Origin of the sequence: Novosphingobium sp. PhB55, from assembly GCF_004368805.1 — a bacterium.
In the GTDB taxonomy this organism is placed as follows: domain Bacteria; phylum Pseudomonadota; class Alphaproteobacteria; order Sphingomonadales; family Sphingomonadaceae; genus Novosphingobium.
In genome coordinates, this window is record NZ_SODQ01000004.1 from 115,344 (window position 1) to 230,686 (window position 115,343).

General features: G+C 67.8%; 81 protein-coding genes (1 of these 81 only partly in view). 48 read left to right on the forward strand and 33 right to left on the reverse strand.

Annotation, left to right across the window (positions count from 1 at the left end; translation table 11 throughout):
- Together EDF57_RS10875 and EDF57_RS10880 are read right to left on the reverse strand one after the other, a co-directional pair.
- Window positions 1-599: the 5' portion of an alpha/beta hydrolase gene (locus EDF57_RS10875; RefSeq protein WP_243841005.1), read on the reverse strand. Its footprint begins 268 nt before the window's first position; 599 of the gene's 867 nt are visible here — the first part of the coding sequence; it begins with the start codon at window positions 597-599; its stop codon lies off the left edge, out of view.
- A gap of 32 nt (window positions 600-631) precedes the next feature.
- A complete protein-coding gene (locus EDF57_RS10880) occupies window positions 632-1,600 on the reverse strand; it encodes a TauD/TfdA family dioxygenase (RefSeq protein ID WP_134094250.1) in 969 nt (322 codons plus the stop codon).
- Between the two features lie 84 nt (window positions 1,601-1,684).
- On the opposite strand from EDF57_RS10880, the gene EDF57_RS10885 reads away from it, so the two are divergent.
- Entirely contained in the window at window positions 1,685-2,395 is a 711-nt protein-coding gene (locus EDF57_RS10885) for an IclR family transcriptional regulator (protein WP_132267038.1), read from the forward strand.
- Window positions 2,396-2,410: 15 nt separating this feature from the next.
- Here EDF57_RS10885 and EDF57_RS10890 read toward each other — a convergent pair whose 3' ends face one another.
- Window positions 2,411-3,469: an aldo/keto reductase gene (locus tag EDF57_RS10890; RefSeq protein ID WP_134094251.1), complete on the reverse strand. Its 1,059-nt coding sequence runs from the start codon at window positions 3,467-3,469 to the stop codon at window positions 2,411-2,413.
- A gap of 652 nt (window positions 3,470-4,121) precedes the next feature.
- On the opposite strand from EDF57_RS10890, the gene EDF57_RS10895 reads away from it, so the two are divergent.
- The 13 genes from EDF57_RS10895 to EDF57_RS10955 all read left to right on the forward strand — a co-directional run bounded on the left by EDF57_RS10895 (window position 4,122) and on the right by EDF57_RS10955 (window position 40,578).
- Window positions 4,122-4,916: a SapC family protein gene (locus EDF57_RS10895; RefSeq protein ID WP_134094252.1), complete on the forward strand. Its 795-nt coding sequence runs from the start codon at window positions 4,122-4,124 to the stop codon at window positions 4,914-4,916.
- A 251-nt stretch (window positions 4,917-5,167) separates the two neighbouring features.
- Window positions 5,168-23,290, forward strand: coding sequence for an autotransporter outer membrane beta-barrel domain-containing protein (locus EDF57_RS10900; RefSeq protein WP_134094253.1), 18,123 nt, complete (start codon window positions 5,168-5,170; stop codon window positions 23,288-23,290).
- Between the two features lie 99 nt (window positions 23,291-23,389).
- Window positions 23,390-29,056, forward strand: coding sequence for an autotransporter outer membrane beta-barrel domain-containing protein (locus EDF57_RS10905; protein WP_134094254.1), 5,667 nt, complete (start codon window positions 23,390-23,392; stop codon window positions 29,054-29,056).
- Window positions 29,057-29,215: 159 nt separating this feature from the next.
- A complete protein-coding gene (locus EDF57_RS10910; RefSeq protein ID WP_243841006.1) occupies window positions 29,216-29,650 on the forward strand; it encodes an STAS domain-containing protein in 435 nt (144 codons plus the stop codon).
- Window positions 29,647-30,015 carry a response regulator gene (locus tag EDF57_RS10915; RefSeq protein ID WP_086492540.1) on the forward strand — a complete coding sequence of 123 codons (369 nt, stop codon included), beginning with the start codon at window positions 29,647-29,649 and terminating at the stop codon, window positions 30,013-30,015. Before EDF57_RS10910 ends, EDF57_RS10915 begins: the two co-directional genes overlap by 4 nt.
- Window positions 30,012-32,039, forward strand: coding sequence for a chemotaxis protein CheA (locus EDF57_RS10920; protein ID WP_134094255.1), 2,028 nt, complete (start codon window positions 30,012-30,014; stop codon window positions 32,037-32,039). Before EDF57_RS10915 ends, EDF57_RS10920 begins: the two co-directional genes overlap by 4 nt.
- Window positions 32,040-32,045: 6 nt before the next feature.
- Window positions 32,046-32,573, forward strand: coding sequence for a chemotaxis protein CheW (locus EDF57_RS10925; RefSeq protein WP_132267025.1), 528 nt, complete (start codon window positions 32,046-32,048; stop codon window positions 32,571-32,573).
- A gap of 53 nt (window positions 32,574-32,626) precedes the next feature.
- Window positions 32,627-34,315, forward strand: a complete 1,689-nt coding sequence (locus tag EDF57_RS10930; protein WP_134094256.1) for a methyl-accepting chemotaxis protein — start codon at window positions 32,627-32,629, stop codon at window positions 34,313-34,315.
- Window positions 34,316-34,386: 71 nt separating this feature from the next.
- Entirely contained in the window at window positions 34,387-36,192 is a 1,806-nt protein-coding gene (locus EDF57_RS10935; RefSeq protein ID WP_134094257.1) for a methyl-accepting chemotaxis protein, read from the forward strand.
- Complete coding sequence (locus tag EDF57_RS10940; RefSeq protein ID WP_132267019.1) at window positions 36,189-36,662, forward strand: chemotaxis protein CheW; 474 nt, start codon at window positions 36,189-36,191, stop codon at window positions 36,660-36,662. The genes EDF57_RS10935 and EDF57_RS10940 overlap by 4 nt, the downstream gene beginning before the upstream one ends.
- Window positions 36,663-36,792: 130 nt before the next feature.
- Window positions 36,793-37,605, forward strand: a complete 813-nt coding sequence (locus tag EDF57_RS10945) for a protein-glutamate O-methyltransferase CheR (protein ID WP_134094542.1) — start codon at window positions 36,793-36,795, stop codon at window positions 37,603-37,605.
- A gap of 10 nt (window positions 37,606-37,615) precedes the next feature.
- Window positions 37,616-38,698, forward strand: a complete 1,083-nt coding sequence (locus EDF57_RS10950) for a chemotaxis response regulator protein-glutamate methylesterase (RefSeq protein ID WP_208324845.1) — start codon at window positions 37,616-37,618, stop codon at window positions 38,696-38,698.
- The gene (locus tag EDF57_RS10955; RefSeq protein ID WP_134094259.1) at window positions 38,698-40,578 is read left to right on the forward strand and encodes a hypothetical protein; all 1,881 of its coding nucleotides are present in this window, start codon (window positions 38,698-38,700) and stop codon (window positions 40,576-40,578) included. Before EDF57_RS10950 ends, EDF57_RS10955 begins: the two co-directional genes overlap by 1 nt.
- Here the strand turns inward: EDF57_RS10955 and EDF57_RS10960 are convergent.
- Genes EDF57_RS10960 through EDF57_RS10970 form a run of 3 tightly spaced genes read right to left on the reverse strand, consistent with a single transcriptional unit; the run spans window position 40,575 to window position 42,975 of the window.
- Window positions 40,575-41,432 (reverse strand): SDR family oxidoreductase, encoded by an 858-nt coding sequence (locus EDF57_RS10960; RefSeq protein WP_134094260.1) that lies wholly within the window; start codon window positions 41,430-41,432, stop codon window positions 40,575-40,577. The genes EDF57_RS10955 and EDF57_RS10960 overlap by 4 nt on opposite strands.
- Complete coding sequence (locus tag EDF57_RS10965) at window positions 41,420-41,785, reverse strand: hypothetical protein (protein ID WP_134094261.1); 366 nt, start codon at window positions 41,783-41,785, stop codon at window positions 41,420-41,422. The genes EDF57_RS10960 and EDF57_RS10965 overlap by 13 nt, the downstream gene beginning before the upstream one ends.
- A complete protein-coding gene (locus EDF57_RS10970; protein ID WP_134094262.1) occupies window positions 41,782-42,975 on the reverse strand; it encodes an aromatic ring-hydroxylating dioxygenase subunit alpha in 1,194 nt (397 codons plus the stop codon). Before EDF57_RS10970 ends, EDF57_RS10965 begins: the two co-directional genes overlap by 4 nt.
- A 15-nt stretch (window positions 42,976-42,990) precedes the next feature.
- Between EDF57_RS10970 and EDF57_RS10975 the strand changes: the two genes are divergently transcribed.
- Window positions 42,991-43,209 carry a hypothetical protein gene (locus EDF57_RS10975; RefSeq protein ID WP_134094263.1) on the forward strand — a complete coding sequence of 73 codons (219 nt, stop codon included), beginning with the start codon at window positions 42,991-42,993 and terminating at the stop codon, window positions 43,207-43,209.
- Window positions 43,210-43,282: 73 nt separating this feature from the next.
- Window positions 43,283-43,855, forward strand: coding sequence for a ferritin-like domain-containing protein (locus EDF57_RS10980; RefSeq protein WP_134094264.1), 573 nt, complete (start codon window positions 43,283-43,285; stop codon window positions 43,853-43,855).
- Window positions 43,856-43,916: 61 nt separating this feature from the next.
- On the opposite strand, the gene EDF57_RS10985 is transcribed toward EDF57_RS10980, so the two are convergent.
- Together EDF57_RS10985 and EDF57_RS10990 are read right to left on the reverse strand one after the other, a co-directional pair.
- Window positions 43,917-44,606: a hypothetical protein gene (locus EDF57_RS10985; protein WP_243841007.1), complete on the reverse strand. Its 690-nt coding sequence runs from the start codon at window positions 44,604-44,606 to the stop codon at window positions 43,917-43,919.
- 47 nt (window positions 44,607-44,653) lie between these two features.
- Window positions 44,654-45,127 carry an NUDIX domain-containing protein gene (locus EDF57_RS10990; protein ID WP_134094265.1) on the reverse strand — a complete coding sequence of 158 codons (474 nt, stop codon included), beginning with the start codon at window positions 45,125-45,127 and terminating at the stop codon, window positions 44,654-44,656.
- A 169-nt stretch (window positions 45,128-45,296) separates the two neighbouring features.
- Between EDF57_RS10990 and EDF57_RS10995 the strand changes: the two genes are divergently transcribed.
- From EDF57_RS10995 to EDF57_RS11010, 4 genes are all read left to right on the forward strand, one after another.
- Window positions 45,297-46,196 carry a LysR substrate-binding domain-containing protein gene (locus EDF57_RS10995; protein ID WP_208324846.1) on the forward strand — a complete coding sequence of 300 codons (900 nt, stop codon included), beginning with the start codon at window positions 45,297-45,299 and terminating at the stop codon, window positions 46,194-46,196.
- Window positions 46,197-46,278: 82 nt separating this feature from the next.
- Entirely contained in the window at window positions 46,279-47,187 is a 909-nt protein-coding gene (locus EDF57_RS11000) for an SDR family NAD(P)-dependent oxidoreductase (protein ID WP_134094266.1), read from the forward strand.
- 46 nt (window positions 47,188-47,233) lie between these two features.
- Window positions 47,234-47,479 carry a hypothetical protein gene (locus EDF57_RS11005; RefSeq protein ID WP_243841008.1) on the forward strand — a complete coding sequence of 82 codons (246 nt, stop codon included), beginning with the start codon at window positions 47,234-47,236 and terminating at the stop codon, window positions 47,477-47,479.
- 143 nt (window positions 47,480-47,622) lie between these two features.
- Window positions 47,623-48,120: a hypothetical protein gene (locus tag EDF57_RS11010; RefSeq protein ID WP_134094267.1), complete on the forward strand. Its 498-nt coding sequence runs from the start codon at window positions 47,623-47,625 to the stop codon at window positions 48,118-48,120.
- A gap of 44 nt (window positions 48,121-48,164) precedes the next feature.
- Here EDF57_RS11010 and EDF57_RS11015 read toward each other — a convergent pair whose 3' ends face one another.
- Together EDF57_RS11015 and EDF57_RS11020 are read right to left on the reverse strand one after the other, a co-directional pair.
- Window positions 48,165-49,508, reverse strand: a complete 1,344-nt coding sequence (locus EDF57_RS11015; protein WP_166675243.1) for an MFS transporter — start codon at window positions 49,506-49,508, stop codon at window positions 48,165-48,167.
- Window positions 49,509-49,635: 127 nt separating this feature from the next.
- Window positions 49,636-50,352, reverse strand: coding sequence for a GntR family transcriptional regulator (locus EDF57_RS11020; protein ID WP_134094269.1), 717 nt, complete (start codon window positions 50,350-50,352; stop codon window positions 49,636-49,638).
- Window positions 50,353-50,543: 191 nt separating this feature from the next.
- On the opposite strand from EDF57_RS11020, the gene EDF57_RS11025 reads away from it, so the two are divergent.
- The 7 genes from EDF57_RS11025 to EDF57_RS11055 are packed head-to-tail and all read left to right on the forward strand — an operon-like array spanning window position 50,544 to window position 57,848.
- Window positions 50,544-51,527, forward strand: coding sequence for a PDR/VanB family oxidoreductase (locus EDF57_RS11025; protein WP_134094270.1), 984 nt, complete (start codon window positions 50,544-50,546; stop codon window positions 51,525-51,527).
- Between the two features lie 13 nt (window positions 51,528-51,540).
- Window positions 51,541-52,635: an aromatic ring-hydroxylating dioxygenase subunit alpha gene (locus EDF57_RS11030; protein ID WP_166675244.1), complete on the forward strand. Its 1,095-nt coding sequence runs from the start codon at window positions 51,541-51,543 to the stop codon at window positions 52,633-52,635.
- 10 nt (window positions 52,636-52,645) lie between these two features.
- Window positions 52,646-53,524, forward strand: a complete 879-nt coding sequence (locus EDF57_RS11035; RefSeq protein WP_134094271.1) for a gallate dioxygenase — start codon at window positions 52,646-52,648, stop codon at window positions 53,522-53,524.
- Complete coding sequence (locus EDF57_RS11040) at window positions 53,524-53,886, forward strand: protocatechuate 3,4-dioxygenase (RefSeq protein ID WP_134094272.1); 363 nt, start codon at window positions 53,524-53,526, stop codon at window positions 53,884-53,886. Before EDF57_RS11035 ends, EDF57_RS11040 begins: the two co-directional genes overlap by 1 nt.
- 23 nt (window positions 53,887-53,909) lie before the next feature.
- Window positions 53,910-54,962 (forward strand): aromatic ring-hydroxylating dioxygenase subunit alpha, encoded by a 1,053-nt coding sequence (locus EDF57_RS11045; protein ID WP_134094273.1) that lies wholly within the window; start codon window positions 53,910-53,912, stop codon window positions 54,960-54,962.
- The gene (gene fdhA / locus EDF57_RS11050) at window positions 54,959-56,902 is read left to right on the forward strand and encodes a formaldehyde dehydrogenase, glutathione-independent (RefSeq protein WP_134094274.1); all 1,944 of its coding nucleotides are present in this window, start codon (window positions 54,959-54,961) and stop codon (window positions 56,900-56,902) included. The genes EDF57_RS11045 and fdhA overlap by 4 nt, the downstream gene beginning before the upstream one ends.
- Complete coding sequence (locus EDF57_RS11055; protein WP_166675245.1) at window positions 56,883-57,848, forward strand: LysR substrate-binding domain-containing protein; 966 nt, start codon at window positions 56,883-56,885, stop codon at window positions 57,846-57,848. The genes fdhA and EDF57_RS11055 overlap by 20 nt, the downstream gene beginning before the upstream one ends.
- A 7-nt stretch (window positions 57,849-57,855) precedes the next feature.
- Here EDF57_RS11055 and EDF57_RS11060 read toward each other — a convergent pair whose 3' ends face one another.
- Entirely contained in the window at window positions 57,856-59,496 is a 1,641-nt protein-coding gene (locus EDF57_RS11060; protein WP_166675246.1) for an alginate export family protein, read from the reverse strand.
- A 360-nt stretch (window positions 59,497-59,856) separates the two neighbouring features.
- Here EDF57_RS11060 and EDF57_RS11065 point away from each other — a divergent pair, with 360 nt between their 5' ends.
- Window positions 59,857-60,582: an alpha/beta hydrolase gene (locus EDF57_RS11065; RefSeq protein WP_134094277.1), complete on the forward strand. Its 726-nt coding sequence runs from the start codon at window positions 59,857-59,859 to the stop codon at window positions 60,580-60,582.
- Complete coding sequence (locus tag EDF57_RS11070) at window positions 60,579-61,025, forward strand: nuclear transport factor 2 family protein (protein WP_134094278.1); 447 nt, start codon at window positions 60,579-60,581, stop codon at window positions 61,023-61,025. Before EDF57_RS11065 ends, EDF57_RS11070 begins: the two co-directional genes overlap by 4 nt.
- A gap of 76 nt (window positions 61,026-61,101) precedes the next feature.
- Here the strand turns inward: EDF57_RS11070 and EDF57_RS11075 are convergent, their stop codons facing one another.
- The 3 genes from EDF57_RS11075 to EDF57_RS11085 form a co-directional block, all read right to left on the reverse strand.
- Window positions 61,102-63,876, reverse strand: a complete 2,775-nt coding sequence (locus tag EDF57_RS11075) for a TonB-dependent receptor (RefSeq protein WP_134094279.1) — start codon at window positions 63,874-63,876, stop codon at window positions 61,102-61,104.
- A 79-nt stretch (window positions 63,877-63,955) separates the two neighbouring features.
- A complete protein-coding gene (locus tag EDF57_RS11080; RefSeq protein WP_243654273.1) occupies window positions 63,956-65,143 on the reverse strand; it encodes a MaoC family dehydratase N-terminal domain-containing protein in 1,188 nt (395 codons plus the stop codon).
- 91 nt (window positions 65,144-65,234) lie between these two features.
- A complete protein-coding gene (locus tag EDF57_RS11085; RefSeq protein WP_166675247.1) occupies window positions 65,235-66,317 on the reverse strand; it encodes an AraC family transcriptional regulator ligand-binding domain-containing protein in 1,083 nt (360 codons plus the stop codon).
- Between the two features lie 252 nt (window positions 66,318-66,569).
- On the opposite strand from EDF57_RS11085, the gene EDF57_RS11090 reads away from it, so the two are divergent.
- From EDF57_RS11090 to EDF57_RS11120, 7 genes are read left to right on the forward strand one after another with little or no spacing between them, the layout of a single operon-like run.
- Window positions 66,570-68,909: a TonB-dependent receptor gene (locus EDF57_RS11090; RefSeq protein ID WP_243841009.1), complete on the forward strand. Its 2,340-nt coding sequence runs from the start codon at window positions 66,570-66,572 to the stop codon at window positions 68,907-68,909.
- Window positions 68,910-68,914: 5 nt separating this feature from the next.
- The gene (locus EDF57_RS11095) at window positions 68,915-69,916 is read left to right on the forward strand and encodes an NAD(P)-dependent alcohol dehydrogenase (protein WP_208324847.1); all 1,002 of its coding nucleotides are present in this window, start codon (window positions 68,915-68,917) and stop codon (window positions 69,914-69,916) included.
- Window positions 69,917-69,952: 36 nt separating this feature from the next.
- Entirely contained in the window at window positions 69,953-70,483 is a 531-nt protein-coding gene (locus tag EDF57_RS11100) for a nuclear transport factor 2 family protein (protein WP_134094282.1), read from the forward strand.
- Window positions 70,480-71,376 (forward strand): SDR family NAD(P)-dependent oxidoreductase, encoded by an 897-nt coding sequence (locus EDF57_RS11105; RefSeq protein ID WP_134094283.1) that lies wholly within the window; start codon window positions 70,480-70,482, stop codon window positions 71,374-71,376. Before EDF57_RS11100 ends, EDF57_RS11105 begins: the two co-directional genes overlap by 4 nt.
- Window positions 71,366-71,932, forward strand: a complete 567-nt coding sequence (locus EDF57_RS11110) for a nuclear transport factor 2 family protein (RefSeq protein ID WP_134094284.1) — start codon at window positions 71,366-71,368, stop codon at window positions 71,930-71,932. The genes EDF57_RS11105 and EDF57_RS11110 overlap by 11 nt, the downstream gene beginning before the upstream one ends.
- A gap of 5 nt (window positions 71,933-71,937) precedes the next feature.
- The gene (locus EDF57_RS11115; protein ID WP_134094285.1) at window positions 71,938-72,825 is read left to right on the forward strand and encodes an SDR family NAD(P)-dependent oxidoreductase; all 888 of its coding nucleotides are present in this window, start codon (window positions 71,938-71,940) and stop codon (window positions 72,823-72,825) included.
- The gene (locus tag EDF57_RS11120; RefSeq protein WP_134094286.1) at window positions 72,822-73,745 is read left to right on the forward strand and encodes an SDR family NAD(P)-dependent oxidoreductase; all 924 of its coding nucleotides are present in this window, start codon (window positions 72,822-72,824) and stop codon (window positions 73,743-73,745) included. The genes EDF57_RS11115 and EDF57_RS11120 overlap by 4 nt, the downstream gene beginning before the upstream one ends.
- Before the next feature lie 43 nt (window positions 73,746-73,788).
- Here the strand turns inward: EDF57_RS11120 and EDF57_RS11125 are convergent, their stop codons facing one another.
- Complete coding sequence (locus EDF57_RS11125; protein ID WP_134094287.1) at window positions 73,789-74,793, reverse strand: aldo/keto reductase; 1,005 nt, start codon at window positions 74,791-74,793, stop codon at window positions 73,789-73,791.
- A gap of 2 nt (window positions 74,794-74,795) precedes the next feature.
- Complete coding sequence (locus EDF57_RS11130) at window positions 74,796-75,635, reverse strand: amidohydrolase family protein (RefSeq protein WP_243841010.1); 840 nt, start codon at window positions 75,633-75,635, stop codon at window positions 74,796-74,798.
- Window positions 75,636-75,818: 183 nt separating this feature from the next.
- Here EDF57_RS11130 and EDF57_RS11135 point away from each other — a divergent pair, with 183 nt between their 5' ends.
- The 4 genes from EDF57_RS11135 to EDF57_RS11150 all read left to right on the forward strand — a co-directional run bounded on the left by EDF57_RS11135 (window position 75,819) and on the right by EDF57_RS11150 (window position 82,737).
- On the forward strand, window positions 75,819-76,667 hold the full coding sequence (locus EDF57_RS11135) for a fumarylacetoacetate hydrolase family protein (RefSeq protein ID WP_134094289.1): 849 nt from the start codon (window positions 75,819-75,821) through the stop codon (window positions 76,665-76,667).
- A gap of 61 nt (window positions 76,668-76,728) precedes the next feature.
- Window positions 76,729-77,457, forward strand: a complete 729-nt coding sequence (locus EDF57_RS11140) for an SDR family oxidoreductase (RefSeq protein ID WP_132266962.1) — start codon at window positions 76,729-76,731, stop codon at window positions 77,455-77,457.
- A gap of 52 nt (window positions 77,458-77,509) precedes the next feature.
- Entirely contained in the window at window positions 77,510-79,519 is a 2,010-nt protein-coding gene (locus EDF57_RS11145) for a right-handed parallel beta-helix repeat-containing protein (protein WP_134094290.1), read from the forward strand.
- Window positions 79,516-82,737, forward strand: coding sequence for an alpha-L-rhamnosidase (locus EDF57_RS11150; protein ID WP_243841011.1), 3,222 nt, complete (start codon window positions 79,516-79,518; stop codon window positions 82,735-82,737). Before EDF57_RS11145 ends, EDF57_RS11150 begins: the two co-directional genes overlap by 4 nt.
- A 19-nt stretch (window positions 82,738-82,756) precedes the next feature.
- Here EDF57_RS11150 and EDF57_RS11155 read toward each other — a convergent pair whose 3' ends face one another.
- From EDF57_RS11155 to EDF57_RS11205, 11 genes are all read right to left on the reverse strand, one after another.
- Window positions 82,757-84,820 (reverse strand): glycoside hydrolase family 2 TIM barrel-domain containing protein, encoded by a 2,064-nt coding sequence (locus EDF57_RS11155; protein ID WP_134094291.1) that lies wholly within the window; start codon window positions 84,818-84,820, stop codon window positions 82,757-82,759.
- A 10-nt stretch (window positions 84,821-84,830) separates the two neighbouring features.
- On the reverse strand, window positions 84,831-86,456 hold the full coding sequence (locus EDF57_RS11160; protein ID WP_134094292.1) for a glycosyl hydrolase family 28-related protein: 1,626 nt from the start codon (window positions 86,454-86,456) through the stop codon (window positions 84,831-84,833).
- A gap of 72 nt (window positions 86,457-86,528) precedes the next feature.
- Window positions 86,529-87,659 (reverse strand): FMN-dependent L-lactate dehydrogenase LldD, encoded by a 1,131-nt coding sequence (gene lldD / locus EDF57_RS11165; RefSeq protein ID WP_134094293.1) that lies wholly within the window; start codon window positions 87,657-87,659, stop codon window positions 86,529-86,531.
- On the reverse strand, window positions 87,656-88,465 hold the full coding sequence (locus EDF57_RS11170) for a kinase (protein ID WP_134094294.1): 810 nt from the start codon (window positions 88,463-88,465) through the stop codon (window positions 87,656-87,658). The genes lldD and EDF57_RS11170 overlap by 4 nt, the downstream gene beginning before the upstream one ends.
- The gene (locus EDF57_RS11175) at window positions 88,449-89,408 is read right to left on the reverse strand and encodes a D-glycerate dehydrogenase (RefSeq protein ID WP_134094295.1); all 960 of its coding nucleotides are present in this window, start codon (window positions 89,406-89,408) and stop codon (window positions 88,449-88,451) included. Before EDF57_RS11175 ends, EDF57_RS11170 begins: the two co-directional genes overlap by 17 nt.
- A complete protein-coding gene (locus EDF57_RS11180) occupies window positions 89,405-90,571 on the reverse strand; it encodes a fumarylacetoacetate hydrolase family protein (RefSeq protein WP_134094296.1) in 1,167 nt (388 codons plus the stop codon). Before EDF57_RS11180 ends, EDF57_RS11175 begins: the two co-directional genes overlap by 4 nt.
- A 2-nt stretch (window positions 90,572-90,573) precedes the next feature.
- Window positions 90,574-91,344, reverse strand: a complete 771-nt coding sequence (locus EDF57_RS11185) for an enoyl-CoA hydratase/isomerase family protein (RefSeq protein ID WP_132266946.1) — start codon at window positions 91,342-91,344, stop codon at window positions 90,574-90,576.
- Window positions 91,341-92,477 carry an extracellular solute-binding protein gene (locus EDF57_RS11190; RefSeq protein ID WP_134094297.1) on the reverse strand — a complete coding sequence of 379 codons (1,137 nt, stop codon included), beginning with the start codon at window positions 92,475-92,477 and terminating at the stop codon, window positions 91,341-91,343. Before EDF57_RS11190 ends, EDF57_RS11185 begins: the two co-directional genes overlap by 4 nt.
- Window positions 92,474-93,664 carry a CoA transferase gene (locus EDF57_RS11195; RefSeq protein ID WP_134094298.1) on the reverse strand — a complete coding sequence of 397 codons (1,191 nt, stop codon included), beginning with the start codon at window positions 93,662-93,664 and terminating at the stop codon, window positions 92,474-92,476. The genes EDF57_RS11190 and EDF57_RS11195 overlap by 4 nt, the downstream gene beginning before the upstream one ends.
- 11 nt (window positions 93,665-93,675) lie before the next feature.
- Window positions 93,676-94,422, reverse strand: coding sequence for an SDR family oxidoreductase (locus tag EDF57_RS11200; protein WP_134094299.1), 747 nt, complete (start codon window positions 94,420-94,422; stop codon window positions 93,676-93,678).
- Complete coding sequence (locus tag EDF57_RS11205) at window positions 94,419-95,573, reverse strand: aldose 1-epimerase family protein (protein ID WP_243841012.1); 1,155 nt, start codon at window positions 95,571-95,573, stop codon at window positions 94,419-94,421. The genes EDF57_RS11200 and EDF57_RS11205 overlap by 4 nt, the downstream gene beginning before the upstream one ends.
- A 97-nt stretch (window positions 95,574-95,670) precedes the next feature.
- Between EDF57_RS11205 and EDF57_RS11210 the strand changes: the two genes are divergently transcribed.
- The gene (locus EDF57_RS11210) at window positions 95,671-96,030 is read left to right on the forward strand and encodes an L-rhamnose mutarotase (RefSeq protein WP_134094300.1); all 360 of its coding nucleotides are present in this window, start codon (window positions 95,671-95,673) and stop codon (window positions 96,028-96,030) included.
- A 43-nt stretch (window positions 96,031-96,073) separates the two neighbouring features.
- Here the strand turns inward: EDF57_RS11210 and EDF57_RS11215 are convergent, their stop codons facing one another.
- Window positions 96,074-96,817, reverse strand: coding sequence for a FadR/GntR family transcriptional regulator (locus tag EDF57_RS11215; protein WP_134094301.1), 744 nt, complete (start codon window positions 96,815-96,817; stop codon window positions 96,074-96,076).
- A 150-nt stretch (window positions 96,818-96,967) separates the two neighbouring features.
- On the opposite strand from EDF57_RS11215, the gene EDF57_RS11220 reads away from it, so the two are divergent.
- From EDF57_RS11220 to EDF57_RS11235, 4 genes are all read left to right on the forward strand, one after another.
- On the forward strand, window positions 96,968-98,122 hold the full coding sequence (locus EDF57_RS11220) for a mandelate racemase/muconate lactonizing enzyme family protein (RefSeq protein WP_134094302.1): 1,155 nt from the start codon (window positions 96,968-96,970) through the stop codon (window positions 98,120-98,122).
- Window positions 98,122-99,393, forward strand: a complete 1,272-nt coding sequence (locus EDF57_RS11225; protein WP_243841013.1) for an MFS transporter — start codon at window positions 98,122-98,124, stop codon at window positions 99,391-99,393. The genes EDF57_RS11220 and EDF57_RS11225 overlap by 1 nt, the downstream gene beginning before the upstream one ends.
- A 143-nt stretch (window positions 99,394-99,536) precedes the next feature.
- A complete protein-coding gene (locus EDF57_RS11230; protein WP_243841014.1) occupies window positions 99,537-102,221 on the forward strand; it encodes a TonB-dependent receptor in 2,685 nt (894 codons plus the stop codon).
- Between the two features lie 65 nt (window positions 102,222-102,286).
- The gene (locus EDF57_RS11235) at window positions 102,287-103,711 is read left to right on the forward strand and encodes a DUF1593 domain-containing protein (RefSeq protein ID WP_134094305.1); all 1,425 of its coding nucleotides are present in this window, start codon (window positions 102,287-102,289) and stop codon (window positions 103,709-103,711) included.
- A gap of 15 nt (window positions 103,712-103,726) precedes the next feature.
- Here the strand turns inward: EDF57_RS11235 and EDF57_RS11240 are convergent, their stop codons facing one another.
- The gene (locus EDF57_RS11240) at window positions 103,727-104,881 is read right to left on the reverse strand and encodes a PAS domain-containing sensor histidine kinase (RefSeq protein ID WP_208324848.1); all 1,155 of its coding nucleotides are present in this window, start codon (window positions 104,879-104,881) and stop codon (window positions 103,727-103,729) included.
- A complete protein-coding gene (locus EDF57_RS11245; RefSeq protein WP_134094306.1) occupies window positions 104,878-105,666 on the reverse strand; it encodes an alpha/beta hydrolase in 789 nt (262 codons plus the stop codon). The genes EDF57_RS11240 and EDF57_RS11245 overlap by 4 nt, the downstream gene beginning before the upstream one ends.
- A 292-nt stretch (window positions 105,667-105,958) precedes the next feature.
- Here EDF57_RS11245 and EDF57_RS11250 point away from each other — a divergent pair, with 292 nt between their 5' ends.
- Entirely contained in the window at window positions 105,959-106,861 is a 903-nt protein-coding gene (locus EDF57_RS11250; protein ID WP_243841015.1) for an alpha/beta hydrolase, read from the forward strand.
- 70 nt (window positions 106,862-106,931) lie between these two features.
- Here EDF57_RS11250 and EDF57_RS11255 read toward each other — a convergent pair whose 3' ends face one another.
- The 3 genes from EDF57_RS11255 to EDF57_RS11265 form a co-directional block, all read right to left on the reverse strand.
- On the reverse strand, window positions 106,932-108,347 hold the full coding sequence (locus tag EDF57_RS11255; RefSeq protein ID WP_134094307.1) for a CapA family protein: 1,416 nt from the start codon (window positions 108,345-108,347) through the stop codon (window positions 106,932-106,934).
- Window positions 108,348-108,446: 99 nt separating this feature from the next.
- Window positions 108,447-109,916 carry an ATP-binding protein gene (locus EDF57_RS11260; protein WP_243841016.1) on the reverse strand — a complete coding sequence of 490 codons (1,470 nt, stop codon included), beginning with the start codon at window positions 109,914-109,916 and terminating at the stop codon, window positions 108,447-108,449.
- A 70-nt stretch (window positions 109,917-109,986) separates the two neighbouring features.
- Window positions 109,987-110,652 (reverse strand): response regulator transcription factor, encoded by a 666-nt coding sequence (locus tag EDF57_RS11265; RefSeq protein WP_134094309.1) that lies wholly within the window; start codon window positions 110,650-110,652, stop codon window positions 109,987-109,989.
- 258 nt (window positions 110,653-110,910) lie between these two features.
- Between EDF57_RS11265 and EDF57_RS11270 the strand changes: the two genes are divergently transcribed.
- Window positions 110,911-112,545, forward strand: coding sequence for a serine hydrolase domain-containing protein (locus tag EDF57_RS11270; RefSeq protein WP_134094310.1), 1,635 nt, complete (start codon window positions 110,911-110,913; stop codon window positions 112,543-112,545).
- 76 nt (window positions 112,546-112,621) lie between these two features.
- Window positions 112,622-115,315 (forward strand): TonB-dependent receptor, encoded by a 2,694-nt coding sequence (locus tag EDF57_RS11275; protein WP_134094311.1) that lies wholly within the window; start codon window positions 112,622-112,624, stop codon window positions 115,313-115,315.
- Window positions 115,316-115,343: the final 28 nt, after the last annotated feature.

Here is a 115,343-nt window from a genome sequence, read left to right on the forward strand (position 1 = left end):
GGAGTCTCGTCGCTATAGGCGAATGCCTTGCCCCAGCGCTGCATGGTATCGATATAGGCTTCCGCATCCTGCGCCAGGAGGATGTCGCGGATCCGGGGATTGCGCGCGGTCTGGTCGGCCCAGCTCGGCAGCGCCGCCACTGCTTTCATCCCGCCTTTCGAGGCGGCGGCGATCTGGTCTCCGCAATAGAACCAGGCGAGCCCGGCCAGCCCCACCGGGCCGCCGCTGAGCCACCAGATCGCGATCTTGCGGACGTTCTGCGGCATGCGCGCCGCCGCCATCAGCGTTATCCGCGAACCCGCAGAACCACCCGCCATGCGGATGTCCCTGAGCCCCAGCGCCTCGACCAGCCCGACCAGCGCCTGCGCGTTCATCACGGATTCGGAAGGCGCGGTGAAGGCGATGTCGGATGCGCCGCAACCGGGACGGTCCCAGAGCAGCACCCGGTAGCCGGCCTGCGCCAGCTCCGACCCCAGTTCGGGTACGCCGGCCGTGTCGCGTGCGTAGCGCCCGCCCGGCGTGATGACCAAGGGAGGCGCGCCTTCCTCGCCGAGCAGCTCGTAGTCCAGCATGAGCCCGTCCACGTCGATTCTGGCCACCGATGCTCTCCCGCTTCTTCGCTGTTTCGCCGTCAGGCCATGGCGTCGGCGGAATTCTGTTCCACCGGCGTCGTTTCCCAGCGGCCGAGGCGATAATCGCCGGCGATGGTGGTGCGATACATCAGGCGCTCCTCGTCCGGGTTATTGCCTGAAACGCAGTGCAGCATCCGCGTGTTGTCCCAGATCACCATGTCACCCTCGCGCCACTTGTGATGGTAGCTGCAGGCGCCGCCCAGGCGGTTGATTTCCTGGCAGACCGCTTCCAGCAGGGCATCGCCCTCGGGCGTCTCGTTGCCGACCAGGCCCTCGGCCATATAGGCCGAGACATGGAGCACTTTCTCGCCGCTGGCGCGCGTCCAGACCGAAGGGTGGATCGCCCGCGACATCCTGGCCACCTGCTCGTCGAAGGATGCGGGGATCGGCTTGGGTTCGATCATGCGATATCGGGCCGGCTTGCCGAACTTGAGCCGGTCGTACTGGGTGGAGAGCTTGTAGACCACTTCCGTGCCCTCGATCCGCGCGCGCAAGTCCTCGGGAAACATGCGGTATAGTGCCACGCCGTCGAGGAAGCCGGTGATGCCGCCTTCTTCCACCCGCTCGACGGAACGCAGCACGCCCGCACGGTTCAGCTCGTCGTTGTAGCAATGGTCGAAGTGCCACGGCAGCCAGTGCGAGAGCTGCTTGCCGTCGACTTCGACAATGCCCTGCCCGCGGCGGCTGCGAATTTCGATCACGCCGGGAAGGCGGCTGGAATCGACGCGGCTGACCGCCTTGACCGGATGCTCCTTGAGCGGGCCGAAGCAGCTGCTGATCGCCAGTTGCATCTCGTCGCTCTGTTCCACGTCCTCGAACACGATCATGCCATGCTCGACGAACAGGGCGTCTATCTGCTGGCGGGTATCGGCATCCTCCAGCATGGCGAGCGTGAGGGCGCCGATCCGGATGCCGAAAGGAAGATCCTCGCCAAGGGGGCTGACGGTGAATGCGTGAGGCCTGGTCATGCAACACTCTCCTTGCATCGCTCACTTATTGTATTACTAAGTGATACGATGTATTGAATAGTGACATGATAGGAGATTTCCCCCATGGCCGTCAAGCGGGGCCAGAGTGGTGGCCGGATGCTGCAGGTGTTCGAAGCGGTGGCCGCGGCGCAGCCGATCGGCGTCAGTGCGCTGGCGCGCCTGCTTGGGGCGGACAAAAGCGCGGTCCAGCGTGACCTCATGACGCTGGCCGATGCGGGCTGGATCCGCTCTGCAGGCGATGCGAAGTGGGAATTGACGCTGCGCATACTCACCCTGGCGCGCACGCCGCACTCCAGCAACGACTTGCGCCAGCGCGCCCGTCCGGTGCTCGAAACGCTGCGGTCGGCAACCGGGGAGACGGCCTATCTCACCGTGCCCGACGGCGGCCATTTCGTGGTGATCGATGCTCTGGAAAGCCCGCAAGTGCTGCGCATGGCTCCGCCGGTCGGCATGGTCGTGCCTTCGCACGGGAGCGCCACGGCGCGCGCGGTGCTGCCCTATCTCAGCGCGCCGGAACAGCGCGACTTGCTCTCCGCGCCGCCGGACGCGGATCTGCTGGCGCAGTTCGCGGCAACGCGTGCGCGGGGCTATGCCGTGAATGACGGGGACATCGTCGCCGGGGCGGTCGCCATCGCCTCGGCCGTGCTGGGGCCGGACGAGCGACCGCTCGGCACTCTGGTGCTGACCGGCCCTTCGGAGCGCCTTGGCCCTGAACGGCGCGCGCTGCTCGGCGGCCAACTGGCTGGCGCCGCGCGTTTGCTCTCCGCCGCTTAGGATTCCGATCCCCGTCTATACCCGATCACGCAGCTTCACGTTGCCGAACATCATGCTCCGGGCCGGTCCGTGCAGCACATCGATCGGGAAGACCGGCGGCACCGCGCTGGCCGCGTCGAGCCTCGCGAGTTGCTCGGGCGCGATCTCCAATGCCAGTGCGCCGAGATTGTCCTCAAGCTGTGCCGGGGTGCGCACCCCGACCACGGGCGAGGCGACGGCCGGATGAGTCAGGGTCCAGGCCAGGGCGAGTTGCGCCGGGGTACAGCCGATTTCGCCGGCAATCTCGACGACCCGGTCGGCAATATCGAGATTTCGTGCCGTCAGCTTTCCCGTGGCGGCATTGATCGCCTTGCGTGAGCCGAGTTCGTCCATGTCGCCGCCGCCAAGATCGGCGCGCGTGTATTTTCCGGTGAGAAGACCCTGGCCCAGCGGCGCCCAGGGCGAAACGCCCAGGCCCATCTCCCGGGCCATCGGGATCAGCTCGCGTTCGACGGTGCGTTCGATCAGGCTGTAGGGGATCTGCAGCGCGCAGAACGGCGTCCAGCCGCGCAACTCGGCAATGGCCTGCATGCGCGAGGCCTGCCAGGCCGGCGTGTCGGACAGGCCGATGTAGAGCACTTTGCCCTGGCGGACGAGATCGTCGAAGCTGCGCAGGATCTCGTCCACGGGCGTGTTGAAATCCCACATGTGGAGATAGAGCAAGTCGATATAGTCGGTACCCAGCCGCCTGAGACTGTCCTCTACCGAGCGGATCATATTCTTGCGGTGATTGCCGCTGGCATTGGGGTCGCCGGGCCTCGTCGTCAGCGAGTACTTGGTGGAGACCACCAGGCGATCGCGCCGGCCCTTCAGCAGTTCACCCAGCAGGACTTCGGACTGGCCCATCTGGCCGTAGAAGTCTGCGGTGTCGATGAAGTTGCCGCCGCGATCGATATAGAGATCGACCATCCGGCGCGCCTCCTCGTCACTGCTGCCCCACGCGCCCGCGCCCACGCGAAAGGTCATCGTGCCCAAGGCCAGCGGCGAGACCCGCAGGCCGGAGCGCCCCAGCAGGCGATAATCGTCGAGTTGCATCGCCAGCGATCATCCTCTTTTCGATCCAGCTCCGGTTTCGGCCGAAGGTTGTCTCGCGGCTTCCGATGCCGAAACAACAGCGCCGCGCCAGGCCGTTTCAGGAGGGGATGGTTCCCCGGTCAAGCGCCGATCCCGCATGCCACCAGCTTTGCCGTTCCAGTTTTGGTACGTTGCCGCTGCAGTCAATTTTTGACTTGCGCGCGGGTTGCCGTCTAGACGCAGCCGAACCCCGGAACAGCCGACAAGGCGCGCCGAATCCGATTCGGCATTCTCACCGACCGGGTGTCACGACTGCCGATGATTCGCAGGTCGAATTCCCCAATTGCGGGTAGCCGAGCGTAGCCTCGAAAATTTTTTTCGGCCGCTGCAACGCACCCGGACAGGTCCAACGCAGGTCCCGCCATTAGCTGCGCGCGCGTAGCATGAAGGACCTGCCAAACGATTAATCCGTCGACATAAAAGCGCTACGTAAACTTCCTTATTGCAAGGGAGTGCGGACATGTGGATAGGCCCGCCGCGTTACATGCTTGCGCGCCCATTTACCTTTGAAAGGCGCACAATGCCTGTAAGTCATTGATTTACGGCGGATTAGCAATTTGGGGTGCGATCCGTCCGGCAATGACGAAATGGGGTTAGATTTTTGGTGGGGCACATGACGGAATCCAAGCAGAAGAATCGCAAGAGCGCTGGCACCGCGGCGCCGGCAACGAGTGGGCCGCAGGTCAATGGCAGCCTTCCGCTCTATCGGGACCCGCGCCCGGTCAACAGCGCGACGCACGCCGATGCGGCCGTGATCGTCGCGCCGACCGACTTCGGATTCGCAGCCGGCGCGCCGATGGTCCAGTTGACGGTCGACGAGTTCGAGCGGGCCGGACTCGACTATCCGATCCTGTTCTTCGGCGAAGATCGTCAGCCCTACGCCGTCACCGGCCTGGAAGCCGAACACAACCTGTTCGTTTCCGAGGGCCGCTATCAGAATGGCGCCTACATCCCGGCCTATCTGCGTCGTTACCCCTTCGTTTTCGCGCGCGACGAAGGCAGTGATCGCCTGATCCTCTGCCTCGACCACGCCTCGGGCCGGGTCGGCGACAAGGATGCCGACGATGCGGTCCGTCTGTTCGAAGGCGCCGAGGCGACCGAACTGACGCTGCAGGCGCTGCGTTTTTGCGAGAGCTACGAGGCCGCACAGGCCCGTACCGGCGTGCTGATCGCGCTGCTGGACGAGCTTGACCTGTTCGAGATCAAGCGCGTTCACTACACGGCACCGGAAGCTGCCGAGCCCAGCCTGCTGGTGGAATTCCGGACCATCGACCGGACCCGCTTCGAAGCGCTTTCGGCCGAGCAGTTCCTGCGCCTTCGCGACGCCGGTGCGCTGCCCGCCATCCACGCGCAGATCGCCTCGCAGGCGAAGTGGGACGCTCTGGCCGCCGTCACCCGCGCGACCTGATCCCTGCCGGATCGAAGGCCGTCCAACCTGCGCCGTCCATGCGGCGCGGGAAGGGCGGACTCGGCGCATCGGGGCGCCGAAACCAGTCGGAAATAATTTCCTAACACGCTGATAAGCAGGAAATTATTTCGTCATTTTCTATGTGTTGTTCCGGATTCCTGCTGCGCCAGAGCTGGCGTACAGCACGGGAATCCCGCTCCCGAGGGGCGGGGCCGGGGCGACTTGCCGAATAGGCACCCTGGGGGCTTACCGTGAACACTTCTGAACCTTTCGCTGGCCGTTCCACCGCGAGCAAGGGTGAAGCGCGCCGCGCGCGCACCTGGCGCGCAAGCGCCTCGGTCGCCACTCTTGCAGCGATGATGGTGATGAGCGGCGTGATGCCGGTCCAGGCCTGGGCCCAGGCGTCGCCGGCGCCCAGCCCGACCCCCACACCTACCCCCACCCCGATCGTCACGCCTCCGGTAGGCGCGCAGATCAAGAACCCCGTCACCGGGGCCTTCGAAACGGTGACCGAACAGCTGTCACCCGCGCAAGTGAAGACGGATGCCGACAACGTCATCCTGCTGGCAAGCGAAGTCGGCCAGACGTTCGAAGTTTCCGGCACGACTTACACCGTTACCGAAGTCCAGACGGATACCAACGGCGTCGTGACTTCGGTCAAGCTGTCCAATTCGGTCAACGACAAGATCAGCGAAAACGCGGTCGTCACCTCGATCGCCCCGGCGGCGAATGCGACCGGCGCCGACCCGATTTCGCTGCCGAGCAATCCCGGCGACAGCACCTACCGCAACGTCCAGCGCGGCCGCGGCGGCGGCAACGGACATATCGGCCTGCTGTTCATATCGGCAGGCGACGGTGGTTCGGGTGCCAATGGCCCGGCGATCACCGATAACATTTCGGGCACCATCTCGTCCCAGTCCAGCGGCCTGGCAGCGGTCATCGTTCAGAGCATCGGCGGCAACGGCGGCAACGGCGGCGACGGCTATCTCGGATCGGACGGCGGCACCGGTGGCACGGCAGGCGTGGGAGGCAATGTCAGCCTGGTCAGCACTGCCAATGTGGTGACCACGGGCACCAGCGCTTACGGCATCCTGGTCAGCAGCTCGGCCGGCAAGGGCGGTGCGGGCGGCGACGGGTTCCTTTCCGGCGGCGGCTCGGGTGGCGGTTCGCCGGGCGTGGGCGGCAATGCGAGTGCCACCAACAACGGCACCGTGGCCACCAGCGGCGCGGGCTCCATCGGCATCCTCGCCCAGAGCCTGGGCGGCACGGCCGGTAGCGGCGGCGACAGCTATGGCCTAGTCGCGTCCAGTGGCGGCGGCAGCTTCGGCGGCAAGGGCGGCGACGTCGTCGTCAACCAGAACGGCGTGGTCCAGACCTCTGGCGAAGGCGCGCACGGCGTTCTCGCGCAGTCGGTGGGCGGATCCGGTGGCAGCGGCGGCACCAGCGGCGGCGTCTTCGCCGATTCCAGCTCGGGCGGTGCAGGCGGCCCCGGCGGCAATGCCACGATCAACGCAGGCGCCAATTCCTCCACGAAGACGACTGGCGATTATGCCCATGGCTTCTTCGCGCAGTCGGTCGGCGGCGGTGGCGGCAACGGTGGCACGACCATCGGCGCAGTCGCGCTGGGCAGCGCCGGCAGCCAGGGCAGCGATGCCGGCACGGTCAACATCGCCATTGCCGAAGGCGCCTTCGTATCTACCGCGGGCCTCGGCTCCTACGGTGTCATGGCCCAGTCGATCGGCGGCGGCGGCGGCAGTGCGGGCGTCACCGGCGGTCTCGCGGCGCTGGGCGGTACCGGCGCGGGCGGCGGCAACGGCAGCACCGTCACGGTGTCTTCGGGCGCCACGATGGTGACGACGGGAGAATCCGGCAAGGGCATCTTCGCGCAGTCCATTGGCGGCGGCGGCGGCTCGGCTTCGGGCACCGGAGGCCTGGTGTCTCTGGGTGGGTCCGGCGCGGGCGGCGGCAATGGCGGGCTGGTTCAGATCACGCAGACCTCGGGCGGTTCGATCACCACGTCCGGGGCCTGGGCGGATGCGATTTTCGCGCAGTCGGTCGGCGGTGGCGGCGGTTCGGGCTCCGGCTCGGTCGGTCTCGTGGGGCTGGGCGGCAAGGGTGCGAGCGGCGGTCTTGGCGGCACCGTCATCGTCGACAATCAGGGCGCGTTGAAGACTACGGGCGACTACGCCCGCGGGATCTTCGCGCAATCGGTGGGCGGCGGCGGCGGCGCGGGCGGCAATTCGACCGGGCTCGTCGGCATCGGCGGTAGCGGCGCAGGCACCAGCCCCGGCGGCAATGTCTCGGTGACCAATGGCGGCTCGATCTCGACCGCCGGGGTACGCTCGATCGGTATCCAGGCCCAGTCGGTCGGCGGTGGCGGCGGCGACGGCGGCAGTTCGACCGGCCTGATCTCCATCGGCGGATCGGGCGGCGGCGGCGGCAACGGCGGCGTGGTCACCGTTTCGAACAGCGGTACGATCACCACCAAGGGCGACAAGGCGCTGGGTATCATCGCCCAGTCCATCGGCGGTGGCGGCGGCAACGGCGGCTCGACGACGGGCGTGCTCGCCATCGGCGGTGACGGCGGCAACGGCGGCCAGGGCGGCAAGGTCGTTCTCAACCAGACCGGCCTCGTGTCGACCTCCGGCGACGACGCGACGGCGATCTTCGTGCAGTCCATCGGCGGCGGCGGCGGCAACGGCGGTTCGGCGGTTTCGGCGGGGCTCTTCGTGAGCGCCGCTTTCGGCGGTTCGGGTGGCGGCGGCGGCGCCGGCGGCGACATTTGCGTCAACACCAATTCGGCCTGCACCACGGCCAGTTCGAGCATGGGCTCGGCTTATATCGAGACTTTTGGCGAGCGTTCGACAGGCCTCTTCGCGCAGTCGGTCGGCGGCGGCGGCGGTAACGGCGGCTTCGCGCTTTCGGCCTCCGCGGGCCTTGGCGCGACGGCCTCCATCGCGTTCGGCGGATCGGGCGGTTCGGGCGGTTCGGGCGGTGCGGTGCGTCTCGGCCTTCAGGGCTCCATCGCCACCAAGGGTGACCTTTCCGACGGTATCTTCGCCAGCTCGGTCGGCGGCGGCGGCGGCAATGGCGGCTTCTCGGTCGCCGCGGGCGCCTCGCTCGGCGGATCGCTGACGATGAGCTATGGCGGTGCGGGCGGCGTGGGCGGCACGGGCGGCCTCGTCGATGTCGCCAGTGCCACGCAGATCACCACCGAAGGCGAACAGTCGCGCGGCATCTTCGCGCAGTCGGTCGGCGGCGGCGGCGGCAACGGCGGTTTCGCGGCCAGCGCGGCCCTCGGTGTCGGCGCGATCACGTCGACATTCGGCGGCGTTGGCGGTGCGGGTTCCGACGGTTCGACCGTCAGGGTCGTTTCGGTTGGCAATATCTCCACCAAGGGCACCCAATCCGACGCGATCTTCGCCGAAAGCATCGGCGGCGGCGGCGGTAACGGCGGCTTCGCGGTCGGCCTGGCCGGCGGCGCTGCAGGTGCTGTCAGCCTGACGTTCGGCGGCGGCGGCGGCAATGGCGGGGCGGGCGATGACGTCTATGTCTCCTCGACCGGCGATCTCGCGACCGAGGGTGCCAGCTCCAACGGCGTCTTCGCGCAATCGGTCGGCGGCGGTGGCGGCAACGGCGGCTTCGCGGTGTCCGGCTCGGCCGGCGGCGTCGGCGCGATGTCGGCGGCATTCGGCGGTAGCGGCGCCAATGGCGGCATGGCCGGCAAGGTGACGGTGGACAGCACCGGCACGATCACCACGATCGGCGCTCTCTCCAATGGCATCCTCGCCCAGTCGATTGGCGGCGGCGGCGGTAATGGCGGCTTCTCGGCCGCAGTCTCGGGCGGCGGGATCGGCGCCGCGGGCGTTTCCATGGGCGGCGCGGGCGCCAATGGCGGCAACGGTGACGAAGTTTCGGTCACTTCGGACGGCGGCATCTGGACGCAGGGTGCGGCTTCGGCGGGCATCCTCGCACAATCGGTCGGCGGCGGCGGCGGTAACGGCGGCCTGGCGATTTCGGCCAGCGGCGGCTGGGCAGGCGGGGCCTCGCTGGCGTTCGGCGGCGGCGCGGGCAATGGCGGCACCGGCGGCAAGGTCACTCTTGTCAGCACCGGTAACATTCTGACCGAGGGCGACAGCGCGCAAGGCCTGTTCGCCCAGTCGGTCGGCGGCGGCGGTGGCAATGGCGGCGGCGCCATCGCGGCTTCGGGCGGCCAGGGCGGCGGTATTTCCGCTTCGTTCGGCGGCGAGGGCGGCGACGGTGGCTCCTCGGGCGATGTCGGCATCCGCAGCATTGGCGACATTCAGACTCTCGGTGACAATGCCGATGCGATCTTCGCCCAGTCTCTGGGCGGCGGCGGCGGCAATGGCGGCTTCGCGATTTCGGCGGCGGGCGGCCAGTTCGGCGCGGTCAGCCTGTCGATGGGCGGCTCGGGCGGTGTCGGCGGTTCCGCGGGCGATGTTTCGGTCGATTCCGATGGCGACATGACGACGTCGGGCGACTTCTCGGCCGGTGTGCGCGCGCAGTCCATCGGCGGCGGCGGCGGTAACGGCGGCTTCGCGATCTCTGCATCGGGCGCCCAGTTCGGCGCCGTTGCCCTTTCCTTCGGCGGTAACGGCGGCACGGGCGGCGCGGCGGGCGATGTCACGCTCGTTTCGACCGGGGACATCTGGACCGAAGGCAACTATTCGCAGGGCCTGTTCGCGCAGTCGGTCGGCGGCGGCGGCGGTAACGGCGGCTTCTCCGTCAGCGCGGCGGGCGCACAGTATGGCGCAGCAGCGATTGGGTTTGGCGGCACCGGGGGCACCGGCGGCGCGGCAGGCGACGCTGATCTCACCAACACCGGCGACATCGTCACCAAGGGCGACTTCAGCGCCGGCGCGCAAGTCCAGTCCATCGGTGGCGGCGGCGGCAATGGCGGCTGGAGCGTCAGCGCGGCGGGCGGCCAGTACGGCGCGGTCGCCATCGGCTTCGGCGGCAAGGGCGGCGCGGGCGGCACGGCGGGCGACGTAACACTGACGTCCACTGGCCAGATCGGCACGCTGGGCGACCAATCAAGCGGCCTCGTCGCGCAATCCATCGGCGGGGGCGGTGGCAATGGCGGCTTCTCGGCCGCCGTGGCGGGCGCGCAGTACGGCGCGGCGGCGCTCTCGTTTGGCGGCACCGGCGGCACCGGCAACGATGCCGGCACGGTCACGCTGGCGAACACCGGCGACATCTACACCGAGGGCACGCTCTCCAATGGTATCTTCGCGCAGTCGGTCGGCGGCGGCGGCGGCAACGGTGGCTTTTCGGTCGCGGTAGCAGGTGCGCAATACGCATCGGCGGCGCTGGCGCTCGGCGGCTCGGGCGGCTCGGGCGGCGCGGGCAAGGCGGTCTCCGTCGTCTCCGAAGGCAATATCACCACGCTGGGCGACCAGGCGGACGGCATTCTGGCCCAGTCGATCGGCGGCGGCGGCGGTAACGGCGGTTTCGCCATTTCCGGCACGCTGACGACCAGCAGCGACGGCATTTCGGCTTCGGTGGCCATCGGCGGCAAGGGCGGTTCGGGCGGCGAGGCGGGCGACGTTTCGCTGGTCAGCACCGGCGATATCTCGACCAGCGGCGCCAGCGCGGTGGGCCTGTTTGCCCAGTCGGTCGGCGGCGGCGGCGGCAATGGCGGCTTCGCGGGCGCGCTCTCGCTCTCCGTGGGCAATGCCGTGGCCGTGGGCATCGGCGGCTCGGGCGGCACCGGCAATACGGCGGGCAACGTCTCGCTGAACTCGACCGGCAATGTCGCCACTTCGGGCAACCTTGCGGCGGGCATCCAGGCCCAGTCGATCGGCGGCGGCGGCGGCAACGGCGGCTTCAGCCTCACCGCTTCGGCCACGGTCGAAGGCCAGTCGATCGGCAACAGCAGCGGCGGCACGGGTGGCAGCGGCGGCCTTGCCGGCAATGTCGACGTGACCAGCCTCGGCACCGTGCAGACCACCGGCGAAATCGCCAACGGCATCTTCGCGCAGTCTGTCGGCGGTGGCGGCGGCAATGGCGGTTTCTCCGTCAGCGCCAGCCTGTCTGCCAAGGGCGATTCCGATACCCAAAGCGTCGGCGGCAATGGCGGCACCGGCAACGATGCCGGCATGGTCAGCGTCTCCGCCACGGCGGGCGCCAATGCAGCGATCGTGGATTACTCCGTCGTCACATCGGGAACGGGTTCCAACGGCATTTTGGCGCAGTCCATCGGCGGCGGCGGCGGTTCGGGCGGTTTCTCGGTCGGCGGTGCGTTCTCGGGCGAGGGCGACGCAGCCTCGAACCAGGTGGGCGGCAGCGGCGGCGCGGGCGGTAACGCCTCGACCGTGGATGTCGTCAATGTCGGCAAGATCCAGACCAGCGGCAACATCGCCAACGGCGTGTTCGCCCAGTCGGTTGGCGGCGGCGGCGGCAACGGCGGTTTCTCCGTCGGCGCGGGCGTCTCGATCAAGGGCGACGCGGAATCGAGCGTCGGCGGCGGCGAAGGCGGCGCGGCGGGCAATTCGGACGATGTCAGCGTAGACACCACTGGCGCGATCTACACCGAAGGCGCCGCGTCCAACGGCGTGCTGGCGCAGTCGGTGGGCGGCGGCGGCGGCACCGGCGGCTTCTCGGTCAGTGCCGGCTTCAGCGCGGAAGGCGATTCTACCAGCGACAGCGTCGGCGGCGGCGGCGGTTCCGGCGGCAACGCCGGCAACGTCACGGTCGTGGCGCGCGAAGGGATCACCACCAAGGGCGATGGTTCCAACGGCGTCTTCGCCCAGTCGGTCGGCGGCGGCGGTGGGTCGGGCGGTTTCGCCGTGGGCCTCGGCGTCTCCATCAAGGGGGACGCGGAGTCGAGCGTTGGCGGCGGCGCCGGTTCGCTCGGCGGCACGGCCGGCGACGTTTCTGTCACCACCGAAGGCACGATCTGGACCGAAGGCGCGGCGGCAGCGGGCATCTTCGCGCAGTCGGTCGGTGGCGGTGGCGGCAACGGCGGCTTCTCGGTCGGCGCGGGCTTCTCCAGCGAGGGCGGCTCCTCGTCCACCAGCGTCGGCGGTGCCGGTGCGGGCGGCGCGATCGCGGGCAACGTCTCGGTCCATGCGGACAGCGATATCCAGACCAAGGGCACCGGCTCGAACGGTATCCTCGCGCAGTCGATCGGTGGCGGCGGCGGTAACGGCGGCTTCGCCGTGGGCCTCGGTGTCTCGATCAAGGGCGACGCGGATTCCAAGGTTGGCGGCGGCGGCGCGGGCAACGGCTCGGACGCGGGCGATGTGACCGTGACCGGAACCGGCACGATCGTCACACTGGGCGACCAGGCCAACGGCGTCTTCGCGCAGTCGGTCGGCGGCGGCGGCGGCAACGGGGGCTTCTCAGTCGGTGCGGGCCTCAGCCTCGACGGTACGGCGACCAGCGACAGCGTGGGTGGCTCTGGCGGCGGCGGCGGCAATGCCGGCACCGTCACCGTGGACCGCACGGGCGACATCGGCACCAGCGGCGCCAATGCGAACGGCATCCTGGCCCAATCTGTGGGCGGCGGCGGCGGCAACGGCGGATTTGCCGTGGGCCTGGGCGCCTCGATGAAGGGCGATGCCACGTCCAGCGTCGGCGGCGGCGGTGGCGGCACTGCCGGTGACGGCGCGGACGTGATCGTTTCCGAAGTGGGCACGATCGTCACCAGCGGCACCAATTCCAACGGTATCTTCGCGCAGTCGGTCGGCGGCGGTGGCGGTTCGGGCGGCTTCTCGGTCGGCGCGGGCTTCAGCCTCGAAGGCGGGGCGACCAGCACCAGCGTTGGCGGTTCGGCCGGCGCGGGCGGCAGCGCCGGTACGGTTGCGGTCAGCCATGACGGCGATATCCAGACCTCCGGCGCTTCGGCCAACGGCATCTTCGCGCAGTCCGTGGGCGGCGGCGGCGGTGTCGGCGGCTTTGCCGTAGGCCTCGGCGCCTCGATGGATTCGGACGCCAAGTCCAGCGTCGGCGGCGGCGCTGGCGGTGCGGCCGGTTCGGCTTCGGACGTCACGGTTGAGCAGACCGGTACCGTAATCACTTCGGGCGCGGCGGCCAACGGCGTGCTGGCCCAGTCGATCGGCGGCGGCGGCGGTGTCGGCGGCTTCTCGGTCTCGGCGGCGCTCTCCTCCTCGGGCGGCGCGGCCTCGGATTCGACCGGCGGCGCCGGTGGCTCCTCGGGCAATGCCGGAACGGTGAACGTTTCGGTCCAGGGCGATATCCAGACCGACGGCGCCCAGGCGCGCGGTGTGGTGGCGCAATCGATCGGCGGTGGCGGCGGTTCGGGCGGCTTTGCCGTCGGCGCCGGTGCCTCGATCGAGGGCGACGCGGAATCCGCGACCGGCGGCGGCGCAGGCGGCTCCTCGGGTAATTCGGCCGACGTCAGCGTGGCGGTGGACGGCAATGTCGTCACCAAGGGCGCGGCATCGGTGGCGCTGCTGGCGCAATCGATCGGCGGCGGCGGCGGTGCCGGCGGCTTCGCGGTCGGCGCGGCGCTTTCCTCTAGCGGCGGCGCGACGGCGGAATCGACCGGCGGCGATGGCGGCTCGGCGGGCGACGCAGGCAATGTCAGCGTCACCCACACCGGCGGCATCGAGACGTTCGGCGCGCAATCGGGCGCGATCCTTGCGCAGTCGATCGGCGGCGGCGGCGGTTCGGGCGGCTTCTCGGTCGGCGGCGCGCTGAGCGTCGAGGGTGAGGCGAACTCCACCATCGGCGGCGGCGCGGGCGGATCGGCCGGCAACGCCGGCACGGTGGACGTGGCCAATACCGGCGACATCTTCACGCACGGCGCCAATTCCACCGGCGTGGTGGCACAGTCGATCGGCGGCGGCGGCGGCAACGGCGGCTTCTCGGTTTCGGCGGGCCTCGCGCTTTCGGGGGCGGATGCGGTGTCCAGCTCGACCGGCGGTGCGGGTGGTTCGTCCGGCTCGGCCGACGACGTCAGCGTCACTTCCATCGGCAACATCAAGGTCGATGGCGACCACAGCCGCGGCATCGTCGCGCAGTCGATCGGCGGCGGTGGCGGCACCGGCGGCTTCTCGGTCTCCGGCGCGATCGCCACCAAGGGTTCGGGCGCGTCCGACAGTGTCGGCGGCGCGGGCGGCGCAGGCAATGCTGCGGGCAATGTCACGGTCGTTTCGGCGGGCCAGATCCTGACCTCGGGCGACGCCACCAATGCGGTGCTGGCCCAGTCGATCGGCGGCGGCGGCGGCGCGGGCGGCTTCTCGGGCAGCCTTGCGGCGGCGCTGGGCGGCGGCTCGGCGGTCAGCTCGGTCGGCGGCGCGGGCGGAGTGGGCTCCGACGCGGGCAATCTCGACCTGACGTTGAGTGGCGCGCTCGGCACGCTGGGCAATGGCTCGGCGGCAGTCGTCGCCCAGTCGATCGGCGGCGGCGGCGGCGTGGGCGGCTTCTCGCTCGGCCTTGCGGCGGCTTCGGACGGTGAGGGCGCGAGCGCAGTCACCGGCGGTTCGGGCGGCGACGGCGGCGTGGGCGGCAATGTCCTCGTCTCGACCAGCGCGTTGATTCAGACCCACGGCGCGCTGTCCGACGGCGTGCTGGCGCAGTCGATCGGCGGCGGCGGCGGTTCGGGCGGCTTTGCCGTGGCGGGCACGCTGGCGCTGGGCGAAAAGGCGGCATCGAGCGCCACCGGCGGCGCGGGCGGTTCCGGCCAGAACGCCGGCACGGTCACCGTGCAGAACACCGGCGACATCTATACTTTCGGCGCAGCATCGAACGGCGTGGTTGCGCAGTCGATCGGCGGCGGCGGCGGCACCGGCGGTTTCTCCGGCTCGCTGACGATCTCCTCGACCTCGGAAGCGGTCGCCAACAGCCTGGGTGGTTCGGGCGGCGTCGGCGGCGATGCCGGTGCGGTCAAGGTCGTGACCACGGGCAATATCCAGGTCTTGGGCGACCGCTCCACGGCCATCGTGGCGCAGTCGATCGGCGGCGGCGGCGGCTCGGCGGGCTTCTCGCTGGGCGCGGCAGCCTCGAAGGCGGCTTCTGCCAGCGACGCGGTGGGCGGCAGCGGCGGCGCGGGCGGTTCCGGCGGCACGGTGGAAGTCGCCAACGGTTCGACCGGCACGGTCGTGACCACCGGCAACTTCGGCTATGCGATCCTCGCCCAGTCGATCGGCGGCGGCGGCGGTTCGGGCGGTTTCGCCACGGGCGGCGCGCTCTCGCTGTCCGAAGGCGCGACGTCCTCGGTCGGCGGCGGCGCAGGCGGTGCGGCGGGTGACGGCGGCAATGTCGGCGTCAACAACTACAGCCTGATTCAGACCAGCGGCGACGGCGCCGTGGCGGTCTTCGCGCAGTCGATCGGCGGCGGCGGCGGTTCGGGTGGCTTCGCGGTCGGCGCGGGTCTCGCGGGTGGCAGCGACAGCACGCTCTTCAACGCCATCGGCGGCGGCGCGGGCAGCGGCGGTTCGGCGGGCACGGTCTCGCTCTACAACGACGGCACGATCCTGACGCAGGGCGCCAACGCGACGGCGGTGCTGATGCAGTCGATTGGTGGCGGCGGCGGCAACGGTGCCTTCGCGGTCAGCGGTGCACTGGCCAAGGGCGGCGCGGCGAACAGCTCCATCGGTGGTGACGGCGGCACGGCGGGTTCGGCGGGCGATGTCACGCTCGTCAACACGGCGAATGCCACGATCGTTACCGAAGGCGCGATGTCGATTGCGGTGCAGGCGCAGTCGATCGGCGGCGGCGGCGGTTCGGGCGGCTTCTCGGTCGGCGCGGGCCTTGCCCTCGAAGGCGATGCCAGCTCGGAAGTCGGCGCAGGTTCGGGCGGCGCGGGCGGTTCGGCCGGCGTGGTTTCGATCGACAACGCGGGCGATATCGGCACACGCGGCGACGGTTCGCTGGCAGTGCTGGCACAGTCGATCGGCGGTGGCGGCGGTTCGGGCGGCTTTGCCGTCTCGGGCGGCCTCAGCGTCAAGGGCGGCGCGGCCAGCAATGCCATCGGCGGCCAAGGCGCGGGCGGCGGTGACGGCGGCCTCGTTTCGGTCACCAGCAGCGGCACGATCCAGACCCTGGGCGCCAATGCGACCGCAGTGCTGGCCCAGTCGGTCGGCGGCGGCGGCGGTACGGGCGGGTTCTCCGCCGGTGCGGCAGCGGCCAGCGCGGATGCGGCTTCCAACCTCGTCGGCGGCAGCGGCGGCGCGGCAGGTGCGGGCGGCGACGTCACGATCGCCAACAACGGCGGTACGATCACCACCGATGGCGACTTGTCCTACGCGGTCTATGCGCAGTCGGTCGGCGGCGGCGGCGGTTCGGGCGGCTTTGCGACCGGCGCGGGCCTCAGCCTCGAAGGCGAAGCCGAATCCGGCGTGGGCGGCGGCAGCGGTGGCGGCGGCGGTGCTGGCGGTCTCGTCAGCCTCGACAACACCGGCACGATCGCGACCAAGGGCGCGGGCTCGGTGGCGGTCTTCGCCCAGTCCGTGGGCGGCGGCGGCGGCGCGGGCGGCTTCGCGGTGGGCGCTGGCCTGACCGCGCAGGGCGGCTCGGCATCCGACAGCGTTGGCGGATCGGGCGGGGCGGGCGGTGCCGGCGGTGTGGTTTCGATCACGACCGACGGCCTGGTCCAGACCGAAGGCGCCAATGCGACCGCGATCTTCGCGCAGTCGGTCGGCGGCGGCGGCGGCAAGGGCGGCTTTGCCGTGGGCGCCTCGGCGTCCAAGGCGGACAGCGCCTCGACCGTGGTCGGCGGCAGCGGCGGCGCGGGCGGCGACGGCGGCGAAGTGACTGTGGCCAATGGCGCGGACGGCGAAGTCGTCACGCTGGGCACGCTCTCCTACGCCGTGTTCGCACAGTCTGTCGGTGGCGGCGGCGGCCAGGGCGGCTTCTCGGCCGGTGGCGCGCTTTCGCTTGAGGGCGACGCGAATTCGTCGGTCGGCGCGGGCGACGGTGCCGGTGGCGGCATCGGCGGCGTGGTCGCGCTGAGCAATGGCGGCAAGATCGGTACGGCCGGAGACGGCTCCATCGCGGTCTTCGCCCAGTCCGTGGGCGGCGGCGGCGGCGCGGGCGGCTTCGCGGCGGGCGGCGGCCTGACCATCGAAGGCGGCGCGGCCTCCAACGCGGTCGGCGGTGCTGGCGGTGACGGCGGCGCGGGCGGCGTGGTTTCGCTGGTCAACACCGGATCGATCCGCACCGAAGGCGCCAATGCCACGGCGGTCTATGCCCAATCGGTGGGCGGCGGCGGTGGTGCCGGCGGCTTCTCGGTCGGCGCCAGTGCGTCGAAGGCGGACAGCGCCTCGAACACGGTGGGCGGCACGGGCGGCGCCGGTGGCGACGGCGGCGAAGTCTCCATCGACAACGGCGCGAACGGCGCGATCACCACCTTGGGTGACTTCTCCTACGCGGTCTTCGCGCAGTCGGTCGGCGGCGGCGGCGGTTCGGGTGCTTTCGCGGCCGGCGGTGCGCTGAGCCTCGAAGGCGATGTGGACTCCAGCGTCGGCGGCGGCGCGGGCAGCGGCGGCGGTATCGGCGGCAATGTCACGCTTTCCAGCCTCGGCGCGATCCAGACGGCGGGCGAGGGCGCGATTGCAGTGTTCGCGCAGTCGATCGGCGGCGGCGGCGGTGCGGGCGGCTTCGCTGCCGGCGGCGGTCTCTCGGCCGAAGGCGGCGCGACCTCGAACACGGTGGGCGGCTCGGGCGGCGCAGGCGGCAGCGGCGGCACGATCGCGCTGGACAACGGCGGTTCGATCCTGACGCTCGGCAGCAATGCGACTGCGCTCTTCGCGCAGTCGGTGGGCGGCGGCGGCGGTGTCGCCGGCTTCTCGACCGGCGGCGCGGCCTCCAAGGCCGGTGCGGTTTCGCAGACGATCGGCGGCGACGGCGGCACGGCGGGTGACGGCGGTGACATCACGGTCGGCAACGCAGCCGGTGGCAAGATCGAGACTGATGGCGCAATTTCCTACGGCGTCTTTGCGCAGTCGGTCGGCGGCGGCGGCGGCGCGGGCGGCTTTGCGGCCGGTGGCGCGCTGGCGCTGGGCGACGACGTGGAGAACGGCGTCGGCGGCGGTATCGGCGGCGCGGGCGGCCTTGGCGGCACGATCGCGGTCGACAATGCCGGTCAGATCGTCACGCTGGGCGACGCCTCGATTGCGATCTTCGCGCAGTCGATCGGCGGCGGCGGCGGTGCCGGTGCTTTCGCCGCGGGCGGCGGCCTCTCGGCCGAAGGCGCTTCGGCCAGTTCGTCGGTCGGCGGAGCCGGCGGCGACGGTGGCGCAGGCGGCACGATCACGGTGTCCAACAGCGGCCTCGTAGCGACGGCAGGCGACCAGGCGGTGGCGATCCTTGCCCAGTCGGTCGGCGGCGGTGGTGGTGTTGGCGGCTTTGCCGTCGGCGGCGCGGCTTCGCAGCTCGATGCCGTGTCCGACACGATCGGCGGCAGCGGCGGGGCTGGCGGTATCGGCGGTGACATCACCGTGGACACCAGCGGCGCGGTCTACACCGAAGGCGCCTTCGCTTACGGCATTCAGGCGCAGTCCATCGGCGGCGGCGGCGGTAACGGCGGCTTCGCGGCCGGCGCGACCGTGGCGCTTACCGGCGATGCCCAGTCCACCATCGGCGGCGGTGCCGGCGGTGGCGGCGGCCTGGGCGGAACGATCACGCTGAACAACAGCGGAACGATCGAAACGCTGGGCGCCAGCGCGGTTGCGGTCTTCGCCCAGTCCGTGGGCGGTGGCGGCGGTGCCGGTGGCTTCGCCGGCGGCCTCACCGGCTCGGGCGACGGCGCTTTCGGCTCGACCATCGGCGGTGCCGGTGGCGATGCCAGCCAGGGCGGCGACATTGCCGTCAGCAACAGTGGCCAGATCCATGCAGCCGGTGCCAATGCGGCGGGCGTCTTCGCCCAGTCGGTCGGCGGCGGCGGCGGCCTTGGCGGCTTCTCGCTGGCGGCGAGCGGTGCGGTCTCCAGCCTGTCCAACACGCTTGGCGGTTCGGGCGGCGCGGGTGGTGACGGCGGCGCGATCAGCGTCTCCAACGCGGCGGGCGCGACCATCGTGGTCGATGGTGACTTGTCCTACGGCGTCTTCGCGCAGTCGATCGGCGGCGGCGGCGGTTCCGGCGGCTTCGCGGTCGACGGCACGATTGCCACCGGCGGCGCGGTCAATTCGACCCTCGGCGCAGGCTCCGGCGGCGGTGGCGGCAATGGCGGCGCGATCACGCTGACCAATGGCGGCAACGTGCTGGCGCAAGGCGCGGGTTCGGTCGCGGTCTTCGGCCAGTCGGTCGGCGGCGGCGGCGGTTCGGGCGGCTTCGCGGGCGGACTTTCCGTCGGCGCGGGCGGCGCGATCAGCCAGAGCGTGGGCGGCGCGGGTGCCGGCGGCGGCAACGGCGGCGACATCGCAGTCATCAACAGCGGCACGATCCAGACGCTGGAAGCCAACTCGATCGGTGTCTTCGCGCAGTCGATCGGTGGCGGCGGCGGCCTTGGCGGGATGTCCATCTCCGGCTCGCTCAGCACCGGCAGCTCCACCACGACCAGCCTCGGCGGTTCGGGCGGCGCGGGCGGTGACGGCGGCACGATCACGGTCAGCAACAGCGGCGTGATCGATGCCAAGGGCGACTTGTCCTATGGCGTCTTCGCCCAGTCCATCGGCGGCGGCGGCGGCACGGCGGGCATGGTGGTCTCCGGCACGCTCAGCACCGGGCTTGGCGGCATGACCTCCGCGCTCGGCGGCAGCGGCGGCGCGGGCGGCAATGGCGGCGACATCACCATCACCAACACCGGCACGATCCTGGTGGAAGGCGCGGCTTCGGTCGGCATTCTTGCCCAGTCCATCGGCGGCGGCGGCGGTGCCGGCGGCTTCACCGGCTCGCTGGCCGTCACCGGCGGTTCGCTGAACACGCAAGTGGGCGCCACCGGCGGCGCGGGCGGCGATGGCGGCGACGTCACCGTTACTTCCACCGGCAGCATCGTTACCCTCAAGGACGATTCCATCGCCGTGCTCGCCCAGTCCATCGCGGGTGGCGGCGGCCAGTCGGCCTATGCCATCGCGGCACAGGCGGGCGCGTTCGACGGCGTCAACCTGACGCTGGGCGCGCAGGGCGAAGGGATCAGCGGCAAGCAGGGCAAGGTCGTCGTCAACCTCTCGGGCGGCATGCTCCAGACGGCGGGCGCGCTTTCCTACGGCTTGCTGGCCCAGGCCATCGGCGCGGGCGGCGGCAACGTCGCGCTCTCCGTGCCCGATCCGCTGGAAGTCGGCTCGAACGGCCTGACCCTGCAACTCGGCAGCACCGGCGGCGTGGCCGGTGACGGGAACGTGATCGACGTGACCAACGCCAACGAGGTCCAGACCACGGGCGCAGGCGCCATCGGCTTCGCGGCGCAGTCGATCGGCGGCGGCGGCGGCACCGAAGGTGTTACCGGCGACGTGGTGCTGGGCAGCGGCGATGCCGTCTGGTCCACCGTGGTCGGCGGCAGCGGAGACTCGGCGGGTTCGGGCGCGGCCATCAACATCGCCAACAGCGCGACGATCGTTACCGAGGGCGACGGGGCTATCGGCCTGCTCGCCCAGTCGGTCGGCGGCGGCGGCGGCGTGGGCACGATGGCGCTCGGCCTTGCCGACGGTTCGCTGGCGGGGGCTTCGCTGAATGTCGGCGGTGCGCAGACCACGGCGGGTAACGGCGGCGACGTGACCTTCACGACATCGACCGGCGCCATCGGCACGTCGGGCAACCTCGCCTCGGCACTGGTGGTCCAGTCGATCGGTGGCGGCGGCGGCGTTGCCACCCTGTCCCCGATGGAAGGCGGCGCGCTGGGCGACATCACCCTGGCAGCCGGTGCGACCGGCGGTGCGGGCGGTGACGGCGGCAACATCACGCTCGACCAGAAGGCGGATGTCGTCACCAGCGGCACCGGCGCCAATGCGGTGCTCGTGCAGTCCATCGGCGGCGGCGGCGGTCTGGCGACCCTCGACAACACCGGCGGCACCGGCACGGTCACGAACGTCGATCTCGGCGGCGCGGCCAGCGGTTCGGGCGGCACTATCGACTTCGCGCTCGATGGCCGTGTCCAGACCACCGGCGCGGGTGCGGCGGGTGTCGTCGTGCAGTCCATCGGCGGCGGCGGCGGTTACGCCAGCGCCGTGGGCGCCAATGCCCAGGGCACGCTGACGCTCGGCACCTCGAACGGCGCGACCGGCAATGGCGGCGACGTTTCGGTGGCGATCAACCAGACGATCACCACCACCGGCACAGGCTCGACGGCCCTGCTGGTGCAGTCGATCGGCGGCGGCGGCGGCGCGGCCTCGGTGGTCGGCGCGGACGGCACCGTCCAGACGCTCGACGTGGTCAATGCCGGTGCGACGAGCACGCTGCGCATGGCCCGCCTCATGACGCTGGCGGCCTCGAGCGGCTCGGTCGACGCAGGCGCGGTGGACGTCACGGTGGGCGCGGCGATCCGCACCAGCGGCGCCAATGCCAACGGCGTGGTCGTCCAGTCGGTCGGCGGCGGCGGTGCGGCCACGGGCTCGGGAACGGGCGTGCTGGCAGGCTCCGGCGCGGGCAATGCGGTGAACCTCACCGTCAATGCCGATGTCGTGACTTCGGGCGCCGGTTCGAGCGCGCTGGTCGCGCAGAGCACCGGCGGCCTTGGCGGCGGCGCGATCGTATTGGACATCGGCAAGGTCAATGTCGTCGGCGGTCTGGGCGGTCATGCCGTCTCGCTGCTCGGCGGCGCGGCCAACACCGTGACCAATGCCGGTACGCTCCAGACCATGGACGGGCAGGAAGGCCTGGTGATCTACGCGGAAGGCGGCGACAACACGATCGTCAACTCCGGCACGATCGTCGGTTCGATCGATCTCGGCGCGGGTGTAGGCAGCTTCACCAACGTCAATGGCGGCATCTTCCTGGCCGGTTCGCTGGTCAACGTCGGTGCGGGTTCGTTCGTGAACTCGGGCATCCTCAATCCGGGCGGCGGCGGCGTCGTGTCGCAGCTTGCCGTGAGCGGCGGCCTGACCCTGACGGCGCAGAGCGAGTACAACCTCGATCTCGACCTGAAGACCAACACGGCGGATAAGGTCGTCGTCTCCGGCGCGGCATCGCTCAACGGGCGGGTCACGACCAATCTCCTCAACCTGGGCTATGCCCGGGCCGGGGCGAACGACGTGGTCATTCTGGAAGCGGCCGGCGGCATCACCGGCCAGGACCTGGTCAAGCTGGTTGCGCCGACATCGGCGGTCGCGACTTTCGGGCTCGACTATTCTTCGGCGAACCAGCAGGTCATCCACTATGTGATCGAGTATGCGCCCAGCGGTCTGACCCAGCGTCAGGCCATGATCGGCAACCTGCTCGACCGCATCCAGGAAACCCCGAGCGACGCTTTCGCGCCGACGGCTGCCGCGATCATCTCGATCCCGACGGTGGGTGCGCTGGGCACGGTCTACGACAGCCTGACCGGCGAAGGCGTGGTGGCGGCGCAGAGCGCGGCGCTTTCCGCGATCGGCAACAGCCACGATGTGATCGACGGCCAGATCGTCAGCCGCGTCGGCACCTTTGCCTCGGCATGGCGCAAGGAGCCGCTGGGCAACCTCTGGATGGCCGTGCAGGGCGGCCGCCAGCGTCTGGACGGCACCGACGGGGCACACGACGTGCGCACCAGCGGTTATGTCGTGCAGGGCGGCTGGGACTATCGCCCGGACGCGCGCAGCGTGGTCGGCGCCACCTTTGGCTTCGATCCGCAGAGCTTCTCGGTTCCGGACGTGAGCACCTCGGGCAAGGCGAAGGTCTACACCTTCGGCGCCTATGCGGGCTTCCATCCGGGCGCCTGGACGCTCAGCGCCGACCTGCTCTACAGCGCGGCCAATACCACGACCGTGCGCGACATGTGGCTCTATGCCGATGGCAACGTGCAGGCGCATGGCGATTTCACCATGCATGCCTGGTCCGGCCGGGCCCAGGTGGCGCGCCAGTTCGGCAGCGGCAACCTGGTGTTCCAGCCCTTCGCGGCCGTGGAAGTCACTCGCCTGTCGCTGCCGGGCTATGTCGAGAACCAGGCCGAAGGTCAGGAAGACGCGGCGCTCGGCCTCGCCTTCTTCGGCAAGGACTGGACGCGGACCCGCACGTTCGCGGGCGGCAATGTCGCGGGCCGTATCGAACTGCCGCAGGGCAAGGCCCTCGTCACGACGCTGCGCGCGGCCTGGGTGCACGACTTCGACACCGACCGCTCGGTCACCGCGGCCTTCGCCGGGGCGCCGGACTTCCGCTTCGTCACCACCGGTGCCCAGGCGGTGGGCGACAGCGGCCGGATCGACCTGCGTTCGACCCTGCAGATGCGCAAGGTCGACCTCCAGTTCAGCGTCGGGGCCAATCTCGGCAAGGGCTACAACGATCTCACCGCCATGGCGGGCGTCCGGTTCCACATGTGATCCCGATGCCCCTCGCTTCCATCCTTTCCAGCTTTCTTTCGATCTTGGGCAGGTCCGTTCTGACCCGCCCCACAGAACTGCGCTAACAGGAGAATTGCCTTGAAGACCAAGCTCATGGCCGGCGCCTCGGCGCTGACACTCGTAATGATCGCCCCCGGCGTGTCCCTCGCGGCTCCCTACGGCGAGTGCGGCGTGCCGAACACCTCGGCCAACCCGAACGTCGCTTCGTGTATTTCGGATTCGACCCAGTTCCAGGACGGCATCAAATACGACCAGTCGACTTACGGTACCCCGGCCAATCTCAAGGTCGATCTCTACGGAACCGTGGTCGTCAACGCGACCACCGGTACGACGGGAGTCAACGTCAACGGCTCCACCGACCATGACGCGCTGATCGGCGCGCGCAACGGCGCGAAGATCACCGCGACGCAGGTTGGTCTTCAAACGCAGACCACCGGCGCCGGCAGTGCCGGCATCGAAAACCACGGCACGGTGGCGGCAGGCTTCGTCGGCGCCCAGGCACTCGCTTTCGGCACCGGCACGGCATCGATTGTCAACGCCAGCGACGGCAAGATCACCGTCACGCAGCCCTCGGCCAGTATCGGTGCCGCCGGTCTCGCCGTTACCGGGCAGACCGGCAGCGCGGTCAACCAGGGTACCGTCAGGGTGGACGCGATAGGCGCGGCCGGCTCGACTGCTTACGGTATCGGCGGCATGGGGCTTGGCGGCGGTACGATCACGCTGACCAACGCCAACAGCGTCACCGTCACGAACACGGACGGCGATGCACTGGGCATCGGCACACCCGCTAGCGCAGGGAACCTCGTCCTCGCCAACAACGGCAGCCTCGCCGTGACGTCCGGGTCTGGCAAGGCAACCGGTCTTGGCGCGGTGGGCAATGGGACGGCCGGCACGACGGTGGTGACCAATACCGGCGCGCTTTCCGTCACGTCGCAGAACGGCTTGGCTGTCGGCATGTCGGCTGCGGATCGCAGCGATGTCGCCCTGGCGGCCACGCGCACCAGCGCCGCGAGCGCTTTCACGGTCTCCGGCGTCGATGCCACGGGCTTCCAGGTCACCGGGGCGACCGGCGCGGTCAGCGTTGTCGGCACCGGCCAGACCGTGGAGGTCACCGGATCCAACTCTGCCACCGGAGTCTCGGTCGCGGGCGGCACGACCCAGAGCGTCGCTTTCACCCCCGCCACCGTGGGCGGCACGGCCGATGCGGGCGACGTGAACGTCAATGCGGGAGGCCAGGCCCTGGGCGTAGCCCTGAGCGGCGCGACGGATGCCGTTTCGGTCGACTTCACCGGCGCGCGCCTCTTGGCTACCAGCACGGGTGCCGGCGCGACCGGGATTGACGTGGCCGGCGGCAGTTCGGTCGACATCTCGGTGATTCCCGGCAACGGCAGCGGCGCGACGTTCGCGGTCTCCGCAGCGGGCGGCGAGGCCATCGGCATTGCCACTTCGGGCGCGACTGCTGCGCAGAACGTGCAGATCGGCGACACCTTCCGCGTCACCAATACGGCAGGATCGGCCACCGGCATCACTCTGGCTGACGGCACCGACCAGATCGTCACGCTGGATCATGGCGCGACCGTCACGGGTTCGGCAGGCGCGACCGGCATCGGTCTCGAAGGCGGCAGCGGCCTGCTGGCCGTGACCAGCAACGGTGCGCTCATCATCGATGGCGGCACCGGCGACGCCTTCGGCGTGACCGTCAGCGATGGTACCAGCCAGAGCGTGACGCTCACCGGCGCCCTTCAGGTTACCGGTGCGGGTGCGGCCACGGGCGCCAGCCTGTACGGCGGCACCGACCAGACCGTTTCGCTCGCTTCGGGCGCGACGGTGACCGGCGGAACCGATGCAACCGGCATCCGCCTCAGCGGCGGTAGCGGCGCGCTGGCCGTGACCAGCAATGGCGCTCTGACTGTCGCTGGCGGCACGGGCGAAACAGACGGCATCCGCGTCAGTGACGGTGCCAGCCTGGCGCTTGCGATGGACGGCGCACTGACCGTTTCGGGCGCGGGTGCGACGCGGGGTATCGATATTCAGGATATCCTCGGGACCATCTCGATCGACGCCGCCGACACTGTTCAGGTCACAAGCACCGATGATACTGCTGTCGGTCTGCAGGCGCGGGGCGACGGTGACGTCAGCGTCGAGCTTGCAAAGGGGCTGAACGTCCAGGGCAAGCTCGGTGCCGGCGGCGCTTTCGTGGCGGGCAGCGGCGCGCTGTCGCTGGTCTCGGCACAGGACTTCGTGGTGACTTCCGAAAGCGGCCTGGCCATCGGCGGATATATGCTGGGCGGCACCGCGCAAGTGGCGCGCTTCGATGGCGATGTCACACTGTCCGGGGCGACTGCAGGCGTCGGCGCGCTCCAGGTCAATGCCAGCGGACCGGTATCGCTGTCCGTTGGGGGTGATTTCACCGGGACCAACCTTCAGCAGGGCCTCTTCCAGTTCGCGGGCACGACCCAGTCCATCGATCTGGCCGGCAACTTCTCGCTGACCTCGGCCACCGGCGATGTCCTGGGCGTCGTCCAGTCCGGCGCCGGCGATAGCGCAAGCCTCACCGTGGCGGGTGCCTTCGATGTGACCGCGGCCGCGGGTTCCGCCAGCGGCATCGTTCTCGACGGCGCCAGTGCCTCGGTCTCGCTGGCCCAGGGCATGACCGTTTCGGCCGCGGGCAGCAATGCCACGGGTCTTTCGGCCAACCTCACGGGTGACGCGCAGATTGTGCTGGGCGGCGCGCTGAGCGTAACCAACGACGCGGCTTCGACCGGCGGCAGCGCCACCGGCCTGGCGCTGTTCGGCAGCGGCGCGCAATCCGTCGCGTCGAGCGGCCCGGTCACGGTTTCGGCCGATGGCTCGGCCACCGGCTTCGACCTTACGGGCAGCACCGGCGCAATCGATCTGGTTGCAACCGGTCTCGTCACGGTTGCGAGCGCCAGTGGCGATGCCCTCGGTCTCTCGATCGACGGCGGCGCCGACCAGGACGCGGTGCTGAGCGGCGGCCTGACCGTCTCCGGCGCGGGCACCGCCACGGGCGTGGTACTCGCCAATGGCACCGGCATCGCCAGCCTCGACCTGCCGGCGCCCCTCTCTGTCTCCAGCGGCGCGGCCGATGCCACCGGCATTTCCGCCGCCAGCGGCGCGGGCCTGGGGATCGACGCGCTCGGCGACGTGACCGTCTCGGCGGCCACCGCTGCCACCGGCGTACAGTCCACCGGCTTCACCGGCGCGCAGGATGTGGCGCTCGGCAATGTCGCCGCCATCGCGGGTAGCGGCAGCGTCCTCGGCGTCGGCCTCTCGGGTAACGGCGCGATCACCCTGGCGGATGCCGGTTCGATCGTCGCTTCGGGCACGGGCGGTTTCGGCGTCTCGGTCGAAGGTACCGGCACCGACGGCGCGATCTCGGTTTCGCTGGCCGATGTCCAGACGTCGGGCGACGGCGTAACCGGCGTGAACCTCGCCCAGACCGGCGCCGGTTCCAGCGGCGACATCGCTGCCAGCCTCGCTTCGGTAGTCACGACCGGCGCCGATGCGGCGGGCGTCACCGTGCAGGCTGGGCAGTCGGGCAATGTCTCGTTGACCCTGGGCAAGAGCGCCGCTCCGGCCCAGGCCCGGGTCGCCCTTGCTGCCACCGTGACGAACGGCGTCTCCACGCAGGGTGCCAATGCCAATGGCGTCACGCTCACCGTCGTCGAAGGCACGGGCACGCTGACCAACCTCGGCACCATCTCGACCACCGGCGTCAATGCCGCAGGTATCGCGGCAACAGCCAGCGGCAGCGGATCGATCGTCCTCGACAGCGCGGCCGTGACGACCACGGGCGCGGGTTCGGATGGCATTTCAGTCCAGACCGGCACGGGCGCCCAAACACTGACGGTGCAGAGCGTCATCGCCAGCGGGAACGGTTCGCGCGGTATCGCCGCGACGACCGGCAGCGGCGTAATCGGTCTGGCGGCCAGGACGGTGACGGCTTCCGGGAATGCCATCGAACTGACCTCCTCCAGCGGCGACATCTCGGCGGCTCTGGCGGGCGGCAAGATCGACTCTGCAACCGGCGCGGGCCTTGCCATCGTTACCGGCGGCAGCGCCAAGGTAACGCTGGCCAGTGGCGGCACGCTTCATGGTGCGACTTTCGGCCTGTCCTCGGACGCCGATGGCGGCCAGGATGTCCTGCTCGCGGGCACGGTGGGGGCTGGCAGCAACCACGCCGTTGCCCTTTCGGGCGGCGTCGCCACGCTGACCAACTCGGGCACGATCAACGGCTACATGACCTTCGAAACCGTCTCGACCACGCTGACCAACAGCGGCACCTGGAACGCCTTCGGCGGGGACACTGCGTTTGCCGGCAACGCCACGCTGGTCAACGGCGGCACGATCAACATCAATCCGGCGGCCGCCGCGGCTGCCACGATGAAGATCACCGGTCTCACCACCTTGCGCAATTCGGGCACGATCAGCCTCGTCAACGGTCACACCGGTGACGTGCTCGATCTGGGCAACGCGGCCTTCGTGGGCAGCGGCAATTCGCGTGTCGTGCTGGAAGCCAACCTCGGCGCCAGTGCAGTGGGCGCCAATGCGGCTCAGTCGGCGGATCAGCTCAATGTCGGCGCGGTTTCGGGCACCACGACGATTGCCATCAAGGACCTGAGCGGCGCCACCGGCGCGCAGTTCAATTTCGAGGGCATTCGCCTGGTGAACGCGGCTTCGGTCGCTACCGGGGCCTTCGTCCTCGAAGGCGGCGCGGTCAACAAGGGCTTCGTCGACTACCAGCTTCTGACCGATGCGGACGGCAACCTCGATCTCGTCGGCGTGCCCAGCACGCAGGCCTTCGAACTCGTCCGTACCGGCGCCGAAGTGCGCCACTACTGGCGTCGTTCGGGTGATGCCTGGTCGGACCAGATGCGCGCCACCGCGCCGCATGATGGCATGGCGCTCTGGGGCCAGATCCTGGGCGGCAGCGAAACCAACCGCTCGCGTCCGATCTATTCGGAAACGGTGCTGGGCACGGCCACGAGCTTCGCGCCCAATCTCGACGTGCGCGACAGCTGGTGGGGTGGTCAGTTCGGCCTCGACTGGGGCCGTGGTGGCGATTGGTCCGTCGGCGTGACCGGCGGTTCCGTCTCGCAGGAAGGCAAGGTCAAGTCGACTGGCGACCGCATCAAGCTCGACGGCGGCAACCTTGGCCTCTACGCCCGCTACCGCAGTGCTGACGGGCTCTTCGCCCACGCCCTGGCCAAGCTCGACCGTTATTCGCTCAAGTACGACCTCGGCAACGGCGCCAGCGCACCCAATTCGAACGGCACCAGCTACGGCGTCGAAATCGAGGCCGGATATCACATCCGCACCGGCAGCGTGTTCTTCGAGCCTTCCGCCAGCGCTTCGTGGTCTGACGCAGACCTCGACGGCTTTGCCGCAGCGGGCGGCGTCGGCGCGAAGTTCGACCATGTCCAGAGCTTCTACGGCCGGGCAGGCATGCGTGCAGGCGTGGAAACCCACTCGGGCGACTGGGCGCTCCAGCCCTATCTGGGCGTGAACTGGGAAGGCGAGATGAATGGCCGACCGGGCGCCACGCTGTCTTCGGGCGGTCAGGATCTCTACTTCCGCGATGCTTCGGAAGGCGGACGTGCACGTTGGGAGGCCGGCATTCAGGGCGCCTCGCAGGGGCTTTCCGCCTTCGCCAAGGTGGAAGGTGTGACCGGTTCCGGCACCAGCGGCATCGCCGGCCGCGCGGGTGTTTCGATCCGCTGGTAAGCATGGAAACGCGAAGCGCCGTCTCCTGATAGAGGGCGATCCGCAAGATAGGGGGCCGGCGCGCTGGGGTGCGTCGGCCCCTTTTTTCATGTCGGCCGGTATCGCCGTCGGCCACGCACGAAGGGATGTGTTCGGGAAGCATTACGGCCAGGCTTCGTTGTGGCTTCAGGCGAAAAAAATCGGCTGGGAAAGTCCATTTGTGCCGGATTTCCTCTAAAAACAAAGCATCCCCCCGTTCGCGCCGAAGCGGTTCACGCATTTGGCGAAATCCCAGAGGAAGTGATGCGCCACGCCATGGTAGTTCCGGATTCGGTGACGGTTCGATCCGCTCACCAATTCGTGGCAGTTCTCCGCGCGAAGCTTGAAGAAGATCAGGACGTCGATCTTGATCTGTCTTCACTGGCCGAAGTTGATCTTGCTTTCATCGAGATTATTTACTCTGCCCGCGGACAACGGGCGCGTGCGGGCCGCGATCTGCGGCTGACGCAGCCCGCCAGCGGCGCCGTAGTCGCTCTGCTCCAGCGCGCGGGCTTCCTGACGGACCTCACCCCCCCGGACATCGAATTCTGGTTCCACGGAGAACTGCCGCAATGACTGCCTCTATCCTCACTGTCGACGATTCCCCCAGCTTGCGCATGGCGATCCGCATCGCGCTGACCGGCGCGGGCTATGATGTCACCGAAGCCGGCGATGGCGTGGAAGGCCTTGCCGCAGCGGGCGCAAAGCGGTTCGACCTGATCATCACCGATCTCAACATGCCCAACATGGACGGGCTAACGATGATCCGCGAACTGCGCAAGGCGCCCGAACAGGCCGGCGTGCCGATCATCTTCCTCACCACCGAAAGCGACGATGCCATGAAGCAGCAGGCCAAGGCGGCCGGCGCCACCGGGTGGCTGGTGAAGCCCTTCGTGCCCGAACAGCTGATCAAGGTTTCGCGCAAGGTGCTGGGCCGGTGAGCACGCAGGACCCGGTCGCGGCGTTCCGCGTCGAGGCGGGCGAACTGCTGGACCAGATCGAGCACGGCTTGCTCGACCTGGGTCACCGGCTGGACGACCGCGCGCTGATCGATGAAGTGTTCCGGGGGCTGCATACGCTCAAGGGATCCGGCGCGATGTTCGGCTTCGACGCGCTGGCCGATTTCACCCACCACTGCGAAACCGCGTTCGACCGCGTGCGCAAGGGGCTGGCCCCGGCGACGCAGGAACTGGTGGCGGTGATCCTCTCCGCGCGCGATCACATGCGCGCGCTGATCGAGGGCGACGGCACCGGGCTGGAAAACGCTGGTGCGGCAATCCTGCAGCAGCTTCAGGCGGCGATCGACGGGGCCGGGGGCGAGACATCCGTTCCTGCTGCTTCTGCCGCGCCGACGGCGCAACCGAAGCAGGTCGCGTGCGGCGGCTGGCGCCTGTTCTTCCGGCTCCCCGCCGACGCCATGGCGAATGGCACCAACCCGTTGATGCTGCTCGACGAGCTGCGCGAACTGGGTGAATGCAAGATCGTCGCGCGCACCGATACGGTGCCGCCACTTGCCGAACTGGTTCCGACCGAATGCCACATCGGCTGGGACGTCGAACTGCGCGGCGACATCTCGCGTGACGATATCGACGACGTCTTCATCTTCGTGATGGACGACATGGAACTGACCGTCGAGCCGCTTGGTGACGAGGGCGCCGAGGCTGCGCCCGAAATCGCCGAGGAAATGCCTGTCGTGGAGGCGCCTGCCACCGCGCAGGACGGTCCCGCCAACCGTGCCGCCGGCAACCCGAGCGCCAACCCGAGCACCAAGCCCGCTGGCGAAAGCGTGCGGGTTCCGGCCGAGCGGCTGGACGAGCTGATGGACCGCGTGGGCGAACTCGTGATCGTGCAGAGCCGCTTGTCGCAGCTTGCCAGCGGGCAGGGTTCGGCCGTCGGCAACGAACTGGCGCTTCGCTCGATTTCCGAGGAAATCGAACGGCTTGCCGGTGAATTGCGCGATACCATGATGGTGCTGCGCATGGTGCCCGTTGCCAGCCTGTTCAGCCGCTTCCGCCGCCTGGTGCACGATCTTGCGCGCGAAACCGGCAAGACCATCGAGCTTTCGACCGAAGGCGAGACCACCGAAGTCGACAAGACCATGATCGAGCGTCTGGCCGATCCGATGGTCCACCTGATCCGCAACGCCTGCGATCACGGGCTGGAAACCCCCGAGGATCGCCTTGCCGCCGGCAAGCCTGCGGCCGGACAGGTTCGCCTTTCCGCCCATCAGGCGGGCGGCGAAGTGCTCATCACCATCCGCGACGATGGACGCGGTATCGACCGCGCCCGCGTGCGCGCCAAGGCGGAAACGCAAGGGCTGATCCAGCCCGGCCAGCAGGTGTCCGATCACGATCTGTTGCAGATGATCTTCCACCCGGGCTTCTCCACGGCGGCGCAAGTGACGAACCTTTCGGGGCGCGGCGTCGGCATGGACGTGGTGAAGCGCACGATCGAGAGCCTGCGCGGCGCCATCGACATCACCTCGGCGCCCGGCGAGGGTTCCACCGTGGTGCTGCGCATTCCGCTGACGCTGGCGATCATCGACGGGCTGCTCGTCCGCGTGGGCGAGGGCCGCTACGTGATCCCGCTGGGCGCGGTGGAGGAATGCCTCGAACTCAGTCTTGAGGAAGACCTGCGCTCGCGCGGTCGCAGCTTCATTACCTTGCGCGACCGGCTGGTGCCGTTCCTGCGCCTGCGCGAGATCTTCGACACCGGCACGCGGCCCGATCCGCACCAGAAGATCGTCGTCATCGCCACCGGCACCGAGCGTGTCGGGCTGGTGGTGGATCAGATCATCGGCAGCCACCAGACGGTCATCAAATCCATGTCGCCGCTGCACCGCGACGTGGCGACGTTCGCGGGCGCCACGATCCTGGGCGACGGCGGTGTCGCGCTGATCCTCGACGTCGCGCAGCTCGTCATGCTCGGCCAGAACCAGGAGGAGCGGCTTCGCGCCGCCGGATAAGCACTCATGAGCGCACAACCAACCGCCACGCAGTGGGATGCCGAGGGCAATCTCGAAGTGTTGACCTTCAATCTGGGCGCTGAGACTTTCGCGCTGGAAGCCACGCTGGTCCGCGAAATCCTGGACCTTCTGCCGGAAACCCGCGTCCCCGGCGCGGCGCCGCTGCTGGGCAGTGTCGTCAACTTTCGCGGCAAGATCATCCCGATCGCCGACCTTCGGCTGGCCTTCGCCATGCCGGCCGCCGAAGCGACCGTCGACAGCCGCATCGTCGTGATCGAGACGCAAGTCGAGACGGATGCCGGGGGCGAAACGTTCCAGATCGGCATTCGCACCGACAAGGTTCACGAAGTGGCGACGCTGCAGCGCGCCGCCAGCGAGGAACCGCCCGCCGTCGGCATGCGCTGGCGCCGCGATTTCGTTCGCGAGCTGGTTCGCCGGCAGGACGGCGTGGTCGTCCTGCCCGATCTGGCCGCGATTTTCCACTCGCTGGTCGGCGGCACCGATGCCGCCAGCCAGCCGTCCACCGTCCATTGAGCCCAGCCGATCAACCGAGCCGATCGGCCGCGCCGACAAACCGCGGAGCCACCATGCGCGCAACCATCAAGCTGAAGCTTTGGGGGACCTTCGGGCTCCTGCTGATCATCATGACGGCGACTATCGTGGTCGGCGTTTCCCGCCTCACCACGCTTAACGACGCTGTCGGCAACCTGGTGACAGGCCCCGCGCGGCAGCTCGACCGCGCCCGCGCCATCGACAGCGGCGTGAGCATGATGGTGCGCGCCGAGAAGAACCTGGTCCTCACCGAGGATGCGGTGGAGCGCCGCGAACTGGAAACGCGCATCGCCGCCACGCGAGACCGGGTCGACCAGGAAGTGGAACAGGGCAATACCGCCGCCTCGGGCGAGACGCGCAGCGCCTGGGCGCAGCTTCGCGAGCAGTGGACCGCGTTCAAGCCGGTGAACCAGCAGGTGAGCGACCTCAGCAGCCGCGACAAGGCTGCCGCCGCTGCGCTGACCATGGGCGAATCGCGCGATCGGGTCCAGGCCGTGACCAAGACCGTCGAAGGCCTGGTCCAGGTCGAGCAGCGGACGATGGCGAAGGCCGACGACGACACCGAAGTGACCTATGGCGCGGCCCGTTCGCTGATGATCGGCATGGGGCTTGCAGCCGTGCTGATCACCGTGATCGCCGCGGCCTATCTGGGACTGGTGATCTCGCGCGGACTGAAGGCGGCCGGCGATGCGATGCGCCAGGTGGCCGACGGTGACCTTACCCGCACCGCGGAAGTCAGGTCCAACGACGAGATCGGCGACCTGCTGGGCCATGTGAACACCATGATCGAGCGCCTGCGCGGCGTGGTCGGGGATGCCACTGTGGCTGCCGAGAACGTGTCGGCGGGAAGCCAGGAGCTTTCGGCCAATTCCGAGCAGGTCTCGCAAGGCGCCACCGAACAGGCCGCCGCTGCCGAGCAGGCTTCGGCCTCGATGGAAGAGATGGCCGCCAACATCAAGCAGAACGCCGACAATGCCGCGCAGACCGAGAAGATCGCGCGTCAGTCCTCCAAGGATGCGGAAAGCAGCGGCGTTGCCGTGAACCGTGCGGTCGGCGCCATGCGCACGATTGCCGAGAAGATCGGCATCGTTCAGGAAATCGCCCGTCAGACCGACCTTCTGGCGCTCAACGCGGCCGTGGAAGCGGCGCGTGCCGGTGAGCATGGCCGGGGCTTTGCCGTGGTCGCATCCGAAGTGCGCAAGCTGGCCGAACGCAGCCAGCACGCGGCAGCCGAGATCGGCGCGGTTTCCACCGAGACCGTGCAGGCAGCGGCCGAGGCGGGCGAGATGCTTTCCAAGCTGGTGCCCGACATTCGCCGCACGGCCGAACTGGTCTCTGAAATCAGCGTCGCCTGCCGCGAACAGGATATCGGCGCCTCCCAGATCAACGAGGCGATCCAGCAGCTCGACCAGGTGACCCAGCAGAACGCCGGCGCTTCCGAGCAGATCTCCACGACTTCCGAGGAACTGGCCGCGCAGGCCGAGGAGCTTCAGGCTTCGATCGCTTACTTCCGCGTCTCCGATCACGTCAATCGCCGCAAGGCCGCGCCGGTGGCGGTCCGTCAGGCGGTCCAGGCGGCGGCCGTGCCGCGCAGGGCACCGGCCCGGCCGCCGCGCGCGCTTTCGGTGGCCGACCAGCAGGCCCGCGCCCGCGGCTTTGCGCTCGATCTCTCCACCGGCGGTCCCGACAGCGAGGACGAGGCGTTCAGCACCCACGCGGCCTGACGGCCCCGCCGACCAACCCACTTCAGATTACCGACTTTCCCCCCAATCCGCCTTCCAGGATTCCCATTGCCATGCGCGCTACCATAAAGATGAAACTGGGCGTGACCTTCGCCATCATCCTGATCCTGCTTGCAGTCGTCGTCGGCGTCAGCCTGACGCGCCTCGGCACGCTCAACACTGCCATCACCGACCTCATCAGCGGCCCGGCCGCCCGCCTCGACCGCGCGCAGCAGGTCCAGGTCGTGTTCGGCACGCTGGCGCGCAACGAGCGCAACATGACGATGACGAACGATCCGGAGCTGGTGAAGGAATTCGACGACAAGGCCAGCCGCTCGATGACCGAATTCGATCGGCTGCTGGAAGAAGGCGAGGCGAATGCCCAGGCCGAAACCAAGCAGGCCTGGCGCGAAATGCGCAGCTCGTACGAGACCTTCAAGCCGCTGGACGCCCGCATCAGGGCGATGGCCCGGGCCGGTCAGAACGACGAAGCCGCCGTGCTGGCGCTGGGCAGCGCCCGCGATTCCCTGGACCGCGTCACCAAGCTGACCGAGGACCTCGTCGCCCGCGCCCGTGAAGACATGGGGAAGGTCGATAAGGAAACCGACGCGCTCTATGCCTCGGCACGCGCCACGCTGCTGACCGTCGCCGCCGTCGCCTTCATCGGCGCGCTCGTGGGCGCGGTGTGGATCTCGCTGATCGTCTCGCGCGGTCTTGGCCGGGTCGGCACTGCGATCAATGCGGTGGCCATCGGCGACCTCGACAACGACGTGGAAGTGACTTCGAACGACGAGATCAAGGACCTTGTCGACACCGTCAACAAGATGACCGCGAACTTGCGCGTCAGCGCCGCCCTGGCCGACAAGATCGCTGACGGCGACCTGACCGTCAGCCACAAGCCCCTGTCGGAACAGGACAAGCTGGGCCATGCCCTCGTCCGCATGATCGAGCGCCTGCGCGGCGTGGTGGGCGATGCCACCGTGGCGGCCAACAATGTCGCCAGCGGCAGCCAGGAACTCTCCTCGACTTCCGAACAGGTCTCGCAGGGCGCGACCGAGCAGGCCGCTGCGGCAGAGCAGGCCTCGGCCTCGATGGAAGAGATGTCGGCCAACATCAAGCAGAACGCCGAGAACGCCGCCCAGACCGAGAAGATCGCGCGCCAGTCGGCCCAGGACGCCGAAGCCAGCGGCATTGCCGTCGACCGTGCGGTAGGCGCCATGCGCACCATCGCCGAGAAGATCGGCATCGTGCAGGAAATCGCCCGCCAGACCGACCTGCTCGCGCTCAATGCAGCCGTCGAGGCAGCGCGCGCGGGCGAACATGGCCGCGGCTTCGCCGTCGTCGCTTCGGAAGTGCGCAAGCTGGCCGAACGCAGCCAGGGCGCGGCCGCCGAAATCGGCGCGGTTTCGTCCAATACCGTCGATGCCGCCACCGAGGCGGGCGAGATGCTTTCGAAGCTGGTGCCCGATATTCGCCGCACGGCCGAACTGATCTCGGAAATCAGCGCTGCCTGCCGCGAACAGGACATTGGCGCGGGCCAGATCAACCAGGCGATCCAGCAGCTCGACCAGGTCACCCAGCAGAACGCCGGGGCCTCGGAAGAGATTTCCGCAACGTCGGAAGAACTGGCGGCCCAGGCCGAGGAACTCCAGGCCTCCATCGCCTACTTCCGCGTCGACGATGCCGGCAAGGCGCCCCGTGCCGCCGCCCCGGTCCGCAAGCCAAGCTCGATCTCCGCATCGATCAAGACGGCGGTGAAGGCGCCCGCGAAGCGCCCTGCGGCCGCCAATGGCCAGGCCCGCACCAACGGCTTCGCGCTCGACCTCGCGATGGGCGGGCCGGACGACCGCGACGACGCCTTCGGGATGCACGCGGCATGAGCGACGTCCAGGAGATCCAGGCCGTTACCTTCGGCCTGGGAGCGGAGATCTTCGCGGTGCCGGTGACACTGGTCCGCGAGATCCTGGACTACCGCGAAACCTTCCGCATTCCGGGCGGGCCGGACTATCTGCTCGGCCTCACCGACATGCGCGGCGAAGGCGTGACCACGATCGACTTCCGCCTGCGGCTGGGCCTGCCGCAGACGGAACCGACCCCGGCGACGCGCATCCTGGTGGTGGACATTCCGCTGGAGGACCGCGTGCTGGTGCTGGGGCTGGTGGTGGACCGGGTGATCGAGGTCACCAGCTTCCGGGCGGACCAGATGGGCGGCGCGCCCGATGTCGGCGTGCGCTGGCCGTCCGAATATATCGGCGGCGTGGTGAAGCGCGAAGAGGGCTTCACCGTGCTGGTGGACATGCCGCGCATCTTCTCGGCCGAGGAAGCGTCGCGCCTGTCGTTCGCTGCCTGACGTCCTTCGCTGCCTGACCCTCAATTCGAATTCCGGAGCCGCGCAGATGACCGCAACCGCGCAAACGACAGCCTTGGCCAATCGCACTTCGTCCAGTGCCCTCGCCGCAGGGCACCATGGCAGCGACCCGATGAGCAAGCGCAATTTCGCGCGGCTGGCGGCCTACATCTACGAATATTCCGGCATCAAGATGCCCGAGAGCAAGAAGACCATGCTCGAAGGCCGCCTGCGCCGCCGCCAGCGGGCAAGCGGGTCGCGCACGCTGGACGACTACTGCGACTACATCTTTGCCGGTGAAAACCTGGCGCAGGAAGGGCTCTCGCTGATCAATGCGGTCACCACCAACAAGACCGACTTCTTCCGCGAGCCCGGCCATTTCGACTACCTGAGCAAGGTCATCCTGCCGGAAATGACCGCGCGCGGTGTGCGTTCGATTCGCGCCTGGAGTGCGGCCTGCTCGACCGGGCCGGAACCCTATACCCTGGCCATGGTACTGGACGATCATGCCGAGACCCAGGGCGGGCCGGACTACGGCATCCTGGCCACCGATCTCGATACCGACGTGCTCGAAACCGCGCGGGCCGGCATCTATCCGGCGGAACTCGTCGATCCGGTGCCGGAAACTCTCCAGCGCAAATATGTGATGTTCCCGCGCGATCCGGCGCGGAACGACGTGCGCATGGTGCCCGCACTGCGCAGCGCGATCGGCTTCGCCCGGCTAAACCTGATGGACGATTGCTACCCGGTGGGTGAGCCCATGCATCTGGTGTTCTGCCGCAACGTGCTGATCTATTTCGACAAGCCGACGCAGAAGCAGGTCGTCTCGCGGCTGGTCGATTGCCTGAAGCCGGGCGGCCATCTGTTCCTCGGCCATTCGGAATCGATCACCGGGCACGACCTGCCGCTGACGCAGGTGGCCAATACCGTGTTCCGGAAGGGCTGAGGCAATGGTCATGGGCAAGAAGATCCGCGTTCTCGTCATCGACGATTCCGCCAGCGTGCGTCAGACGATGACCGCGATCCTCCAGGAAGATCCGGAGATCGAGGTGATCGGCTCCGCCCCCGATCCCTTCAGCGCCGCGCGGCGCATCCAGGAGGAAGTGCCCGACGTCATCACGCTGGACGTGGAAATGCCGCGCATGGACGGCATCACTTTCCTGCGCAAGCTGATGTCGCAGTGTCCGGTGCCCGTTGTCATGTGCTCCTCGCTGACCGAAGAAGGTTCCGAAACGCTGCTCCAGGCGATGGAAGCGGGCGCCGTGGATGTTATCCTGAAGCCGCGCATCGGCGTGGCGGACCATCTTGCCGAGCACAACCTCCAGATCCGCGACGTGGTGAAGGGCGCCTCCCGCGCTCGCGTTCGCGGCCGGCCTGCCGTTCGTGAGGCGAAGCCCGAAGCGCCGCAGAAGAAGCTGACCGCCGATGCCGTGCTGCCGCCGCCGAGCGGCCGGGCGATGAGCCGCACAACCGAGATGGTGGTCTGCCTGGGCGCCTCTACCGGCGGCACCGAGGCGCTGCGCGAAGTGCTGGAGGCGCTCCCCGCCAATGCGCCGGGTGTCGTCGTGGTCCAGCACATGCCCGAGAATTTTACCCGCGCTTTCGCCAAGCGTCTCAACGGCCTTTGCGAAGTGGACGTGAAGGAAGCCGTGGACGGCGATCCGGTGCTGCGCGGCCATGTGCTGATCGCGCCGGGCGGCAAGCACCTGATGCTGGAGCGGCAGGGCGCGCGCTATCACGTCGCGGTCAAGGACGGTCCACTGGTCTCCCGCCATCGCCCTTCGGTGGACGTGCTGTTCCGCTCCGCCGCGCGCTCGGCCGGATCGAACGCGGTGGGCGTCATCATGACCGGCATGGGCGACGACGGCGCGCGGGGCCTGCTGGAAATGAAGCAGGCCGGCGCCCGCACATTCGCGCAGGACGAGGCGAGTTCGATCGTGTTCGGCATGCCCAAGGAAGCCATCGCGCGCGGCGCGGCGGACCGGGTGGTGCCGCTTGGCGCCATCGCCCGCGAACTGCTTGCGGCAACCAACCGATGATGACGATGGAAGAACATGGCTGGCCGATGACCGATAGTGCTTATTTCCCCGAACCGGCTTTGGACGAACCGGCCGAGGCCGATCTCCACAGGGGCGTGAACCCTGCCGTTCTCTCGCCCGATGGCCCGGTTGCCCCCGTCGTTTCCGGTGCTTCGCTTGGCGAACTGGCCGAGGCCATTGCCAGGATCGCGGGCGGCCTCGATGCGCGCTTCGTGGCCGCGGGCACGGCGCTTGCCCGTGCCTACGAGATCGTCGAAGGCCTGATCGGTGCGCTCGAAAGCGTGACCAATGCCTTCGAGCGCGATGCCGCCGATGCCGCCGTGGGCAATATGCGCGGCACGGCCGACCGGCTGACACGCCTGCCCGCGATCCAGGCCGCGCGGAAGGAGGCGCTGGTGTCGATCGAGCGCGCCAGCGCGGCGCTGGCCAACCAGATCGATCAGGTCAATCGCACCCTCAGTTTCCTGCGCATCTGCGGCCTCAACATCAAGGTCGCGGCGGCCGGAGCGGGAGACTTCTCCGGGTTCGCCGATACCATGTTCGTCAAGCTGGACCTCGGCGAAACCGAGATGGAGGGTCTTTCGAAGGAGATCGGCTGGCTGTCGGAAGCGGTGCCGGCGATGTTCGAGGTCGAACGCCAGCTGGCCGGCGAATGCGCGCTGGTGATACCGCATATCCCCCGCAAGCTGTCCGACGATGCCGTCGCTCTCCAGCAGCATCAGCTGGAGCTGGCGGAACGGGCCTTGCGGATCGCGGAAGTGGCCCGCCATATCCGCGCGCAAGTCGGCACGGCCCTGGGCGCGTTGCAGGTAGGCGACAGCACGCGGCAGAGGCTGGAACATCTGGCCGACGGGCTCCACGATGTGAGTGCCTTCATGGCCGCGCCGGGCGCACTTTGCGCAGAGGTCGCCGGAACGGTGGCGGATCATGCCCTGGCCCTGCTTTCGGCGCAGACGCTCGATACGCTGGACACGTTCCAGCGGGAATCGCGCCTGCTCGCCACCAGCCTGCGCGGGATCGGACCGAGCGCGGCCAGCCTGCTCGAACTGCGCGAGACCGATGACGGTTCGGGCGAAGGTGCAGATGGGGGCGCAGATCGGGGCGCAGGTGGGGGTGAGGGCGTGTTCCTTCACCGGCTCGAACGCAGCGTGGCCGAAGTGGCGACTGTCACCGAGCGCTTGCGCGAGGCCGATGCCCGTTCCAGCCGCCTGAGCAGCCTGGCCTCGACGACGGCGGAAAACCTCGCGCAGCGATTGGCGACCGTCCACCGCATCACCGGCGAAGTCCAGCAGATGGCCTGGAACACGGACTTGCGCTGCTACCGCATGGGCGAGGAAGGGCGGGGCCTTGCCGTTATCGCTTCCGAGATCCGCGGCTTCGCGGCCACGCTGGCGACGATCGCCCTGGGCATCGCGCAGTCCTTCGACGGACTGACCGCCGCGGCCGGCGTCATTCGTGGCTCCGAGGAGGATGCGCCGGTCGACGCCGGGGCGGCACTGGCGGAATCGCTGGATTGCATCCGCGATGGCGGAGAGCGCATGCGCTCCGGCCTCTCGGAACTCGATGAGGGTGCGGTTTCCGTGACCGCCATCCTGGAGGAAACCACCGGCAGGATCGATTGCGAGGCCGAGGTCGGCGGTCCGCTCGCGGCTATTGCAGAGCGGCTTGCCCTGCTCGGCCGGGAGGCGGACGACATGCCAGAGGACGGTGCGGAAGCGCTCGGCCAGCTGCTGGGCGCGATCGGATCGCGCTATACGATGGCCCGTGAGCGCGAAATACACCGCGCCTTCCAGCCGGGCGGCGTGGCGGATACGGCCCCTGCCGCCGATCCGTTCGACCTCGCCCTCGATGACGACGATTTCGACGACGGTCTGTTCTAGGAACTGCCGATCCCAGAGCTGGCCGCTGCCGGGGTACGGGTCGCGGAGGCGCCGTGGCGGTAGTCCGGCTGCGCGGGATCGCCGAAGGCCGCGAGGATGCGCTGCTGGCGCGCGGCCAGGCTGTCGCGATAGGCGGGGTGCGTGACGATATAGGCCTCGTCGTTCTGTACGGCTTTCACCACGGCCCGGCCAAGCCAGAGCGGATCCATCATGTTGGCCTCGATCATCGCGGCGCGTTCGGGATCGTCGGCGGCGCTGGCGGCCGCATCGTGCTGCGCCATCCGGCTGCGCGTGAGGCCGGGGAACAGGGTGGAGACCCCGACGCCGGCCGGCGCCAGTTCCTCACGCAGCGCGTCCGACAGCCCCAGTACGGCGAACTTGCTGGCCGAATAGGCCGCGAAACTGCCGAATGGCGTGAGACCGTTCATCGACGAGGTATTGACGATATGCCCCGCGCGCCGGGCCACCATTTCCGGCGCAAAGGTCCTGATGCCATGGAAGACCCCGGCGACGTTGATCGCCATGACATTCTCGAAGGCATCCGGGGTCACGTCCAGCAACGGGCCGAAGCCCGTGGAGATGCCGGCGTTGTTGCAGAGCACGTCGACCTCCCCGAAGCGCTTTGCCACGGCGTCCTTGGCCCTTTGCCAGCTATCGGGATGGCGGACGTCCAGCTTCACGATTAGGACTTCGGAGCCCGGTGGCAGCGTTTCCGCTTCTTCCTGCGCGAAGTCCGGGCTCAGGTCGGCCAGCACGATACGGGCGCCGCGTTCGGCGAAGGCCCGGGCCATTCCGCCGCCGATGCCGCCACCGCCGCCGGTGATGAAGATCGTCTTGCCGCTCAGTTCGAACATGATGAAATCCCCTGATCCGCCGTGGAGCGATCGATCCGCATCCGGTCTCGCCAGACGGCACTTTTTACTTCGTCCGGTCCCTGGATTTCCACCGCCAGGGCGACATGGCCGAGCGACAGCATCAGGTCCATCAACCGCCGCCCGGCGGGGGGCAGCGTGGCGAGGTCCCGGTCGTCGAGCCAGGTGAGCGCGGCCTCCAGCAGCGGGCTTGCCGCCTCGAAGAAGGCTTCGCGGGCCTCCGGGCTCGATGCCGTGCGCTGCGCCGCCCGCCTCGCGGTGCCGGACAAGCCCCATTGCGCAACGAACGGCTCCAGCGCGGAGAAGCCGTCGGGCAGGGTTGACGCCTGGTTCATGGCCTCTCTCCCAGCGAACTGGCGTGGGCCTGGACGCGGGAGTCCACTTCATTGAAGAGATGGCGGCAGAGCGCTTCCATGCTCTGGAAATGGATATGGTCCAGCGCACCGCTGGCCAGGCCCTTCTGCCCGCGTTCGATCATCGCGATGTCCTCGCAGTGGATGTCGCGCAATTGCGCCAGGGCATATTCGCGGGCGAAGCGGGTGCTGGCGTTCCCGTCCTCGCCCACCCAGTAGAGCCGCACGACGCCGCGGGAGCGCTCGGCCGAGATCGGGTAGACCGTGTGCGAGAAGGGCTGCGTGGGCGTGCCGATGACGAAGAGGTTGGGGAAGAACGCCAGGTAGTCGCGACCGAAGGGCAGGTCGAGCAAGCCCTGTTCGGCCACGGCGGGAAGGCCCCGCATCGCGGCGGCGCGCTGGAAGGGCTTGAGATCCGGCGCGGGGTTGGACCAGATACGCTGGGTGCGGTGCGGACCGTCGAAGCCCAGGCTGGCCGGGTATCCGAAGGGATTGTCGCCGCCGATCCCGGCGCCGCCGGAGCGGGGGTGGATGAACCGCAAGTGGTAGTTTTCCTGGAAGTTGTCGTACGTCAGCTTCCAGTTGGCGTCGATCTCGTAGGAGTATTGGCTGAAGGTCGTGGCCCGCGCCGCCGGCATCTGCTCCAGCCGTTCGGCATAGGCGCCGAGCCATGCGCGCAGGGGCGGCGCATCCGGATCGAAATTGACGAAGAGCATGCCGCCGCATTCCTGAAGCGCGACCTGGGGAAGCGCGCAGGCGGGTTTGTCGAGATGGAATGCCTCGAAGTCCGGCGCGGACAGCAGCGCGCCGTCGGTTCCGTAAGTCCACATATGGTAGGGGCAGGTGAATTTCGACTGGCGGCCCGACGCCTCCTCCACCAGCTGCGTCCCGCGATGCGTGCAGACATTGTGGAAAGCCCGCAGCACGCCGTCCCTGCCGCGCGCGATCAGGAGGGAAGCTCTCGCAAATTCCAGATCGCGGCGCACGAAGCAGCCCGGTTCCGGCAATTCGCAGACATGCGCCACATGGATCCAGCTCTTGAGGAACACCGCCTGGCGTTCCAGCTCGAAGTAGGCGGGATCGTGATAGGCCCGCGCCGGGATCGGCCCGGTGCCCAGCCATGCCAGTTCATCGGGCGGGATGCGCTGAAAACTCGAAGCGGCGTCAGGCACGGAGCGATCCTCTCGTTGCGGATGATCGCGGGTGTACCGGGGGTATTTTATATTTCCAACACACCTGTTGTAAAAATGGCCGATCGCGGCCCGATGATCGTCATGGCGAAGTTCTTTCCGCCGGCTGGCGTCATCGTCGCGGGATCAGGGGCGCGGGTGGTGCCGCCCGGGCGCGCTGGGGCGAAAGCCGGTCGGAACCGCAGCGAAGCGGGCTTTCCGGGCGATGCGTCTTGAGAGTCGTTCGCGGGGAACAAGCGCGCCTGCGCAACCATTGCAACGCCAACAATCCCCTAGCGAGGAAACGACCATGACGAAGACGACCCAGGACCGCAGCGCCTTTCTGACCGACGTGGAAACCCTGCGGGCCCGTGCCCGCAAGTCGCTGGACGACGGGGCGGTGATGCCCAGCTATCAGGGCGATGTCGAAAAGACGATCGAGTTGCTGCAGACGGTGGTGGCAACGGAACTCGTCTGCGTCCTGCGCTACCAGATGCACGCCATCGCGGCCGACGGCATCACCTCGAAGAGCGTCGCGGCCGAGTTCGAGGAACACGCCAAGAGCGAGCACGACCACATGCTGATGGCGGCCAACCGCATCGATCAGTTGGGCGGCGAGCCGAACCTGAACCCAGAGGGCCTCGCGTCGCGCTCGGCGACGGAATATGGCGACGGCGGAAATCTCGTGGAGATGATCAAGCAGAACCTGATCGCGGAACGGCTGGTGATCGAGCACTATCAGGAGCTGATCCGCTATTTCGGCGACAAGGATCCCACGACGCGCATCATGCTGGAGCACATCCTGGCCGACGAAGAAGATCACGCGGCCGACATGCACGACCTGCTCGTGGCGCACGAAGGCCAGCCGTTCCTGAAGGGCTGACACCTCGCCGGATCCGGGCTGTCACGGCCGGGGTAGGCGCGGGGGCGTCGCCCGTCCGGCGTTATTTGCCCGCGGTTTCTTTCGCGGGCAGCAACCGGGCCCAGCGTGCGTCCAGCGCGGCCTGAGCGCCCCGCGCGCTCACCCGCGAGACCAGCGACACGCCGCGCAAGGTAATGCTGTGGCCGCCCAGCCAGTGGCCGGAGATGCTGTACCCCACATCGTAGATCGCCACGTCCTCGTGCGCGGTGCCGTCCACCAGGAAGCGCGTGGTGATGGCCACGGGCAGCCGTTCGTCGCCTCGGCTGTCATCGGGCAGGCGGGCTTCGTTGCGGGCTTTCTTCAGTGCCCGCTCGAACCAGGAAGCCTCGATCCGGGGCTCTCCCGTGGTTTCGGCAGGCGAGATGCCGAGCGGCGAGGGGAAGGCGAGGCGCTGGCTCTGGACGGACTGGTCGGCAGAGGCGGGCCTGAGCGCGATCTGATCGCCGCCGGAGCCTGAAGATACGAGCACGAGCGTCGCCGCCTGCGTCGACGCGCGGCGGGCATCGGCGCTTTTGGACGCCTCGGTTTCGCTGCGCTGGCTCCAGCTGTTCCATAGAGTCAGGCCGGAAATGGTGACGGCGATCACCGTCAGCACTTCGCCCAGGGTTATCCAGCGGCGCCGGATCGCGGCGGCCTCGTTGGCACGGGCTTCGGCTGCGGCGCTAGCCTTGGGGTCGGGTGTGGAATCGGAATCCGGGGCGCTGTCGTTCACGGCGGCGATTCCATCATCCGCGGCCATCGCCGTCAAGCGCAAGCTGCCTACCAGGTGCCGCCGCCCAGCGCACCTTGGCGATATTCCGCGATCCGGCGCAAGGTTGCGGGGGAAGTCGTGGCCGGCAGGCCGTCCAGCGCGAACCAGCCTGCCTGGGCGATCTCGGCCGTATCGTTGCGCTTCAGGCCGTCCGCGCTTCCGTGCGGAGTACGGGCGACGTAGATGACGATGTGGTCGTCCTTGCCCTCGGCCCGGCTGTGGTAGACGCCCAGTATGCGTTCGATCGCGGGGCGGGAGATCGCCACTTCCTCTTCGAGTTCGCGCAGCAGGGCCGCTTCCACGCTCTCTCCCTTCTTCACGCCGCCACCCGGCAGGTACCACTGGTCCATATAAGTGTGCCGCACCAAGGCGACACGGTCGTCCCGGTCCAGCAGGACGGCGCGGACGCCGATGGTCCGGGGCCTGGTCACTTTCCAGACGATCCGCGCCGCCTTGCCGAGAAGCCGATGATGCAGCGCCATGAAAACTCCCAGGAGGCGGTGTCCGGCCGCATGCCGAAAGTGGACCAGCGCCGCCCGCCCGGCAAGCGGGATTGCCGCATTCCGGCCGTCCCACTCGATTGCAAGGTCGCCAATTCGCCCCAAGCCGACTATCGCGCCCGATCGTTCGGTGAAAGGATGATGGGCGAACATGGCAGGATACGAACCGCCCCGCATGGATCTGCGCCTCTTGCGGCAATTCGTGGCCGTTGCGGAGGAACTGCATTTCACGCGGGCGGCCACCCGGCTCGGCATGTCGCAGCCGCCGCTGACGGCAGCGATCCGGCGGCTGGAGGAGGAAGTCGGCGCCACGCTCATCGAGCGCGGCCGCAAGACCGTGCGACTGACGCCTGCGGGGCTGGTCATGCTGGAGCAGGCCAGGCGGCTGATGCGGGCGGCGGAAGAAGCGCTGGCGCTCACGCGCGACACGGCGGAAGGCAAGCGCGGCAAAGTGCGGCTCGGCTATGTCGGCAGCGCCATGTACGGACGTTTGCCCGCCGCCCTGCGCGCCTTTCGCAGGGCCTGCCCCGATCTGCGGGTGGACCTGCATGAGATGACCACGGTCGCCCAGGTTCGCGCGCTGCGAGAGGGCACGCTCGATCTGGGGATCGTGGTTCCGCCGCTGTTCGACCTTGCCGGGCTGCGCACGGCCTCTTTCGACGAGGACAGGCTGGCGATCGCCCTGCCGGTCGGTCATCCGCTGGCAGGCGGCGACGCCGTCGATGTCTCCCGTCTCGTCGACGAGCCCTTCGTATGCTGGCCGCGAAGCGAAGGGCCGGGCTTCCATGACCAGGTCGTGAACTTGTGCGGCGAGCAGGGCTTCGCGCCGCAAGTGGAGCAGGAGGCGCACAGCATGCATGCCGTGCTTTCGCTGGTCGCGGTGGAGGCGGGCGTGGCGATCGTGCCGGCCAGCATGCGGCAGGTGCGCGCCGCCGAAATCGCCTATTTCCCGATTGCCGGGGACACTGCGCGCTTCGATCTTCTGCTCTGCCGTCCCGAAGGCAGCGTCCCGGCAGCGACGTCCCGACTGGAGGCCGCGCTGCTTCGATAGCCTGCGCCTATCACGGCGGCCTGTCATCGATATTGGACCGGGCCGTGCCTGCCCGCCATTTCGGCCGCGAACGAGGACAGGCATGATCGATTTTTCCGGACGAGTAGCTTTGGTGACCGGCGCCGGACGCGGGCTGGGCCTTGCTTATGCAAAAGGCCTGGCCGCGCGCGGAGCGACCGTCATCCTGCAGGACAGCGGCACGCTGGCGGATGGTTCGGGCCGGGATCCGTCAGTGGCGGAAGCTGCGACGCAGCCGCTGCGGGAAGCCGGCGCAACGGTCTTCGCGGCGCCGGGCGACACGGCGAGCCGCGCGGCCTGCCATGATCTGGTGGCCGAAGCGATAGGCGTCCACGGCCGGCTGGATATCCTCATCCACAACGCGGGGTGGGTAGGCTATCAGCCGATCGAGGAACTGGAGCCCGATTTCCACGCGCGGATGATGCAGGTCGGCGTCGATGCGCCATTGTGGCTGGTGCAGGCGGCCTGGCCGGCCATGCGCGAAGCGGCGTTCGGGCGCATCCTGCTCACCACGTCCGATCGGGCGATCTACCCGCAATATGCGCAGGCGGGCTTGGCCTCTTATGGCGCGGCCAAGATGGCGGCGATCGGTATCGCCAATATGCTCGCCCACGAAGGCCGGCCTTACGGCATTACCGCCAATGTGATCTCGCCCGTGGCCAAGACCCGCATGTGGGGCGTCGAAGGCGAGCCGGACGAACTGCGGCCCGACGCCGTCGCGCCCGGTGCGCTCTATCTCGTGGCGCCCGATTGCACCGCCAGCGGATGGGTCCTGCGCGCCGCGAACGGTCAATTTACCGCTACGCAGGCCCGTGAGGCGGCAGGCGTGACCTATCCCCGCGACCTGAACGCGCTCGCCGCCGCGACGCCGGAGGATCTGGCCGCGGCATGGCCGCGGATCGCGGCCGCAGGGCCGGAAGCCCGTGCCGATACGCGCGGGCCTCTGGCGGCCAGCCCCTTGCAGGCTTCCTGATTTAGGTCCAACGGACCGTGTTGCCCCCATTAAGCTCTTGAGGAGAATGGAAATTCAGAAGGTAATTCAAGTGATCGTCGTCGTGCTGGTCGCGTTTACGGTCATGTTCGGCGGACGCTGGTACATGTATGTCGCCCAGGCCGAGAGCCCCTATGACGAAGTGGGCATCGCTCTCAACGGCTATATGCCGGGCCCGCTGCGGACCTGGGGTTGCCACAAGCTGAAGGCCCGTTTCGAAAGTCAATTGCCGCCCTATGGCTGCGGCGGTGCGGACGGTCGCACCTGGATCTGACGCAGGCCGGGCAGGGCGACGATCCGCGTCGACCTGCCCGCCGGGGCGCCCCGCCTGGATGGAAAGCGGGGCCTCGATGGAAAACCGACCGACCGACCGACCGACCGGCTTCCGCTCGGATCGGCCCCACGGTGGAATTTGAAATGATACAGACTCGATTTGCGGCAACGCTGATGATCGCCGGATTTGCGGGCCTTCCGGCACAGGCAGACGCGGCGCGGTCCCCGCTGCTCGCGCAGCCCGAGCAGGCACAAGTGCAGGCGCTCGAAAAGGCGCTGGCCTCGGCGCCTCCGGCCTTGAAGGCGGACGTGGCCGCAGCGCTGCCCACCTTGCGCCCCTACATCGCCACCCTCATGTGCGTGCAGGACGACAGGGCCACGCAAGGACTGGTCGAGAAATTCGTCGGATCGCGCGGGACCGCCATGTTCAATGGCTGGGCCGGTGCGATGTCCCCGGCCAAGCGCATGCGCCACCACGACATGTCGGGATGCGTCACGGTCACCCGCATCCAGAACTGGAAGCGCGTCGCCGCCAACGAGTTCAGGTTCGACATCCTGTTCACGGCGGAAGACAGCGGCGAGAGCTATCTCTGGAACAATGTGGTGCACAAGGAACCCGACGGAACCTGGCTGATCGCCTGATCTTCCGGCAGGTCGGCGGGGCCGGACAGTGCGTCCACGGGGCGCTATCGCTCTTCGCGCCGACCGGCCCCGCGCCCGAGGGGGAGAGCGGGGAGGATGACGATGGCGGCGATCATCGGCACTGCCAGGGCGATGCAATAGGCCGCGCGGCTCCAGCCGGCGGCCATCAGCATGCCGGCCAGATAGGGCCCGGCCACCGCGCCGATCCGCCCGCCCCCCAGGCCGATCCCCGTCCCCGTGGCCCGCATCTCGGGCGGGAACACTTGCGGCAGGATCGTATAGAGGCAGGTGATCGCGGTGTTGAGGAAGAAGCCGGTGATGAAGGCCGCCGCGATCAGGGCGACGGCGCGCGGCGGCGCCAGTCCATAGGCGGTGAGCGCCAGCCCCATGCCCACGAATACCGCTGCGGACAAGTTGCGAAGGCCGAAGCGGTTCGCCAGCAATCCGAACAGAAGGCAGCCGATGGCGCCCGCGACGTTCATCATCATGGAGGCGTAGATACCGATACTGTCGCTGAAGCCCAGTTCGGAGAGTATCTTCGGCGTCCAACTGATCGCGAAGTAGACCGTTGCCATCACGCACATGTTGAGCAGCATGACCAGGACAGTGGCGGCGAGCATCCGGCCGCGGAACAGATCGGCAAAGCCCGGGCGGTTCTCGGCCGTCCGGGCCGCGAGCGGCGGCAGCCTGTCGAGCGGCGCGCGGCCGAGTTTGCGCTGGACCCGGTTGATCTTGTCCAGCGCGCCTGCCGGGCGGCGCGCCGAAAGGAACTGGATGGACTCAGGCAGCAGCCAGAGCACCAGGGGGACGAGCAGGGCAGCCGCCGCCGCGCCGAGCAGGTAGATCGATCTCCACCCGAAAGCCCCGATCAGCGGCACGGCGGCCAGAGCGCCGACAGTCGCGCCGACGGGATATCCCAGCGCCATGCAGGAGATCGCAAGGCTGCGGCGGCGCGGAGACGCATATTCCGCCACGACCGTGTTGATGCTCGCCAGGATGCCGCCGATGCCGAGGCCGGTCAGCACGCGGGTCGCCGCCAGTTGGCCAAGATCGCCGGCAAAGGCCGAGGCGAACATGCCGGCGGCCAGCAGTACCAGGCAGAACAGGATCGCCGGCCGCCGCCCCAGCTTGTCCCCGAGCGGAGAGATGGTGAACGCGCCGATGCCCATTCCCGCCAGCCCGGCGCTGAACAGCCCTCCCACCTGGGTCGGTGCCAGGCCCCATTCGCGCGATATGGCCGGCGCGGTGAAGGCCACTGCCAGCACGTCGAAGCCGTCAAGCGCATTGATCAACACGCAGACGCCGATAGCGGCGATCTGGAAGACGGACATCGTCTCCCGATCGTCCGTCCCGATGGTGGGCGGCCCTGCCGCCGTGACACTTGCCATGGTCATCCTCTCCAGTCAGCATCCGCTGAAGCGGTGCTTTGAGGGGGATGCTAGGCATGCTGCCCGCGAACGCCCGTATCGCATTCATGCTGGGAGCTATGCCGCTCCTGTTATAGCGGCGCGGTGGCTAGAGGGAACGCCGAAGCGTTTCGCCCATCGCCATGCTGCTCTCCTGCGTGGTCGCGTGTTCGCGAAACAGCATTTCGGCGCGCAGGGCGTCGCCCGCGCGCAGCGCATTGACGATCGCGTGATGCTGGCGCTGGGCATAGCGCATGAGGTCCATGATCTCGGCGTCCTCCAGTTCTTCGAAAGCGATGACCGCCGGCGATGTGAAAGGCACGACGTTGCAGCGGGCGATGAGGTCCCGCAGCAGGGGATCGTCGGCGCCTTCCACGACAGCGGTGTGAAAGCGCTCGTTGAGTTCGCCGTAACGCTCTTCCAGCACTTCCGACAATGTCCCGGCCTGCAGCAGTTCGTCCACTTCGGCGATCAGCGGGGCCAGCGCATCGGCAATCGCCTTGCCTCGCCCGGCCAGCACGATGCTGCGCGCGGCATAGCCCTCCAGCATGGCGCGGAGATGCAGGGCCTGGAGGCTTTCGGCGCGCGTGAACGAACGAACCGCATAGCCGCGCACCCCCGCCTGGACCAGCAGGCCTTCCAGCGCCAGCGCCGGAAGCGCCTGGCGTATCGGCGTGCGGGACATCGCAAGCCGCTCCGCCAGCTCGACCTCGCGCAGCCGCTCGCCCGGCTTCAGCGTGCCGCGCAGGATCATTTCGCGCAGCCGGGTCAGCGCCGAAGACTTGGCACGAAGGGTGGTGGCGTCATCCGGAAGAGAGCTGGTCATGGCGGCGAACCTACACACCTGCTGCGGACCCGCCAAGTTCCGTGGATCCAATTATGGGATCCAAAATCGCCATAAATCGACAATTATCGAAAGGTATTGACGTATTTTGGATCCAAAGTGATTATCCAGGCATCGAATCGCGGCTGAGATCGCAATCGGTTCCACAGGAATGGGCTAACAAGGAGAGGCCGGTGCACGGGCAATTGATCGACATGGTGGTGGCAGGCGTGCGCCAGCTCACGCCGCGCATCCGGGAGTACGTCCTGGCCTCGGCAGACGGTTCTCCGCTGCCTCGCGGCGCGCCGGGTGCGCATGTGGAACTGCACACGCATTCCGATCTCAGCGGGCCGATCGTGCGGCACTATTCGCTTGTCGGCGGGCAGGGGCTCGCGGACGATCGGGCCGATCATTACCGGATCGCCGTCCAGCGCGAGGATCGCCAGCGTGGGTCGGCGCATATCCACGATACTTTCGCCCCGGGAACGCGGCTCAAGGTCTCGCGGCCCAAGAACAACTTCCCGCTCGACTTGCGCGACCGCCGTAGTCTCCTGATCGCCGGCGGCATCGGCATCACGCCCATCTACGCGATGTTGCGAAGCGTGGTGCGGCGAGGGCGGCCCTTCGCATTCGTCTATACCGGCCGCACGCAGGACCAGCTCGCCTATGCCGCCGAAGCGATGGAACTGGCAGGTGCGGCGGGCAGGCTGCACGTCAGCGGCGATCCTGCGACCGACCACCTCGATATGGCCGCGCTGCTCGCCGCGCAGAGCGACGACACCACGGTCTACGTCTGCGGTCCCCTGCCGATGATCGAGGCCGTCCACACTGCCGCGCGGACCCTGGGCTGGCCCGATGCGCGCGTGCGTTCGGAGCGGTTCACCGCCGGTCCCGCTCCCGACGATGCGCCTTTCGCCGTCGAACTGCGGCGCACTGGTCGCACTGTCGAGGTCGGCCGCGATACCAGCATTCTCGACGCCCTGACCGCCTCCGGCATCGATGTCCTCTCGGATTGTCGCCGCGGGGAATGCGGATTGTGTCCGCTCCCCGTCCTGAAAGGGGGAGAGCGGATCAGCCACCGCGACAGCTATCTTTCCGACGAGGAACGCGCCGCCGGGGACACGCTGTGCATCTGCGTGTCGCGCCTGCCCGGCGGCACCCTCGTACTCGACGCCTGACCGGAGACCCGACATGAACCAGATGACCGCCATCCCCGCCGCCGCCTCGCCGCTGGAAATGGGCCGCTTTGCCGACCAGAACACGCCGCTCGTGCGCAATTGCTGGTATGTTGCAGGCTTCGCGGACGAGATCAGCCGCGACATCATCAGCCGCCGGCTGCTGGGCGTGGACGTCGCGCTCTATCGGACACTGGCGGGAGAGCCGGTGGCGGTGCGCAACCGCTGCCCGCACCGTTCCTTCCCGCTCGCCAAGGGGCGGCTGGAGGGCGACGTGCTCGTCTGCGGCTATCACGGCATGCAGTTCGATCCTTCGGGGCGCTGCCTGGCCATGCCCTCGATGCCGATCGTGCCGACCAATGCCAATGTCGCCGCTTTCCCCACCGCGGAGCGCGGCCCGCTGGTGTGGATCTGGATGGGCGACCCCGACCATGCGGACGAAGCGCTGATCCCGGATACGTCCTGGCTGGCAAGCCCCGAATGGAAGAGCGTGCGCGGGGCCTATCACATCAAGTCGGACTATGTGGCGATGCACGAGAACCTGCTCGACCAGACGCATTTTCCGTTCCTTCATCCCGGCACGGTGGGCACGCCGGAGTTCGCGCGGTCCAAGCTGGACGTGCGGCTGGAGGGCGATGTCGTCGTCATCTACCGCGCGCTCAGGGACGCGCCGCCGCCGGGCATCTACGGCGTGCCGATGGGGCTGATGGACAAGCGCGTCGATCGCTTCTCGGAAGCGCGGTACGTCTCCCCGGCGCTGCACACCGCCTATGCCAGCGTCACGGACAACGCGGACGCTTCGGGCGCGCCGAAGAAGTACCGCTTCAACATCACTCATCTCATCACGCCGGAGACGCAGACTTCGCTCCACTACTGGTGGTTCAACTCGCGCGACCGCAAGCTGGACGATGCGGAAGCGGACGCGTTCCTGCGCACGGCATCCGAGAAGGCGTACCTGGAAGACGTGGATGCGCTGGAATGGATCGCGCAGACCGTCGCGCAGGATGCCGAACCGCAGTTCGACCTGAATTTCGCCCCCGACAAGCCCGGTCTGCTGATGCGCCGTTCGATCTTCGAACGGGCCGAGGCCGAGCAGGCCCGCGGGCTCTGAGGAGACAGACATGGCCAGAATAATCGGCGGTATCGGCACGTCGCACGTACCCACCATCGGCGTCGCTTACGACAAGGGGCGACAGGAGGACCCGGTCTGGGCCCCGCTGTTCGAGGGCTACAAGCCCGTCGCGAAATGGCTGGCCGAGAAGCAGCCCGACGTCCTGCTGTTCTTCTACAACGACCACGCGACCACGCTGTTCTTCGACCTCTACCCGACGTTCGCACTGGGCGTGGGCGAGCGCTTCCCGATTGCCGACGAAGGCGCGGGCCTGCGCGGATTGCCGGATATCCGGGGGGACGTGGACTTCCAGGCGCATATCGGCGAGGCGCTGGTGAACGAGGAATTCGACCTGGCGTTCTTCCAGAACAAGCCGATCGACCACGGTATCGCCTCGCCCCTGCCGCTGCTTTGGCCGCATGAGCCGGACTGGCCCGGCACCGTCGTGCCCATCGCCATCAACGTCCTGCAATATCCCTTGCCCACGGCCCGGCGCTGCTACCGGCTGGGGCAGGCGGTGCGCCGCGCGGTGGAAAGTTACCCTGAGGATCTGAAGGTCGTCGTCGTCGGCACCGGCGGCCTTTCGCACCAGATCCACGGCGAGCGCACGGGCTTCAACAATACCGAGTGGGATCTCGATTTCCTTGAAACCCTGCGTGACGATCCCGAGCGGCTGACTCAGCTTACCCATGCGGATTACGTGCGGCTGGGCGGCGCGGAAAGCGTCGAGCAGATCATGTGGCTGGCGATGCGCGGCGCGCTGGGCGCTTCGCTCGAGGAGATGCACCGCAACTATTACCTCATGACCACCACCGCCATGACCGTCGTCACTTACGAGGAGCGCGAAAATGCTGCTTCGGAGCAGCAACGCGAGCAGGAGGTCGCCTGATGTTCACGCAGAACCCGCAGACCGTGGGAATGCCCGAGGGCACTTACGTCTTCGACTTGCGCACCTGCAATCGCCGCCTCGCGTTCAATCGTTTCTTCTGGAACATGATCCGGCCCGAGGCGCGCCAGGCCTTCTGGGACGACGAGGAAGCGGCGATGCGCGCGGCGGGTCTCGACGACGAGGAGATGGCGTTGGTGCGCGCACGCGACTGGCTGGGCATCGTCCAGGCCGGCGTCAACTTCTTCGTCCTCGAAAAGTGGGCCCGCGTCGTCAGGAAAACCAATCTGGAAGTCTACGCGATCATGCGCGGCGAGAGCTTCGAGGAATTCATGCAGACCCGCGCCGTGCCGCACGCACGGTGAAGCGGGGGCTTGGGAGACAAACCATGACAACACAGACATTTCCGATGAACGCCTGGTATGTCGCGGCGTGGGACGCGGAAGTTGGGCGCAGCCTGCTGTCGCGCACGATCTGCAACCGCAAGATGGTGCTCTATCGCCGGCAGGACGGCACGCCGGTGGCGCTGGAGGATGCCTGCTGGCACCGGCTGGTGCCGCTCTCGATCGGTACCCTGCAGGGTGACGACGTACGCTGCGGCTATCATGGGCTGGTGTTCGGCCCCAACGGGCGCTGCACGCACATGCCCTCGCAGGAGACGATCAACCCCTCGGCCTGCGTGCGCGCGTTTCCGGTGGCGCAGCGCCACCGCTTCGTCTGGGTCTGGCCGGGCGACGCGGCGCTGGCCGACCCGGCGCTCATCCCCGACCTGCCGTGGCCGGACCATCCGGATTGGGCGGGCGACGGCAGCATGACCGAGGTAAAGGCCGACTACCGCCTGGTGATCGACAACCTCATGGACCTGACTCACGAGACGTTCGTCCATTCCTCCAGCATCGGCAACGAGGCGCTCGCCGAGGCTCCGTTCGATGCCTACCACGGCGAACGCACTGCGCGCGTCGAACGCTGGGTGCTGGACGAGGAGGCGCCGCCGTTCTGGGCGGGGCAGCTCGGCAAGCCCGGCAAGACCGATCGCTGGCAGGTCATCAACTTCCTGGCGCCTTCGGTGATCTATCTGGAAGTGGGCGTCGCACCCGCCGGAACCGGCGCGCCGGAGGGCGATCGCTCGCAAGGCGTGGACATGCGGGTGCTGCATCTGCCCACCCCCTCGACCGACAAGACCTGCTATTATTTCTGGGCCCATCTCCGGAACTACAACATAGGCGATCAGGGCCATACGCGCCGCGTCCTCAATGCAGGCGGCGGCATCATGCTGGAAGACGAGACGGTGATCGAAGCGCAGCAGCGCGCCATCGACGAGCATCCCGATCATGTCTTCTACAACCTCAACATCGATGCGGGCTCGATGTGGGCGCGTCGCGCGATCGATCGCATGATAGCAGCGGAAAATGGGCCGGTCCTGGCGGAGGCTGCGGAATGAGCGGCGAGATTCCGGCCGGTTGGCAATCTGGCCGCGTGACCTCCATTCGCGATGTCACGCCGACCATTCGAGAGTTCGGCATCGTCCTCGATCGCGCCGCCGCCTGCCCGCCCGGCAGTCACGTCAAGGTGCAGGTCGATGTCGGCGGCAGGATCGACCAGCGGTCCTATTCGGTCGTCGGCCAGGAGGGTTCCACCTTGCGCATCGCCGTGAAGCGCCAGCCGGAGAGCCGCGGCGGCTCGGCCTATATGTGGCGCCTCCAGCCCGGTGACTCCCTGGCCGTCGCGCCCCCGCGCTGCGACTTTCCGCTCATGCATGGCGCTCCGCATTACCTGCTCGTGGCCGGGGGCGTGGGGATCACGCCGATGGTGGCGATGGCCGCGCAGCTCGCCGTGCGCGGAGCAGGCCTGCGCATGGTCTATGCGGCGCGCTCGGCCGACGAGTTCGCCTATGGCGAGGAACTGGCCGGGTTCCTGGGTGATCGGCTGAGCCTTTTCGCGTCCGATCGCGGCGAGCAGATCGACATCGCGGACGAGATCCGCCGCCTGCCCGCGGACGGCGAACTCTACATGTGCGGGCCGCTGGGGCTCATGGAAGCGGTACGCAGCGCCTGGGAAGAAGCTGGCCGTCCGCGCGCCGGGCTGCGCTACGAGACGTTCGGATCGAGCGGCAGCCACGCGGCTCAGGCGTTCACCGTGAAGGTCCCGCGCCTTGGCGCAGAAGTGCTGGTCCGCGAGAACGAATCCATGCTGGATGCGCTTGAAGCGGCAGGCGTCGAGGTCGTTTTCGAGTGCAGACGCGGAGAATGCGGCCTTTGCGCGGTCGATATCGTCGAGGCGAAAGGCGAGATGGATCACCGCGATGTCTTCCTCAAGATCGTGACCACCAACATCTGCGGATCCGACCAGCACATGGTGCGCGGCCGGACGACCGCGCCGGCGGGTCTGGTGCTGGGTCACGAGATCACCGGCGAAGTGATCGAGAAAGGCGCCGATGTCGAGATGCTCGACGTGGGCGATCTGGTCTCGGTGCCGTTCAACGTCGCCTGCGGCCGCTGCCGCACCTGCCGCCACGGCGACACCGGCGTGTGCCTGACCGTGAACGACGGCCGTGCCGGCGGGGCTTACGGCTATGTGGACATGGGCGGCTGGATCGGCGGACAGGCGCGCTACGTCATGGTGCCCTATGCCGATTTCAACTTGCTCAAGTTTCCCGACCGCGACCGCGCCATGGCGAAGATCCGCGACCTGACGATGCTGACGGACATCCTGCCCACCGGCTTCCACGGCGCGCTCAACGCAGGCGTGGGCGTGGGCTCGACCGTCTATGTGGCCGGCGCGGGGCCGGTGGGCCTCGCTGCGGCGGCTTCCGCCCGCCTGCTGGGTGCGGCCGTGGTGATGATCGGCGATTTCAACCCGGATCGCCTGGCCCATGCCAGGAAGGTCGGTTTCGAGCCGATCGATCTCTCCAGCCACGATCGGCTGGGCGACCTGGTGGAGCAGGTAATCGGCGTGCCCGAAGTGGACAGCGCCATCGACGCGGTCGGCTTCGAGGCGGTGGGCCACGGCGGCAAGGAGCAGCCCGCCATCGTGCTCAATCAGATGATGGAAGTGACCCGCGCGGCCGGCTCCATCGGTATTCCGGGGCTTTACGTCACCGAAGACCCCGGCGCGCACGAGGCGCAGGCGAAGACCGGCAATCTCAGCCTGCGATTGGGGCTGGGCTGGGCGAAGTCGCACAGCTTCCACACCGGGCAGACTCCCGTGCTCAAATATAACCGGCAATTGATGATGGCGCTGCTGCACGATCGTCTGCCCATCGCTGACATCGTCAACGCGCAAGTGATCTCGCTGGAGGATGCCCCCAAGGGCTACGAGACTTTCGACAAGGGCGCCGCCGCCAAGTTCGTCATCGACCCCCATGGCATGGTGGCATCCTGATTTGGCGCACTATCTCGAACAAAGGCTGAAGATCCGCCATCTGCGGGTGATCGACGCGCTGGAGCAGCACAAGAGCCTGCTCCGCGCGTCGCGTGCGTTGCGGGTCAGCCAACCCGCCCTGTCGCGCACCTTGCAGGAGGTGGAGGAAATCATCGGCGCCGAAATATTCGAGCGCCATCCTCGCGGCGTGCGGCCCAATGCCACGGGCGCGGTCCTCACCGCAGGCGCGCGCAAGCTGCTGACCACCATTCGCGAGCTGGAAGGGCAGCTGGACCGGCTTTCCGATGGCCAGCGGCGAACCATCCGCGTCGGCGCGCTTCCGGTGGCTGCGCATGGCCTGCTGCCTGCCGTTCTGGCCAATGCCGGCGAACAGGCCGCCCGCCTGACGATCTCCGTCATCGAGGGCAAGACCGACCAGATGATCCCGGCGCTGCTGTCAGGCGAAATCGACGTCATCGTCGGCCGCCTCTATCCCCCGTCGCAGCCTGACGATCTGGTCCGGCGCGTGCTTTACGACGAGCCGATCTCGCTGGTGGCCCGCAGCGACCATCCGCTTTTCGCGCTTCCCTCCGTCAGCGCTGCGGACGTGCAGCGCTATACGCTGGTGCTGCCGTCGGTCAGCACGCTGATGGAACGCGACGTGCGCGAGATACTGGAACAGCTTCGGCTGGATACCGATGCGGCCGTGCAATCGACATCGGTGGGCTTCATGCGCGAACTGCTGCTTTCGGGCACGTTCGTCAGTGCCGTGCCGCGAGTCCTGGTCGCGGGCGACCTCGCGCGCGACACGATGCGCATCCTGCCGGTGGCAGTGCCGTCAGCCCCGCGCCCGGCCGGCATCATCCACCGCGGACCGCTGGGAGAGGCTGGAAAGCTGCTGCTGGCGGAACTGCAACGCGAAGTTGCCCGGCTGGAGGAAAGCGACATCGTCGAAAGCGTGGCCTGACCCGACATCAGAAGCGGAAATCGGCCCAGAAGCCGAAGTAGTCCGAACTGCGTCCGCCGCCGGACTGCAACGAATCGCTGGCGATGAAGTGCGTGAAATAGGCGTGGAAACTCAGGTTCTTCGTCGCCAGATAATCGGCCTGGAGGTTCAGCCCCGTCCCCACGAAGCGGCCGCCGTCCGTCGGGCGCAGAAGCGGAAAGTTGGTCGGCCCGGCATAGACCGCGTCGGCCGCCGTGGCGCGCCAGAACAGTTCGGGTCCGCCGACCAGCGTGAGCTTCTTGCTCGGCTTGAGCGTCAGCGTGGGCGTCACGTCGATCAGGTTGGACATGTTGAGCCATCCCGCATCGCTGTAGAGCGGCGTGCGCGGGAAAGGCGGTGCGAAAGTGCCGATCTTGCCGTCGTTCGGATCGTCATCGCCGCTGAACCAGTTGAAGCGGCCGCCGAGGCGCGGCTTCATCGGAAGATCGGCGAAAGTGTAGCCCCCCTCCAGCAGCATGCCCCAGGCCTGGATCTTCTGGCCGGCGAAGCTGCCGCTCTGGTAGGTGCCTTCCGCGTCCCAGTCGAAGCCGCTGGCGCGCCCGGAGAGGCGCAGGCCCCAGCTCTGGCGGCTTTCGGTTCCCGTCAGCGTGGTATAGCGGGCATTCTCGCGGTAGAGATCGTACCAGTAGAGGTCGACCGCCAGGTTGGGCGCCAGCAGCCCCGGCGCGGTGGCTACGTATACGCCGTTGAAGTGGCGCCCATTCTCGGGGCCGTCGTCGAACATGCCGGGTTCGAACGTCACCGGCTTGACCGCGAAGGCGTCGACCCGGACCTTCCCTTCCTCGATCAAGGTGCCGCGAATGCCCTGATAGACGTAGCGCACGTTCACGCCGTCTCGCAGGCCGACGAGTTTGCCATTGCCGATCGGCATTTCGAAACGCCCCGGACGCAGCGTGAGCTTGGTGGTGTCGCCGAGCGGCAGCGTCACGTCGATGAAGGCCTGGTTAATGTCCAGCTTGTCGCGGTTGGGCGGCGTGGCGAATGTCTCGAAGAATTCGCGGTTGTCGCCCAGTTCGAGGAAAGCGCGCACGTTGCGGCCCAGGTGAAGGTCCGCCACCAGGCGAAGGCGCTGCTGCAGGGCGGAGAGCTTGTCCTTGCCCTTGGCGCCGAGGTTGAGCGCGCTCCAGTACGTATAGTTGTAGCGGGCCTCGCCGCCGATCGAGAGATAGACCTCGGGATCGTCGCCCAGCGGCAGATAGCGCAGCGCTTCCAGCGGAGAAGTGCGCTTGGCGGGATTGGCCAGGCAGGTCCAGTCCTCGGTCCAGCGCAGGCTCTGCGGGGTGCAGGGCGTTGCCGTCCGCCCGCCCGGTACCGGCTCCGGGATAGGCGGCGAGGCGGGCGGCGGGACCGGCGGCGGGGCGCCGATCTCCACGGGGGGAAGGGGGCGCATGGCGCGTTCCTGCGCGGCGGCAGCAGTCACGATGACGGGCACGGGGACAGGCGTGAGGACAGACGTGGCGCCCGGCGCAGAGGGGACTGCAGAGGTGGGCGCGGCGGAAGATGCATCGCGGTTCGGCGCCTCGCCGCTGGCCTGCTGCGCCAAGGCGGGCTGGGCCAGCGCCAGCAGGGCGCAGGCAGCCGTCATCTCTGGGAAAAGCCCAAGGGCCATTCGGGAATCCTCGTCTATCGGAAGGGTATGTCGGTGCGGGCACATGCCCGGCGCCTTCCCCGTCACGATGCAGGGGAGGGCGGGCACGAAGGGCCTGGCTAACGCAGTGCGGCTGTCATGGTGCATCCTCTTCCGCCTGCTGTGCAGGTCGCTTCTATCTTCGCGGCTCCGATGGAACCGATGGGCAGAGGTTACGCATCGATCCGGCCATAGGGCGTATGCTTTCCGCCGAGGCCGCTATCACCAATTGCGATAGCGGCGACATGCCGGAAGCGCATAACGTGGCGCGGCAATTGAATAGGACCGGATCGTCCCGCAGTGCTCTACCCGGTGGGACAACCCGGCAACCAGCGAGCGCTTGTGCGACAGACGATCATCCTGCTTCCCGGCCTGTTGTGCGATGCCTGCGTGTGGGAACATCAGGTGGAGCACCTCGGCCGATCCTACGAGGTTCAAGTGCCCGACTTGCGGCATTTCGACAGTATCGCGGCCATGGCGCGCCATGTGCTGGAGCAAGCGCCCGCGCGCTTCTCGCTGGCCGGCCATTCGATGGGCGCGCGGGTCGCGCTGGAAACGGTGCGGATGGCGCCGGACAGGGTCGAGCGACTGGCGCTGCTGGACACCGGCATTCATCCCATCCGCCCGGGCGAGGCCGAGCGGCGTCAGGCGCTGATCGAGCTTGGCGAGCGCGAAGGCATGGAGGCCCTGGCAAACGTCTGGCTCCCGCCCATGGTGCGCAAGGGCCGCCTCGATGCCGATCCGGAACTGAACGCGCGTCTTCATGCGATGGTGCACCGGATGGGCGCTGCGGTCCATCGCCGCCATATCGCCGCGCTGCTGGGACGGCCCGACGCGGTGGCCGCCCTTGCCGCAGTGCGCTGCCCGGTGCTGATCGGCGTCGGCAGCGAGGATGCGTGGAGCCCGCCCGCCCAGCATGAGGAGATCCTCGCGGCGCTGCCGGGCTCGCTCTACGTGGTGTTCGATGGCAGCGGCCACATGGCGCCGATGGAAGCGCCCGAAGCCGTGACCGCGGCGCTGGAACGATGGATGGCATTGCCCCTGGACAAGGAAGCGGGAACCGCATGACACGCGAGGATCAAGATATCTCAAACGCTTCGGAGACACCCGGCGCTGCCGGGAGCCTGGCGATCGAGCAGGCCGTCGTGCGCCAGATCCATCGCTTTGCCCAGGCAAACGATGCGCACGATCACGATGCCCTGGCTGCCATGTTCACGCAGGACGGCACGTTCGCTCGGCCGACGGCACCCGGCGCCCCGGTCTGCGGACGCGAGGCCATACGCGGCTTCTTTCGCGACCGGCCGGCGCGGCGTACCCGCCACGTCATGGCCAACACCGTCGTCGACGTGCTGGGCGCGTCGCGCGCCCGTGCGCGCAGCTATGTCGTGCTCTATAGCGGCGAGCGCGGGGAAACCGTTCTGGTGGGTGACTTCGATGACGAACTGCACCTGGAGCCCGACGGCGTCTGGCGTTTTGTCAGCAGACGCGGATCGCTGGCATTTGCGGAGTGACGGTGACCGGTCCAGGTCTTGACGGTTCGGAGCGGCACCGTCCGAGCGCCCTGGCCCGGACGGTGCGCCCTGCGGATCAGAACTTCTTGCTGACGCCGAACTGGACGATGCGGCCGATGCTGAAGCCCGTCCCTTGGGTAGTGTCGAAACCGAGGCTTGCGGCCGAGCGGAACTCGGAAGGCGAAACGTCGAACAGGTTCTGGACATTCAGCGTGAACGACAGGTCGCTGGCCCAGGCGGACTTCGCTTTGACGTCGTACTTGAAGAACAGGTTGATCGTGTCGAAGGCCGAAACCTTGGTCTGACCGAATTCGACAAGCCCGCGCTTGTAACCGGACGTGTGGTTCCAGATCACTTGCGCGCGCAGCCCGCCAACTCTGGTGCCCAGAGTGCCCTGGATGCGGAACACCGGGGTGTTGAAGGCAAGATCGTCGGACAGCGGCAGCGAGGGCAGGGCACGCGATTCCTGCGAAAGACGGTAGTTGCCGTTCACGCTCGCATCGAACGAGGCAAACCTGGTGTCGAGCACGTAGTTCGCGGAAAAGTCGATCCCGTCCAGCGTGGCGGTGCCCAGGTTGCGCGAACGCGTGTCGAGCGCCACCAGCACCGGTGAACTGGTGCCGCCCGAGGTAATGAGCGCCTGGCCCGTGGAGGTCGGGTTGGCCACGGTGAAGTTGAAATTGGCCGGATCGAACTGCGTGAGATAGGCCGCCAGTTCCTGGCCGCTGGGCCGCACCGAATAGAGCTGCGGGAAATTGGCGTAGTAGTCGCTGAGGTCGGCCCCGGTGACGGGCCTTCCGATCGTTCCCTTCAGATCGATGTTGTAATAGCTGACATTCAGCGTCAGCCCCGACAGGAACGGCGGTTCGATCTGGGCTCCGATCGACCAGTTGGTGGCCTTCTGCGGCTGAAGGCCCGGCGCGGTGCCCGAAACGAACAGTCCGATTTCGCCCGGAGCCGCGGTCACGCCGGGGGGCGTGCGCAGGAATGCAGCCGGCACCGTCGCCACGGCCGAGGCCAGGACGCCGAGCTGGTCGACCGGGGAAGGCGCCGTGAACGACTTGCCCCAGTTGCCGCGGATCGCGATCCATTCGACCGGGCGCAGGGTGGCGGCGAGCTTCGGATTGAAGGTGTCGCCGAAGTCGCTGTACTTGTCGTAGCGGCCGGATGCGGAAAGGGTCAGCTCGTTGATGAAGGACATCGCGTTTTCATCGCCGACGATCGGGATCGACAGTTCTCCGAATACCGAATCCACCTTCTGGATATACGTGGCCGGGTTCTGGAGCGCATAAGTGGACGCATTCGTGGTGCGGCGGGTGAAATTGTCCTGCATGTGCTCGTAGCCCGCGGCCGCGCGCAGCATGCCGCCCGGCAGTGCGAAGAGCGGTCCGTTGACGATGGCCCGGTAGTCGTAGAACTCGTTCCGTCCGCTGCCGCTGGCATAGCGCAGCAATCCGGATGCCACGCCGGGCGCGGTGGCGCCGACGTCGTAGGGATTGAGAGTGCGCGCCGCGAGCGCGGCAGACTGGGCGGCCGCGCTGATCTGGGCGTTGTTGAAGGACGTCGTGGCGATGCCGTAGCTGAACAGACCGCTGAATTCCCAGTCCGAGCCAAGCTCCACCGAGACGGAAGGGGCAATGCGCCAGGTTTCCAGATCGGTCTGCTGGGTGGCGGACCGGGTTCCGAAGAGCGGGCTGTAGTCGAACCTGACCACTTGCGGCAGCCCGGCATTGGCGTCTGCGGTCGGGCGGTAGAACGGCGAGGCGGCCGTCAGCGTGGCCTGCCCTGCCGCACCCGTGCCCAGGGCGCCGGTGCCCAGGGTTCCGTTGACCTGGCTGATCGCGCGATTGGCGTAGAGCGCGGTCATGTCGAATTTCACGCCGCCGGAAAGCCTCTGGTTGAGCCGGGCGAACACGGTATGCAGTGTCGAAGTCGGATAGATGGCGACCGGATCCGAGAAATCGCAGACATTGGGCCCGCCCGCGACGAGGCCCGATCCGGAAGGCACATAGGCGGTGGTGCCGATGGTCGCGTTGGGCGCGGCGCAGTTGCGGCCGGTGGGGATGTCGGTGTTCCAGTCGACCTGCTTCACCCAGTCCCGATCCGCGCCGTAGACGCTGTCGTGATGGGAGTAGCCGTAGGCGACGTAGAAACCGCCCGAGCCCCAGTCCTTGCCCGCCAGCGCGCTGGCTTCGATCGACTGGTAGTCCTCGCCGATGCCGTAGCGGGCGTCTGCCTGGATGCCGTCGAACCGGTCGCGCGTGACGAAGTTGATGACGCCGCCGATCGCGTCCGAGCCATATACCGCCGAGCCGCCATCGGTCATGGCCTCGACGCGCGCGATCACGCCGGGCGCGATGATGTCGGGATCCACCGCGACCTGCTGGATGCCGGCACCGACGACACGCTGGCCGTCGAACAGGACCAGCGTCTGGGCGCCGCCGCTGGTGTTGGCGCCGGGCAGGTTGCGCAAGTTGGGACGGTTGATCGGGTTCGACCCGTTGGAGCCGGGCTGCTGCGATATGCCGGCGGGCAAGGCATTGAAGAAGTTGCCGACTTGCGGAATGGTGCTGAGCACCTGGCTGGTCGAGGCCGCGCCGGTGGCCGCGATCTGGTCGGTATCGACATTGATGACGTTGTTGCCGGCCGGAGCGATGCCGCGAATGAGCGTGCCGATCACGACGATCGGTTCGCTGGTCACCTGGTCTGCCAGCGGCTGCTCGGGCGCCGGAGCTGGTGCCTGAGCTGGTGCCTGAGCCTCGGTCTGGGCCATCGCTGCGGCGGGTAGCAGCGCGATGGTTGCCGCTCCCAGTGCCAGCCGGGTCGCCGAACGCGTGTAGATGTTTGCCATTTCCTGTTTCCTCCCCTGGAAAAATGTTTGGAATCCGTCTTCAAATCCGTCTCGTCAGCTTTGATCTGATCGAGACGATTCAGAGTGGCAGTTGCACCTCGTTGACCGAAGTCACCACGACCTTCCCGTCCTGATTGGTCATGCGGACCTCGATGCGCACGACGGGGAAACCCCACTCGGAATTCTCGATCTTCTCGATCACCTCACCCTCGATCCAGGTTACGTCGCCTTCGAAGGCGGGCCCCCGGAACTCGCTCTTGGCGTGGCGGACCATGCCGTCGTGGCCGGCCCAGAAGGCCAGATAATCGGTGTTCCAGGCGGCCATCGTGGCGCCGTAACCATAGGCACGGTGCATGCCGATCTCGCTGGCGCGGCCGTCGTCGATATGGCCGCGCGAGGGGCCGAGGTAGAGGCCGTCGCGCAGGCGCGGGTCGACAAGGGCGCCTTCCTCGTCGAACGAGAAGCCCTCGATCCAGCCCATGTCTTGATTGACCCAGCAATCGGGCACGCCTTCGATGCCCTGCCAGTAGAAGCTGCCCCAGATGTTGAACACGAAGGCGCGGTATTCGGTGGTGAAGCTGGCGATCGAGTGAGGGCCGATGACGCGGCGCGGAAGCTTGTCGCCCACCGCGACCGCCTCGAACCGGGGGGAGACGCCGTCGCGGTTGGACAGGAACCAATCGCGCCGCGCCTGGTCGATCCCGGCAAGTTCGGCCTGGGTCCACTTGTGCGGGGTGCCGGCGGTGGAGGCGTACATTCCCCGCTTTTCCGCTTCCTTGGCAAGATAGCGGATGACCGTGGGGCAGGACTTGGCAATGAGATCGCCGCGCTGGTTGCGGTGGATCGTGTCGCCGCGCTGGAACAGGGTGGGGCCGGCGAAGCGGGTGTCGGTCAGCTTGTAACCCGTGAAGATGCGCTCGTGGGAAATCCGGTCTCCGGGGCGCACGTTGGTGCCGTACCACCACCATTCCTCGCCGCCGAAGATCATGTGCTGGCCTTCGATGCGTCCGACGCAGGCCTGATTGTTGCCATGGCCGTAGTCGAGCGCCACCAGCATCGATTGCGGCGCAATGAGATCGCCGAACTTGCTCTGCTGGGCGAAGCGCTGGTCCCAGTGCAGCGGGTTGACGTAGTCCATCGCCATGACCCAGCGGCGGATATCCGTCTTGTTGCAGGGCTCCCAAAGCTCGCCGCCGCCGACCTGATGGCCCAGCCGCCATTCGACGTCGCTGATGTCCATGATCGCGTCTTCTGCCGTTTCAGCCAAAGGTGCATCCTCCGTTCGTTATGCAAAGGAGAGATGCTGCACCGGCCCGGATCAGACTTGTCGTATCCGGACAATCATGGCCCGGCCGGATTTACAGTCTGGCCAGCGCGCTTTCCCGCAAGGCGCGCGCCCGCAAGTCGCGGGGGCTGGAACCCAGCATCTGCTGCGAAAAATGGGACAGGGCGGATTGCTCGGCAAAGCCCAGCCGGCGTGAAATGACCTGCAATTCGACGTCCGTTCGCCCGATGTAATAGGCCAGGTAATCGCAGCGGACCTGGTCCTTGATCCGCTGGAAACTCGTCCCTTCATCGTGGAGGCGCCGGTTCATCGTGCGGGGGTGAAGCGCCAGCAACCGCGCGACGCGTTCGCTGGTGCATTCGTTGGTGCTGAGCCACTGCATGACGATTCCACGCACCCGCGCGCTCACCGAGGGACGGACATCCCGGAAGGTCGAGCGCAAATGGGCGATGGCTTCGGTGCGGGCGTGGGCATCCGCGTCATGGATGGGGAAAGCCATGTCGGCGGCGCGGAAGGCTATGCCGTCCTCGGTGCGGCAGAAACGCACCTCGCAGCCGAAATAGCGGCGGTAGCTGCGCAGTGTCGCCAGGTTGCCGTGCCGGAAATGCACTTCCCTGGCCCGCGCCCGGCCGCCGGTGAGCACCATGGCGCCGAGGTGGCCCAGCAACATGAGTTGCTCCACGGCCTGACAGCGGCCCAGCAGAGTGCCGACCAGCACGTCGTGTCCCAGGAAGACATGGGCGCCGGAAGCGGTCGCGGCTTTCCACACCCGGGCAGCAAGCGAGTGGGCATTGTTGTGGACCACCGCCAGCGTCGTGGCTTCGCCGAAAGTGCGGGCATGGGCCATGAGCGTCCCGAGCCGACCGTAGACGCCGCGGCCGCCCTGCCGCAGGGCGAGCCGCATGCCGAAGTCGGCCGCACCCAGTTCCCGCGCGGCGCGGTCCACCAGGGCCATCCACTGCTCGTAAGAGGCGGCGCCTTCCCGTTCGCAGTCGGCTTCGTCGAGCCCGGATCCGGCCAGCATGACCTGCGGCTGGCCGCCCAGTTCGCGGACGAGTTCGGGAAAGTGGCGCAGCAGGCGCGCGCCCAGCAGATGGCCGCCGGTTTCGCTGTTCGAAGCCCTTCCGCCCTGAGGAGCCGGGTGCCTTGCTTCCATTTCCATCCGCAAACCTCGAACGATGGGGGACACGCCTTTCCGGCATGCTTTCTCCGCGCGTTTCGATCAAGCGTTCGCGCGCCTCCACCGCGTTTCATCGCCTGGCCGAAGTCGGAACGCGCGCCGGACGGATTGTCCCGATCCAGCAAGTCGGGCGCGGGAATGCCCGGCAAGGCTCTGGCGGTCCGGCCGGAGTCGGCTGCGGGGGTGCCAGATCCGATCACGGGGTCAGGCGCAACAGGGGAGAGTGTCATGGCTGAAGCGCGTTTCGCGGGCGCTGCATCGTTTTATGGATTGATGGCGGCAGTGCTGATGTTTCCGCAAGTCGGACATGCGCAGGATCAGGCCGCGCCGCAGCCGGCAGCCGCCTCCTCCGAGATCATCGTCACCGCGCAGCGCCGCGCCGAACAGTCGCGCGACGTGCCGATCAGCGTCACCTCGCTGGGGGCGGAGCAGTTGGCGACTGCCAATGTCCAGCAGCTTTCCGATACCGCGCGGGTAACGCCGGGCCTGCGTTTCGACAGCCAGGGACCCGCGGTGCAGCCCACCATTCGCGGCGTCGGCACGGCCATAACCACTTCGGGCGGCGGTCCCAATGTCGGCATCTATGTCGATGGGTTCTTCCAGGCCAACACCTACATGTCGGACTTCGACCTGCTCAACGTTCGCAATATCCAGGTGCTGAAGGGACCGCAGGGTACGCTGTTCGGCCGCAACACCACGGGCGGCGCGATCCTGGTGACCACGGCCGATCCCAGCACGGATACCGGCGCGGAGGCCAAGGTCAGCTATGGCCGCTTCAATGCGCTGAAAGCGCAGGCCTATGCCACCTTCGGCATCAGCGACCGCGTCGCGATCGACGTGGAGGGGCTCTATCGCCGCGGCGACGGCTATTTCACCGACCTGGCCACCGATGACGACGATATCGGCAGGTACGAAAACTGGTCGCTGCGCGTGGGCATGAAGGCCGATCTGACCGACGACGTCTCGCTGCTGCTGCGCTGGGTCCATGCGGAAACCGACGATCCGACCACCCAGCTGGTGAACGCCTATGTCGACAAGAGCGGCGGCGCGGGCTTCCTCGACAAGGTTTCGCCCGCCGGTCAGGCGATCTACGGGGCGTCCAGCTCCCAGGGGCTGCCGCTGGTCTATTTCTATGCGCCGTCATCGACTTATGCCACCAAGCCGGGGCAGGTCCTGCTCAACACCCCGGTCGATTTCCGCACCAATTCGGACGCGCTTCAGGCAACCTTGAAGGCCGATCTGGGCCTTGCGGAGTTCACCTCCTACACCCAGTACCGCAAGGACCTGTCGCCCTATCACGGCGATCTGGACGCGACGGCGCTGCCGTTCTTCAACATCTTCGTCGGCGTGAATGACGAGACCTGGAGCCAGGAATTCCTCGTCAATTCGAAGGCGGGATCGCCATTGCAGTGGACGGCGGGCCTCAACTATTTCCAGATCCGCGACACTTGGGACATCGGCGCCAGTTTCGGCGGATCGCCCTATGGCCCGTTCGGCGGATCGAGCACGACGACCAAGTCCTACGCCGCATTCCTGGACGCGACATATGCGGTGAGCGACCAGCTGTTCTTCACGCTGGGCGGCCGGTACAGCCATGACACGGTGGGCGACGCCTACTTCGTCACCAACGCGACGACCACGTCCTACATCGGGCCGGACGGTCTGCCGGTGTCCTATTCGGGCGGCGCGGGCGTGCGCATCCCGGTCAACAGGCTGAAAAACGACAGCTTCACGCCGCGCGTGGTGGTCCGTTACAAGCCCAGCGAGGAATCGAGCGTCTACGCATCGTGGACGCGGGGCTACAAGGCGGGCATCCTGAACGTCGGCGGCTATTCGCAGCAGCCGGTGAAGCCCGAGAAGATCGACGCCTTCGAAGTGGGCTTCAAGTACGACGATCGCCGCTTCTCCGCCGATCTTGCGGGCTTCTACTACGATTACAAGAACCTGCAGGTGTCCAGCTATCAGAATGGCGCGGCGCAGATCCGCAATGCGGCGTCCTCGGAAATCTACGGGTTGGAGGCGCAGCTTCGCTACAAGGTCAGCGATGCCTTCTCGCTGCTGGGCGGCGCGGCCTGGACCCATGCGCGGTACAAGTCGTTTACCAACGCGCCCTATTATAGCTATTGCGATCCGGCGATTGCGGACCTGAGCAATGCGATGGCCTGCATCCCCACCGCTCTGGGCGGTTTCGGACCCGGCGCGATCACGCAGACCTCCACCGACGCCTCCGGCTACAAGATGCAGCGCGCGCCCGATTTCACGGGCAATATCGGCGCCAGCTACCGGCTGGACCTCGCCGGCGGCGGGCTGACGCTGTCGGGCAATCTCTACTACACCTCCAGCTTCTATTTCGATCCCGAGCAGCAGTTCAAGCAGAAGGGCTACGAAGTGCTGGCGCTGCGGGCGGAATGGACCGATCCGTCGGAGCGCTACACCGTGGCGGTGTTCGGCGATAACGTGACCAACACACGCTATCGCACGCAGGTGCTGTTCAACACGCTGGGGACGGGCTCGGTCTGGAACGCGCCGGTGACCTACGGCATCCAGCTGGGCGCGAAGTTCCGGTGAAGGCCATGCGCCTTGCGCCCGCCAGCGGCGAACGGCAGCTCGAACTGGTGGAGCTGCCGGCAGCGGAGGCTCTGAGGCCGGGCGAGATACGCGTCCGGGTGCACGGCGCCTCGCTGAACTTTCGCGACGGGCTGGTGATCGGGGGCGTGTTTCCCTCGCCGCCGGGGCTGATCCCGCTGTCCGACTGCGCGGGCGAAGTGGTGGAAGTCGCTGCGGGCGTGACGCAGTTTGCCCTGGGCGACCGGGTGGTCAGCACCTTCCACCCCAATTGGCGCGACGGCCATGTCTACCGCGCCGAACTCGACAATGCGCCGGGCGGTCCCGCGAATGGCTTCGCTTGCGAGGAAGCGGTGCGTCCGGCCTCGCACTTCACGCGCGCGCCGGGCAATCTCTCGCTGGTGGAAGCTGCATGTCTGCCCTGCGCGGCCGTGACGGCATGGCGCGCGGTTGTTACGGATGGACGCGTCAGCCCCGGTCAGCATGTGCTGGTGCAGGGCACCGGCGGCGTTTCGCTGTTCGCGCTGCAATTCGCCAAGGCGGCGGGTGCCACCGTCATCGCCATCGGTTCGACCCCGGAAAAGCAGGAGCGCCTGCGCGAACTGGGTGCGGACCATGTGATAGACCGCATCGCCACGCCGGACTGGGGAGACGCCGTGCTGGAACTGACCGGCGGCCTAGGCGTCGAGCATGTGATCGAGGTGGGCGGACCCAATACCCTTGCGCAAAGCTTCAAGGCGGCGCGGACCGGCGGCCACATCGCGATCATCGGGGCGGTAGCCGGGTTCGATGTCGATACGATGCCCTTCGCCGCGGTCCAGGCCAAGCGCCTCTGCCTTCAGGCGGTGACGGTCGGCAGCCACCGCGACCAGATCGAGATGGTTCGCGCGATCGAGGCGCATGATATTCATCCGGTGATCGACCGGGTGTTCCCGCTTCACGCCCTGGAAGACGCCGTCGCGCACATGCGTTCGGGCCAGCAGGTGGGCAAAATCTGCATCGAAATTTGAATGAATTCGGGCTGACACCGAAAACGGAGAGGACCAATGACGCCAGACATCCAGACCCTGCTCGACCGCGAGGCGATCCGCGATTGCGTTGCCCGCCTTGCGCGCGGTGAGGACCGGCGCAGCGCGGACCTGATCCGCTCCTGCTGGTGGCCGGAGGCGCGGTTCGACTACGGCGTCTATGCCGGCGATTTCGACGCCTATCTGGCCTGGGTCGTGCCCGGCGCCGATGCCATCAAGGATACGCAGCACCTGATCGGCCAGTCGGTGATCGAACTGGACGGCGATAGCGCGCGCGTCGAAAGCCATGTCTTCTCCTATCACCGCGTGGACATGGGGGAGGGAGATCGCGACACCTGCATCGGCGGCCGCTACCTCGACACGTTCGAGAAGCGCGACGGGCAATGGCGCATTGCCGACCGGGTGATGCTCTACGATTGGGAGCAGGACTGGGGCGCCGCCGCCGACTGGTCGAAGGGCGTGATGGGCTATCCCTTCACCGCCGAGCACTTCCCCGGCCGCGCCAAGGACGACTTCAGCGAGCGCTGGTTCGCCGGAGAAACGGCATGAGCGCGCCGCTGGCCGGCAAGGTCGCGCTGGTCACCGGCGCCAGCCGCGGCATCGGCAAAGGGATCGCGCTGGTCCTGGCCGAACAGGGCGCGACCGTCTACGTCACAGGGCGCACCGTGCGGGAGGGGGACTACTACCTGCCCGGCACCGTCGGTGGAACGGCCGCCGAATGCGATGCGCGCGGCAAGGAGAGCGGCGGGCGCGGTGTTGCGGTGGCCTGCGATCATGGCGACGATGCCGCCGTGGCCGCGCTGTTCGAGCGGATAGCCGCCGAGCAGGGACGACTCGACATCCTCGTCAACAATGCCTTCACGCTCTCGGACGACTTGTTGGAGCCCAAGGCCTTCTGGGAAAAACCGCTCTCCAACCTGGAGATGTGGGACGTGGGCGTGCGGTCCAACTACGTGGCGGCCTGGCACGCTGCCAGGATCATGGCGCCGCAGAAATCCGGGCTGATCGTGGCGATTTCCGGCTTCGCGGCCGTCACTTACACGTACAGCGTGATCTTCGGCACGTCCAAGTCGGCGGTCGACCGCATGGCGCGCGACATGGCGATCGAACTGGAACCGCACGGCGTCGCCTCGCTGACGCTCTGGCAGGGCTTGACCTTGACCGAGAAGGCGCAGGACAATCTTGCCAGGATGGGCGACAAGATGACCGCCTCGATCACCCAGATGCACGGCAGCAGCGTGGAGCATCCGGGCCGGGTGATCGCCGCGCTGGCCGCCGATCCCGCTGTGATGAAGCGCTCCGGCGGAGAATTCGTCACGGCCGAACTCGCGCAGGAATACGGCCTGACCGACGTGGACGGCCAAGTGATCCAATCCGCCCGCGCCTCGCGCGGTTCGCCCCTATGGAAGCCCATTGCGGAGGTAGACTACCGTGGCAAGTGACACCCCCCGAGACCGCGCGGCGCGGTTGGACGAACTGCTGGACAAGCAGGACATTCGCGAATGCCTGGCCCGCTTCTCGCGCGGGATGGACCGGTTCGACCGGGACATATACCTCTCGGCGTTCTGGGACGATGCGACGATGGCGGCCGGGCCTTTCGTGGGGTCGGCGGCGGATTGCTGGGACTGGGCGGTGCCGATGCACGAGGCCGGGCAGATCCTCACCCATCACGCGCTGCTCCAGACCACCATCGATCTCGACGGCGACACCGCCCATACCGAAACCTATTATCAGTTCGTCGGCCGCAATCGCGGCGAGCTGCTGTGGATCGCAGGCGGCCGTTACATCGACCGGCTGGAGCGGCGGGGAGATGTCTGGCGGATCGCGCTGCGCACCAATGTCATCGAATGGGGTTCCATGCCGCCGCCTATGGCCGTTCCCTTCTCCGACGTTCCGGGCATCGCGCTGAACGGCGTGTCCAGTCGCGACAAGGACGATCCGTCCTACCAGCGGCCGCTCGTCAACCGCCGCGCGCCCAGCAATCCGGCAAGGAAGTGAGCGAGGTGGGCCGGATCTCCGACGGACTTGTCGGGAAAGTCGCGGTCGTGACCGGGGCCACGCGGGGAATCGGCAAGGGCATCGCCTGCGCGCTCGCGGAGCATGGCGCGACCGTCTACGTCACGGGCAGGACGACGGGCGCGGGCCAGAACCCCTTGCCGGGAACGCTTGCGGAAACGGTGGCGGAGGTGGAGGCACGCGGCGGCAAGGGCGTGGCCGTCGCGATCGACCTCAAGGACGACGCGCAGATCGCCGCACTGTTCGCGCAAGTGCGCCGGGACGAAGGGCGGCTCGATATCCTCGCCAACAATGCCATGGCCATTCCGGAGGCCATGACCCGCCGCGACGGGTTCTGGGAAAAGCCGCTGGATGCGTGGGAAATCTGGGATACCGGCATGCGTGCCGCCTATATTGCCGCCTGGCATGCGGCGCGGATCATGGTGCCGCAGGGTTCCGGCCTGATCGCCGCGCTCTCCGGCTATGTCGGCGTGACCTATACCTACGATGTCGTGTTCGGCACCACCAAGACCGCCACGGACCGGATGATGCGCGACATGGGGCACGAGCTGCGCGATACCGGCGTCAGCGCCGTCTCGCTCTGGCAGGGCTTCACGTATACCGAGCGGGCGAGGGAAAACCTGAAGACGGTGCCCGGCATGGCCGGCCAGCTCAACAGCGCGGTCGGCTCCTCGCCCGAGTTCCCGGGGCGGGTGATCGCCGCGCTGGCAATGGACCCGCAGGTTCAGGCGCGGTCGGGCGGGACTTTCATCAATGCCGAACTCGCCGCCGAATATGGCGTGACGGACAAGGACGGCCGCACGATCCCCTCGCTGCGCGAAACGCGCGGGGCGCCGCTGTGGAGCGCCGGCGAAACCACCTGGAGCAGGCCATGACCGAACGCCGTTTCGATGGAAAAGTGGCCGTCATCACCGGCGGTGCGCGCGGGTTGGGCCGTGCCTATGCCGAACTGCTGGGCGGGCTGGGCGCGCGGATCGTGGTCGCCGACAACGGCAGCGCGCTCTCGGGCTCCGGATCGGATGCCGGCCCGGCCGAGCAGGCCGCCCAGGCCCTTCGCGGCGCCGGGTGCGAGGCGGTGGCCTGCACCGAGAGCGTGGCCACGGAACCGGGCGGCAAAGCCATTGTCGAGGCCGCGCTGGATGCCTTCGGGCGGGTCGACGTGGTGATCCACAACGCGGGCAACAACCGCTTCGCGATGCTCGACGAGATCAGCTACGACGATTTCCGCAGCGTGGTGGACGTGCACTTGCTGGGCGCTTTCCACGTCGTGCGCCCGGCTTTCGAGCGCATGGTGAAGCAGGGCTACGGCCGGGTGGTGCTCACCGGGTCGATCGGTGGGCTCTATTCGATGCCGAGCGTGGTCAACTACGCCGTGTCCAAATCCGGCATGATCGGGCTGAACAACATCGTCGCCATCGAGGGCGCGGCGCATGGGGTGAAATCGAACATCATCCTGCCGGGCGCGGTGACGCGCATGGCCGAAGGGCTGGATACCTCGCAATATCCCGCGATGGGCCCGGAACTGGTCGCCCCGGTAGTGGGCTGGCTGGCGCATGAAAGCTGCTCGGTGACGGGCGAGATGTACGTCTCGATGGGTGGCCGCGTGGCCCGCGCCTTCATCGCCGAGACCGAGGGCGTCTACCGGCCGGACTGGACCATCGACCGCGTGGCGGCGGAAATCGGCGAGATCCGCGACATGTCCCGCCAGTGGACCTTCCACCCCGCCGAGGACGGTTTTTCCGAGCATATGGCGCGCAGTTTCGAATTGGTGCGCCGAGGCGTGGAGGCGGGCTAGGCGTTCGGTTCCATCGTTTGACGGCCGTGCGGAAAGGTTCGGCTCAGGCGGGTTGAGGCGCGCGGCTGTCGACCAGCCCGGCTTGGGCAAGGGCGCTCCAGAAGCTCTCGGGGATCGGCGTGGACATCAACGCCAGCGCGGCATCCAGTTCGGCCTTCGTGGCGATGCCGGGAATCACGGCGTCCACGATCGGATGGCGTACCGGAAACTGCAATGCCGCCGCCGCCAGCGGAATGCCGAATTCGGCGCACAAGTCTTCGATGCGGCCCACCCGCGCGATGATATCGGCAGAGGGCGCGCCATATTCGTAAGGCGCGGGCAGGCCATTCCGCACCCCGCGCGCGAGAATGCCGGAGTTGAAGGGTGCCCCGGCGACGATGCGCACTCCGCGCGCGGCGCATAGGGGAAACAGGCGATCGAGCGGCGATTGCTCCAGCAGGGTATAGCGCCCGGCCAGCAGGATGACGTCGAGATCGGCGTGGTCCAGGACTTCCTCGCAGACCGCGGTTTCGTTCACGCCGAGCCCGATCGCGACCACCGCGCCGCCGTCGCGCAGTTCCTGCATGGCGCGCAGGCCCCCGTCCAGGAACTGCCGCATCCTTTCGGCATGGTCGGCACCATGGGCATAGCTGCCGATGTCGTGTGCCAGCAGGATGTCCACGCGATCGCGTCGCAGGCGTTTCAGGCTGGCCTCGTGCGAGCGCAGGACGGCGTCGTAGCCGTAGTCGAACACGCTTTCGAAAGGCTCGGGCGAGATGAAACCCTGGCGTAGGGCGGTGAGATCGGCAAGGGGGGCCGGATCCAGGCGGCGGCCGACTTTCGTGGAGATGACGGCTTCACCTGCCGGGTCCAGCGTGGCCAGCGCTTCGCCTAGCCGCTTTTCGCTCAGCCCGAAGCCGTAGTGCGGTGCAGTGTCGAAGTAGCGCAGGCCCGCCTCCCAGGCAGCCTCGATCACCGCGAAGGCCTCCGCGTCGGGGACCGGGCGATAGAGGTTGCCGATCGCGGCCGAGCCGAAGCTCAGCGGTGCCGGGAACGATTGCGTCGCCATGGTTACTCCAGTCCGTAGAATTGACGTGCCGCGCCTTCGAACAGGCGTTGCCGGTCGGCCGCGCCAAGATCGCCCACCAGCATCAGGGTATCGTCGATCCAGTCGGCATAGCTGTCGCCCATGTGCAGGAGCACGGGCCAGTCGCTGCCCCACATGGTGCGCGCGCCGAAGCATTCGAACACATGCGCGGCATAAGGCGCCAGTGCGGCGGCGTCCTGCCCCTTTGCCTGCTGCGTGCGCAGACCCGAAAGTTTGCACCACACGTTCGGCAGCCGGGCGAGGGCGGCAAGGTCCGCGCGCCAGGGGTCCATGGCAAGGGCGGCCGCGCCGGGCTTGCCGGCGTGGTCTATGACGATGGGAATCTGCGGCCAGGCCTCTGCGAAGCGGGCGAGGGCGGGCAAGTGCCGCGGCTCGACGAGGGCATCGAAGCGCAGGCCCTGCTCGGCCATGGCCGCGATGGCGGGGTGCAGTTCGTGTCGCAGGAGCCATTCGCTGTCGGCCAGGGCCTGGAGCATCGGACGCAGGCCCACGCACTTGGGGCGCCGGGCCAGCGCGGCGATGCGCTGCGGCGCGCAGGGCGCGTCAAGCGCGGCCCAGGCGACGATGCCCAGCACCATGGGTTCTTCGGCGGCAAGGGCGAAGAGCCAGTCCGTATCGCGGTCGTCGGGCTGGGACTGGACGAGCACCGTGCCCGCAAGATCGACACCCGTGGTGGCCGCGGCAAGGTCGGGCGGAAGGAAATCGCGGTTCAACAGTGGCCAGTCGGCATCGGGCCAGCTACATTCCGGCGCTGAAATGCGCCAGAAGTGCTGATGCGAATCGAGAATGCGCGGACGCGTCACCGGCGCCGCCCCGGATGGGGCCGACGGCGCGCCGCGGCTCTGCAGCGGGTCGTCCGAAACGCGGCGGTCATGTCCTCTCCCTTGCCTTCCGGCCTTGCGCCCTGAATAAACATACGACATCATACAACATGCGATGCGGCTGTCCATGCCGCCCTGACAAATCAAGACGAAAGGATGCCAAGAATGAAACTCTGCCGCGTCGGCGAAGCCGGAAACGAGCGCCCAGCGATGATCGATGCCGAGGGCGGCATCCGCGACTTGTCCGGCCATGTGGGAGACATCGATTCCGGTGCGATTTCGTCGGACGCCTTGTCGCGCCTTGCCCAGATCGACCCGGCTTCACTGCCGCTGATCGAAGGCCCCGTGCGCTATGGCCCTTGCGTGGGCGGGACGCGCCAGTTCGTCGCCATCGGCCTCAACTATGCCGACCATGCCGCCGAATCCAACCTGCCGATCCCCGAGGAACCGGTGGTCTTCAACAAGTGGGTGAGCTGCATCCAGGGGCCGAACGATCCGGTGACGATCCCGCGCGCCTCGCGAAAGACCGATTGGGAAGTCGAACTCGGCGTGATCATCGGCACAGAGGCCTACCATGTGGACGAAGCTTCGGCGCTCGATCATGTCGCGGGTTACTGCGTCGTCAACGACGTGTCGGAGCGTGAGTGGCAGCAGGAGCGCGGCGCCACCTGGGACAAGGGCAAGGGCTTCCCCGGCTTCGGGCCGATCGGACCCTGGCTGGTCACCGCTGACGAAGTGGGCGATCCGCAGGCGCTGGGCATGTGGCTGGAGGTCAATGGCAAGCGTGTGCAGGACGGCAGTTCCTCGACGATGATCTTCACCGTCGCCCAGATCGTGTCCTACCTCAGCCAGTTCATGACGCTGCTTCCCGGCGACGTCATCACCACCGGCACCCCGCCGGGCGTCGGCCTCGGCCAGAAGCCGGAGCCCTGGTACCTCAAGGCGGGCGACGTGGTGACCCTGGGCATCGAGAAGCTGGGCACGCAGCGGCAGGAGTTCGTCGCGATAGACTGATTGACAGCATGCGCCCCATGCGCTTAATTCATCATACGTATTACGTGATGATGGAGAGAGTATGGGGCGTCTTGCTGGTAAGACTGCACTGGTGACGGCGGCCGGACAGGGTATCGGCCGCGCCAGTGCCGAAGCGTTCCTGCGCGAAGGCGCGCGGGTGATCGCGACGGACATCCGCGCCGATGTGCTGGCGGACTTCGAGGGTGCGGAAACGCTGGTGCTCGACGTGACCGACGCCGATGCCGTAAAGGCTGCTGCGGCGGCGCACCCCGACATCGACGTGCTGTTCAACTGCGCGGGCTTCGTCCATCCCGGCACCATTCTCGACTGCGACGAGGAGGCCTGGGCCTTTTCCAACGCGCTCAATGTCACGGCGCAATACCGCATGATCCGGGCCGTGCTGCCGCAGATGATCGCGCTCGGGCGGGGCTCGATCATCAACATGTCGTCGGTGGCATCCAGCGTGAAGGCCGTGCCCAACCGCTTCGCCTATTCGACCACCAAGGCGGCGGTGATCGGGCTGACCAAATCGGTCGCGGTGGACTTCGTCACTCAGGGCATCCGCTGCAATGCGATCTGCCCCGGCACGGTGGAAACGCCCTCGCTGCTCCAGCGCCTGCGCGACACCGGCGATTTCGAGAAAGCCTATGCGGAATTCACGGCAAGGCAGGCGATGGGCCGCTTCGGCCGACCGGGGGAGCTGGCAGCGCTCGCGGTCTATCTGGCCTCGGACGAGTCCGCTTTCACCACCGGCGGGATCCATGTGATCGACGGCGGCTGGACCAGCTGATTCCGCACAAGAACAAGAATCCGGGCAAGAACAAGAAAAGGGAGACGGAACTATGATCGAGGCCCGCCGCATCGCGCGCCTTCTGGCCCTGCTGGCGGCGGGCGCCAGCGCCCTGCCGGCCATCGCCCAGGAGCGCGCCGTCGAAGTGCACGTCTCTCCGCAAGGCGACGACCGCAATCCCGGCACGGCGGCGCGGCCGGTCCGCTCGCTTCCCCGCGCACAGGCCCTGGTGCAACGCAGCAATGCCAAGGCGGATGTAACGGTGCTGCTGGGAGAGGGGACCTACCGCCTGGAGGCGCCGCTCTCGTTCCGGCGCGGCGATGGAGGGCTGGGCGGTCATGCGGTGACATGGAAGGCGGCGCCGGGCGCGCATCCCACGATTTCCGGCGGCATGGCGGTGACGGGGTTCAAGCCTTACGATGCGGAGCGCCGCATCTGGGTCGCGGACGTGCCCAAGGGCCTCGATACCCGGCAGGTCTGGGTCGACGGCACGCTGGCGGAGCGGCCCTGGGTGGAGATCCGCGCTGCAGACGTGAAGTTCGATGCGCAGGGCTTCAACGTGGTGAACCCCAAGCTGGACTGGCTCTCCACGCTGGCCCGGCCGGACCGGGTGGAGCTGGAGGCGACCGGCTTCTTCACCGATCGCTTCTCTCCCGTGAAGGCCATCGCGGGCGGCCGCGTGACGATGCAGCAGCCCGCCTGGGACAACAACACCTGGGGCTACGACACGATCTCCAAGCCTATCTTCCCCGACGACAGCCGCCTGTTCCTGACCAATGCGCTGGAATTCGTCGGCAAGGCGAACGAGTGGCACTCGCGTCCCTATCAGTGGGTGATCGACCCGCAGGCGGGCAAGCTCTATCTGCGCATGGGCCTGGACGAGGACATCGCCGGGCGCGAGGTGATCGTGCCCCGGCTGGAGGCGCTGGTCTCCATCGCGGGCACGCCCGAGGCGCCGGTGGAGCGGCTGCGCTTCGAAGGCCTGCGTTTTTCGCATACGAGCTGGCTCGGCCCCTCGCGCCCCACCGGCTATGCCAACCAGCAGAGCGGCGCGTTCCTCTACGAGACCTCTCCGATCCGCCCCGCCGATGCCTGGCAAAGCTGCGGCTGGGGCTGTACCGAGTTCGAATCGATGCGCCAGAAATGGCACCAGATGCCTGCCGCCGTGCAGGTCTCCGCGGCGCGCGACGTCACTTTTACGGGCAATACCTTCTCGCAGCTCGGCCAGGTGGCGCTCGGCATCGGCAATGACGCCAATGCCAACCTTTCGGGCGTGGGGCTGGCGGCGCAGGGTGTGCGTGTGACGCGCAATCGCTTCGCCGTGCTCTCGGGCAGCGCGATCATGGCGGGCGGCGTCCGGGTCGAGGCACACCACCCGGCCGATCCCCGCCTCGTCAACCGCGACCTCGCGATCGAGGACAATACGGTCGTCACCGTCAGCCAGGACTACCGCGACAACGCGGCGATCCTCACCACGTACGTGACCGGCGCGCGCATCGCTCATAACGACATCAGCGATGCCCCCTATGACGGGATCGCCGTCGGCTGGGGCTGGGGCTACAACGATGCGGGCGGCAACCCGAATTACGACGAGAACGCGAAGGGCTACGTCCACAACACCAGGTTCACCACGCCCACGACGCTGCGCGATACCGTGGTGGAGGGCAACCGCATCCACGGCGTGAAGACCTGGTTCATGGACGGCGGCGCGATCTACAACCTTTCGGCCAACCCGGACTCGGTGATCCGGGGCAATCACATCTTCGACATCGGCAACCGCATCGCGATCTATCTCGACGAGGGCTCGAAGCACTTCAGGATCGCCGGCAACGTCGTCGAGACGGGCGGCAAGTGGCTCAATATCAACACCGCGGGCGCCATGTACAAGCGGCGCATCTCCACTGACAACCTTGCCACCGGCAACTGGCACACGGTCAACACCACCGGCGGGCGCTGGCTGGAGGAGATCGGCAACGTCGCGCGGGACAATCCGCTGGTGCCCGACCGGAACTGGCCCGCCGAGGCGCAGGCCGTGATCGACGCGGCCGGGGTGCGCAAGTGAGCGGGGCCGGCCTTGACCGCCGTGCGCTGCTCAAGAGCGCCGGCGCGCTGGGTGCAGCCGCAGGGATGCCGCTGGGTTCGGCCCTGGCGCAGGAGGCGGCGGCGCTGCGCGTGGTCGATCTTCGCGCCGAGGGACTGGTCGCGCCGATCGGGCTCGACCAGCAGGACGTGCGGCTCTCGTGGCGGCTGGAAAGCGACCGGCGCGGCGTGACCCAGACCCGCTGCGAGGTTCAGGCCGCGTCGAGCGCCGCGCTGCTGGAGGCGGGCACGCCGGACTTGTGGCACGCGGGCGAAGTGCTCACCCGCCGCAGCATGGACATGGGCTGGCTCGGTGCGCCGCTGAAGTCGCGGCAGAAGGTCTACTGGCGCGTCCTCGTGCGCGACGATGCGGGCCTGCGCGCGACCAGTCCGGTCGCCACGTTCGAAATGGGCCTGCTCGACAAGGCGGACTGGCAGGCGCAGTGGATCGAGGCGCAGACCGAACTGGAACGCGCCGACCGCGCGGCCGGTTTCGTGTGGATGCGCGGCGACCGCACGGCGGACGAGTCCCCGCGCTTCTTCCGTCTCGCCTTCGATCTGGCAGAACCCGGGGACGTGACGCTGTTCACGGCGGCGAACTTCAAGTCGACGCTCTGGCTGGATGGGGCGCAAGTGGAAGTCCCCGTGGGTTTCAAGCGTTTCGGTATCGATCCGGTAGCGGTAACGACGCGGCAGCTGGCGACGGGGCGTCATGTGCTGGGCTTCCGGGTGGAAAATCCGCGCGGCTTCAATGGGCCGAAAATCCACGAGATCGCCGCTACCGCGATGATCCGTACCGCTGGCCGGCGCCTGACCAGCGAAACGATGCGTACGGCCGTCCATGCGCCCGAGGGGTGGTCCGAGGCGTCTTTCGACGATGCGCGCTGGGCCGCGGCGACCCGCTCCGCCGACCAGCCCCAGGCCTGGCCGAGGAGCGGTGCCTATATGCTCAGGCGTGAGTTCCGGCTGGCCAAGCCGGTGCGGCAGGCGCGGCTGCGGATGACGGCGCTCGGCGCCTATCTGGCGGAAATCAACGGCGCGCGTATCAGCGATGTCTGCCTTGCGCCGGAAAGCAGCGATTTCCGTTCCACCGCGCTCTACCGCACTTACGACGTGACGGCACTCCTGCGTCCGGGCGCCAACGCCATCGGCGCGATGCTGGGAGAGGGATGGTATGGCAGCTACCATGCCCCGGCCGGGCGCTATGCTTTCGGCAATCCGCCGCTGCGGCTGTTCGCGCAGCTCGAGGTCGAGCACACCGACGGCACCCGCTCGCTTGTCGCGACCGACAAGGATTGGCAGCTGCGCCCCGAAAGTCCGGTGACGCAGGCGGAAATCTACTACGGCGAGGATTACGACGCCCGGCTGGAGCAGCCCGGCTGGTCGCAGCCGGGGTTCCGGGGCGCAGGCTGGGTGCCCGTGCGGATCGGCGAGACCCCGCCTTGTGCGCTGGTCGCTCACGTCGGCCCGCCGATCCGCCCGATCGAGCGCATGGCGGCGAAATCCATCACCAGCTTCGACGGCGACCGGCACGTCATCGACTTCGGCCAGAACTTCGCGGGCTGGGTGGAACTGAAGGCCCGCGGGGCGACCGGGAAGCAGGTTTCGCTGCGCTTTGCCGAAATCCTCGGCGCGGACGGTCATGTCGATCAGGCGAACTTGCGGTCGGCGCGCTGCGCCTGCCTCTATACCCTGCGCGGCGATCCGGCGGGCGAGACGTACCAGCCGCACTTCACCTATTTCGGTTTCCGCTATGTCGAAGTCAGCGGACTGGGCCGCGCACCCACCGCAGACGAGATCGCGGGGATCGTCGTATCCAGCGCCTTGCCCGAAACCGGGCGGCCACTGATCGAGAACCGGATCATCCAGGGCCTGTGGCAGAACAGCCGCTGGAGCCAGCGCTCCAACTTCTTCGGCGTGCCTACCGACTGCCCGCAGCGCGACGAGCGGCTGGGCTGGACGGGGGACGCCAACGTGTTCTGGGACGCGGCGGCCTTCACCATGGACGTCGGCCCGTTCACCCGCCGCTTCATGGGCGACATGCGCGACGCTCAGGGGCCGCGCGGGGAATTCCCGGACTATGCGCCTTCCGGCTGGCGCGACCAGTTGCTCGGCGCCTCGCCGGGCTGGGCGGATGCCGGGGTGATCCTGCCCTGGACGGTCTGGCAGCGCTACGGGGACACCGCGATCGTCGAGCGCAACTGGTCGGCGATGACGCGCTACATGCGCTTCATCGCCGACAGCAACCCGGACCATGTCTGGCGTCACTTGCGCGGCTACGACTATGGCGATTGGGTGGCGCTGGACGCCAAGGAGCCGGGGGACGAGACCACGCCCAAGGACCTCATCGCGACGGCCATGTGGAAACGCTCGGCCGATGCCATGGCGCAGATGGCGCGCGGGGCGAAGCGCCAGCCCGAGGCGGAACGCTACGAGCAACTGGCGAAGGACATCACCGCCGCTTTCGCCGCGGCCTTCGTGCGGCCGGACGGCAGTGTCGGCAACGGGTCGCAATGCGGCTACATCCTCGCGCTGCGTTTCGGACTGGTGCCCGAGGGCCTGCGCGCGGCGGCGACGGCGAAGCTCGCAGCGGATATCCGGCGGCGCGGCACTTTGCTCTCGACCGGGTTCCTGGGCACGCCGTTCAGCCTCGATGCCCTGGCGGACCAAGGCGAGCATGCGCTGGTCTACGACCTGCTGCTGCGCACCGCCTTTCCCTCGTGGGGCTACATGATCGCCAAGGGCGCGACCACGATCTGGGAGCGCTGGAACGCCGACATGGCGGACGCTTCGATGAATTCGTACAACCACTATGCGCTGGGCGCGGTGACGGGTTTCGTGTTCCGCCGCGTGGCCGGGATCGACCCGCTCGACGCGGGCTTCCTCAAGTGGCGCTTCGACCCGGTGCTGGACCCGCGCCTGCCGCGCGGTGGGGCAAGCTACGAAAGCGTGCTCGGCCGTATCGTCACGGAGTGGAGCAACGCGGCCGGGCAGTTCGATGCGCGGCTGGTGGTGCCGGCGAACTCGCGCGCGGAAGTCTGCCTGCCGGCCGGCTCGGCCGATGCCGTTCGCGAGAGCGGGCGCGCGCTCCCGGACGCACCGGGCGTGGAGATCGTCGGCATGCGCGGCGATCGCCTGGTGATCGAGGTCGGTTCGGGCGAGTACCGTTTCACGGCCCAGGGCCCCTCGTCCCGGAGCTGATCCGGGGCGAGGGGGACGCTCAGGGCCGGGTCGTCCAGTTCCAGGTTACGGTATCGATCAATGTCCCGGCGCGCGCTTCCACGCGGTTGCTGCCCGGCGCGAGGTCCACCGTCCATGCGGCGATATGGTCGTCCACCGGCACTTTCGTCCAGGCGCCGCCGTTGAGGCGCATCTCGACTTCGGGGCGGTTGGTGAAAGCCTGCGCCACGACGCGCTGCGTGCGCTTGTTCACGTCGCGGCGGCTGGCGAGGTGCAGCATCGGCGTGTCCGACCAGTTCGCCTGATACCAGTACCAGGCATCCTTGCGCGTCTTGCGGTCCTCGGTGACGAGGCCCTTGTCGTTGATCGCGGGACGATCCCCCTCGTTGCGCTTGAACGAGGGATAGTCGATGCCCACCCACACGAAGCTGGACCAGAGGAACGGCCGCTTCTTCATCTCGCGCCAGTGCTTGATGTGGAAGTCGGTCTGGTACTGCTCGGGGTGCCAGTAGCCGTTCGATTCCGGGCGCTTCATCACCGGGTCTTCCTGGTGCAGCACACTGGCGCCCGCGCCGTATTCGCTGACGCCGAACGGCCGCCCCGGCATCTTGGCGTGAAGCGCGTCGGCCCAGGGGCCGATGTCCTCCGAATTCGTCCAGTACCAGCCGAAGTAGCGGTTGTAGGACACCGTATCGCTGTGCTGCGCGATGGGATCGCTGTCGTCGAGGCAGCAATGCGCGTAAGTTGTCGGACGCGTGGGATCGAGGGCTCTTGCCGTGGCCTGGAGTTCGGACAGAATGCGGTTCGAAGCTGCATCCGACTTGCGGATCTCGTTGCCGATGCCCCAGAGCGCCACGGAGGGGTGGTTGCCGGTCTGCGCGATCAGCTCGCGCATCTGTTCGACCAGGTTCTCGCGGAAGGCGTCGGAAGGATCGTGATCGTCGATCAGCGGCACTTCGGTGAGCACCAGCAGCCCCAGTTCGTCCGCGCGTTCGTAGACCCGGCTCGGATGCTGCATATGCGCCAGGCGCAGGCCGGTCGCGCCCATCTCCGCGAACAGGCCCAGGTCCTCGTCGATCTCGGCATCGGTCACGACCGGGCCGCGGCCGAAGCGGGTGGGCAGTTGCAGGTTGACGCCGTGAAGCGGGTAGGGCGCGCCGTTCAGCAGGAAGGTGCCGTCCTTGCGCACCGCCACGGTACGCACGCCGAGCGGTACGCTGGCGCTGTCGATCACGCGGCCGGATTCGGCGATCTCGGTGACCACGCGGTAGAGATAGGGGGCCTTCACGCCCTGCCAGAGCCGCGCATTGTGCAAGGCCAGCGACTGCTCGATGCTGGTTTTCTCACCTGCCCCAAGCATGACGGTGCGCGAGGCGCGGGCGACGACTTTGCCTGCGGCGTCGAGCACGCGGGTGTCGAGGCTGAAGCGTGCAGCCGAGGCCCGCGCGTTGCTCAGCGCGGCGGTGAGCGCCACCGCCGCTTCGCGGCCCTTCAGCGAGGTGGTGCGGACTTGCACGCCGGGTCCGGCATGGTCGAGCCGGTCGAACGCGAGCGCGTCTTCCTCGATCAGGCCGACCGCGCGGGCCAGGCCGCCGAAAACGTTGAAGTCGCCGTTGAGCGGGGCGATCTGCGTGTCGCGCGCATTGTCGACGCGCACGGCCAGGACATTGTCCCCGCTGCGCAGAGCCTCGGTGGCGTCGAAGCGGAAGGCGCCGTAGCCGCCCTTGTGCTGGCCCAGCCGGCGGCCGTTCAGCCAGACCTCGGCCTTCAGCGAAACTCCGCCGAAGTTCAGCAGATAGCGCTTGCCCGCTTGCGGGCTGGCCGCAAAGCCGAGGCGGTACCAGGCCGGGCCGCGATAGTAGACTCCCTCCGGCTCGCCGCGCGCCTTGGCGCCGCCGATGCCGGAGTCCTGCGCATTGTAGGTGTGCGGCACCGAGACGCTCTGCCAGGCGCGGTCGTCGAAGGCGGGGGCCTCGGCACCGGCGGCATCGGACTTCACGAAATGCCAGCCCTCGGCCAGCGGTCGCTCGCTGGCGGCCAGCACGGGAACCGGCGCTCCGGCGAGAAGCAGGCCGAGCAGGGGGCGCAGGGATCTCTGGATCATGGTCGGTCTCTCAGGCGAGTTTCACGACGGCGCCGATGGCGATGTCGCTGCTGGCGGTGGCGCGGATCGCTTCGCCGCGCGCGTGGGGGGATCGCAGGCCATCGACCATTGCGCCGGCCACGTCGTCGAACAGCACGGCAGGGCGCGCGTCGGGCGCGGCGACATCGAACGTCACGTCGTGCAGCACCACGTTGCGGGCATGGCGCACGTAGAGGCCGTGGGCCGGGAACGTGCCCATGAAGCTGGGTTCGAGACTGGAGGCAGGCCGTTCCGGGATGGCGCGGGCGGCGTCCTCGGCCGTGCCGCCGCCTGCCGCGCGAACGTGGACGTCGGAAAAGGTCACGTCCTCCACCGGCGCACCGGGATTGCCGACGATGCCGCAGGCATAGGGACCGGGCGCGCCCGAGACGTTGATGCCCGAAAACCGCACGCGGCGCACTTTCGAGGGTCCGGTCCCCACGGGCGCGCGGTTGCGCGCGGCGAGGCGGACGAAGATCGGATGGTTCACGGGATTCTTCAGGTTGATGTCGCGGAAGGTCACGTCCTCCAGAATGCCGCCGTCGATCGCCCCCAACTGCAATCCGCGCGTGTTCTCGCACGTGCAGTCCGCGATCAGGATATTGCGGAAGCCGGTGGCGGAATCGGTGCCGAGCTTGATCCGTCCGAGCACGCCCACGTCGTCCACCGAGCGATAGGGCGAGGGGCGATACGTGCCGTCCACCAAGGAGCCGAGGTCGTAGCCGCTGGTCTTGCAGCCGATCACCGATATCTCCTCGCAGAACACCGGCGCGTTCAAGGCATAGCTGCTCTTGAGGACGATGGCGTCGTCCTTCGGGGCGTTGACCGTGCAGCCGGTCACCCGCACGTCGCGGCAGCAGTCGATGTCGATGCCGTCGCGGTCGGTATCGACGGTGAGATTGTCGATGGTGACGCCCTGCGATCCCAGCACGTAGCAGGCGAAGTGACCGCCTTGCAGGATCGTGAAGTCGCGCAGCAGCACGTTGCGGCAGCGCTTGAGTGCCACGGCCTTGTTGCCGCGCCCTTCGTAGGCCATCTCGCGCGGGATGGCGCGGCGGGCGGCATCGGGGGACAGGCCCTGCTCGCGGGGGGATTTCCAGCCTGCGATACCGTGCCATCGCGGCGCCGGTCCCTCGCGGTCCAGCCCGAGGCCGTGGATCAGGCCGCGCCCGATGATCGCAACGTCGCTCAGGTCGATGCCGTAGATCAGCGCATTGCGGAAATGGGCGACGCCGTAGTCTACGTATTGCTCCTCGAAGACGCCTTCGGGGAGGTCGTACCCGCCCTTGTGACGGCGCGGGTCGGCCGCCTCGATGACGCTGCCGGGCATCAGCAGCAAGGTAACGTGGCTGCGCAGGCGTATCGAGAAGCACAAGTAATGGCCGGGAGGCACCACGACGGTGCCCCCGCCCGCACCGCTCGCGGCGGCAATGGCGCGGTTGAACGCGTCGGAATCGATGGCCGCCCCGTCGCCTCTGGCGCCGTGGTCGCGAACGTCGTGGAATCCGGAAAGAGCGCCTGCCGCGCGCACCGGCACGGCGCTCATCGCAAAGGCCGCGCCAAAGCCGAGCGTCACGGCGCGGCGGCTGAATTCCGCCCGTTCGATAACGCGGTCCATTCCTGCTCCCTCAAACTTATGTTGTATGACGTATTACATAAGCGAGGGGCGCTGCCAACTCTTTCCGGCCGGTTACACCAGCATGTCGCGGGTAATATCCTTCACCAATGTCACGCCGCTCAGGGCCATCGTGACTTTCATGCCCTGGGCGATGAGGTCGAGCAGCCTGGTCACGCCGGCCTCGCCTTCCGCCGCCAGCGCGTAGATATAGGCCCGCCCCAGCAACACGCCGCGCGCGCCGAGCGCCAGCATGCGCACCACGTCGAGGCCGGTGCGGACGCCGCCGTCGACCAGCACGGTCAGTTCGTCACCCACGGCATCGGCGATGGCGGGCAGGGCCTCCGCGGTCGAGATCGCGCCGTCGAGCTGGCGGCCGCCGTGGTTGGAGACGATCACCCCGTCGGCGCCGAGCCGCACCGCGTCGCGCGCATCGGCCGGATCGAGCACGCCCTTGACGATCATCTCGCCCTGCCAGAAGTCGCGGATCCATTCGAGGTCGGACCAGGTGATCGATGGATCGAAGTTGGCACCCAGCCAGCCGATGTAGTCGGCAAGGTCGGTCGGCTTCTGCCGGTAGTGGGAAATATTGCCGAGATCGTGCGGTCGGCCCAGCAGGCCCACGTCCCAGGCCCAGCGCGGGTGCGTGACCGCTTGCAGCATCCGGCGCATCGGCGCGGCGGGGCCGCTCATGCCGGAATGGGCATCGCGGTAGCGGGCACCCGGCAGCGGCATGTCCACGGTGAACACCAGCTTGGTCACGCCCATCGCCTGCGCCCGTTCCAGCGCGTGCCGCATGAAACCGCGGTCCTTCAGCACGTAGAGCTGGAACCAGATCGGCGCGCCGCTGGCCGCGATCACGTCGGCCAGCGGGCAGACGCTGACGGTGGAGAGGATATAGGGCACGTTCGCCGCCCGCGCGGCGCGGGCCACCTGCAATTCGCCGCGCCGCCGCATCATGCCGCCAAGCCCGATCGGGGCCAGCATGACCGGCATGTCCATCGTCTCGCCCAGGATCCGGGTCTCGAGGCTGAGCGCGGAGACATCGCGCAGCACGCGCTGGCGCGGGCGCACGGTTTTCAGCGCCGCGCGGTTGGCGTCCATCGTCTCCTCGGAGAAGGCCCCGCCATCGACATAGTCGAACAGGAACGGCGGCAGGCGGCGGCGCGCCGCTTCGCGAAAGTCGAGCGGAGAGGAAACGATCATGAAGGGTCCCTGAGACTGCGGTCGGGATTGAGGTGAAGCACGAGGTCGGCCCGGTCCGGCATCTCGGCGAGGATGTGGCGGGTAAGGCGCTCGTAATGCTGCACGAAACGGTCGAGCGCGGGGTCATCCATGACCTGCGAGCCTTGCGCTTCGCCGCGGGCGATGCGGTCTCGCAGGACGTCCTCCTGCTGTCCGCGCCAGCCGCGCACAACCTCGAAGCCGGGCGCAGCGAGCAGGACGAGACGGTCGATGCGCGCGAAAAGCGCCGCGTAAGTGCTTTCCAGCAAGCTGTTCACATGGCCGCGCCAGACGGCGTCCGGATCCTCATCGCGTTCGAGGGCGTTGATCGGCGCCGCCAGCGCGGATTCGCCTTGAGGGCGGGCAGCCAGGCACCAGCCTTCGAAAACGAGCAGGTCTAGCCCGGCGGGAACGGGATCGCCGGTGGGCACGGGTTCGTCCCGGCCCTTGTCGAAGCGGGGCAGGGTGACCGGCGCACCGGCGCGGATGGCGTCGAGCAGGGCAGTGCCGCGCGCGGCATCGTGTGTGCCGGGTACGCCGCGCGTGGCGAACAGCGGATGGACTTCGCGCGCCAGATCCGCGCGCGCGGCGCGGCCGAGGTAGAGGTCGTCGAGGGAGAGGACCGCGACGCGGCGGCCCAGCGCCTCTATCCGCAACTTGAGGTCTTCGGCCAGCGTGGATTTGCCCGAGCCCTGCGATCCGCAGAGGCCCAGTACCAGTGGGCCGCTGCGCGGCGCCTCCAGCCAGCCCCGGACGGCCGCGGCGACCCGCTCAGACGACTGGGTCAAGCAGTGGTTCCCCCGCGAAGAAGCGGTCGAGGTTGTCAGCGACTTTCATGCCCATGGCGGTACGCGCCTCGATCGTCGCGCTGCCGAGATGCGGCAGCAGGACGACATTGGGAAGGTCGACGAGCGCGGGGTGGACCTTGGGTTCGGCTTCATAGACGTCGAGGCCCGCGGCGGCGATCTGCCGGGCAGAGAGGGCCTCGGCCAGCGCCGCTTCGTCGATCAGGGTGCCGCGCCCGGTGTTCACCAGCACGCCGTGGGCAGGCATTCGCGCCAGCAGGGCGGCATCGACCATGTGCCGCGTCTCGGCGCCGCCGGGCGCGTGAAGGGACAGCATGTCGGCGCGCTCGGCCAGTTCGCCGAGGTCCGCGAAGTAGGCGTCTTGCGGCATGTCCGGCGCAGGGCGGCGGCTGTGGTAGGCGATGCGCATGCCGAAAGCTTCGGCCCGCTTCGCTGTCGCCCGTGCGATCCGCCCGAATCCGACGAGCCCCAGCAGCTTGCCCGAAAGCGACTGGCCGACAAGGTGCGTCGGCCGCCAGCCCGTCCATGCCCCGGCGCGAAGCTCGCGCTCGCCTTCTCCGGCGCGGCGGCTGGCCATGAGCAGCAGGGTCATGGCGATGTCCGCGGTGGCCTCGGTCAGGACGTCCGGGGTATTGGTGACGGCAATGCCGAGGGCGCGCGCGGCGGCGAGATCGATGTGCTCGAAGCCGGCGCCGTAATTGCCGATGATGCGCGCGCGGCGATCGTCTACTTCCATGACCGCGCGGGTGATGCGGTCGGTGACGGTGGGGCAAAGCGCGTCATGCTCGCGCATCGCCGCGGCCAGTTCGGCCTCGCCCAGCGGTATGTCGGTATCGTTCAGGGTGACGTCGTAAGCGGCGGCAAGCCGGGTCTCGACCGCTTCCGGCCAGCGGCGGGTGAGCAGGATTTTCGGCTTCGCGCTCATAGCAGCCCGCGCCCCGCCAGGTTGCGCATCAGGGCGCCGGCGCCGAAGTCCCAGGGCGCGCAGCGGTCCGTGGCGGTCACCCGGTTCACCAGCGCGCCCAGCGGGCCGGCGGCGATTTGCACCACGTCGCCCGTCTTGTGCGTGAAGCCATGCCCCGGCTCGTCACGGTCCTGCGTCGGCGCGAACAGCGTGCCCAGGAACAGGACCAAGCCGTCCGGATAACGGTGATGCGCGTTGCGTGCCTGCGCCGCGAGGTCTGCCGGCGCCCGGCTGATCTCGCGCATTTCCGAACGTCCCTGCATCACGAAGCCATCCTCGCCGGTCACTGTCAGCGTGAGGCTTAGGGTCTCTACCGAGGCAAGGTCAAACGCTCCGTCAAACAGGCGCACGAACGGCCCTATCGCGGCAGCGCCATTGTTGTCCTTGGCTTTTCCGAGCAGCAGGGCGGAGCGGCCTTCCACGTCGCGCAAGTTGACGTCGTTGCCCAGCGTCGCGCCGACGATCCGGCCATCCGAGGCGATGACGAGCACCACTTCGGGTTCCGGATTGTTCCAGGTCGAGGCGGGGTGGACGCCGATTTCGTGGCCGGTGCCTACGCTGGCCATGGGCTGGGCCTTGGTGAAGATCTCCGCATCGGGACCGATACCGACTTCGAGGTACTGGCTCCAGGCGCCGGCCTCGATCAGGGTCCGCTTGAGCGCCATGGCCTCGGGCGAGCCGGGCCGCAGGGCGCGCAGATCGTCACCGACGAGGCCTCGGACTTGCGCGCGGATCCCGGCGGCGGCCTCGGGATTGCCGCGCGCGCGTTCCTCGATCACGCGTTCGAGCATGGACGTGACGAAAGTGACGCCCGCCGCCTTCACGGCCTGGAGGTCTATCGGCGAAAGCAACCAGGCGCGCGCGGCATCGCGCCTTGCCGGATCGCTGTTGGCAAGGATCGCCGCCAGCGGGCCGAGGTCCTCGCCCTGAGCCTGGCGCAGAGCGGTTGCCGGATCGGCTGCTTCGCACAAGTCGCGCGCCGTCGGGAAAGCGGCGCTGATGTCGGTCACGCGTTCGCCGTCGATACGCACCAGCGAGGGGCCTTCCGCCTCGGGCCGCCAGACGCGGCCGAACAGCAGGGCGTGGGGGTCGGCCGGGAGGATGGCCGCGGGCGAGAGGTCCATGTTCAGCGCCTTTCGAACACGGGCGCCCGGCGCTCCGCGAAAGCGGCGCGGCCTTCGGCGGCGTCGGCAGTGGCGAAGCAGATGGCCTGCAAGTCGCGCTCGTACTCGATGGCTTTTTCGTAGGGCATCTGGTGGGCGGCGCGCAAGTTGAGCTTGGCGGTCTCTGCCGCGATCGGCGCGCGCGCGGCGATCTGGCCGGCGATTTCGCGGGCGCGGGGCAGCAGGGCGTCCGGCTCGGTGACCTCGCTGACGAGGCCCCATGCCTCGGCGCGGGCGGCGTCGATCATCTCGCCGGTATAAAGCATCAGCGCCGCGTTCGACATGCCGACGGAATGCGTCAATCCCACTGCCATGCCGCCGCCGCCGATCCAGCCGAGCTTGATCTCCGGCGCGGCGAAGCGGGCATGGACCGAGGCGATGCGGATGTCGCAGGCCATGGCCGTTTCCAGCCCTCCGCCGAGCGCATAGCCGTTGATCGCCGCGATCACGGGCTTTCGGCAGGCCCGCAGCGCGTCGCAGTAGTCCTGCCGGTTGCGGAAGTCCCACGGCGTTGCATAGGCATCGAGAGTCGCGATGTCGGAGCCGGCGCTGAACGCCTTGGCCCCCGCCCCGGTGACGATCGCCACGCGGACCTCGTTCGAGGTGTTGCAGGTGGCCACGGCCTCGACCAGCGCCTGGGCCATGTCCGGCGTCATGGCGTTGAGCTTTTCCGGGCGGTCGAGCGTGATCGTGGCGATGTGATCGGCGATTTCGAAGCGCAAGTTGGCGCTCATGTCTCGGTTCCCTCGATGTGGTGGCGGGCGAAGGCGGCCTCGATATCGGCGAGGACCGGCGCGGCGGGTTCATGGGCGAGCAGGCCTTCGCGCAGGCGGGCGGAGGCTTCGGTCTGGAAGGCGATGGCGCCGTCATGGCGGGGGCGCAGCGAGGCCGCTTCCAGCGTGGCACGGGTGGCGGCGTAGAAGCCGCGCCACTCGTGGTCGACGGCCGGATCGTCCCATGCCCGGCGCAAGGCGGGCTGGCCATCGTGGGCCGGGATGAAGCGGCGCTGGGCTTCCTCGCCCATCAGCCACGACAGATGCGCGCGCAGTTCGTCGGTCACCGTGCAGCGGCGCGAGACGGCAATGCCGGTGCCGCCGAGCATCGAGCCGATCCCGGCGCGCCCGCGCGGGGCATCGGCGAAGGCGGCGCCTTCCTTGGCGTAGTTCACGTAGCCGTAGACGAGCGGGACCAGCGCGAGGTCCTCCCCGCCCGACAGGGCTTCGAGCAGGGCGATGGGGTTCTGGTCGATCCGGGCGCGGGTGGCATCGCCCGTCAGCGCGGCCATCCATTCGTAAGCTTCGCGGCCGGTTTCGGGATCGACGAAGCGGTCCCCGGGCCGGTCGTTCGAAGACAGCGACGCCGCGATGGACTGGAAGGTGAGCGCGGCATGGGGGCCGGACAGCGACAGCGCCACCGGTTCACGCCGGGCAAGGTCCACGACCGCCTGCCATGTCGTGGGCGGCGTCCCGATCCGTGAGGGGGCATAGGCCATGACCTGGCTTGCCGCGTCGAGGGGCAGTGCCCAGTGCGCGCCGGCATAGTGGTAGCTTGCCAGCGAAGGGCCGATCGCGGCGGTTTCCAGCGCGGCCAGGGCTTCCGCGCCGACGACTTGCGCCATCGGGATCAGGCAGTCCTGCGCCACTGCCTCTCCGACGTGCGGATGGTCGAGCACGATGAGGTCGTAGCGCTCGGCAATGTCGGCGATGGGATGGGATTCGAACCCTTCGAGCGGATGGCGGTCCCAGGCGATCGACAGCCCCTGCGCTGGCGCGACGCTTGCCGCGGCCGCCTCCAGCGCGCGGTAGCCGCGCGGATGGTCCCAGGTGAGGCCGCGGTAGGCAGGCCCGGCCGTTTCGACGTCGCTCATGTGTGCTGGCGCACCACGCCGGACTCGATGAGCTGTGCGATGTCCTCGGCGCTGCGGCCGGCTTCGCGCAGGATGTCCTCGCTATGCTCGCCCACCAGCGGCGCGCCGCGCGTGATCGCGGAAGGCGTGCGCGAGAAGCGAATGGGGAAGCCGGGCACTTTGACGCGGCCTTCGGTGGGGTGATCGTACTCGACGAACGTGCCGTTGTGCTTGATCTGCGGATCCTCGACGAGGTCGGCATAACCGTAGACCGGGCCGCACCAGATGTCGGCGGCGCGGAACTTCTCCAGCCAGTGTGCCGTGGGCTGCCGGACGAGGTGGCCCCGGATGCGGGCGAAAATGGCATCGCGCTGGGTCCAGCCGTCGCGCTCCTCCTCCATGCCGGCGAAGAAGGGGTCGTCGAGTTCGCGCGCCAGCGTTTCGAAGCGCGCCATCGCCAGTGTCATGTAGCCGTCCGCCGTCTCGAACACGCCGTAAGGCGCGCGGATGTAGCTGTGCGCATGAGGCTCGGCCGAGCGGGTCTGCGGCTTGCCGCCGACGGTGAACACCGACAGCTCCTGCATCTGGATCGTGGTGATGGCATCGAGCATGTTGACTTGCACGAGCTGCCCTTCGCCGGTCCGTTCGCGGTGGAACAGGGCCGCCAGCGCCCCTTCGAAGGCGCTGTAGGCGGCGATGGCATCCACGAGGTACTGGCCGGCGGGGGAAGGCGGCGCGCCTTCGCTGCCGGCCGAGAGCATCGCGCCCGACATGCCCTGCAGCAGCAGATCCTGCCCCGGCAGCATGCGATAGGGTCCGTCCTCGCCGTAGCCCGACATCGAAACGTAGATAAGGCGCGGGTTGATGGCGCTCAGGGTCGCGTAATCGACACCCAGGCGCTCGGCCACGCCGGGGCGGTAGTTCTGGAGAAAGACGTCGGCGTCCTTCACGAGGTCCAGCAGCACGGCTTTGCCCTCGGGCGACTTGAGATCGATCGCCAGCGAGCGCTTGTTGCGGTTGAGCGAGAGGAACGAGACGTTGATGCTGTTGCCCGCCGCGCCGCCCGCCGAGGCATGGCGCTGCCATTCGCCGCTGGTAGGCTCTACCTTGACCACGTCCGCGCCCATGTCGCCCAGGCGCTGGGCGGCGAAAGGCCCGGCCATGGCGATCGAGCAGTCGAGCACGCGGATTCCATAGAGGATCGTCATTTTCTGGTCCTTCAGGACATGGTCCAGCCGCCGTTGACCTGCAGCGTCTGTCCGGTGATGAAACCCGCCTCGTCGGCGGCGAAGAAGGCGATGGCGTGGGCAATGTCGGACGCGGTGCCGCGCCGCTTGATCGCCTGCGCATCCAGCACCATGCGGTCGTACCCCTCGGGATCGGGGTGGATTTTTTCGGCATCGGTGGGGAAGGCGCCGGGGGCGATGGCGTTGACGGTCACGCCCCAGGGTCCGAATTCGCGCGCCCAGGCGCGGGTCAGGCCGACCAGCGCGCCCTTGGAGGCGACATAGGGGGACAGGTTCGCCCAGCCGCCCGAAAGGGTGATGCTGGAGATGTTGACGATCCGCCCGAAGCCTTTCGCACGCATCCCCGGCAGCACGGCCTGCACCGCTACGATTCCGGCGTCCACATTGATGCGCTGGACGAACTGGTGCTCCTCGATCGTGTAGTCCTCGAAAGGCTTCGAGGGATAGATCGCGGCGTTGTTGATGACCACGTCGATGCCGCCGTGGCGCGCGGCCAGGGCATCGAGCGTGGCGCGCAGGCCGGGCAGGTCTGCGAGATCGGTGCGCGAGACGGTCAGCCGCCCGGGTCCGCGCCCTTCGGCTGCAGCCACGAGAGCGGCGATCTTGGCATCGTCGTTATCGAGGGCGATGACATGGGCGCCGCGTTCGATCAGCAGCAGCGTGGTGTCGAGGCCGAGCCCGCCGGCGGCGCCGGTATAGAGGATGGTGCGGCCCTTCACGCGGCGCCTCCGATGGCGGGGAAGTTGCCGGTGGGAACCGGATACTCGTCCTCGGGCTGACGCGCTGCTCCGTCGATTCGCGCGATGGCGGCAGAGACGGCGGCCTCATCCGGCAGGACCTGCAGGACCGTGTCGTAGCGGCGCTCCTCGCCGTGATCGAGCAGGATCAGTTCGCCGCGCTCGCGGGCGAAGTCCTTGCCGAGGACATGATTGGTGGCCGGCTCGATACCCACCGCATAGTGGCCGGCGTGGAGGTTCTGCCACTCGAACATGCAGGGGAACTGATCCTTGCGGGTGGTGACGGAGAAGCCGAACCCGATGGCCTCGTTGACCAGGGCGACTTCGACCCGGCCTGCCGCGTCGGGCGCCATGTCGTGCTGCCAGACCTGCTCGTGGAAGTTGACGATGGGCGCCGGCATTGTCCGGTAGCCCACGCCCTGCCGGCGGTAGTCGTCGGCATGGGCGGCCCAGAGCACTTCGCGCACCGGCGCCACGTAGCGCGCGCCTTCGGCGACGACCGGATGGCCGACGTTGATGTGGTAGCAGAACATGTGCGGCGTGGTGTAGAAGCCGTGGTTCACCACGCGGTCGGTCATGCGGATCTCGTCGCTGCCGAGGTCCGCCTCGATGCGCCGGATGAGGTGCAGGTCCTCGCCGAAAACGGTGGACTGGCGCACCACGCCTTCGGCCCAGAAGGTGCAGGAATCCCCCTCCCAGCGCTCGCCGTAGCCGGTGAGCTGCGCGGGGATGGTGCCGACGCGGCCGTGGAGGGAGGAGGAAACGACCTCGCGCGGGCCGTAGTTGTAGTGGCCTGCCGGATCGTCGTGCATGAACAGGATATGGTCGAGGCCGCAGGTGATGTTCAGGCCCGACATCGAGCGGAACCAGCCGAGGCCGCCTTCACCCTCGTAGTCGTGCAAGGCCGGGTTGCGGAAGCCGGAGGGCGAATGCCAGCCAACCGCGCGCCCGGCGTGATCGCACTCGGCGATGTCCATCGCGCGGTCCACCAGCACCGTGAAGCGCAGGCCGGACCCGGTGCGGAATTCCAGCAGGCGCACGCCGCGCTCGACGCCGTCGCCCAGCGTCATCAGGCGCACGCCCGCGAACTGCGACAGGGATCCGGTACGCTCGGCGAGATGCCGTCTCGACATCTGCGCGCCATATAGCAAGGCCATGCCTGCCCTCTCCATCTTGTAAGACGTATGATGAATACGTAAGGAGATGGGGGGCGTCAACCGGGAGAGTGGAATGAGCCAATTCGTGCGCAGGTGCTTCGCCGTGGACTTGGTGGACGAGCCGGAAATGATCGCGCGCTATCGCGCCTGGCATGCGCCTGGCGGCCCGCCCGCGGCCGTGACCGAAGCGATCCGCGCCGATGGGGTGCGCGATCTCCAGATCTGGCTGGTGGGCGACCGCATGTTCATGACGATGGAGCAGGATGCGGCCACGGCCGCCGATGCGGAAGGCAAGGCGGCGCGCGATGCGGCCAATCCGGAAGTGCAGGCGTGGGATGCGCTCATGCGCACTTTCCAGCGCCCGCTGCCTTTCGCGCCGGACCGGACCTGGGCCGAAATGGAGCGGATCTACGCGCTTTCGGAGCAGCCCTGAAGGCGGCCGCGCATGGCCGAGCCGGAGGACCCGACCCGGGCGGCTAGGCCTGAGGGCCGCTCGCCCGGCGCCGCGCCCATGACGATTCGATATGTTCGCGCATGGCTTTCGACGCCGCTTCGGCATCGCCATCGACGATCGCCTGGTAGACCTTGCGATGCGCGGCATGGGTGTTGCGGACGTGCTCGACATTGAGCGTGCCCGAATAGCCGTGGGTGTTGAGGGCGCGCGACTGGATGCCGTCGATGATCGCCTTGCTCAGGCGGTCGCCCGACATGCGCATGATCACATCGTGGAAATTCACGTCTTCGTGCACATAGGCTGCGGGGATTTCCACCAGGCTTTCCAGCTTGTCGATCTGGGCCTTGAGTTCGGCCAGGCTCTCTGCCGTGGCGCGCTTCGCCGCCTTGGCCGCCATCGAGGCTTCGAGGGAGGAACGGATTTCCGAAAGGTTGTCGAGATAGGCCAGGCCGTCCTCGCGCCGGAACAGCGCCGCCAGGATCATCGGGTCCAGCAGGTTCCAGTCGCTCTGCTCGCGCACGATGGTGCCGCGTCCCTGCAGCGAGACAACGAGGCCCTTTTCAGTCAGCGCGGTGGTCGCTTCCCGCACCACGGTGCGGCTGACGCCGAAGTGGTCGCACAGCATGTTTTCGGGGGGAAGGGCCGAACCGGCGGGATAGACTTCGGTGACGATGGCGCTGACCAGTTCCTCGACCACTGCTTCCGCAAGGCGCGGACGCCGCCGTGTCTTCGCGGGCGCTCCGAGGCCGACAACCCTATCCTGCATGCTCTTTTACGCCCTTGATTCATGGTGACGCGCGTTCTTGGCGCCTGATTTACGCTGAACCGACTTGACCAAGCGCGTCAAGGGTTGTCAAACGACATAGATCATACATAATACGAATTACGAACAGGCCTTAGGTCAGGGGATTCCCGAATGAAGATCACAGGCTACCGCAGCCTCACCGCCTTCCACGACTGGCAGCGCCCCGTGGGCGACGTCAACGGCATCGTCGAATCGGGCATTACCGAAGTGCCGGTCCTGCTGGTCGAGACCGACGGCGGGTTGACCGGCATCGGGCTGGGATCGCACCGCGAGATCGACCGGCTTTTTCCCGCCGTGGAAGGCGCGGATCCGCGCGGGGTCGCTACGCTCTACGATGCTATGCTCTCGCATGTCTTCAAGAGCGGCCATGCCGGCGCCACGTTCGGAACGATCGCGGCCATCGACATGGCACTCTGGGACCTGAAGGCCAAGATGGCGGACGAGCCGCTGTGGCGCACGCTCGGGGCCGGGGACCGTTTCGTGCCGGGTTATGCCTCGGGCCTGTGCTACGGCCTCGATGACCAGGCTTTCGCGACGCATTACACCCTCTGGGCCGAGCGCGGATTCACCGCCGCCAAGATCAAGGGCGGACGCGACCTGGACCGCGACATCGCCCGGCTCGAAACGGTGCGCGGCATTCTTTCGCGCAACACCACGCGCCCTGCGGTCATGCTCGACGTCAACGAAGCGTGGAACACCAAGCAGGCGATCCGCCACCTTGCCGAGATCGAGAAGCGCGTCGACCTGACGTGGATCGAAGAACCGGTGCGCCGATGGGACGCGGCCGGGCATGCCCAGATCGCCCGCGCCGCGCGGACGGCAGTGGCGACCGGCGAGAATCTCACCGGGCTGGAGCAGTACGGACCGTTGTTCGATGCGCAGGCGGTGGATATCGTCCAGGCGGGCAGCGTCTGGGGGATCACACATTTCAATCGCGTCGCAATGGCCGCCCATGTGCGGGGATTGCCGGTATCGCCGGTGGCCTACAACGCCAATCCGGTCGCGCATGCGGCGGCCGCACTGCCGAACATGATCGGCATCGAAGTGCAGGACTTCGGCTTCCCGACCGGCTTCACGGTCGACCAGCAGATCGCCGAGGGCGGCATCATCCTCGGTGACGCGCCGGGCCTCGGGATCTCGATCGACGAGGCCGCGGTGGCCCAGTCCGTCACTGCCATCGGCTGGGGCGAGCGCGGCGGCCCGCATCGCCGGCCGGCCGGCGCGGGGCTTCGGCTCGTTCCCGATACGCGGCGGGCGGCGGAATGATGCACGGCTCTGCAACCCAGGGCGCAGAGGCCCGAACGCCCTGGGTCCAGGGTGCGGCGCGCTGGCGCCTGCAACTGTCGCTCATGGTGAACTTCTTCCTGCTGATGGGGCTCTACAGCGGTGTGCTGGGCGTGCTGCTCCCTAACCAGATCGCGGAGCTTTCTCCCGCGTCCAAGGAGAACAACCTCGCGCTGCTCTTCGCGATCACTTCGGTATTCTCCACGCTGGCGACGCCGATCGCGGGGGCTCTGTCGGACCGCACGCGCAGTCGTTGGGGACGGCGCGCGCCGTGGATCGCCATCGGCTCGCTGATCGGCTCTGCATCGCTGTTCGGGGTGTCGATGATGACCGGGTTCTGGTCGCTCATGGTGCTCTGGGTCATGGCGGCGGTGGCCTACAATTCGATGCAGCCGGCGATGACCACGCTGATCGCGGACCGCTTCGCGCCCGAGACGCGGGGCAGTGTTTCCGGCATAGTCGGCGCGGGCATGACGGCGGGGCTGACTGCAGGCACGGTGGTGGCAGGCTATCTCGCCTCGCAGCGGATGCTGGCATACGGTCTTTTCGCGGGCGCCATCGCCGCATCCTGCGTGGCTTTCGTCGCGCTCAACCGCGAACCGCCCAGCGATGCCCTGCCGCGCCGCCCGATCCACTGGGGCGCCTTCTTCAAGAGCTTCTGGATCAGCCCGCGCGAGCATCCCGATTTCGCCTGGGCCTTCGCAAGCCGCTTCACGATCTACATGGGCTACCAGGCGGTGGCGGCCTACCTGCTCTATATCCTGCGCGACTACGTGGGGCTGGGCGACGACGCTTCGAACCTGGCCATTGCCAACATGGCGATGGTGACGCTGGTGTGCCTCGTCGTCTCGTCGCTGGCATCGGGCTGGCTTTCCGACCGTCTGCAGCGGCGCAAGCCCTTCGTGATCGGCGGCAGCCTCTTCATGGGCGCGGCGATGGTTGCGCCGCTGCTGGCACCCTCGATGGCCGGGATGTGGGTCTACGCGGCGGTGATCGGGGTGGGCTACGGCATGTTCATGTCCATCGACATGGCGTTGATGACGCAAGTGCTGCCCAAGGCCGCGCTGGGCGATGAGGGCAAGGACCTGGGCGTCCTGACTACCGCCGTGAACATCCCGCAGATCATCAGCCCGGTCATGGCCGCGGTCCTGCTCGGGATCTTCGGCGGCGACTACCGGGCCATCTTCATCGCGGCGGTGGTCTTCGTCTTCGGCTCCGCACTCTGCGTGCTGCCGATCAAGTCGGTGCGGTAAACATCATACATATGATGTAAGTTGACATGAAAACGATAGCAGGTCATAAGATCTGCAAAGAATTTGGAGGGAGAGTCGAGATGTCGAACGAGGGAAGGTTTCGCAGTGCGGCCAGGTCGGCGCTGCTTTTTTCTGCCGCATCGGTGCTAGCGCTGGCAACTTCGGCGCAGGCGCAGGAGGCCGTGGGTAACCAGGGCGCTTCGGAGGCTGCCGACAGCGAGGCCGAGAACGTCATCATCGTTGCCGGCATCCGCGCCAGCCAGAAGGTCGCGATCGACATCAAGCGCGATTCCATCGCGGTTGTGGACTCGATCGTCGCCGAAGACCTGGGCAAGCTGCCAGACCAGAACGTCGCGGAATCGCTCCAGCGCATCGCCGGTGTGACCATCGAGCGCAACCGCGGCGAGGGCCGCTACATCACCGTGCGCGGCTTCGGGCCGAAGTTCAACGCGGTGACCGTCAACGCCCGCACGCTCGCCACCGACAACAACGGCCGCGAGTTCTCGTTCGACGTCATGCCCTCCGAAATCATCTCGGGTGCGGACGTCTACAAGTCGCCCCAGGCCAACATCAACGGCGCCTCGATCGGTGCCACCGTCGATGTGAAGACCCTGCGCGCGATCGACCAGAAGGACCAGTTCGCCATCAGCGCCTCCGCCGGGCAGATGTGGGCGGAGCTGGCCGACAAGTTCAATCCCGAGGTTTCGGGCGTGGCGTCCTGGCGCAATGCCGACAAGACCATCGGCGTGTCGATTTCGGGGGTCTATACCAAGCGCGACACCCGCAACGACGAATTCACCATCGGCGCGGGCCATGTCTATCGCTCCAGCACGGACTCCTACTACAACGCCGGCGGGGTTCCGGGCGCGCGCATCGGGCCGAACGTGGCGCCGTTCAGCCGCGTCTCGATGCCGTCGAACCTCTCGCCGTTCTTCTTCGAGCGCAGCCTCGAACGCTACGGCTTCTCCGGCTCGCTGCAGTTCCGGCCGACCGACACGCTGACGCTGTCGTTCGACGGCCTCTACTCCAAGGCGGACTTCCGCGAGCAGCAGACCGGCCTTGCCTACGACTTCTCCGGCGGCACGCTGGTGGAGCAGGTCGTGGAGGACAACGAGGCCGTCTACCAGCGCTACCAGGGCGGCTTCGTCGACCAGATCCTGCAGTATGACCACCGCAAGGTCATGACCAACCAGTTCGGCGGCAACATCGAGTGGAAGCCCACCGAGACGCTCAAGATGAGCTTCGACGCCTCGCGTTCCAAGGCGGAACGGCGCGGCAAGGAGGACAACCTCTTCACCACCATCCGGCGCAAGAACATCGACTTGTGGTTCGATCGCCGGTCGGGCAGCCCGATCTACGAATACGGCTTCACCAGCCCGAACTACCCCAATGCCTCGACCAACCCCAACGGCATCACCGCGCACTATTACATCTGGGGCGGCGGCACCGATGTCGACGACAAGATCGAGGAATACCGCTTCGACAACGAGTGGAAGGCCACGTCCAACCTTTCGCTCTTCGCGGGCGCCATGTATTCGCGGCGCACCAAGACGCTGACGGGCGACGAGATGCCCTTCGGCGAGCAGTGCGCCTATTGCGGCTCCGACCGCGTCCTGCCGGCTTCGCTGTTCAGCCCGACCAACCGCAACTTCTTCCAGGGCAGCGGCCCCAGCAACATCGTCCGCGACTGGGTGATCTACAGCCCGCAGCAGCTCGTGGGCGTGATCGACCAGTTCGCGGCCGCGGACGGGAAGGCGTTCAACCCGGCCGTATTCTCGCCTTCGGCCTCCTCGGTCGTCGATGAGAAGGTGAAGATCGGCTATTTCATGGCCAACTTCACGACCGACCTCGGGTCGATGCCGCTGACCATCAACGCCGGCGTGCGCTACGAAGGCACGACCTACACCTCGACCGGCGCATCGCGCACGGTCCTCAGCGCCCAGCCCAATGGGCAGGGGCAGAACATCATCGTCGTTTCGCCCATCGTGCCGGTCGGCTTCGAGGGCAAGTACCATGACTGGCTGCCCTCGGTGAACATCAAGCTGGAGGCGACCAACGAACTGATCCTGCGCCTCTCGGCCTCCAAGGTGATGACGCGCCCGACGCTGACCGACCTCTCGCCGCGCCAGTCGATCCAGACGAACCCCGGCAACGAGACGATCAGCCGCGGCAATCCCGACCTCAAGCCGTTCCGGGCCAAGCAGGTGGAGGCCGACATCGAGTGGTACTTCACCGGCAACGCGCTGCTGTCCGCGGCCGTGTTCTACAAGAAGATCGACTCGTTCGTGACGCTGGTGACCACGCCGCAGCTGGTAGACCAGGTGACGTTCCAGGTGACCGTGCCCGACAACGGCAAGGGCGCGACCGTAAAGGGCTTCGAACTCGGCTATCGCCAGGCCTTCACCACCCTGCCTTCGCCTTTCGACGGCCTCGGCGTGCAGACCAGCTTCAACTACACCAAGTCGAACGCGAACTACACGAACCAGGTGGCGGGCGTCTCCTACGGGCTGGAGGGGCTTTCCAAGACCTCCTACAGCCTCGTCGGCTTCTACGAGAAGTACGGCGTGCAGGCCCGCCTCGCCTATACCTGGCGCGACAACTTCCTGCAGGTGGCCTCGGGCCGTAACGGCGAGCCGGAGTATTTCGACGCCTATGGCCAGCTTGACGCGGGCCTGTCCTACGAAGTGACGCCGCAGTTCACCGTCTTCGCGGATGCGCTCAACCTTAACGATGCCAAGGAGTTCATCTACTCCGTCAGCACCGATCGCACCAAGGAGTACCGCAAGACCGGTCGCCGCTTCTCGGGCGGTGTCCGCGTCCGATTCTGACGACCATCCGTGGTGGACCGGGGGCGCCTGTCGCTCCCGGTCCTTCGCGCATCCGGGGAACATGCATGTTGATGAAGCGCCTGGCTCCGGCCCTGCTTGCACTGGCCCTGCCGGGATGGACGGCGCCGGGATGGACAGCGCCGGCAGAGGCGGCGGCGGCCGTGCAGACCGCCGCCACCAAGCCGCGCGTGATCGTCCTGACCGACGTGGGATCGGACCCGGACGACATGGAATCGATGGTGCGGTTCCTGCTCTACACCAATGAATTCGATGTCGAGGCGCTGATCCCTTCCACATCGCGGCATCTCAAGGATTCGGTCCACCCCGAGCAGATCCTGCGGCGCATCGACGCTTACGAAGCCGTTCTCCCCAACTTGCGTGCTCACGCCAGAGGCTGGCCCTCCGCTGCGGACCTTCGCGCGAAAGTGAAGCCCGGACGGCCCGAATACGGCATGACGGGCGTGGGTGCGGGCAAGGACACCGAAGGCTCGCGCGCCATCGTCGCCGCGCTGGAAAGCCCCGATCCCCGGCCGCTGTGGATCTGCGTCTGGGGCGGGGCGGTGGATCTGGCGCAGGCGCTGTGGTCGCTGCGCGAAACGCGCCCGGCGGACGAGGTGGCCAGGCTCGCGGCCAGGCTGCGCGTCTACTCGATCTCCGATCAGGACAACGCCGGGCCCTGGGTGCGGCGGCAGTTCCCGGACGTGTTCTGGATCGTCAGCCTGACCGCGCATCGGCACTACAACCTGTCGACCTGGGGCGGCATCTCGGGCGACCGGATGTACTACTTCGACGGCCCGGACTTCACGACCGTATCGAAGGAATGGCTGCGCGAGAACGTGCAGATCGGCCCGCTGGGTTCGCTTTATCCGAACTACGAATTCATCATGGAGGGAGACACGCCGAGCTTCCTCTACCTGATCCCCAACGGCCTCGGCGATCCCGAGCATCCCGACTATGGAAGCTGGGGCGGGCGCTACGGCAAGGTCTCCGAGTGGGACGGCATCTGGACCGACACCAGCGATCTCGTCACCGGGATCGACGGCAAGCCCCGGCAGACCAACAAGGCGACGATCTGGCGCTGGCGCGAGGCTTTCCAGAACGATTTCGCCGCGCGCATCCAGTGGACTCTGCAGTCCGCATTCAAGGGCGCCAACCATGCCCCCACGCTCGTGCTGAACGGCGCCGGCGGCACCGCGCCGGTGGAGATTGCCGCCCGGCCCGGCGAGACGGTGCGTCTTTCCGCGGCAGGATCGCGCGATCCCGACGGCGATACGGTGGACTATGGCTGGTGGCAGTACCGCGAGTCCGAGGCGGTCAACCGTAACCCGCGTGTCGAACTCCAACGCGGAGACTCCATCGAAACCCGTTTCGTGGTGCCCGACGTGAGCGAGACAACCCGCTTCCACGTCATCCTCGAAGCCCGCGACAAGGGGGCACCTGCGCTCACCAGCTACCGGCGCGCGATCGTTACGGTAAGCCCCCGGCGCTGACGGCTCGGGCGCCTGTCAGAGGTCCGGGCGTTTCGCCGGCTGGCGGCAGGGCATGCGCAAAGTGAAGCGGGTTTCGACGGCGTCCGACGCGGCCGTGAGTTCACCGCCGTGGGACCGCGCGATTTCAAGCGCGATGTGAAGGCCGAGGCCCAGGCCGCTCTGACTGGATCTGCCGGGCCCGCGCACGAAGGGTTCGAACAGGCGGCTCATGGTTTCCGCCGGGATCGGATCGCCGCCGTTCACCACCCAGAGTTCGAAGATCCCGTCCCGCGTGAAGGCGCCGAGGCGAACCGGTCGATCCGCGGCGCCGTGCGTGAGCGCATTGCCAAGCAGGTTCGAAACCAGCTGGCCAAGGCGGCCGCGATCGGCTTCGACGGGGGCGTCGATCTCGATCAGGGCCTCGATCACGCGCGGGCCGGCAATGGACCGCATTTCGGCAACGACCTGGTGGAGGACCGGTGAAATGTCCGTATCCTTGTCGGGAACGATGCCGATCCCGTCCCCGAGCCGGGCCTTCGCGAAGTCCATGACGTTGTTGATCAGCGCCGATGCGCGCGAGATGCTGCCGTCCATCAGGCCCAGGACTTTGCGGCCGCGCGGGCTGATCGGCTCTTTTTCGAGCATGCGCAGCCCGCTCGTCAGCGAGGCGAGGGGGTTGCGCAAATCGTGACCCAGAACCGCGATGAACTGCTCGCGAAAATCGGAGGCGGCTTTCTCTTCACGCGCGTCCGCTTCCGCCGCCGCCCGCGCCGTGCGCAGGTTCTGTTCGTAGCGGCGGCGCTCGACGGCGTTGGAGATCGTGATCCGCACGAACAGGGGATTGCCGTCGGCATCGCGGCGCTCGGCGGCATTGATGAGGACGGGCAGTTTATCTCCGCCCGCGCAGGCCAGGTCCAGCGCGACTTCGGTGAACGATCCCTGCATCCGCAGAAGCGGGGCGAAATGGGTTTCGTAGAAAATCTTGCCGCCCATCGTCAGCAGATCGGAGAGACGCTTGCCCCTCAGCGCCGAGGGCACGGTTCCGATCCAGTCCGCCAATGTCTTGTTCGCCCGCAGGATGCGGCCGTCCTTGTCGGCGGAGATGTAGCCGCAGGGGGCGTTCTCGAACAGGTCTTCGAGATCGTCCAGCCCGGCCTGACCCTCGACGGCGGTTCGTTCTTCTCCGCTCAAAGGAAGCTCTTGATCGCTGCGATCGTCTCTTCAGGGGCGCTCAGGTTCGGGCAATGCCCCGTGGCTTCGAGGATCACGAGTTCACTGCCGGGAATCGCGTCATGGACGAATTCGCCCACGCTCAAGGGCGCGATCACGTCGTCGCGGCATTGCAGGATCAGGGTTCGGGCCTTCACGTTCGCAAGGTCTTCGCGATTGTCGGACAGGAAGGTCGTGCGGGCGAACTGCTTCGCGATGGCCGGATCGGTGCGGCAGAAACTGTCGGTAAGCTCCTGCCCCAGTTCCGGCCGGTCCGGATTGCCCATGATCGTGGGGGCCATCGCCTGCGACCATCCGAGATGGTTGCTGTCGAGAAATTCCAGCAATTCGGCGATCTGGTGCTCGGCGAACCCGCCGACGTAATCGCCGTCATCGATGTACCGCGGCGAAGGACCGACCAGGACCAGGGTGTCGAACAGTTCAGGCGCGCGCTGGGCCGCGATGATGCCGATCATCGCGCTGACCGAATGGCCGACGAAGATGCCGTTCTCGACTCCGGCCGCGCGCGCCAGCGCGATAACATCGTCCGCATAGCCCGAAAGCTCGCGGTGCCGCTGGTCATAGGCCGAAAGGTCGGAGCCGCCGAAGCCGATATGGTCGAACAGGACCACCCGGTAATCGTCTTCGAAGGCGGGGGCGACGAAGCGCCACATGTTCTGGTCGCAGCCGAACCCATGGGCGAAAAGCATGGTTCTGGTGCCCGAACCGCTGATCCTGGCATTCTGGCGATCGAACACTTGCGACATAGCCGTCTTCCTAGGACAAGTTTTCGGGCCGATCCATCGATAATCGCTGGCCTTTGGCGGGGCAGGGGACATCGGCGCCTGCAGGCGCTTGCTCGCAACGGGGCAATTCGCCGCGTCCCGGCAGGCAGGCGATGGCTGGACGAAGCGCGCGAAGGGCGCGCGGCACTCCTATAGGAAGGGGCTATGGCATCGCAAAATCTGGCTATTTGACCCTGTCTGCGGTGCATGTCATCCGAACGGCAAGACAGAACAGAGGGGAGAGAGGCCGATGCCGGCAAGGAACGCTTTTCGCATGCTCGCGGCCGTGAGCATGCTGGTTTCGCAGGGCCTTCATGCGCAGCCGGCGGATTATCCCGCACCCGCGCCGGCCCAGGCACCGGCAGAGCCGGGCGCCATCCCGCTCTACGGCGCCAAGACCCCGGGTTCGACCGGCACCGAAGTCTGGGCCCGCTATTTCGGGAAGGACTATTCGGTCCGCAATGTCACGCGGCCGACGCTCACCCCGGTGCTTCCCGATCCGGCCAAGGCGACGGGCGCTGCCGTCATCGTCGCACCGGGCGGTGCATTCATGGCGCTCTCCATGTCTCACGAGGGCTGGGACGTTGCCAAGGCTCTTGCCGATCGCGGCATCGCGGCCTTCGTCCTCAAGTATCGGCTGCTCCCGACGCCGAAGGACGAGCAGGAGGCCGGCAGATATGTCTGGAAGAAGATGAGCGAGGGGATGCCGGACCCTGCTAAGATGCCCGTGCTCGGCAATCCCAAGGCCACCGAGGACGGCCTCGCCGCGCTGAAGATGGTGCGGGACAATGCCGCGAAGTGGCGCGTCGATCCTGCAAGGGTGGGCATGATCGGGTTTTCGGCCGGCGCGATGACTTCGCTGCAGACCGTGCTCGCCGCCAGGGTGGGCGAACGTCCGGCGTTCTTCGGGTACATCTATGGCCCGCAGGCCAGGATCGAGGTGCCTGCAGATGCACCGCCCCTGTTCGATGCGATCGCCCTGGACGATCCTCTGTTCCCTGCAATGGGCTTCCCCATTGCCCAGGCATGGCAGGCGGCGAAGCGGCCCGTCGAAATTCACGGCTATCAGCAGGGAAGCCACGGGTTCGGGCTCGGCAAGCCGAATACCACGACGACGCTGGTGATGGATGAGTTCACCGCGTGGCTGGCCATGCAGGGCTTTCTCACGCCCAAATGAAAGACCAACTGCGCCGAGGCGGCCCCATGACGCATGAGAGCGCATGGAGCCCGCCTCGGCGATGCGGGGATCAGTTCGAGGCGCCGACCCGGATTACACCGACGCCGCGCTCGATGACGATTTTCGTGCCGTAGGGCTGCGAGAGCGTCTGCAGCCGGGCAAGGATGCGGGCGCCGGTCGCCGCATCGGCCATGTGCGGCACACCGCGCCCGGCGCCGCTGGCGTTCACGCCGAGGTCGACGGGGTAGAGCCGCACTTCGGCAAGCTGGCCGTCGTGGTAGCGGGAAGTGGCGATCACCGTCTCGTAGAGGTTGGGGTCGGAGAATTCCTTGGCGTTGCGCGCGGCCAGAAGTTCTGGCGTCGTGACGGTGCCGGGGGTGACGCCGAACTGGTCGTACATGTCGGCCGGCACGTCATCGAGCGAGTTGTTCATCATCGCAAAGTTGCCGAGCGAGTAGAAGATCGGCTTGCCCTTGTAGATCTCGATCCCGCGCAGCTGGTGCGGACCGTGGCCGACATAGACATCCGCGCCGGCATCGATGGCCTGATGAGCCAGCCCTTGCGCGAACCCGGCAGGTGTCTTGCTGGCGTTGCCGGGTTCATGGTTGTGCAGGGAGAACACCGCGAAGTTGCCGTTCTCCTTGGCCTGCCGGACCGCCAGCAGGTTTCCGGCCACGTCCTTCGGGTTGAGGTCGTACTCGATCTTCATCGGCGAGACGGCATCGGCGGCGAGGCGGTATTCGCGGCCCTTCATCTTCACCGGCGCGCCGTCCATCGTTCCTGCCAGGCGAGCGATCACGGCAAGGTCGGTCTGCGACACCAGCCCCACTTCGGTGCTGCGGATCGTATTGGCGCCGCCGCGTCCCGGTACCTGGCCCAGCGGATCGGCGGCTGGCGACATCGGCGTGAACGTGGTGGTCGCCGAAACCAGACCGATGCGGCCATGGCCGGCGTCGAAGTAGGCAGGCGCCCGCGCGGCGGTCATCGAGCGGCCGGTGCCGGCATGGACGACATGCGCCTTGTCCAGCAGGTCCAGCGTATCGATCATGCCTTCCACGCCCCAGTCGGTGGCATGGTTGTTGGCGTGGCCGACGATATCGATGCCCATGCCGGCCACGTCCGCCGGCACTCTGGGGTCCGCGAGCATCCAGGTGCCGCCGGATTCGGCTTGCGGCGATCCCTTGAACGTCTTGAGATCGAGCGCGGTCGTCTCGAAATTGCCGAAAGTCACGTCGGCGCTGCGCAGGAGGCGGAGCATGTCGGGCGACTGCCGCTCCAGCGTCGCCAGCATCGGGCGCAAGTAGATGAGATCGCCGACGGCCGCGAAAGTGAAGTCGCCGGCGATGGGCGAGCTGGGGACGGTCGTGACGGCCGGCAGCGCGCCGCCTTCCTCTTCTTCTTCCGCGAACGCAGGCATTGCGACGGCGGCGAAGGCAGCGGCGCCCGCGACAAGCAGGGCGCGGAAGGCGCGGTGGCGGATAGGCATGACGGAATTCCCCTTGGACTGGCCCGATAATGGCTGGCCTTCCGGGTTATCGCCTTGGGCTGACACGAACCTGTCGCGCCCGCAAAGTCGGGAACCGGGTCAGGCCGCCGCGGCGGAAAATTCCACCCTGGCGCAGAGCCCTTGCCCGGTGCGGCCGTCGCCCAGCGTCACCCGCGCGCCGAGCCGCTCGGCCAGGGCCCGGGCGATCGGCAGGCCGAGGCCCGTGCCGGAAGCCTGGCTCTGCCCCCGCACGCGGTAGAAGCGTTCCCAGACCCGTTCGCGTTCTTCGGCGGGAATGCCCGGCCCGGTATCGTCGATCTCCACGAAGACATTTTCCCCGCGCCGGCCGAGATGGACCGAAACCGCGCCGCCGGGCCGGTTGTAGCGAATCGCATTGTCCAGCAGGTTGCCGATCAGTTCGGCAGCCAGGCGCGGCTCGCCGATGGCGGTGACGGCGCCCTCGCTCTCGTCCTCATAGCTGATGTCGATATTGGCCGGCGCCAGCGCGGCTCGATCCGCGGTGACCGACGACGTCACCTCCGACAAGTCGAAGGGTTCGAGCAGCGTGCCTTCCTGATCCTCGCTGCGGGCAAGCGCGATGAGTTGGCGCAGCAATTGCTCCAGTGAATCTATCGCATAGGGAATGTCCTGAAGGGCGGCTTGCCCTTGCGGCGATTCCGGGCCGTAGCGGTCGAGCACGTCCAGCTGCACGCGCGCGACGGCAAGCGGGGTGCGCATCTGGTGAGAGGCGTTCGACGTGAACTGGCGCAGCGAATCCGCCGCCCGGTCCAGCCGCGCCATCAAGCCGTTGAACGCGGCAACGAAGGGCCGCATCTCCACCGGCGCCGTCTGCGACGCCTGCAGCCGGAAGGAGGGCGATGCGTCCTGCCGGGCCTGCTCGACCTGCCGCGTCATATCCAGCAGGGGGCGCAGGCCCCAGTGGATCGCCCACCAGAACAGCAGCCCCGTCACGGCGAGCGCGGCAAGGCCCACGAGGAAGACGCGCAAGGTGAAGTTCTTCTCGAAGGCGGCGCGGTCGTCCACATAGTCCGCGATCTGGATGGCGATCAGGCCGTCGTCGCCCGCGGCGCGGCGGATCTCGGTGGCGATCCGCACCGGCTTTCCGCGCAGCGTCCCGTCGCGCAGATAGGCCGCCTGCGTGACGGCCTGCGCGTCGGCCGGCTCCAGGTAGCCCCGCACCAGCCGGTGCTCGCGGTAGGCATTGTAGAAGGTGGCCGGGGCATGCGCATCGGTCACGCCGTTCCACTGGCGCGCATAGTCCGCGGGCGGCAGCAGGGCGGCGTCACCCGCGATCGCCCTGGCGCCGCGATAGACGCTGTAATGCACCACCGGCCGGGCGCGGCGCTTGAGCAGGTGGATCGCCAGGGGGACCAGCCGCACGCGGTCCTGCGGCGGACTGTCGTAAGCCAGGCTGAGCGTGCGGACCGAGCCGACCAGCACGCGGTCGACCGTATCAGCCTCGGTATTGTGCGTGACCAGCACCGTCACCACGCCGAAGAACAGCACGAGCGCGGCGAGCGGCAGCATGACCGCGCCGGTCAGGCGCACCCGAAGGGACGGCGCGCGGGGGGAACGAACGTGAAGCATGGGGTCTGGCGTCGGTGCGTCTGGCGGCGGTTCAGGCCGCTTCGATCATGTAGCCCAGCCCGCGCACGGTCCGGATCGCCGGGCCGGCGGGCTGGAGCTTGCGGCGAAGGCGGCCGACGTAGACCTCCAGCGCATTGGGCGTAACCGCATCGTCGAAGGCGAAGACCTGGGCGGAAAGGCGTTCCTTGGGGATGACTTTGCCCGGGCGGCCCATCAGCGTTTCCAGCACGGCCAGTTCGCGGCGGCGCAAGTCGATCACGCTGTCGTCGAGGGAGACGGTGCGGCTGGACCGGTCGAACACCAGCGTACCGATGCGGAGCACCGGATCGGGCGTGCCCTGACTGCGCCGGACCAGCGCCCGGATCCGCGATTCGAGTTCGCGCGGGTCGAAGGGCTTGGCCATGTAGTCGTCCGCGCCGCGGTCCAGGCCGTTGATGCGATCGTCCACCATGTCGCGGGCGGTGAGGATGATGATCGGCGTCACCTCGCCCCGCGCGCGCAGGCGCGAGAGCACGTCCAGACCGTCGAGGTCGGGCAGGCCGAGGTCGAGGATGATCGCCGCATAGGGCTCTGCGCCGGCCATCTGCAGCGCATCCTCGCCGTTTTCGAGGCGGTCCACCGAAAAGCCCGCAGCCTCCAGCGAGGCTGCGACGCCGCGCGCCAGCCTCTCATCATCTTCAACCAGCAGCAAACGCATCAAAAAATCCCCGAACAGCGACCCGTTTCCCTCCCCCAAGGATGTGAAATTTCGCCATGCATGGCTCTACGCATAACAAATGCCAAGCCTTTGCGACATGTTCTTGCAAATGATTGCACAAAAGCTTGACGCTGGGCGCACATGTCAGGTTCGTGACAGCGAGACCGTCTAGCGCCCCTATCGAACGCAACACCGCCTGCGCCGGAGGTCGATTGGCCCTGGAGTGCGGGTTGCGGGATCGAAAAGGGATCTTGCGACATGAAGTTGAGCCTGACGCCGATTGCCGGCGCGATGACTGCGATTGGAATGGCCGGCGCGGCTTACGCGGCGCCTGCGCCGGTCACGCCCGCTGCGGCCACCGAAGCCCAGATCGCGCAAGTCGACGCGATCTTCGCACGCTGGGCACATCAGGATACGCCGGGCTGCGCGGTTGCCGTATCGCGCGGCAGCGAGATCCTTGCCCAGCGCGTCTACGGCATGGCCAGCCTGGAACTCGGCGTGCCGGCAAAGCAGGATTCCATCTATGAGGCGGGATCGGATTCCAAGCAGTTCACCGCCGCTGCCACGCTGATGCTGGCGCGCGAAGGCAAGCTCTCGCTTGACGACGACATCCGCAAGTACGTTCCCGAAATGCCGGACTACGGCGCGCCGATCACCATCCGCCACTTGCTGCACCACACCAGCGGCCTGCGCGACTGGGGTTCCGTCGCCGCGATCGAAGGCTGGCCGCGCAACAGCCGCACGGCAGACAACAAGGACATGCTGGACATTCTGGTCCGCCAGAAGCAGCTGAACTTCGCCCCCGGCGCGCACTACCTCTACAGCAACAGCAACTTCAACCTGCTGGCCATCATCGTCCAGCGCGTCAGCGGCCAGTCGCTGGCGGACTTCACGCACGACCGCATTTTCGTGCCGCTGGGCATGAGCCACACCCGCTGGCGCGACGACCATGGCGAAGTGGTCCCCGGCCGCACCGGCGCCTACGAATTCGAGAACGGCGTCTATCGCAACGACCAGGTGATCGAGGACGCCTACGGCAACGGCGGCTTGCTCACCACGGTGGACGATCTGGTCAAGTGGCAGGCCGCGCTGGATGACGACCGCTTCGGCCCGGGCTTTACCGAGGCCATGCAGCAGCCGACCCGGCTGAACGACGGAACCCGCATCGCCTATGCCTTGGCCGTCGTGAACCTCGACCATCACGGCGAGCAGGAAGTCAGCCACTCCGGTTCGACCGGCGGCTACCGCGCGTGGATGGCGCGTTATCCCAGGCAGAAGCTGGCTGTCTCGCTCCTGTGCAACGGCGGCAATGCCGATACGCCGACGCTGGGCCGCGATGTCGCGGACGTCTTCCTGCCCGCTTTCAAGTCCAGGCCCTACACGCCGAAGGGCCCGCTGCCGACCGGGCTCTATGCCGACGGCATGACCGGCTTCCCGGTTCGCTTCGCCGCCGATGCGCAAGGCCAGCTCACGGCCGACGGCCGCGCGCTGGAGCCGGTAGGCCCCGGCCGCTGGGCCCTGCGCGAGGACGTGTTTGCTTTCTCGAAGAGCGGCCTCGTGCGCGAAAACCGGGAGGGCGAGCGCATCGCCTACCGCAAGGTCGAGCAGGTCTCCGCCTTCGATCCCAAGGACTACGCAGGCCGTTTCTGCGGCGTCGATACCGGCGGCTGCCTGACTTTCCGCCAGCAGGGCGATACGCTGGTCTATGACGGCCCGCGCTGGTCGGGCCGTCCGCTGACCGCGGCTTATGCCGATGTCTTCACCGGCGACGCGCTGCCGCAGTCCTCATCCATGACCGTCAAGTTCAGGCGCGATGCCGGCGGCAAGGTCACCAGCCTGCGCTTCGGCGAAAGCCGTGCCTACGATGTCGAGTTCCGCCGCACCGACGGCTGAGCCCGTTCCCAGAAAACTCACCAAAAAAGAAGCCGCTCAGGGGCGGCCGGATAATCTCAAAAAGGGGTCCAAGAAAATGCGTGATACCAACCGGAAGTTTCGCCAGTTGCTAAGCGGCGGCACCGCCGCCCTCGGCCTGACCATGGCCTTTGCCCAGCCGGCGATGGCGCAGGATACCGCGCCCGTCGGCGCCGCCGAAGAAAGCGGCCCCGACATCGTCGTCTCGGGATCGCGCATCGACCGCAAGGGCTTCGACGCGCCGACGCCGACCACGGTCGTCGGCGAAACCGAGCTGCGCCTGGGCGCCCGGCCCAGCCTGGCACAAGTGCTGAACGACCTTCCGCAGTTTCGCGCCACGCAGACGCCTGCCAGCACGGTGGCCAACACCAATTCCAGCGCTTCTGCCATGGACCTTCGCGGCCTGGGCGTGACCCGCACGCTGACCTTGCTCAACAACCGCCGCTTCACCGGCGCGGCCGACCTCAACACCATTCCGCAGGGCCTGGTGAAGCGTGTGGACGTCGTCACCGGCGGCGCGTCGGCGGCATGGGGTTCGGGCGCCATCGGCGGCGTGGTCAACATCATCCTCGACGACGAGCTTGAGGGCCTGACCATCGGCGCGCAGAACGGCATCTCCACGCGCGGCGACGGCTATCGCTACAGCTTCGACGGCACGTTCGGCACCAAGTTCGCGGACGGCCGCGGCCACTTCATGTTCGGCGCCGAATACCAGAACGACGAAGGCATCCTCGACCGCAATTCGCGCAAGAACGTCGGCAGCTCGAACCTGTTTTCGCCCGTGGGCGGCGATCACGACTATGTCCTGGTGCGCGACGTCAACGCCTCCAACACCAGCCTCGGCGGCCTGATCACTTCGGGCACGCTGAAGGGCCAGACCTTCAATGCGGACGGCAGCTTGCGCGCCTTCCAGTATGGCAGCCAGATCAGCGGCACCACCATGGTCGGCGGCGAAGGCGTTGCCACCAATGACGAATACGCCCTCACCAATCCCTACCAGCGCGTGAATTCCTACGCCCGCGCCAGCTTCGAAGTGGGCGACGCGACGTTCTGGGCAGACGGCAGCTACAGCCGCATCTGGGCCAGCTATCCGTTCTACGCGGAAAGCGGCACTTACACGATCTCGGCCAGCAATCCCTACGTGTCGGACACGATCCGAAGCCAGCTTGCCGCCGCGGGCGAAACCAGCCTGAAGGTCGGCCGCGTGTTCGAGGACTACGGCTACCGCACCTTCGACTACTACCGCCAGAACGTGGAAGGCGCGATCGGCGTGGACGGCAGCTTTGCCGACGGCAAGTGGCGCTACAGCGCCTATTACAGCCACGGCGAAATGCGCAACATGCAGAGCTACCACAACCAGATCACCGGCGCGAACCTGACCAATGCGCTGGACGCGGTGACCGATTCCAGCGGCAACATCGTCTGCCGCGTGGCGCTGACCGATCCCACCACCGCCTGCGCCCCGCTCAATATCCTGGGCACCGGCACTGCCAGCCAGGCGGCGGTCGACTATGTGTTCGGCAACGATGCGCGCGCGGTCTACACCACCAAGCTGGACACGACCGGCGCCAGCCTGCGCGGCGATCCGTTCTCGACCTGGGCAGGCCCGGTCTCGATCGCGGTCGGCGCCGAGGCACGCTGGGAGGAACAGGTGACCAGCGGCCTTGACGCCGTCTCGGCCGCCAAGGGCTTCAGCCGCTTCAACTTCTCGCCGCTCAATGGCGGGTTCAATGTGCAGGAAGCCTTCGGCGAAGTGGCCGTGCCGCTGCTCGACAAGCCCTTCAGCAAGATCGACGTCAACGGCGCCGCCCGCTACAGCCACTACAGCACCAGCGGCGGCATCTGGTCGTGGAAGCTGGGCCTGACCGACCGCATCTTCGACAACCTGCTGCTGCGCGTCTCGCGTTCGCGCGACATCCGTTCGGGCAGCCTCAGCGAACTGTTCACCACCACCACGACCAGCTTCTCGACCGTGGCGGAGAACGGCAACACCTATTCGGTCACTCGCTTCGGCGGCGGCAATGCGAACCTGAAGCCCGAGATCGGCAGCACGCTGACCCTGGGCGCGGTGTTCACGCCCACCTTCCTGCGCGGCTTCAACCTCTCGGTCGATTACTACGACATCAAGCTGCGCGATGCGATCACCTCGCTGGGCGCGCAGGACATCGTCACGGGATGCAACAACGGCAACACCTCGCTCTGCAGCCAGATCGTGCGCGACAGCTCCGGTGCGCCGACCACGATCTACACGACCTACATCAACCTGGCGGAGTACAAGACCAAGGGCGTGGACATCGAGGCCACGTACCAGTTCCCGATGAGCACGATCGCGTCCAACCTGGGCGGCAACCTGCGCCTGCGCGGCCTGGCGACTTACGTGCCCAAGGTGCTCATCAACGATGGCACCACCACCGTGGACCGCGCGGGTGACGTGGGCGACAACGTCAGCTTCGGCACGCCGCACTGGCGCGCCAGCGGCATCGTCACGTACACGAGCGATACCTTCTCGCTCGACACCCGCGTGCGCTATGTCGGCGGCGGCAAGTTCAACCATGCGCTGGACATCGCCAACAACGACATCTCGGCCCGCGTCTACGTGGATCTTGGCGCGCAAGTGAACGTCGACAAGTTCACGATCTTCGCCAACGTCAACAACCTGTTCGACCGCGATCCGCCGCTGACCACGTACGGCGCGATCCACTACGACACCATCGGCCGCTACTTCACGATGGGCGCCAAGGTTCGCTTCTGAGCCAACCGGACGAAGCGCAAGGAATGGC

What these genes read in the sequence shown, in the direction of transcription:
- EDF57_RS10880 (WP_134094250.1), bottom strand. Translation starts at nt 1,600, where the DNA reads ATGACCAGGCCTCACGCATTCACCGTCAGCCCCCTTGGCGAGGATCTT.
- EDF57_RS10885 (WP_132267038.1), top strand. Translation starts at nt 1,685, where the DNA reads ATGGCCGTCAAGCGGGGCCAGAGTGGTGGCCGGATGCTGCAGGTGTTC.
- EDF57_RS10890 (WP_134094251.1), bottom strand. Translation starts at nt 3,469, where the DNA reads ATGCAACTCGACGATTATCGCCTGCTGGGGCGCTCCGGCCTGCGGGTC.
- EDF57_RS10895 (WP_134094252.1), top strand. Translation starts at nt 4,122, where the DNA reads ATGACGGAATCCAAGCAGAAGAATCGCAAGAGCGCTGGCACCGCGGCG.
- EDF57_RS10915 (WP_086492540.1), top strand. Translation starts at nt 29,647, where the DNA reads ATGACTGCCTCTATCCTCACTGTCGACGATTCCCCCAGCTTGCGCATG.
- EDF57_RS10925 (WP_132267025.1), top strand. Translation starts at nt 32,046, where the DNA reads ATGAGCGCACAACCAACCGCCACGCAGTGGGATGCCGAGGGCAATCTC.
- EDF57_RS10930 (WP_134094256.1), top strand. Translation starts at nt 32,627, where the DNA reads ATGCGCGCAACCATCAAGCTGAAGCTTTGGGGGACCTTCGGGCTCCTG.
- EDF57_RS10935 (WP_134094257.1), top strand. Translation starts at nt 34,387, where the DNA reads ATGCGCGCTACCATAAAGATGAAACTGGGCGTGACCTTCGCCATCATC.
- EDF57_RS10940 (WP_132267019.1), top strand. Translation starts at nt 36,189, where the DNA reads ATGAGCGACGTCCAGGAGATCCAGGCCGTTACCTTCGGCCTGGGAGCG.
- EDF57_RS10945 (WP_134094542.1), top strand. Translation starts at nt 36,793, where the DNA reads ATGAGCAAGCGCAATTTCGCGCGGCTGGCGGCCTACATCTACGAATAT.
- EDF57_RS10950 (WP_208324845.1), top strand. Translation starts at nt 37,616, where the DNA reads ATGGGCAAGAAGATCCGCGTTCTCGTCATCGACGATTCCGCCAGCGTG.
- EDF57_RS10955 (WP_134094259.1), top strand. Translation starts at nt 38,698, where the DNA reads ATGACGATGGAAGAACATGGCTGGCCGATGACCGATAGTGCTTATTTC.
- EDF57_RS10960 (WP_134094260.1), bottom strand. Translation starts at nt 41,432, where the DNA reads ATGTTCGAACTGAGCGGCAAGACGATCTTCATCACCGGCGGCGGTGGC.
- EDF57_RS10965 (WP_134094261.1), bottom strand. Translation starts at nt 41,785, where the DNA reads ATGAACCAGGCGTCAACCCTGCCCGACGGCTTCTCCGCGCTGGAGCCG.
- EDF57_RS10980 (WP_134094264.1), top strand. Translation starts at nt 43,283, where the DNA reads ATGACGAAGACGACCCAGGACCGCAGCGCCTTTCTGACCGACGTGGAA.
- EDF57_RS10990 (WP_134094265.1), bottom strand. Translation starts at nt 45,127, where the DNA reads ATGGCGCTGCATCATCGGCTTCTCGGCAAGGCGGCGCGGATCGTCTGG.
- EDF57_RS10995 (WP_208324846.1), top strand. Translation starts at nt 45,297, where the DNA reads ATGGCAGGATACGAACCGCCCCGCATGGATCTGCGCCTCTTGCGGCAA.
- EDF57_RS11000 (WP_134094266.1), top strand. Translation starts at nt 46,279, where the DNA reads ATGATCGATTTTTCCGGACGAGTAGCTTTGGTGACCGGCGCCGGACGC.
- EDF57_RS11005 (WP_243841008.1), top strand. Translation starts at nt 47,234, where the DNA reads ATGGAAATTCAGAAGGTAATTCAAGTGATCGTCGTCGTGCTGGTCGCG.
- EDF57_RS11010 (WP_134094267.1), top strand. Translation starts at nt 47,623, where the DNA reads ATGATACAGACTCGATTTGCGGCAACGCTGATGATCGCCGGATTTGCG.
- EDF57_RS11015 (WP_166675243.1), bottom strand. Translation starts at nt 49,508, where the DNA reads ATGGCAAGTGTCACGGCGGCAGGGCCGCCCACCATCGGGACGGACGAT.
- EDF57_RS11020 (WP_134094269.1), bottom strand. Translation starts at nt 50,352, where the DNA reads ATGACCAGCTCTCTTCCGGATGACGCCACCACCCTTCGTGCCAAGTCT.
- EDF57_RS11030 (WP_166675244.1), top strand. Translation starts at nt 51,541, where the DNA reads ATGAACCAGATGACCGCCATCCCCGCCGCCGCCTCGCCGCTGGAAATG.
- EDF57_RS11035 (WP_134094271.1), top strand. Translation starts at nt 52,646, where the DNA reads ATGGCCAGAATAATCGGCGGTATCGGCACGTCGCACGTACCCACCATC.
- EDF57_RS11040 (WP_134094272.1), top strand. Translation starts at nt 53,524, where the DNA reads ATGTTCACGCAGAACCCGCAGACCGTGGGAATGCCCGAGGGCACTTAC.
- EDF57_RS11045 (WP_134094273.1), top strand. Translation starts at nt 53,910, where the DNA reads ATGACAACACAGACATTTCCGATGAACGCCTGGTATGTCGCGGCGTGG.
- fdhA (WP_134094274.1), top strand. Translation starts at nt 54,959, where the DNA reads ATGAGCGGCGAGATTCCGGCCGGTTGGCAATCTGGCCGCGTGACCTCC.
- EDF57_RS11055 (WP_166675245.1), top strand. Translation starts at nt 56,883, where the DNA reads ATGGCATGGTGGCATCCTGATTTGGCGCACTATCTCGAACAAAGGCTG.
- EDF57_RS11060 (WP_166675246.1), bottom strand. Translation starts at nt 59,496, where the DNA reads ATGGCCCTTGGGCTTTTCCCAGAGATGACGGCTGCCTGCGCCCTGCTG.
- EDF57_RS11070 (WP_134094278.1), top strand. Translation starts at nt 60,579, where the DNA reads ATGACACGCGAGGATCAAGATATCTCAAACGCTTCGGAGACACCCGGC.
- EDF57_RS11075 (WP_134094279.1), bottom strand. Translation starts at nt 63,876, where the DNA reads ATGGCAAACATCTACACGCGTTCGGCGACCCGGCTGGCACTGGGAGCG.
- EDF57_RS11085 (WP_166675247.1), bottom strand. Translation starts at nt 66,317, where the DNA reads ATGGAAGCAAGGCACCCGGCTCCTCAGGGCGGAAGGGCTTCGAACAGC.
- EDF57_RS11090 (WP_243841009.1), top strand. Translation starts at nt 66,570, where the DNA reads ATGGCTGAAGCGCGTTTCGCGGGCGCTGCATCGTTTTATGGATTGATG.
- EDF57_RS11095 (WP_208324847.1), top strand. Translation starts at nt 68,915, where the DNA reads ATGCGCCTTGCGCCCGCCAGCGGCGAACGGCAGCTCGAACTGGTGGAG.
- EDF57_RS11100 (WP_134094282.1), top strand. Translation starts at nt 69,953, where the DNA reads ATGACGCCAGACATCCAGACCCTGCTCGACCGCGAGGCGATCCGCGAT.
- EDF57_RS11105 (WP_134094283.1), top strand. Translation starts at nt 70,480, where the DNA reads ATGAGCGCGCCGCTGGCCGGCAAGGTCGCGCTGGTCACCGGCGCCAGC.
- EDF57_RS11120 (WP_134094286.1), top strand. Translation starts at nt 72,822, where the DNA reads ATGACCGAACGCCGTTTCGATGGAAAAGTGGCCGTCATCACCGGCGGT.
- EDF57_RS11125 (WP_134094287.1), bottom strand. Translation starts at nt 74,793, where the DNA reads ATGGCGACGCAATCGTTCCCGGCACCGCTGAGCTTCGGCTCGGCCGCG.
- EDF57_RS11135 (WP_134094289.1), top strand. Translation starts at nt 75,819, where the DNA reads ATGAAACTCTGCCGCGTCGGCGAAGCCGGAAACGAGCGCCCAGCGATG.
- EDF57_RS11140 (WP_132266962.1), top strand. Translation starts at nt 76,729, where the DNA reads ATGGGGCGTCTTGCTGGTAAGACTGCACTGGTGACGGCGGCCGGACAG.
- EDF57_RS11145 (WP_134094290.1), top strand. Translation starts at nt 77,510, where the DNA reads ATGATCGAGGCCCGCCGCATCGCGCGCCTTCTGGCCCTGCTGGCGGCG.
- EDF57_RS11155 (WP_134094291.1), bottom strand. Translation starts at nt 84,820, where the DNA reads ATGATCCAGAGATCCCTGCGCCCCCTGCTCGGCCTGCTTCTCGCCGGA.
- EDF57_RS11160 (WP_134094292.1), bottom strand. Translation starts at nt 86,456, where the DNA reads ATGGACCGCGTTATCGAACGGGCGGAATTCAGCCGCCGCGCCGTGACG.
- lldD (WP_134094293.1), bottom strand. Translation starts at nt 87,659, where the DNA reads ATGATCGTTTCCTCTCCGCTCGACTTTCGCGAAGCGGCGCGCCGCCGC.
- EDF57_RS11175 (WP_134094295.1), bottom strand. Translation starts at nt 89,408, where the DNA reads ATGAGCGCGAAGCCGAAAATCCTGCTCACCCGCCGCTGGCCGGAAGCG.
- EDF57_RS11180 (WP_134094296.1), bottom strand. Translation starts at nt 90,571, where the DNA reads ATGGACCTCTCGCCCGCGGCCATCCTCCCGGCCGACCCCCACGCCCTG.
- EDF57_RS11185 (WP_132266946.1), bottom strand. Translation starts at nt 91,344, where the DNA reads ATGAGCGCCAACTTGCGCTTCGAAATCGCCGATCACATCGCCACGATC.
- EDF57_RS11190 (WP_134094297.1), bottom strand. Translation starts at nt 92,477, where the DNA reads ATGAGCGACGTCGAAACGGCCGGGCCTGCCTACCGCGGCCTCACCTGG.
- EDF57_RS11195 (WP_134094298.1), bottom strand. Translation starts at nt 93,664, where the DNA reads ATGACGATCCTCTATGGAATCCGCGTGCTCGACTGCTCGATCGCCATG.
- EDF57_RS11205 (WP_243841012.1), bottom strand. Translation starts at nt 95,573, where the DNA reads ATGTCGAGACGGCATCTCGCCGAGCGTACCGGATCCCTGTCGCAGTTC.
- EDF57_RS11210 (WP_134094300.1), top strand. Translation starts at nt 95,671, where the DNA reads ATGAGCCAATTCGTGCGCAGGTGCTTCGCCGTGGACTTGGTGGACGAG.
- EDF57_RS11215 (WP_134094301.1), bottom strand. Translation starts at nt 96,817, where the DNA reads ATGCAGGATAGGGTTGTCGGCCTCGGAGCGCCCGCGAAGACACGGCGG.
- EDF57_RS11220 (WP_134094302.1), top strand. Translation starts at nt 96,968, where the DNA reads ATGAAGATCACAGGCTACCGCAGCCTCACCGCCTTCCACGACTGGCAG.
- EDF57_RS11225 (WP_243841013.1), top strand. Translation starts at nt 98,122, where the DNA reads ATGCACGGCTCTGCAACCCAGGGCGCAGAGGCCCGAACGCCCTGGGTC.
- EDF57_RS11235 (WP_134094305.1), top strand. Translation starts at nt 102,287, where the DNA reads ATGTTGATGAAGCGCCTGGCTCCGGCCCTGCTTGCACTGGCCCTGCCG.
- EDF57_RS11245 (WP_134094306.1), bottom strand. Translation starts at nt 105,666, where the DNA reads ATGTCGCAAGTGTTCGATCGCCAGAATGCCAGGATCAGCGGTTCGGGC.
- EDF57_RS11250 (WP_243841015.1), top strand. Translation starts at nt 105,959, where the DNA reads ATGCTCGCGGCCGTGAGCATGCTGGTTTCGCAGGGCCTTCATGCGCAG.
- EDF57_RS11255 (WP_134094307.1), bottom strand. Translation starts at nt 108,347, where the DNA reads ATGCCTATCCGCCACCGCGCCTTCCGCGCCCTGCTTGTCGCGGGCGCC.
- EDF57_RS11265 (WP_134094309.1), bottom strand. Translation starts at nt 110,652, where the DNA reads ATGCGTTTGCTGCTGGTTGAAGATGATGAGAGGCTGGCGCGCGGCGTC.
- EDF57_RS11270 (WP_134094310.1), top strand. Translation starts at nt 110,911, where the DNA reads ATGAAGTTGAGCCTGACGCCGATTGCCGGCGCGATGACTGCGATTGGA.
- EDF57_RS11275 (WP_134094311.1), top strand. Translation starts at nt 112,622, where the DNA reads ATGCGTGATACCAACCGGAAGTTTCGCCAGTTGCTAAGCGGCGGCACC.